Genomic DNA, 98,549 nt, shown 5'->3' with positions numbered 1-98,549 from the left:
CAGCAGCGTGCTTGCGGAAATATCGGCGATATCGGGAGCAGCTGACGCAGGACTGGGAGCAGGTGCCTGATGACGGACGAATTGCTTCATGACCTCGGCGATTACTTTGTCAGCTGGCGGATCGGCCACTCATTCGGAATCACCTTCCAGCATTTTGTTGAGCAGTACTTGGCAGGCGGCTGGTCACATGTGCCTCAAATAATCGCACTGGAGGGAGGTGAACAGGGCAAGGGGTGATGCGGCTGAGGACCGTGAAATTGAGTAAGCCTATTATTTTTTTGCCAAAAACGGGGTTTTAAGCCCTGAAACGAGCAGAAAGCGAGGGTTTGAATGGACAGAAAGACACTGGAATACATGACTGACCGCACGAAGAAAGCGACTGCTATCGTGAAAAAGATTGATGAATTGAGTAAAGCTGCGGAGCGGATCGTTGAAGCCACAGCAGTAGATTTTGAAAAAGGTTCTGGCTCATTGGCTTGGATCTCACAGCAACCGAGTAACAGCGGAAGAGATTCAGCAAAGCTGGTCGCCAATATTAAAACATTTGTTGTAGAGGCAATTAACCAAGAAATCCAGCAGCTTGAGGAAGAATTGGCTGCCCTATAGGAGGACGACATGCAGCACATCAAAATAAAATCAGCCACAGCACACAATTTCAAGATTCACCGGGATCTACTGATCACCTTTGGCGAGGAACGGACAGAGATCACCGGTGACAATGGGCAGGGCAAGTCAAGCATTATTGAAATCCCTACGTGGACATTGTACGGCACAGATGCCCTTGGCAGCAAGCTTGATCCGACACCAACCAATTATAAATACGATTTTGTGAAGGGTGAGGTGCTCCTGGAGGTTGACAGTACACCGATTCTCCTGGGCCGCGGCATCGAGAAGGGCAAGGCCACTTATTACATCAATGAGGTGCCGAGCAAGGCCGGAGACTTCGACGATATTGTAAAAGGTCTGTTTGACCGGGACCTGTTCCTATCGCTGTTCAACCCATGGTATTTCTTCACCTTGCACTGGCAGAAGCAGCGCGACCTCATGATGAGGTATACAACGCCGCCGGCGCCAAAGGAAGTATACGCCGAGATGAGCCGCCTGACGGCAAGGCAGAAGCAGAAGGATATTGCTCCCAACCTGCAGGCTCAGAAGCTTACTGAGCTGACCAAAAAGCATAATCGGCAGCAGCTCAAAGACATCCATACCAAGAATAAGAACGATAAGGACGCGGCCCACAAGCGGGCTGAGGGCAAGGTTGAGGCGTTGGAGCAGCAATTGGCTAAGCTGCCGGAGCCGCCGGCGGACATTGAAGCGGTCAAGGCAAGGGACGCGGAGCTACTTGAGCAGATCACAGCCATTCAACAAAAAATCGAGGTAGCTGACGAACCGAAGCGCCGCCGCCTGGTTTTAGAGGGCAGCCTGCGGGCAGCACAGCAGAATGTCGAAGCTGCAAAAGGCCGTTATATGAGGATTCACGGAGAAGAAATTGCCGAGGATTGCCCGACCTGCAAACGAGCGCTTGATCCAGCAGCCATTGAAGCTGTCAAACAAAATAAAGAAGACCGCAAGCGGCCACTGCGGGAAGAGCACGAGAAGGCCGTAGCAGAGCGCAAAACAATCGAGGCGCAGCTGGATGCAGTGGAGCTGCCGGACATCACGGAGCTGATCGAGCAGCGGAATGCCTTAGAAATAGAGCGGGATGCAACAGCGGATGCCATTGGCTACTTTAACCGCCGAGGTCCATTACAGGCCGATCTTGCAGCAGCCCGTGCCGAGGAGACAGAGACGCTCTCCAGCAAGAACGAGAGCATCTTTATCCTGGACGCTCTTAAGGCATACGAGGCCAAAGAGGCTGAGCTGCAGGCAGCCAAGGTACAAGGCATGTTCTCCACGCTAACTATCAATCTCTTCAAGGAGATTAAGAGCACCGGGGAGCAGCAGCCGAACTTTGAGATTGAGCGTGATGGCAAGCCATACAGTAAGCTGTCCCGGTCCGAGCGGGCACATGCCGGCATCGAGCTGGCCGGAGTGCTCAGTGAGCTTTCCCAGATTATAGCTCCCCTGGCCGTCGATGACTCGGAGAGCGTGTTTAAAATCAAGCAGCCTGCCGGGCAGCTGATCCTGCTGAAGGCTGTTGAAGACCAGAAATTAATCATTAACTAGGAGGAATCATCCATGAAAAACAAATTGGGATCCATCAATAAACGATACTCCCTCATTGCTGCGCTACAAGCCGGCGCTGCTTATGACTATGCAATCCTCAAATCCCGCCGCCAGTTCAAGCATGAAGCTTCCGACAAAAAGGCGTATGAGCCTGGTACTCTCGGTCTTTCGATGGTCTCAAAGGAAATCCAGAAGGAATACGGCGGGATCATGAACCGGGCTGGCCGTAAGCTGCTCGCGAAGACACGCCGGGAAGCACGTCCGCGGTTCTACAACATTTAAGGGAGGCAAATAATTCATGGCAAATACTCAACTCGCTTCATATGAAAGTTATCTCTTCGGCGGTCTGACCTCGGATGACATTAAGACCGTTCATGAAACCATCGCTAAAGACTGTACCGAGGCCCAATTCAAATTGTTCATGGGGGTTGCTAAGGCTGCTGATGCCAATCCCCTAATCGGTGAGATCCATCCGACCGTGTACCAAGGAAAGCTTACCTGGCAGTTCGCTGTTGATTACCACGTCCGCAAAGCAAAGGAAATGGACGGTTACCGCGGTTACGATGTTCAGATCGTTCACGCAAATGATGATTTCCAGTATCACCAGGAACGGGCAGAGGACGGGCGGTATTACATCGCGATTGATAAGCACATCGGCGGATTCCCAACCGGCGCTCCAATCGGGGGTTATGCTATCGCATATAAAGAAGGATTTATGCCTTTCACTGTCTTGATGGATGTGGAAGAAGTTGATCACTTCAAGAAATCGGCAATCGGCATGCAAAAAACCATGTGGACCAACAACTTCAAGGACATGTTCAAGAAGCATATGGTCAAGCGCGCCATGAAAGCGGCATTTGGATTGCGGTTTGATGACAACGATGGAGCTGAGCCGACACCTGGCTATGATCCCTACGAGCGGGCTGATGTGACTCCGACAACATCCGCCACAGATCCGGAAGTAATTAACCCCGGAGGTACGGGAACTGATTCGTCTGGAGACAGCGGCCCTACCGAAGCAGACCGACTTAAACAGGCCCGCACTGATATGAAATTGAAGTTCCAGCAGCTCGGCATTACCTCTAATGAGGAAATGGCTGCTTACATCGAGAAGAAGGCGAAGCCGAAAGGCGACAAACCGACCCTTAAGGAACTGACGGGGCTCCTGAAGATCATGGATCTGGACATTGCTGAGAAGCGTGCCATGCAGGCAGCAGACGATGAGCTCCCTATCTAACGCCGAACTGGTTGAAATTTATCTCCGCTGCCTGGACTGCGAAGTCTGTGGCAGCGAGATAAACCCCGGCCGTGAGGAGTATATCCGCCGCCTGCGGGTATGCCCTCGCTGTTATGAGGGGCTGACAGGGGGTGCCGGTGATCGTCAAGCGAAACAGCGTCGAGCAGTTGGAGTTATTCGGCGGAGCAGACCTTAGTGCTCCAGCAGCACCGGAAGCTCCAGTAAAGGAAGTGCTGAACGGCGCCTATTATGAGCGGGCGACAGATAAGTTTGTCACTTACGTTATGGGCCGGCGGCACAAGGAGTGGAGCGCCCGGCGCTGTACCTTCAGCAAGGAGTGGCAGGAGAAGACCAAGAAGGAGCGGGCTATATGAAAAATTCATATGAGATTCGCGGAGAGGTCACAGTTATTTTCATAAAGCGCAATGATGGATCTGTATTTAAGACATTTATTGATACTGTCGATCTTGAAAAGGCCTGTTCTTTCCCTAATTCATGGAGAGTTAAGCACGACAAGGCTACAGGTCAGTTCTATGTCCAAGGAAATATTCAAAAGGGCAGTGTAATTGGAAGCATATCTCTACACCGTTGGCTTATGGATGACCCTTGTGGTTATGAAGTTGATCACAAGGACAGCAATCCTTTAAATAATCGCCGATCTTGCAATTTAAGGAAGGTTACCAAAGCGCAGAATGCCCAGAACAGAAGGGGTCCTCAAAGAAATAACGGATCGAGCGGAGTTCGTGGCGTTACTTGGCATAAGGTAGCGAGAAAGTGGATGGTCCAGGTCAAGGCAGGCCCTAAGAAGCTGTATGGAGGTGTCTTTGAAGAATTAGAGACTGCTGAAAGAGCGGCAATTGCTTTAAGGAAGATGCATATGCCATTTAGCCATGAAAGGGTGGTTGATTCGTGAGGGTAGAAATCTTATGTTCCGGATCTCGTGGTAACTCAATTTACTTTGGATTTAGCGATTTTGGAATCTTGATTGATGCTGGAAAGCCGAAAAAAATGCTTGAAAAACTAATGCTCGAAAAAGGTATTAACCCTACAACAATCAAGGCGATATGCATTACCCATTCTCATGGAGATCATATAGGAGGTTTATCGCTCGCCAACAAGTACAGCATCCCTGTTTACGCCACGGTCGGCGAGTGGAAAGGCATATCCGGCGTGAATGACCGGCTGCAGCGGTCGCTTGAGACCAGATATGGAATCTATGAGCCGACTTATCTAGGCGGAGTGACCGTTCACCCCTTTCAGACTCACCATGATGCCTACGAGCCTGTAGGCTATGCCGTAGAGCCGGATGATGGCCCCCGCGCTTGCGTGGTATTTGATACCGGCAAGGTGGATGATGACATGCTGGCGATGATGGAGGGCAGCATCTACATCATTGAAGCGAACCATGACCGGGATATGGTGGCCGAGTCCAGTTATCCGGATAGCGTCAAGGCTCGAGTGCTGTCCGATCTGGGTCACTTGAGTAATGAGCAGACGGCCGCAGCGCTTGCCGAGCTGATCAGCGGCCGCGGCGAACAGATATACCTGACGCACTTATCCAGCAGCAATAACCTACCGGCACTGGCTGAGGCTACCGTTAAGGCGGCGCTTGCCCGGCGCGGGTTCAGAGCAGGAAAACATTATCACTTGGAGGTGATCGTTTGATACTAAACGATATTACGGTGTTTGACTTTGAAACAACGGGCTTGAATCCGGAAAAAGAACGGATTATTGAAATGGCCGCGATTCGGGTAGTTGGCGGTCAACTGGTTACAGGTTTCCACACTCTGGTTAACCCAGGACGCAAACTTGACCCGAAAATCACTGAGATCACCGGAATCACTGACGAAATGCTGGTCGATGCGATGGACGAAAATCTCGCCATCCGGATCCTGCGCAATATCATGGGCAGCAGCCTGCTGGTCGCTCACAATGCCGCGTTTGACCTGCAGTTTCTCCACTGGGCTATGCAACGGCTGGCCGGGAAAACTTTCGAGAATCCCTTTATCGACACCATGACGATATCCCGGGAACGGACCACATACCCGCATAAGCTGACAGACATGTGCGGCAAGTACGGAATTGTCCTGGAGGGTGCGCACAGAGCTCTGAACGATGTGGAAGGCTGCTGGAACCTGCTGAAAGCTCTGCATGAAGAGGAGTCAGTCCTGCCGTTCGTAAACCGGCTGGGATACCTGAGCAAATACGGTCCGCCCGCCTGGACGCCGGCCTATGCCGAGCTGTTCCCCACTCAAAATAGATATGAAAGACGAGGTGCAGTTTAATGCCTATCGAAATAAAGGTTTTGAAGCAGTTTGAGAGCGTACCAGCCGGCTTGTATCCGGCGCGTCACCTCAACGATAAGGAACAAAATTTTGTAGTAGCGGCGTTTAATCTCTGCAAAGATGCTCAGATCATCGACGGGCCATATGCGGGCGAGATCCTGCCCTACAGTGCTTATATCGTAACTGGCGAGCTGCCTGCGCAGGCTGATCTGCTGCAGGTCAAGGAAAAACTTATCAATGATCTGACTGTAGCCGGGCAGAAGGTAACGGAATATGCACGAAAGACCGGAAGGCTCCAACAGAGAGTTGAGTTTTTGGAAGAAGAAAGATGGCGGCTCGCCAGTCGGATTGTTTCTCTGGAGAAAGAAAATCGCGAGCTGAAGGAAGCGATAGAAGCCAAGAACTGGGCCACTGATGAATTGAACAAAGAACTGGAAGCACTGCAGCAGGAGATCGGAAATTTAAAGCATGACAAAGCTGCTGCTCTCCGGACAGAGGTTCAAGCAATTATCGAAAAAAAGATAGAAATTAATTATCCGTTTGGTGCAAGTAACTTTGTGAACCAGCTGACGGACGATATGTGTGATTTTATCCAACAACGAGAAGCATTACCCTTTTGAAGCAGGTGAGGTAAATGGCAGGACAGAAGCTTGACGAACCTTACACGCGAATTGCGAATGAAATCTTGGAAGAGGTGGCGCGGCGGAAATTTAACGGGACTCAGCACAGCATCTTACTCATCGTCTGGCGTTACACATACGGGTTTAATCGCAAGTCGCATGAGCTGTCCGTCACGTTTCTGGCCGAAGCCATCCAGAGCGATCCAAAGGGGGTTAAGCGGGAACTCAACCGCCTGCTGGAGCGAAAGGTGCTGAAGATCACCAAGGTCGCCCATGGCAATCGTTCACGCATGATTAGCTTCAATAAATACTTTTCGCAGTGGCTTGAGGGGGAGAAGCCTCCCCCTAAAAAAGCTAAATCCTCTGGGGGTCAATCCTCCCCCAGTCTGGGGGCTAATCCTCCCCTTCTAGTGGGGGACAGTTCACCCCCCAAGAAAGAAAGAAAGAAAAATATAAAGAAAGAAGAGATAGATATGAAAATCCCCCCAGGAAAACAGGCATATGCAGATACAGTCTTCCTTACTCCTGAGCAATACGAAAAGCTCTGCGCTGACTTCGGAAAAAAGCGGGTGGATGACACCATCGAAGCTCTGGACGAATGGCAGACGAATAAAAAGCCGAGCCAGCACAAGAAGGATCACAACAAGACGCTGCGCGTTTGGATTAAGAAGGACTTGGAACGCAATCCAATTTCCAAAGCTCAAAAGAAGCAGCAGGAAATGAACATCCTGAACCAGTTCTACGAGGAGGGAGCGGCACGTGAAGCAAACGGAAATGGCGAACTTCTTGGGGATGATCAAAACCGCTTATCCCTTCTTTGAAATCACAGAGCCTGGGATAAAACTTTGGCACTTTATGCTGCAAGACTTGGAATATAAAGAGGCTCAAGGGCGGCTTGCTCGCCATATCCGGTCCAGTAAGTTTGCACCAACTATAGCGGAGCTGCTTGCAGATGATCAGACCTCAGAGCCTTCCTTTTATGAGGTACTACGCCTTGAGGAAGAGGAAGACCAGTTGCTGCTTGACGCATACAGCCAGACGTCGGTAACCATGCCGGACCACATTCTCCAAAAGCGTCAGAAGCTGGACGAGAAACGGAGGCTGAATGTAGATGAGCATTGAGGCGGAGCAGGCGGTCCTCGGGGCGCTTTTAGCTAAGCCGGATCTCATGGACACGTGCTATCTGCAGGGTGAGGATTTCTCTCCTGAAGAAAACCACGGATTGATAATGGACTCCCTGCGGTGGGCCTACGATTACTTTGCTAATAAGCCTAATCCATTCGACCTTGTGCTGTTGGCAGAGCATTGGGGCAGCAAGCTCGCCAAGATCGGCGGAATCAGTTACCTGGTGCAGCTGCAGAAGTCCTTCCCGATGGCCTCCAATTTTGAGCAGTACCAGACTATTGTACGCAAAGCTCATATTGATCGGCAGGCACGAAAGGCTCTCCATACGGCATTGACCCGTGATGACATTAATTTGGCCGATACCCTGGAGGATCTGCAGAAGCTGGCTGACATGCGAGTCGGGCCAGATCGTTCAGGACCAGTTCTGATGGCTGATACACTGGTTGACCATCATAAAGTACTTCGAGACCGCGCGAGTAGAATGGGGCTCACAGGGGCGAAGACAGCCAGCACGGAGCTGGATCAGATGAGCGGCGGTCATCAGAAGGGGGACCTGATCATTATTGCAGCTCGGCCATCCATCGGTAAGACTGCATTCATCGTCAGTGACACCATCCAATCGGCGGGGACGGGGACAACCACAGTAATATTCTCGGCAGAAATGCCTGGCGCTGACGTCACAGAGCGACACATATGCGCTATAGGCGGGATAGACAGCGCCAAGATGAGAACCGGGCGGCTGTCAGAGACGGATTGGGTCAATTACGACAAGGCGCTTGATATGCTGGATAACCTTCCGCTCTACATTGATGACACGCCGGGTATGAGCATTGAGTACATCCGCCGGCAGGTCAAGATACTCAAGAAGAAATTCCCGAGATTGATAGTTTACATTGACTATCTGCAGCTGATCGAGAGCGAAAGAAACTTTCCGCAAAATGTAGACCGCGTGAATTACGTATCGAAGCAACTGAAGCAAATGGCCCGTGTATTTGATATCCCAGTTGTAGCAATCTCTTCGGTCGGCCGGAAATGCGAGGATCGGCAGGATAAGCGGCCGATGATGTCAGATTTAAGGGAATCAGGAAATATCGAATTCGACGCAGATATCATTATTTTCTTATACCGGGATGATTACTACTATCCGGATACCGTCCTGAAAGGTGTTATTGAGCTGATAGTAGCCAAGGGCCGAAAGATCGGCACCCGAACAATCCAGATGCTGTTCAACCGTAAGAATGGCCGGTTCACGGATTTGGATAAAGACGCGCTCTATGAATTGATGAAAAAGGCCAAGGAGAAAGAGCAAGAGCAAAAACGTAGAAGGTGACAGCCATGAAATTGATACAGGATGACGCCCAGTATGATCGGGCACGTGAAGCTCTTCTGAAAATGGCTGCTGAGTTGGATGACCCACTGAGCAGCATGACTGCGGAAGAACGGGAACGGAAAAATTTAATATACGATCGGACAGCGGAATCAATTCGGGAGTATCGGCGCAGTGAAATGGTGGCAGTCTTCCCGGGACTCAAGCGGGTTTATGAAGAGCTTGGATGGCCGTACCGTGATTTCTCACAGGCTCAGCAGCAGAATGTGCCGGAAGTACAGGTGAACAACGAACCTAAGCCGGCGAAAGAAACTGCTCCGGTAGAACCTGTTAAACCAGCGGCCTCTCGCCTCTCCGGATGGCTGGATGATTGAAAGGAGTAAGGTTTCATGAATAACCATTATGAGATCAGAGGAGAAAATACTGCGATCTTCATTAAAGGGAGAGGGCGGGAGATGGAAACCATTATTAGCACAAGCAAACTCCAGTCTGCCATGTCGTTCCCGAACAAATGGTTTGCAGTATGGTGTCCTTTGCGCAAGTCATTCTATGCAACTGGTCACCCTCCGAGAAATGGAGGAACCTCTAAAACAATCTCTTTGCACAGATGGATATTAGGTCTCACTAATCCAAAAGTAGAAGTAGATCATTTTGACAACAACCCTCTCAACAACACGGATGAGAATCTTCGGCCATGTACACGAGCGCAGAACCTTCAAAACAGAACGATCCAAAGAAATAATAGATCTGGCTATAGAGGAGTGAGTTTCCATAAAAGACGAAATAAATGGCAGGCTAATCTACGGATTAACGGTAAATATGCTTACTTAGGTATCTACGACACTAAAGAAAAGGCTGCAGCTGCTGTTGCAGAGGCGAGGAGAATACACATGCCCTTTTCAAAAGAGGCATCGGAGGTGGCACCTTGACTCGGTTCATCGGAATTGACCCAGCAACGCATACAGGGTTTGTAGCCATCGGCAGCAATGGTAGGTTGGCTGGCTGGACAGAATTCGTCGGCAAAGGGGATACAGCTCCGGCCAGGATCAATATGGTGCTTGATGAAGTGTATCGGCATTTGAAGCCTGATGATGACATTTGCATTGAGGGTTTCGCGATGGAGGCAAAGCACGATACCAACAAGGTTTCCAGCGGTTTTAACTGGGCGGCCCGCCTGGCGGTTGATCGAAGGGGCAGCAGCTTTATTGTAGCCACCCCAAACCAGCTGAAAAAATTCGTGAACGTCTCCGAGTGGGAGGGCGTGGCCGGGAGCAAGGTCAGGCTGGAAGGCAAGGCTGTTAAGCGGCTGGTGATGGCCGCGGTGGAATCCCACTGGGGGGATATCCCAAGGACAGAGAACATCGCCGATGCCTATGTATTGGCCCGGATAGCAGAGGCCATCTACAAGGTCAAGCAGGGGCAAGAGCTGGAGGATTACCCCCAATATCAGCAGGAAGTAATCATGGCGATCATTGATCCGGCCTTAATCAAAAAGCTAAAAAAAGAATCTAAAGCGAATAAGCGCCCCAGGAAGCCTGCGGCGGCGACCAGTCACACCCAAATTCCGGGTCAGGGGCTCTTATTTTAAGGAGGCGGCAGCATGAACTGGAAAAAAGCTACGCTCGGCCAGCTCTATGAAATTGCATACAACGACGATGGCGCCTCACCTAGCCACAAACGAGCTGCCATTGAAGAGATCCGCAGGAAAACCCGGCAGAAGCCGAAGGGCAAGATCAATTACAAGGAAAAGAAGGTGTACCCGCGATGAAAACAGTCATTCGCTTCAGGGACGAACAAGGCCGGATCATCGGCACAGTCCCAGGGAGGGAACAAGCTTGAAGCACATCGTCTGCTACAGCGGCGGGGAGACATCGGGCATTGTGGCAGTCGAGGTGGCTGCCAGGTACGGACCGGAGAATGTAATCCTGATCAACCATGATATAAACCCATGGGTAGAGCACTGGGATATCAAACGATTCAAAGCCGAGGTTGCTGACTACCTGGGCATACCCATCACCTACGCCAACATGCAGGGATGGGACCAGAAAGACCAGTTTGACGTTTGCATGGAGGCCAAGGCGTTCAAAGTCGGGATTCATCCCCTCTGCACCAACCGGATCAAGACGGCACCGTTTCACAAATGGCTGGCCGAGACTTATCCAGTGGAGCCGGGCGGCAGCCGGGACGATGTGACGATCTATTACGGGTTTGAAGCTGGGGAGACCGCCCGTGTGGAGCGGCGGCGGAGCATCCTGGGGGCGAAGGGGTATCAGACCTGTTTCCCCCTGGTGGAGTGGCCGGGCCTGATCAACAGCACCCGGGATGTCGGCATAGAGCCCCCGGAGACATATGAGGTCTGGAAACACGCGAACTGTGCCGGATGTCTGCGGGCGGGGCAGCAGCACTGGTATGTGGTGTACTGCCGGAGGCCGGATGTCTGGGCCAAGGCAAAGCATGCAGAAGAAGTGATCGGGTACAGCATCCTGCGGGTCAATAACAAGCCAATGTTTCTGCTGGAGTTGGAGCCGAAATTCGCCGCAATGCAGCGGCTGGGTATCCGAGCAGATGAGAAGACCCCGGCGGCGACATTTTGGGCAGCAGCAAGGAAGCTTCTCGGGGCGCAGCCGGTGGAGGAGAAGGTGGGTTGTAGTTTCTAATTTATTGAGAATCATTCGATGACTGAATTGCTTTAATTTTGGAAGTGTTAATGTAAAGCCATAACTGCTGAGAATTTAATAATAACATCGCGTAAATCAGAGATTTGAGTATCTGAATCTCGCATATTTTCTTTCATCTTACGGTGCTTGGTATCCGAATAAGTGTATCTCTCCCAGTAATCAAAAAGATAGATATTCAAATTACGCCAAGCGCTATTTATAATCTCCCTATCTTCATTTGAGAAGCATTCGGCCATATGATGTGTTGGAATTGGCATCCTGATTTCTCGGTTGAAATATGTGCTTGTACTATATTTTTGATTCAAAATAGCACCTAATTCGCCGGTTATTTCAAATGCGTATTCCCTTAGTTCATGTATGTATTGCTCACGTAAGGCTCTATTGAATTGTGTCTTTTGATCTTCAATTCTAGCTGAAATTCGAAGCGATTCTAATGCTGTATCTGCGCTGTTTTTAGAAGAATCAGCACTTTTAATAGCAGCCTTTGTACTCTCTAATGTGGCTTTATACAAGAGACCACTAAACAAAGCGGAAACAATAACACTTGCACCTGCAATACAAGCACTAACTATCTCTAGCGACATTTGCAACACTCCTAAAATATGTATTTTGTATTCTGCTATACGACAATCTCCAGAGTAAGTTTCAAATATTTATTTAGTTTGGGATTTAACTATCATTTCCCCTATAAAGGAGCTGATAAGCAAAATGAACAGGGAGATTTTATTCCGTGGCAAACGGATTGATAACGGCGAGTGGGTATATGGTTCCCTTATGACGGGCGAGAATCCAAGCATAACTTGGTGGGAACCAATAGGGCAACTTGAAGGTGTTCCATGTTACGAGCTGGATTGTGCAGATGTGGACGCAAATTCAGTCGGCCAATATACCGGACTGAAAGACTGCAAAGCTCGCAAGATTTACGAAAGGGACATCGTCCGTCACGCAGTTGGCTGGGTTGGCAAGGTCCATTACATCGAAGGTGCATTTGAGATCGAGGCCAAACATCAAAGCTGGCCTGCCAATTATGCAAGATGCGGGAAAATTGAAGTGATCGGCAATATAGATGACAGCCCGGAAATGCTCGGGGGAGAGGCGGCAGAGGCATGAAGGCTATAACTATAAAGCAGCCCTGGGCAACGCTGATAGCGCTCGGAGAGAAACATTTAGAAACCCGGAGCTGGCAGACGAAGCATCGCGGTGAGCTAGCGATCCATGCTGGAAAACAGGTAGACGCGGAAGCCTGCGAGATCCCGAAGATTAAGGAGGTGCTGGCCCGGCACGGTTACACTGTCAACAACCTTCCTACCGGGGCTGTAGTGGCAACAACTACTCTTATTGATTGCCATAAGGTGACTCTGATGAAGAAAGGGAAGGCCGTCGTGTCAGGTATCGGATATGTCGAAGGAAATGAATTAGCCTTTGGCTGGTACGACGAAGGCCGTTATGCCTGGCAGTTGGGAGGCATTAAGCAGCTGCCGCAGCCGATCCCGGCAAAAGGGCTGCTGAGCTTGTGGAATTGGGAAGGAGCTAAGGCAAATGTGGATTAAGATATTTTTCGCACTCATAGCTTTCGTAGCACTCATTTTTGCAGCAGAGAACGACTCCAAGATCAACCGGCAGCGCCTGATGCACATGGCATCCATTTCTCTTGCAGCGCTGATCGCGCTGGCCGCGGTGGTGATCTGGGGATGACGGACTATAAGCACGTCGAAAGCAGCCACTGGACGCCGGAGCAGATCGCAGATCACTGCAAGGTTATCGGAGCTGACAAGCCGCAAGCGCGCAGCACGTACAAAGACTACACCATCACAGCTCCGCAGCTGGGCCACAATAACAAGCCCATGCGAAAGGGCGGGGAAAGCTGGTAACAGGATAAGCAGCATGTTTTTATTCCAAATTATATTCCGAGGGGAGCAATTATAAATGGCAGACAAATTTCATTCTCAGGGTGCTGAGGAAACATACGAGCTACTGGCAGACATGATTGATAAGCATCATCCGGACCTACGGCAAACTGAAGTCCTGGTACTCATGAAGCACGGGGGATGGAAGTCGAAGGGCAAGCCAGTGTTCGGGAAATTTAAGGTTTTGGGGGATGACCTCCGCACCACATGGATGAAAGATGCGATTCTTTACCTTAACGCGGATATGTGGGGCATTCTCAGTGAGCCGCAGCGCCGGTATGTCCTGGACCATGCTTTATACGGGCTGGATGTGAAGGTGGATAAGGACGGAGAAACAAAGCTGGCTGAAGACGATCGGCCACTGCTTAAAACCGTATCTCCAGATATTGAAGCCTTCGTAGAGGTTATCAAGCGCCACGGAACCACCACTCAGGAGGTAAAGCGCCTGGCAGCTGCCATTAAGGAGGTCAACCCTGACCAGGTAACGATTGAAGATGTTATCGGAGCCGGCGGCAAGCAGCAGGGCGGAGAGGACCCGAAACCACCGGGCAATGGCCTTACAGTAAAGCGAAACCCTGACGGTTCGGTTGATGTGGATGACCCGAACCAGACCAAACTGGATGACTTCACAGGAGATCCGGATGATAAGAAAGGCCCGCCAATGCCTAACGATGCGGATAGCCTGCCGCTCTAAATAAGCACACTCCCCGGCTTCGGTCGGGGAACTCTTATCACAGACTGAGGTGATACAGTGACACAAATGTCGTTTGAGCTCCCGGAGTTTGACCGGAAAGCAACTCGGGCTGCCGTAGAGGCAGCGCTTGAGAAGTACCGAATATACAAGTCCACGCTATTTGAAAGTAGAGAAGCGAAGACCACAACTGAATGGTCTGCTACTCCCAGAAGTGATACTGGGGTAACGAGCGACCAGACAGGGAACATAGCTGCTTATAATGTCGATGAACCAGCAGCACGGAGAGCATACTGTAAGCGAATCGAAGATGCGGTTAACGCACTTCCTAAACGTGAACGTATATTGATTACGGAGCGTTATCTTAATACAGACTGCGATTTCGATTACCTTGTGTATAACAATGCATTTGATCAGCCGATAGGCGAAACGACATATTACACGCTTAAATGGAAGGCGTTCTATAAGATGGCGCTGAACCTTAATATACAGGTTTTGAAAAAAGAAAAGGGACCAAAAAGAACTGCAGGGAAAGCGAAGTCATAGGACAATCATTTTCGACAGTATGATTAATTGAGGTGATAAGATGAATTCACTGAGTACAGAAGACCTCCCTCCTGTTTTGAAGGTTGAGGATATACAGAAGTTCCTTTCGATAGGCAGGAACCAAGCTTATGATTTGTGTAACTCAGGACAATTTCATGTGGTCAAAATTGGACGATCAATTAAGATACCACGTGATCCGTTTGTGAAATGGTTTCTCGGAGAGAGTACAGAGAAGCAGGGGTAATTAACCCTCTGCTTCTCTTGTTTATTATTAAGCAAAAAATCTTAGTATTGTGTTATTCTGTAAATAATAAATAACAGAGAATGGTGGGCTAAATTTACTATGGCGGATATATGTTTGCTAGATATAGTATTTGATAATTACTGGGAAGGAGTTACTGAAATTTCTTATGAAAGTGGATACTCTTTGTTGGGATATGAAACAGTAATCTGGAGACCTAGTGCCCTCTTTTCAAAGTATTATGATGATGATAGTGTTCAATATCATAAAGGATATCCTATTCTTGATATTCATACGTCTACAAGGCTACAGCGAGATATTGAAAGAAGAAAAAGAGAAATGTTAGCATTGCTTGACAAAGGAAAAAGTATTTTTATTATTGCACCTATACCAAATAGTTGTTATATTCGTTCTTCTGTAAATGAACTATACGAATTTAGAATAATTGATGCTTTACCAGTAGGGGTCGAATTTGAGCATGCGGAAGGATTCAATCTCGAATTTAAGGGGGATGAGTTATTTAAATCTTTTGTTGAAATTAATAAGGACTATATGAAATATTATGCTAACATTCGTTTGCCTGAAGGCAGACCTTTTCTATACATAAAGGACACTGATGCTGTTGTTGGTACATATACAAATTATTCAAATGGTAAGATTGTATTTATCCCAAATATCATAGATTCGTACGGAAGAATGCGTGATCATGACAAGAGTTATGCTGAAAGTATATTTATCGATTCGATTTATCGTATCAATAGTGATCTCAATAAAGATATAGAAGTTGAAGAGCTTCCAGAATGGAGTCGGAATTATTTTTTGCCTAATGAACGTGAAGAATACGCCAGACTCTCCGAAATTCAAAAGCAAATAGACTTATTAAATACCCAAATCGATGAGCAAGTCAAAACAATCAAAGCACTTGAAAAATATAAAGTATTGTTTACTGGCACAGGAAAACCTCTTGAACAAATAGTGAAAGAATTATTAATTGAACTCGGCTTTGAAGTAACTGAAGGCTTGCCTGGTAGAGATGATTTAATTCTAAAATATAACGACAAAGTTGCAGTGGTAGAGGTAAAAGGAGTAGGTAAGAGTGCTGCTGAGAAACATGCAGCTCAGTTAGAAAAGTGGGTAAGTGGATACATAGAAAAGTTTGGGATCAGACCTAAAGGAATACTTATAGTAAATTCTTTCTGTAAGCTACCTTTACTTGAAAGGACAGAGGATACTTTTCCTAATCAAATGCTAGTTTATTCTGAACGGAGAGAACATGCTTTGATAAACACACTTCAATTACTAGGAGCTTACATCGATGTACAGAAAAATCCGGATATCAGAGAACAGGTAATCGAAGAGATATTTAATACAATAGGAAAGCTTGTATCATACACAGACTGGTTGGGATTTATAGAAATAAATGACGAAAAAAATGGGCTTTAAATTGGTGTTAATTCTGGTGCTAAACGTGGAAATATATGCAGGGAGATAAAGAAACGCAAAGGGAACCAAAGACGGATGAACCCAGTTCTGACGCTTATTTAAGCAGATTACAGGGGAGAATGAGGGAGGAGAAAGCAAGGGCGGGGAAACAGGAATAATACCATTGAAGGGGAACGATCATTACAGCAAATTTCTGCTAACGCATCGTGAGCGCGAAGTATTCGAGCTCCTCGTGCAAGACAAAACTACACGGGATATTGCCGGATTGTTATTTATTAGTGAAAAAACGGTCCGCAACCACATCTCCAACGTCATGCAAAAATTAAACGTCAAAGGCCGTTCGCAAGCGGTTGTCGAGCTGATCAAGCTTGGGGAGCTGAAAATATAGCTGGCCTTTCTGCGCTGCAGTGACACGTTTAAGCCTCCTTTTATCCTGCGGATGAGGGGAGGTTTTTTGTTATCCGAAGTAACAAAGCGATGCATCCAAGAGCAGGACGACATCGCTTCTATTCGTATGAATACATACCGCTCACGGGTCGGATGGAGCATGTGAAGCTCTTTATAACCGCCTTCTGCTTCTTGTGGAATATCGTAGTCCTGAATGACCGCCAACGATTGCCCCAATTTCCTCCATAACTTTATGGACGACTGCGTAATCTTCGTCCGCAGCTTCAAAATCGAACATCCAATCCACACCGCCGTCCTTGTCGGCCATAAATCCATCTAGTGTTGTTGTTGCGTGAATGATAACCTTTGCCATAATATTTCCTCCTTTATGCCTATATCATAGTAACCGGGTATTCCTGCAGTCAAACTAACCGGGATACGGTCATAACAAAAAAACCGTCCGCTACGGATCGCCGGTTAGGAAGGTTTTTGATTTATTTTATTGCATGAGCATTTTGAATAATTCAATTTCCGGTTCAAAGTCATAGCTGGGCCCCGACCATATCTACGGTTTTTAAGATCCAGGCTACATATGGGTAGACGGGCAGAATTTACGGGAGGTTATAATTTTTATGCGGCGATTGCTACTCTTTGTCTCGATACAGCCAGTGCAGAAGCAAGCAGCACAATGGCATTCAAATATTGGTGAGTCGTGACTTTTTGAATGCCCCAAAACATGCAATTGGTCTGCGGTTAAATAGGTCTTCATTCGAGAGTTGCAGCGTTCTACACTAGTTCGTTTGTTGTAGAGTTTCTTCCAGCCCCGACTTTCCCGGCAGGCGGTTCTTTTTCATTCGTGGATTCAAGGGAATAATCGCTTGAGCTTTAACGCTTCGAGCAGCTTCGTAGTTTTTCACTTGTCATAATCCGCATCCAACATGAAAAATCGGGTACTTAATTGGTCGACGGTTTACTTTATGAGTGTGGGTCCCTCGTCCCCATCGTTCACATGTGCGGGTGTAACTTTTAGGGCAATCGGAAGTTCACTCTTCGTATCGACGGCCAGATGCAGCTTATAGCCAAACCACTTGACTTTATTGCCAAACGTATCGAGTTTAACTTCCCAGTTGGCATTGCCGGTGAGCTCGCTTTTTCGCTCGGGTTCTTTTTTCTCGTAGGCGTGAATGGCTGCGCTGTCGACATGGTTTCCGTCTATGATTCCAGCTTCTTGACACTGAGCGACGAGATCCTCAAACAAATGCGGGGCAAGGTTTTTGCGAGTCAACTCGGCAAACACACGGCTTAACGTAGAAATCGAAGAGGCGGGGATGTCCAGCCGAAGTCCACACTGGTAACGGAAGCGAAGGTCAAACTCCAGTCTGCGCGCTAGGCCAGTGAAGGTATCGATGTTTTCTAAGGGAGCCGCGAGTAATGTGCGAAGAATAGAGGATGAGCTGGGGTATCAGATTAAAGCTGAAGATATAGCTGCCGTGCCTTCACGGGTAATGCGTCAAGCCTTCTTTTACTGGCCAAGTAAGAGAAGGCTTTTTGTTGTGTGGGATAATCAAATGACCAAGCGATGGCATTCTTTAAAAGGGCGGGATCGTTTGGCCTAGTTTCATGTATTATTTAAAAAAAGTTCAAATCACCACGCTCACGGGCATTTTTCTCAGCTCGGCGTAAGATGACTATTGTTAACAAAAGCATTACTATTATTGAAGTTAACCAGAATAGTAAGCTTGGTAAGGATGACGCTATATCGCCATTAATAAGCAGGCTCCGCATAATAGAGAGTGAGTGTGTTAACGGCAAGATGGCGGAGAGGCATTTAGCCCATAAGGGAAAGACGGTTACTGGAATTCTGACGCCGGATAATAAATGCATAGGTTCATTGAACAGCGAAAAGACAATCGAGGCATCCCGGGAAAACAGGAAAATGACATTCATTAAGCCTCCCCAGGCAGTCGCACCCAGTATCACAATCAAAAAACAAACGGGCAAGTATATTAAATGGGCCAGAGGAATCCCTTTAACAATAACAACGGTCAGAATGGAGAAGCAGAAGAACATCCAGATGTTCTGAATCAGAGATCCAAGCACTCTGCCGTAAATACAGACCAATTTGTTTGCCGGGCTTAAGAAGAGCATCTCCAGCGTTCCGTCTTGACGCTCCTGGCTCATTTGTAACGCGCTTCGGACCAACGTCCAGAAGCATTCGTAACCGAGATAGCCAATAATCAGGAATACCACCAATGATGTTTGCGAACTCAGAAAGGTTGCTATCTTGCTTTGGGCGGAGAATGGTTTGTATATATAATAAGCATTGAAAAAAGAGATGACAGGCCAAATCAATAAGGAAAAATAAGTGAAGCGTGATCTGACGGTATTTTTGCGCTGTTTGATAATCTCGCACTTAAGGAGCCTGAAATAACTATTCAAGATGGCTGGCCTCCATTGCAAGGTGAATAAGGGCATCCTCCAGGGATGGTTCGGACACCGCCATTTGAAGAATTTGAAGATTGTCCCCGATCAGAAGACTAACCAGAGGAATGCTTAAATCGGCCTGTGCCTGTAAAGTGATGATCACCTCAGAATCATTCCTGTCCAAATTCAAATCCGCATTGTGGGGAGCAGCGAATTCCTGCAGCCTCACAAGCGTATCATCCGGTAAGTGAAGCACGGAAATGACAACCTTTATCCCTTTCTGGATCATCCGGGCAATTTGGGAGGGGAGGCCGGAGGCAATGATTTTCCCATTTTCAAGTATGTATACATAATCACACAATTCCTCAACCTCGGCGATATAATGCGAAGTTAAGAGTATGCCTTTGTTTTCATTCTTCACCAGTGACAGAATATATTTGCGCATGTCCCTCGCTATCGAGACATCAAGACCTAATGTGGGCTCATCCAAAAAGATATATTTGGGATTATTGATCAATCCCCGGGCAATTTGCAGGCGCTGCTTCATACCTTTGGAATATTGTTCAACCGGTATATCTTTGACATCGCTTAGACCGACCAAATCAAGAGCCTTTACGGCGTATGCGTTAATTTCCTCCTTCTTCAGATTGTATAATGCCCCGAAATATTCCAGGTTTTCTTTGGCGGTTAAACGCCAATAAATATTGCGTTCGCCGCCTGAGATCATGTTGATAATCTTCTTGATTTCATTAGGATGTTCGACTCCGTTAATCCCGTCTATGCTTATTGAACCTGCAGTGGGTTTGATCAGGCCTGCCAGCATTTTTATTGTAGTTGTTTTTCCGGCACCGTTGACCCCCAGCAGTCCGATGATTTGCCCGGGTTGTATAGAAATATCAATGCCGTTTACGGCATTTACCTTTGTTTGCTTGCGGCGGCGGAAAATCCCGGTATTCTCATTTCGTATAAAGCATTTATGTATATTGACGGCTTCAAGCATGTAACACCTCTTAAATATAGTTTTTTTCCAGCAGCCTTCTTTCGATTTTGGGCAATAAATACAATCCTGCGGTACCGTATACAAGTCCAAGTATGATCGTTTCAATCAAGCTGTTAATATTTGCCGATATGGAACCGCCTAAAGCCAAGTGCCTGAACAGCTTTAACGAAGAAGTAAGAGGCGAGAAATGGGCGATGAATTGCAGACTGCGGGGCAAGTATTCGACAGGAAACGAGACGCCGCTTATAAAATTCATAATAAAAAATAAAGTATTTTGTGTAATATATGTATCCCGAAGGAACAACATTAAGGAAGCCAAGGCGATCCCCATCAAAAAAAAGCTGAGGGTCGAGACGCAAAAAACAATGATGAAATCAAAGATGGAGACATATGTAAAATCTGCTCCCAGTACCATTCCGACAATAATTACTGTAGCAAATTCAACACAGGAGCGAAAAAACTGCTCAAAAAAAGTGCCCAGCAGGTATCCTGACCGGTTTGCCGGCGCCAGCAGAATCGTTTCCAAAGTCCCTTCCCTTAATTCATTCATTAAAGATCTGCCGACATTCATTAGAGTCGAAACTGCAACCGTATAGACTGCGGCACCCAATACCATGTAAGTGAGATAATCCACACTACCGGTATATAGCAGGAATTGCTCATCTACATTGCCTTTAAATAAATATTTGTAGAGAAAAAAAGAAAAAAGCACGGTATAAAACCCTATAAGGATTCTTTCGAGCATAAAAGACCATGGATATGCGCGCCGTACCGACTGGTAATTTTTGATGAAAGTAGCTCTCATGATATTGATCATGCCATCTCGCCTCGAATAGAATGGTGTATCCAGACTCTGTACCAGTAGTTAACAACTAACGACAGGTTAAATACGATATGACTGATCGAACCGATGAATAGCGAAGCAGATTGCCAATAAATCAAACCGCTGATTATACTCATTAGAAATTGCAATAAATAATCCTTAATCTCGAAGCTGTTCTTGGCACGATAATGGAGTATATGTTCCTCGGTGAAGAAAAAGCCGGTCAGAACGACGGCTAATAAGGGGTTGATGACCGGAAGTAAAAGACTGAGAATAAAGCCTTTGAAAAAAAGCTCCTGAAGAATTGCCGAGCCCAGGCTGCTATAGCTTTCCAGGCAGGCGTTCTTGCAGTCCATGGGGGAGAAATAGGTTATAAATTCTCTGTTATATATCGTTGTAAGTTCACGTTTGCGCAAGAGCAGCAAGAGCGTTCCAAGTAATAGGGACACAATGATCCATACCAGTGCATGATTTGTCTTCAGGGCGGAATCCGGATGATATACAAAATAAAATAAAAGATAAGGAAGGAAGTATACCGTCCTTCTTAACCAAACCGCTCCGGGAAACAGCCGGTCTTTGATGAGGTGAGCTGTTCTTACCGTTAAGAGTGTGCATTCCATTCCAATACAAATCAACAGAGTATCTTCGCTGAACTTGAACAAGAGGAGTAATAATAACACCAGCTGCACGGCAACAAAATGGATCCGCTGTATATTACTCACGTTCGACCTCGACTAATTCGTATTTCTCCAAATCTTTAACAAAAGATGCGATATCTTTATGTATTTCTTCCGAGGGCATCTTATACTGATCGGCAATCCGGTGGACAATTGCTTCCAAGCTTGTTGCTCCGTCGATGGAGTCCCACACCAGCTCACCGACTTCGTCAAGCTCAAAGATATGCTGATTTATAGCCAGATACTTAATTTTATTTATGATCCTTAACTGTACAAACATGTTTTGCTTCAATATCATTGGCCATGCTCCAATCTTATTTGTATTGGAATGGAAGGTACAGGGCAAAGGATACACTACACCTTCCACGGTACTACCTGCAGCTTAGCGGTTTTCCATGCCGTTTACTTTAACTGGTTTCAGTTTAGGAGCTTTGTACATACGATCACCTCCTTTCATAAACAGAACGAAAAGTCTTTAGCGTAGGATACCTTCCATCTGCTTGGCTCTGAGCATATTTTGCGATTCTAAATTCAGTTTCTGGCAGTAGCCCAAAACTTCTTTTATGTATTTCTGTACCGTATCCAGACTGTATTCATGGGTTTGTAACCGCAAATATTCCTCGCTGAGGTGTATCTCTTCCCCCAGCTCCCTGCACCGCTCCTCGTATCGGATCAGCTTTCGGAACAGCCATTTGTTCCCCGGATTGGTCTCCCCTTTACCGGCAAGGTATCCCGTCATCACAATATCAATCAAATTCCGCGCCATGAAGAAAGCGGAACCAAAATCCTTGGACAAATAGGCGCCCTGAACGTCCTCAACAATGCCGGTATAGATCTCTGACTGGGTTACTATCTTGTAGTACTTCAAATTTTCAAAGTTTACAGACTGGTAAAGCTCTATGAATTGCTGCTTATTGTGCAGCGGTTTGCCATATTTCAAGCGATGCAACACATCGAATTCTTCTTTGGATAACCTGTCGATGTAATCTGATGTATTAAAGTCCAGATTACTTATTTTTCCGACAAGATCTGTGAATTTGCTGCGGGACCAATACTCAATGTCGAAACGCGATTCACGAATGGTAATATTCCGGATGATACATTCCGCCGTGAGGAGAAAAGAGCCGTCAATTGCAGCCATCGCGCTTCTCAACGTCTCCAGCTCTTCGTCCTTGCACAGAACATAGACATCAATGTCCGACCGGAGGTTTCCGAACCCCTCCAGTAATGATCCCGCAAGATATATGATGGCTGATTCCATGTCTGTCAAATGGAGCAATGATAGCAGCTCGGTTGGATTTTCCAGGAGATGATTTACCCGGTTCATAGAGTTCCCCTTCCGAAAAAAATCAAAAATAGGATAAAACATCCATATAAAATCTTTGTTACGATCTTACACGCCTGCTCATACGAGTGTCAATATAAAAAGTAACCTGTAAATATATGTTTTAAAAAAGTAAAAAAATATTGTGAGTTATTTCATATTCAAATCAAATGTTCAAATACTAGTATCACATATAAATTAATGTTTATATTGTAAAACATATCTAATAACTAAGGAGAAAACGGATTGTTAAATGAAAAGCATGAACTGTTATTAGCGATTATTTCAGAGATGAAATCCGTGGTCGTAGCATTCTCCGGAGGGGTTGACAGCACATTCTTGCTATATGCAGCAATACAAGCCTTGGGACAGGAGCATGTATTGGCTGTTACAGCAGATTCGGAGTCTTACCCGCCAGAGGAAATGGAAGAAGCGAGGCAATTGGCTCGCCGGTTGAATGTGAGGCAAGAAATCATCAACATTTCCGAACTGGAGATCGCCGGGTACAGGGAGAACGATAGGAGCAGATGTTATTTCTGCAAGCATAATCTGTTCTCGCATTTGCAGCCTTTCACTAGGAGCGGTGAGTACAAGGCGATTGCTTACGGTCTTATTGCCGATGATGTGCACGATTACCGGCCTGGAATTCTGGCTGCGAAAGAACTTGGGATCAGAAGCCCCCTGCAGGAAGCGGGCTTCACTAAACAAGAAATAAGGGAGCTTTCACGCCGAAACGGACTTCCTACATGGGACAAGCCTTCTTTTGCATGCCTATCCTCAAGAATTGCCTATGGTGAAGTTATTACAGCGGAGAAACTTACGCGAATCTGGAAAGCTGAGCGCTACATCAAGTCGCTGGGGATCCGCCAGGTCCGGGTAAGGAACCATGGTAATACCGCAAGAATAGAGGTCGAGCCGGAGGATGTGCCTGTCTTGGCCGGAAAGGCAAAGGAAGTATTCGCGGAATTGAGTTCACTTGGCTATATTTACGTAACGCTGGATTTGCGGGGATATCAAAGCGGCAGCATGAACCAGGAGCTGGAGCCGGGAATGGATTGGGAATATGATGCAGTTTGAAGATTACAACTTTGTAAAAGTCGATATCGGCAGGGAAGAACGGACGGGGCATCCGGAAGTGATCTTTGGCGCAGGGAAAACGGTTGACCAGGTTGTACAGATATTCTCCCGCTTGGTTGAAGTGCACAATCGTGCTTTAGTCACCAGAGCCAGTGAAGAAATGGGAGAACAAATTATGAATTGTTATCCTGCTGCCCAGTACGATCCGGTTGCCCGGCTGATCCGGTATGGCAAGCCGCATGTTCCCCTTGAAGGAAAGGTGGTGGTCCTGACTGGGGGAAGCTTGGATATACCGGTAGCTGAAGAAGCAGCCAAAACTGCCGAATGGATGGGCTGCAGGGTTGAACGTATATACGATGTCGGAGTGGCTGGCATCGACAGGCTGCTGGCTTTCCGGCAAACGATTTATGAGGCCCATGTTGTGATTGCGGTCGCCGGAATGGAAGGGGCCTTGCCAAGCGTTGTTGGCGGCATTGTCCGCAGACCGGTAATTGCCGTTCCTACTTCTATAGGATACGGTGCGAATTTTGCCGGAGTCACAACGCTTATGGCTATGATGACTTCCTGCACGGCAGGCATCGTTGTCGTTAATATTGACAATGGATTTGGAGCCGGATTCCACGCTGCTATGATATTGCAGTTGCTAACGGAGAAGGAGGGAACATGAGAACACTTTATTTTGATTGCCATTCGGGTATCTCAGGAGATATGGCCTTGTCCGCTCTCGTCGATCTGGGAGCCGATCCCAACTATATTCAGGCGCAGCTTGCAGCATTGCCGCTTGCCCCCTTTACAATGTCTTTTTTGCAGGTGAACCGCCAGGGAATCACGGCCAAGTGGCTTCAATTAGGATTTGAAGATCACGGACACGGTCACAGCCGATTTAAAGTTCTTTCTGCCCACCATTCACACCGTACAGCCCGCCAAATATTCGAGATCATTGATGAATCGGATTTACCCGTTCGAGTAAAAGAAAGGAGTACGGCCATCTTCGGAGCGATAGCGGAGGCTGAAGGCAAGATCCATGGGGTGGATCCCCAAGATGTCCATTTCCATGAAGTAGGCGCCATGGATTCAATTATCGACGTCATCGGTGTCTGCCTGGCCTTAGAAGATTTAGGCGCAGACAAGTTAATCTTCTCCCCGATCCCCACAGGAAGCGGACAAATCACTATAGCCCATGGACTTTATCCTGTTCCGGCTCCGGCTACTGCTGAACTTTTGCGCGGCATCCCGCTTTCCCCGTTAACAGCTGAAGGTGAGCTGACCACACCAACAGGCGCCGGAATTGCCAAAGTACTGGCAAGCGGCTTTGGGCCGCTTCCTGCCGGGACCCTTGAGCGGATCGGCTATGGTGCAGGGACGAAGGATTTTGCTCATCCCAATGTACTACGGGCATTCCTGATTCATCAGGCTTCTTCAATCGGAACCTTGCAGGAGGTGCATGTCATTGAAGCGCACATTGATGATATGACCGGAGAAATGTTGGGATACGCCATGGAAAGGCTGTTTTCCGCCGGAGCGCTTGATGTTTATTACACCTCTGTCATGATGAAAAAGAACAGACCGGGAATTCTGATAACCGTCATCTGTTTGCCTGCTGAATCCGAGAGCTGCGAGCATGTCCTTCTGACCGAGACTTCAACATTTGGCCTCAGACGAAGTGTGAAGGAACGAAGAATATTGCCCAGAAGGTTCATTGAGGTAGATACGGCTTACGGGGTGGTTCGGGTCAAACAGTCATTTGACGGTGAGCGGATCATCCATCAAACACCAGAGTATGAGGATGCTGCACAAGTATCCAGAGCATCCGGTGTACCTCTGGAGCAGGTCTACCGGGATATCATCAAACAATTAGAATGAATAAATTACGCAATTTCAGCCTCGCCAATCTTGAAGTTAGTATAGAGAACACGTAGAGGGGTGACATGGTTTTGTTTATGGAGCCAAACGTGAAAGTAGCGTGTTGCCGGGGAAATGACCGCATTCATAATTTGCGCAGCGCATTAGCGCATTTAGAGCAACCGTTCGCCGAAGTTAATAATTATATACTGGTCAAGCCCAATTTTTTGTCCATACGGAACAAAGAGGCTTCAACCAATATTATGACCCTGGAGACGATCCTGCAATTCATACGGGAGCGCTATAGCGGAGAGATCGTATTGGCGGAGGGAGCGCATTGCGCAAATGAATGGTTCCAGAGTGCTGAGATCAAAAGGCTGCAGCTTACATACCGCCTGAAATGTTTTTGTATTGATACGGATGAGACCCGCTGGCAAGAGCGTAATTTAGAAGCGACAGACGAAACCGTAAGAATTAGTCAAACGGTGGCCGACTCTGATTTCAGGATATCCTTAGCCATTCCCAAGACACATATGAACAGCGGACTGTCGCTCTCATTGAAAAATATGATGGGGACTGTACACCCTGAAGACAGGGGGCTTTTTCACGGGTTCACACGGGATACCCTGGGGCAGTCCAAACGAAAAATACACGAGCAGGATTCCCGCATCGGAGAATGGTTTGCCAAACTTGTATCATTAAGGAATGTTGCAGCTTCACGGCTGAGCAAGGTTAAGCCCGATGACGAAGTTTTACAAGCTATGCGCCTCCTGAATCGGAATTTTTCTAAACTTGGTTCCATTGTGCCTCCGCATTTAAGCATTATCGATGGTTTTGAAGCAATGGAAGGGGATGGACCATGGCATGGGGGAATCATTCCATTTCATACCTGTATTGCTTCTGCCCATTACCTGGCTGCCGATCTGACTGCTGCATCCCTCATGGGCTTTAAAAGCGACTTTCTCTTCTATCAACAGTATTTAGACATGCCGCTGAGGCAGTTTAACTTAAGGAATATCCAATTGCTCGGGAACATGACCTGGGATAATGCTTATCGCTTTAAGATACCCAGCAATCTGAAAACATATGAACATTCATTTTATCTAAGTTAAGGAGAGGGCTATGACAATCGAGTTCAGTAATGAATCCTTTCCAGGCCTGCTGATTACTTTTTGTGGTGTTGATGGAAGCGGAAAAACAACGATGCTTGATCTTCTGGAGCAGAAGCTGCAAGCAACCCAGTCCTTGCCGGTGTACCGGACCTTCCAGCCGACCAAAAGTGTCAGACAATCGGAGCTGTTCCGGAAATTTGTTGACTCTGACCAGCATGATGGTCTGGAATACCGAAGTCTGAGTTTACTTACTGTCAGTGATCGTGTCCAACACTCGATGCAGGATATTTTCCCGAGGTTAAAAAGAGGGGAAATCGTATTATGTGACCGGTATTTCTTTTCAGCAATCGTTAACCTGAGAGTCAGAGGGTATCCGCATGACCGCTGGATATATGAAATCGCCTCATTTTTGCCCAAACCGGATATCGCCTTTTTTATGGATATTGATTTTGAAGCTACGATTCAAAGGGTTAAAAGCAGACAGGCCGAGAAAGACCGCTGGGTGGATATGGAGTTCCAAAGGAAATTGCACCAAGAATTCAGAGAAATATGCACGGAAAGCAACGGGGTCAGAATTCATACGGATACAGTTCCAGCAGTTACCTTTGAACAGGTCTGGCGTCTGGTAGCTCCTGCTTTAGCAAGAAAAAGAGGTGAGGGGACCATTGACGCCTAAAGTAACGGTCGCAGGTGCCATTAATCTGGAAAGTGTCGATGGCTCTCCGGCGGAGCTTGTCGGCGGGGGTGTCTACGCAGCATGTGCTTCGGCCGGTATTGCCAAAACCAAGCTGATCGGGAGTTTCGGCGGTGATGTTAGCGGGTCCGCTCTCTTTGAGCTAATGTCGCAAATGGACATAGATGCAAGCGAAATCTTCACTTTCAAATCTCACCGGACTTTTAAATGGAGCATTCATTATTCAAGCGACAGGCAGGAAGTCCTTTCCGAAACCCGCGAATATGGGGATTACGAAAGCATGATTCCTGACCCTGCCCCCTTTTCGACCTCTGTGCTTTTACTTGCTTCTGGGCATCCCTTCCATCATCAGGCTGTATTGGACAGATTAATGAAAGAGGAAGAAACCTTTATTATGCTGGATACCAAGGCTGTCCATCTACTGAAACGGAGTGCCGATGTCCAGAGAATCCTGCCCCATTGCCATGTAGTATTTCTAAATGAAGAAGAACTCGTAACATTGATGGACGTTTTTCATTTCCAGAGCGCGGATCAAATATTCGGAAGCTTCGTGAAACTGCAGATGATCATTATCAAGCAAGGGGACCGGGGGGGGACAGCAATTTTACGGCAGGGAAAGAGACTGAACTACAAGGCTGCAATTCCCTATGCCGGCGTTAAAGACTATACAGGAGCCGGAGATTTTTTTGCCGGGACATTGGCCGCTATGATTGCAAACAGAGCCCGCAGCAGCTTATCAGACATTATAAGTGTTGATACGCTGAAGCAGTCGGCTGAAGCAGCCGCCAGGTCCATAGGTTATGTGGGAGCTGCCAAGTGTGTCCAGCTGCTGAATTCCAAGAAAGGGGTATGTTATGAAAAAATTGAAAATTGAAGTAATTGAAAAGCGGGGACCTGCAGGATGCGAAAACAATTATCAAGTCGGACAAACGTGGATTATGGAGGATAACTGTGTCCCTGAGGGTTTCTGTATTGGCGTATTGTCTGCATTGCTTCCCTGGTTTACTTGTGCTTTATATGACGCTTCCATACCATGGTCGAACGACGGCAGCATCGAGGTCTGCTGTACAGATCCGGATCATCCGGTAGTATTTAGAATCAACGAGTACGCAGGAGCATAAAGAAATGCGGATTAAGGCAGTCCTGTTTGATTTCTTTGGCACCCTGGTGGAGTATAAAACAAAAGTTCCTATTGATCATGATGTTTTAAATACCGCGCTGCAAAGGAAGACCAATGAACAGGAATATACTGAAATCTGTAAGAAATGGGAGGCTGCTTTTGAAGCCAGGGTGGGTGAAGCGAAGCACACGCTTCTGGAGTTTTCAATGGCAGAGTTTGCAGAAAGCTTCTTTTCTTCAACAGTTGATCCAACCGGACGGGATTATTTTGTGCAACAGTATATGAATAGTTGGAGGCGGCATGTATTTTTTGATCCCCATGTTCTGAAAGTGCTGCCTGATCTTAAGCATTCTTTCTCTTTGGGGATAATATCGAATACGCATTACTCCGGAATGGTAGAAGATATCCTTGCGGAAGCGGGATTAAGCGTGCTGTTCTCCCTGGTGGTCACTTCGGTTAACACCGGAATAAGGAAGCCGTCTCCGGTTATATTTCAGCATAGTGCGAATATGCTCGGGTTGCAGCCGGAAGAATGCCTATTTGTCGGAGATCATGTAGAAGAGGATTTTTATGGCTCCTTGTCAAGCGGAATGCTGCCGCTGCTGATACAGAAGGAGCCGTTTAACAAGAATACAGTCCCTGCAGAACAGCGATTGACAACGTTCCTTGATCTTGAAGATAAAATATTGGAGGTTCAGAGAGATGTCAAAGCAATTTAACGATATTATTGAGGCAATGAATCATAACGATCTTCCGCCCTACCCATATGCGTATCCGCCGAGATCCACCCACCGCTCCCCGCTAAATCCATTGTCCGAATTTGAAATATGGAAAGAGGAAGACAAATTTACAAATGATATCATTAATTTGTATCTTCACTTTCCTTTTTGCGCGTATAGATGCGGATTCTGCAACTTGTACACCGTAGCGAATAAAAATATAGAATTGCAGGATCGGTATATTAAAGCTCTCTGTAAACAATTAGAATCTTATGACGGTATTATTCAAAAAAGGGAATTGAAAACGATTTTTTTAGGCGGCGGAACTCCGATGCTTATCTCAAAAGAAAATTTCCTGAAAATAATCGACACCCTGAATACTGTTGTGCCTGATTGGAGAAATACAGTTGAAGAATTTTGTATTGAGGCTTCTCCGGATTCTATCGTAGCCGCCAGTAAAACAGGAATGCTTGACACACTGATTAGTAATGGAATTGACCGGATCAATCTGGGGATTCAATCCTTTCAGAAGAATGATATTGCGGAAATGGGACGCGGATATGGAAATGATGTCAATATTCAGGCCATAGAGATTCTGAAGGAGTACGGCGTGGCCAATATCAGTACTGACTTGATTGCCGGATTTAATGGCCAAACCAAGGAAATGTGGCTGCATTCTGTCGAGCAATTAACGAAGCTTGCACCGCAAACCATCAGTATCTACTGCGTGCGGATTCGTCCCGACTCGCAATTTGGCAGAAGCGGGAAATATAATAATTCCTATGATTTTTATTATGACTGGTACGAAGAGGCGCGTGAAATAATGCTGAATGCCGGTTATATCCAGGAAACCAATGTAAGGTTCAAAATTCCGAAAAAGGGAGGGTATATTCAACAGTATTATCAATTCATCTGCAAACCGATTTTGGGGGTCGGTGCCGGAGCCAGAAGTTATACGAGCGTTGCCGACTATATTGTAGGAGGCAGTGCAAAGCCGAATGTTCACGAAATTGAAGAATATATGGACAAGGTGGAAGCCGGTGCACCTTTACTCCGTTCATTATATGCACTGGACGATGAAGAAAGAGCCAGAAGAAAGCTGGTACTGAATCTATACGAGTTCAATGAACGGCAATTCCAAGATGAATTCGGCAGCAGATTCAATTGGATCTACAAAGAGAAATTTGCCTTTTTGATGAATGAAGGGCTTCTTGACCGGGCCGGGGATGTTTATTTTCTGACGAAACAGGGCATCAAGTATAGAGATATTATTTCCTGGAGCTTCTTTAGTGAACGCGTGCGTGAGTTGGATAAGGAGTTCTACAGTGAATTGGTTGCTGTGAAGTAAGATCCTGTGCACAAGCAGATTGGGGGTAAAACAATGACCAATTCCGTGGTTTCGCAACTGGACTGCATACTAATCGTTCCCAGATTTGAAGACCCTTCAATGAAAAAGGAGATCGGGAATAAGGAAATGCTCGGCGTGCAGTATTTGGCCGCTGTCCTGGATACCAGCGACTTCTCTTCCAAACATATTAACGGTTATGCCGAGAAAATGGACAATGATATGCTGGTCCAACTAGCCGTCAAAGACTCTCCGTTGGTTGTCGGTGTCTCATGCCCCAGCCAAAGAAGTTATCCGGTTGCCAAGGATTTCATCCAAAAATTACGTTCTGGGGGATATGCCGGACATATATGCCTGGGCGGGCCGTATTCAAGTGTGGATTACGAGACTGTAATGGAGGAATGTCCCGAACTGGACAGCATCATCATTGGTGAAGGAGAACATGTTCTTGTCCAATTGCTGCAATGCATAAAAACCGGTGATGAAAGTTACAAAGAGCTTCCTGGAGTAGTATCCAGATCAGACGATGGGGACATCACCTGTTTACCTCCTCAGCGAATATCCAATTTAGACGCGCTGCCTTTTCCGAAAAGAGATTTGCGGTTGGTTGAGAACAAGAACATCAGAAAAAAAATGTTCAGGCTGATGGCCAGCAGAGGCTGCTATGGCAGGTGCAGCTTTTGCAGCATTATAAAATTTTACGAACCCCGGTTTCGAATCTACCGCTCACCCCAAAATGTGGTTGATGAGATTGAGTACTTAGTTAACACCTATAATATTTCAACGTTCCGCTTTAATGACGAAATTTTTTACGATTTAAGTAAAAACGGATTACGCTGGATTCATGAATTTGCCCAGGAAATTAAGGACAGAAACATTGCCATCTCCTTCGATATTCAAATGAGGGCGAACGATATCAGCAAGAATGAAGTTATGCTGTTGAAGGAAATAGGGCTGACGCGGATTTCTATTGGTGCAGAATCAGGGATACAGCGCATTCTGGATGAGATGAAGAAAGACGTAAAGGCGGAAACCGTAAAGAATGCAATTGAAGTGATTCAGGAGTGCGGAATAGAAACGATTTTGGGCTGGATCGCAATCATTCCTACTATGAGTTTCGATGAACTGAAAGAGAACTATCGTTTTTTGTTTAATACGAGCTGTTATAGTGAAGCGAATGTATACAACAAACTGAATTTGTACAAGGGATGTTCGTATGAGGAAATACTTGCGCGGCAGGGTCTTATTGTACCGGGAAGTGAAAGCTCTGAGAGACATAACTATACGTACGCAGATCCCAGGGTAGATGTGTTTGCGCAAATGGTTGATTTGGCTAGAGAAGTCTTGCGAGGTTTTTACAAACAAGTAGCCTTCATTGAAGAACGTTCCATTGAGACCGAGGATTACAGATTTTTTAAGCATATCCGGTCCGAAAGTTTGGCGCTCTGGAGAAATATGATTGAACAATTACTTTTGAAGCTGGAGGACACCACAAGCCGCACTACAGATCTGGCTGAGTTCATTCATTTGGAAACCAACAAATTTAATGAGGTACTGACACAACACAATTACATTTTGAGGTGAAAACAGTGATTGAAAAAGTGGCTATTCTGGACTGTGGCGGACAATACACTAAGGTAATCGACAGGAAGGTCCGGGAACTGGGCGTTAAATCCGATATTTATCCAATCAGCGTCGGTATTTCCGAGTTGGCTCCCTACCAGGGCATCATATTATCAGGGGGTCCCGGAAGCGTGTGGAAGAATGAAATTTCATACCATTCCGAACTGTTCGAAATCAACAAGCCGATATTGGGAATATGTTATGGCATGCAATTAATGAATCAGCATTTTGGGGGAGAAGTGAAGCCCGGGATTACAACCGAGTATGGAGAAACGATGATTACCTTTAATGCTGACTGTCCGTTGTTCGGGGGAATATCAAACAATCCGCTTCATGTGTTAATGAGCCATGGGGATTCAGTTACCCGGGTCGCCCCTTCATTTCAAATCGGTGCTGCATCAGAGGATATAGTGGCAACTATCTACAATGCAGAAAAAAGGCTGTATGGGGTACAGTTCCATCCGGAGGTTGACTTAACGGAAAGTGGAACAAATATGCTGAGAAATTTTTTGTATTCCATATGTCAGCTTGAAGGAAATTACAGGCTGGACGACCGGATTCAGGAATCGATTGATCATATCAGACAAACCGTGAAGAATGAAAAGGTTGTGGTGCTGGTCAGCGGCGGTGTTGATTCAGCTGTGAGTGCCGTGCTGCTGATTAAGGCGCTGAGCCCGCAAAAAGTCTATGCGATCCATATCGATCACGGGCTAATGAGAAAAGGTGAAAGTGCAGTCGTGTGTGAAAGCCTGAGACGCATGGGAATTGTTAATCTGGTTAAAGTTGATGCCCGGGAAAAGTTCTTTAACACGGTATTTGACGGTGTAGGCCCGTTGACACAGCTGTATGATCCGGAAGAAGTAAGAAATCTTGTCGGCAATGTTTTTCTTCAAGTGTTGAAAGAGACATCGCAGGAATTTGATTTGGACTTCGACCACATGTACTGGGCTCAAGGCACACTGCGTCCGGACTTAATCGAAAGCGGCAATCCGGGGGTCAGCAGTTACGCTCAAAAAATAAAAACGCATCACAATGATATCGAGCTGATCCGCAAGGCCCGGAATGAGGGCCGGGTGATTGAGACCAACAGTGATTGGCATAAAGATGAGGTCCGGCAAGTGGCCCGTTCACTCGGACTTGACGAAGCAATAGCTTCCAGACAACCTTTTCCCGGCCCCGGCTTAGCTGTTCGTGTGCTATGCGCACCTGAAACAACAAGTCTTAAGGCAGACAGAGAAACTCCGTACGCTGATTATAAATTATTGCAAGTCCCGATAAAAACAGTTGGCGTGCAGGGAGACAGCAGAAGTTACCGCGATCTCGGTCTGTTATTTGGCAAGGGATTTGATGCAAGCTGGAGCGAGCTGTATGAAATGGGGAAGATAATCGTAAACCGCAATCCCGAAATCAATCGAATGGGATATCTGCTCAATAAACAAAACATCGACTATCCTTTTACGATTTCCAAAATGAATATCATTCATGAAAATGTGGACTTGCTGCGGGAATTGGACGCCATTATTACCAAGCGCTTAAATATTCCTGCGCTGAGTCAAAGCTTTGCCGTACTGTTGCCCTTTGGGTCGAAAGCCAAGATGTCCGTAGCCATCCGTACCTTCATTACGAGCGATTTTATGACGGGGCGGCCGGGATTAATCGGTGTTGATTTTGATCATGAACTTTTGCAACAAATCGTAAAGGAAATCGAAACTCAATTTTCAGACACGATTGATTACATTATTTATGACATCACCAGCAAACCGCCTGCGACAGTAGAATGGCAATAACTCAATAATTTGAATGATGTCTTGAGGTGCATCAGCCTTAATACAAGCGGCTTCAGCAAAATATCCAGACTAAAGTCGGTGTGCTTCAAACCACCTCTCCAACGGCATGCAAAAATTAAACGTCAAAGGCCGTTCGCAAGCGGTTGTCGAGCTGATCAAGCTTGGGGAGCTGAAAATATAGCTGGCCTTTCTGCGCTGCAGTGACACGTTTAAGCCTCCTTTTATCCTGCGGATGAGGGGAGGTTTTTTGTTGCCCGGAGAACTGCGGGGAATTTTGAAATCCTTTTTGACTTATGTAGATTTTTGCAAATTCGATATATATGGTAACAAAAAACCGCCTCATACGGCGGGAATTCGTAACTTAACCGGTCCGTCACGCCCTTCCGGTCACGCCGGTTTAGTCCGGTAAGCTGTTACAGTTTCAGTGTAGCGTATGAAATGCGTTCCATAGCAAGCTTTTTACAATACAAAATTTCGGGAAGCGGTGTGGTAAAATAAAACCACTAGATGTCTAATTTCAGGAGGAAGCTGCGCTGATGGCCAATATCAAGGAAATTGCCAGGATCGCCGGTGTTTCCGTCACGACTGTGTCGCGGGTGCTGAATAATCATCCTTATGTGAGTGAACCGAAGAGAGCCGCCGTGCTCCAGACGATAGAGCAGCTAAACTATACACGCAATATGAATGCCGTACATCTGAGTACCGGTCGGACGGGGACGGTTGCGGTGATTTTGCCGTATATCAATCTGTTTTATTTCTCGGTGGTAATGGACGGGCTGGCCCATGAGGCGCTGCTCGCGCAGTACCGGCTAATCCTCTGCCAGAGCAACTATGCTCCTGATGAGGAGCTGAAGGTGCTTGAGATGCTGCGCAACAAAGAGATTGACGGCGTTGTGGTTGTCTCTACAGCACTGCTGCCGGAGGTCATTGAAGAGTATATGGAATACGGGCCGATTGTGACCTGCCAGGATAACGGGGAACGGCAGTTTTCATCTGTTTATATTGAGCATTATGCGGCTTTTCGGCATGGTCTGGAGTATCTGAAAGATAAGGGCTACCGCAAAATCGGCTATTGCGAGGGCCGGCAGAACGGCAGCAGCGCATCCATCCGGCAGACGGCGTTTCACGCTTTTTTGGCTGAGCATCAGCTGCCCTTCCGCCAGGAATGGATGCTGTTCGACTGCATGACAGAGGAGAGCGGGGCGGCAGTTGCCCGCTCGCTGCTTCAGATGGAGGAACGGCCCGAGGTATTCATTGTTACCGGCGACCATGTTGCAGCTGGGCTCATTATCGAAGCGCGCAGGCACGGGCTGCGTATTCCGGAGGATATCGCTGTGCTGGGCTTTGACAATCAGCCGATCGGCCGGCTGCTCGACATCTCCACGATCGACAACCATCTCTACGACATGGGCGCCGCCGCCTTCCGCATCATCCACGGGCAGATCCGCACGGGCAACAGACAGCCTGTATACCGCAAGCTGGATTATGAGATTATTGAGCGGGGGACGGTGTAGGAAGCCGGTGCCGGCCAATATACTCGATATAACATTTCTGTGATGCCGGATCATGGTCCGGCTCCGGTTATTCCGGTAAGGCTTCATACGCTTCACGTTCTTTTCGCCAAAGGCTCAGTCCGCAGCCTATTCTAAGGGTAAAATGCTACAGGCAAAGTGTGAAAGCAGGCATTACGGGATTTCCGGGCAAGCTGATTCCCTCCTCCAACATATCTAGTTGTAAAAAAGACTACTAATTCTGCTATTTTATCCTGAAACGGGAATTTAGGTGGAAAAAGGCTACTTAATTTCAGCGGAAACGTTAGTTTCAGCTGCCATGTGAGGTATTAGTGTACAAAAATCCACTTAGATTGCGCAAGAGCCAGAGTTTGCGGAATTTAGTATGCAAAAATCCACTTAGATTCTGCCTGAGTCAGGACTCAACCGATCCTCGTATGCCATAGGTTTTGAGTAACATTGTGCAGTTTTTATACTACAGCTCCGGCCCTCAAAACCAAAAATCAATAATTCTCCCAGGATTTTTCCACTAATAATTGGGTTATTTGCTGCCGGAAAAAGATGCTATATTCTTTGGGTAAGCGTTTACAATAAACGTTTACTTTGGAGTGTTTACATAAAAAGTGGAGGTGACAGGTGTACCAGGCTCCGGGGGGATTGCAAGACAATGATCATTCATTCATAAGGGAGGATTACGTGTTCATGCCTAAGAATAAATCATCGCTGCCACAAGCATTGCCCAGGCTATTATTACTTGCACTATCCGCATTTCTGCTGCTTGCACTGATAACGCCTAACGTATCCGCGGCAGCTTCCGCCTCCAAGAAACCTAAACCAACCGCCATGCAGACCTACGTGGATGCCATGCAGCCGGGCTGGAATCTCGGCAATACGCTTGATGCTACAGGCCCCGACGAAACCTCCTGGGGCAATCCGAAGGTTACCAGAGAGCTAATCAAGAAAATTGCCGACCAGGGCTATAAAAGCATCCGCATACCCGTAACCTGGGATGTACACATCGGAGCAGCTCCGAACTACACGATCGAGCCCGCTTATCTCGCCAGAGTGCGGCAGGTGGTAGACTGGGCGCTCAGCGAGAAGCTGTATGTCATGATCAATGTCCACCATGATTCATGGATGTGGGTCAGCGGGATGGAGCAGAAGCATGACGAAGTGCTGGCCCGCTATAACGCGGTCTGGAAACAGGTGGCTGCAGTATTCAAGAATTATCCGAACAAGCTGATGTTCGAGAGCATTAACGAACCGAGGTTCACCGACGGCAACACTACGGATGAAGCAAAAGCCACCGCTATGCTGAACGAGCTGAACAAGTCTTTCCACAGCATCGTCAGAAGCTCAGGCGGTAAAAATACAGTCCGGCCGCTGGTCCTTCCGTCACTCGAATCCTCACCTACACAGGAGCGGATGGATGTGCTGTACCAGACGATTACCGGGCTGAAGGACCCAAATCTGATTGCTACTGTGCATTACTACGGCTTCTGGCCGTTCAGTGTTAATATAGCAGGCTACACCAAATTCGATGCCGATACGCAAAATGACATTATCCAGACCTTTGACAAGGTACACGCTACCTTTACCGCCAAAGGAATTGCGGTTATCCTCGGCGAATACGGGCTGCTTGGCTTTGATCAGAGTACGGCTGCGATTGAGCAGGGGGAGAAGCTGAAGTTTTTTGAATTCCTCGGCTATTATCTGAAAGAGAAGCGGATTACCTCGATGCTATGGGACAACGGGCAGCATTTTGGCCGCACGACTTATAAATGGTCTGATCCGCAGCTGTTCACGATGATCAAGACCAGCTGGAGCACACGCTCGGCCACTGCTGAAAGCGATCTCATCCATCTTGAAAAGGGTGCTGCGGTCAAGGACACGGACATCCTGCTCAACTTGAACGGCAATAAGCTGACCTCGCTCAGCGTAGCGGGCAGCAAGCTGAAGCAAGGAAGCGATTATACCCTCAGCGGCAATAAGCTGACAATTAAGGCTGCCAAGCTGGAGAGCCTTACCAAATCAGGCAAGCTGGGTGTGAACGCCATCATTACCGCCAAATTCAACAAAGGTGCTGCCTGGACCTTCAAGCTGACGGTCTATGCCCAGCCTAAGCTCAGCAGCGTCTCCGGTACAACAGCTTCCTTCAAAATCCCGACTGTATTTAACGGAGACAGCCTGGCGACAATGGAAGCCGTGTATGCTGCGGGCGGCAACGCCGGACCGCAGAACTGGACACCTTACAAGGAGTTCGCTTACACGTTCAGCCCTTCCTATAGTACAGGCGAGATCACCCTTACGGAGAATTTCTTCAAGGAAGTCAATGACGGGGAAGTGATCCTGAAATTCCATTTCTGGAGCGGTGAAATTGTCAGCTACAAGCTTACGAAGAGCGGAACCGCGGTTAGCGGTGAAGCGCTCTAGCTTAACTGCCGAACAGCCTTCCTTACCCTGACCGGGTAGGCGGAGGCTTTTTTCGTTGCGGCCGAAGCTCTTCATAAATATCCAAGAAAGATCTGGATATACTACCGGAATCTAAACACGGAAAGGAGTGCCGTTATGATGGAAAGAAATCAGCCGGATGAGCTTTCACTTGAACATATCCTTAAGGAACTCGATCAGTGCGCCGATTTGAACCACCGGAGCTTTCCGGAGCTTGCGGCGGACATCGTTTATTTTCCGCATAGCGTGGACAATACCTTGTTCATCCAGGAGGTTCTGGAGCCCTTTTCCCGGATTCAGCTCCCTGAAATGGACAGAATGCTGCGGCAGTCGCAATTTGTGAGGATGAGCGATCCGAAAACGGCAGTAATTGGTATTCTGGAAGGCAATGTGGCCATTTTTCACCGGGGAAAGGTTTATTTGCTGAATGTCTCCGGACCGGAAGTACGGAATGTGCAATCATCGGAGACAGAGACCGTTATCTCAGGCCCGCATGATGCTTTTGTCGAATCGGCTTTTACGAACCTTTCCCTGATCCGCCGCAGACTCAAAAGCCCGCATCTCAAAATCCGCAAATACGCGGTCGGGGAAATATCCAAAACCGCTGTGTATGTGCTCTATATCCAAGACATTGCCAATATGAAAATGGTTGAGGAGCTGGAGAGGAGAATTCAGAGAATTGAGACAGACGCGCTCAATGATGGGGGCAAGCTGACCCAGTTTATTGAAGACATGCCGAACTCAGTGTTTCCGCAATTTCTCACTACCGAAAGACCCGATGTTGCGGTGTCCAAACTGACTGCCGGGCGGATTATCATGATGATTGATAATAGTCCGACAGCACTTAGCGCACCGGCCTCATTTTTTGAGTTTTTCTCATCCCCTGATGATTATTACCAGCGCTGGGCGCTGGGCACGGCTTTACGGCTGCTGAGATTTATAGCCTTGCTGATTACGATAACCTTTACAGCGATGTATGTTTCTGTGACTACCTTCCATTATGAGATGATCCCGGAGGCGCTGCTAAGAACGCTGGCTGAATCACGGAACAGAGTGCCTTTTCCTCCTGTCTATGAGGCTCTGCTGATGGAAATTATGATTGAGCTGCTGCGTGAGGCAGGAGCCCGGCTTCCCTCCAAAATCGGCCAGACCATCGGCATCGTTGGCGGTATTGTCATTGGACAGGCAGCGGTACAGGCAGGTCTGACCAGTAATGTACTAATAATTGCGGTTGCGTCCTCGGCAATTGCTTCTTTTGTTATTCCCAGCTATATGATGAGCGCATCTATCAGGCTGATCCGTTTTGGAGTAATTATCCTTGCCGGAATTTGGGGCAATATGGGCCTGGTGATTGGAATGGCGCTGATTGTCATTCACCTGTCGGGGCTAACAAGCATGGGAACCTCTTATATCACACCCGTTGCGCCTATGAAGCCCGGAGACTGGAAGGATGTCTTTATACGGGCGCCTTTTTCTATGCTGAGAAGCCGTCCCACCCAGACCCTAACGAATAACAAGATACGTCAAAAAAACAGAGAGTAGGATTGTGCTTATGCAGCAGAAGATCAGCCCCTTCCATATTGCCGTTCTTACCTACATGGTGCAGGCTGGAATCATGCTTTTTACACTGTCGAGGAACCTCGCGGATTATTTCGGAACGAACGGCTGGCTAGTACTGATCCCTTGCTTCCTGCTTTCCTCCTTTAATATCTGGCTGATCTCGCTCGTTTTTCGTCTGGGTGAGGGTCGTTCTGTGTTTGCAATTCTGGAGCAGTCTGTTCCTAAAGTGCTGCTGTACCCTCTATATTTACTGCTGGCGGGTTCATGGCTGATATTCGGCTGCATGATCGGCAAAAAATACGTGCTGGTCTTTCAGATGCTGTCTTTTCCGTCAACCAATCCGATGCTGTTCAAACTGGCTATAGATGTGCTGGCCTTCTTGCTGCTGATCAAGGGGATTCAGGGGATTTCCAAGGCGGCTACACTTTTCTTCTGGATGGCGGCCTGGATGATCCTGCTGCTGGTCTGGTTTATACCCTCCTTCCGCTGGGAGCGGCTCACTCCGTTCCTGCTTAAAGGCGGCCATGATCAGGTGAAGGGGGCGATAGAGGTCTATTCCGCCTTTTTAGGCTATGAGCTGACTCTTTTTCTGTTCCCGCATGTCAAGAAGAACAAAAAGTCCATGCTCGCCATCCAGGCCGGGAATCTTTTTTTAACGCTGAATTATCTTAGCTTATCGCTGATCTGCTATGGCATTTTCAGTCTGAATCAGTTAAAAAAGCTGCTGTATCCCGTGCTTGATCTGCTGGCTTATATACAGTTCCCTTTTATTGAACGACTGGAAAATCTGCTATACGGCTTTTTTCTCTTCCTGATCCTGATCACACTGGTGATGTATTGGTGGGCGGCGGAGATAACGGTGCAGCAGATGCTGCCCAATCTGAATTTGAAAATTCTGCTGCTCCTGCTGCTCTCCATAGCCTACGGCATCTCTTTTATCCCCAAAACACTGGATCAGGTAAACGTCTGGATTACAAATTTAGGTTGCGCTGTTACCGGAATTGCCTTTGGTCTGCCCACGCTGCTGATTATGATTTTACTGTTTCAGAGAAAAGGGGGCGCCACTCATGGGTAAGCTGCGGGTTGTTGCTGTAATCCTGCTGTTGCTGTTGACCGGCTGTAAAAGAGACGAGCGGGTGCTTGAAAAACTGGGCATGGTACAGACATCGAGTTATGATCTGCTAAGCGGCAATAAGCTAAAGATAGTCTCCAGTGTCCCGGTGATAGATCCGGACTCCCAGGTTCGCCGTGAATTGCTGACCGCTGAGAGTGAGAGCATCAAAGAGGCCAGGCTGCAGTTATCCTGGCAAACCGACCTGACTGTAGTCAGCGGGCAGCTCCGGGACACCCTGTTCGGGACAACGCTGGCCCAAGCGGGCATTGGCGACTATATCGACACCCTGCTGCGTGATCCGTCGACAGCGCTGGGAGTCAGAGTAATTGTGGTGGAGGGGGACGCCGGAGAGCTGCTGAGCAAAACATTCAAGCCTCATTCAGATACCGGCCGTTACATCAACCGCATGCTGGAAAAGGAGTCCTTAAGCAACAGTGTTCCGCCTACGACACTCTATGAATTCTCCAGAGACTACAATGACGACGGGATTGACGCAGTAGCTCCGATTGTGAAGGATGCCGGGGATAAAGTAAACATTGCAGGAATTGCGTTATTTCAAAAGGACAAATATGTTTTGAAAATTCCGGTAGAAGACGGGATCATCTTTAGCCTGTTCTATGATGATCTGCAGCAGGGGGAGACGACTATACGTTTAGGAGAACAAACGAATGGGAAGCCGGCCATTGTCATGTTGAGCTCCATATCAAGTAAACGTAAGATTAAGGTGCATCAGCTGGGTGAGCAGCGCTTCAAGGTAGATATTTCTGCTACTGTCCAGGGATCAGTACTTGAATATACCGGAGAAGAAAAGCTAAATGACAGCGGGACACGTTATGAACTGGAGCAGCAAATTGAGAAACACATTACAGCTAAAGCCCAGGCGATGATACGGCAAATGCAGGACAAGCAGGTGGACAGCCTGGGCATCGGACGGTATGTGCGGAACAGCCTGAGTTACAGGGAGTGGACAGGCATGGACTGGAGAGAGGTCTACCCGCAGATTGAGGTGGAGTGCCATGTCAAAGTGACCATTAAAGATTACGGAAAGTATAGCTGAGTGTGTTGCCGGGAAAGCTTGTTTTAGGTTTATAAGGCGATAGTGCAGGGCCGTTGCGGTGTCCGGGCTATCGTCTTATTTGGCGAGAGCGTGATTTAGTATTTAAATTTATAAATATACAAAATGAGACAATGGGTGTAAAATTGCAGTACTTACGCTTACGGGGAAGCATAGAGGCTTCTCTATGCCCTTATGTGAAAATATGCGCAAGCAAATATATTAGAGAGAATTGGAGGCAGGAAGATTGATGAAGAGAAAGAAATGGAAACACCTTATGATGCTGTTTACGCTAACCGCTGCAGTAGGGATGGTTGCGGCGGGCTGCGGCAATAACAATACAGCAAGCGGAAGCAATGCCGGGAATTCGGGTGGAACTGCAGAAACGGCAGCACCGGAGGAAGCGGCGGTTGTAACATTGGGGCTGCTGCCTTCGATTGACGCTATTCCATTCATCATCGCGCATGAGCAGGGCTTCGACAAGGAGCATAACGTTAACCTGGATATCCAGACCTTCAAAAGCGCCAAGGACCGCGATGTGGCGTTCCAGGCTGGCAAGGTAGACGGCATCAGCGCCGATCTGGTGGCGATTTCGATCTATAACGAAGCGGGGCTCGATGTAAAAATCACCAGCACAACCACCGGTGAATTTGACCTGCTGACCGGTAATGACGAGATTAAGGAAGTGAAGGATCTGAAGGGCAAAACCGTTATTTTGTCCAGAAATACCTCCACTCAATATACGGTAGCGATGATGTTGAAGCAGGCGGGACTGACTGAAGCGGATATTACGGTCAGCGAAGTGCCGCAAATTCCGACCCGGCTTGAGCTGCTCAAGAACCATAAGGCTGATGCAGCTGTACTGCCTGAGCCGTTTGTAACGATGGGTGAATCCTCCGGCCTGCGTGTGCTGAGCTCCACTCACTCTGCAGGCGTGAACCCGTTTGTGCTCGCTTTTCCGCAAAGCGTAATTGATGCCAAACCGCAAGCCATCCGTGACATGTATGCCGCTTATGATGATGCTGTAGCGTATATGAAGTCTCACGATCAATCGGAATATATCGATCTTATTATCAAGGAAGTAGGCTACCCGGAAACACTCAAGGATGAAATCGCAGTTCCGGCATACGAGCCGGCAACCCAAGTGGATGTGAAGGAAGTAGAGGCGGCTTTTGCCTGGGCGCGGGAGACAGGCCTGCTGACCAAAGATATTGCCCCTGAAGATGTGATTTCCGATGTCCAGTTTGGAAAATAGCGGACTCTGCATCCGTGACCTGCAGGTCCAGTATAAGGGCGGCCAGGTGGCGCTGGGAGAGGTTAACCTGATGCTGCCCGAGCATGGCATCTATACGATTATCGGGCCTTCCGGCAGCGGTAAATCGACGCTCCTTCGGGCGGTTGCCGGCCTGCTGCCGGGCTACAGCGGAGAGCTGCTGTACAACGGCAAGTCCGTGCATGATAAGGATACGCTGGTCGGGCTTGTCCCGCAGAACTACGGCCTGCTGCCGTGGAAGACGGTCCGGGACAACATCCGGATTGCCATGAAGATCACCGGAACTGCCGCAGCAGACAAGGCAGACCGGGAGAGTCGGATCACCCGCTGGCTTGAGGCGATGGGGATCGCCGGGCTGGAAGGCCGCTATCCGCTGTCACTTAGCGGCGGGCAGCAGCAGCGGGTGGCGATCGCACGGGCCTTTGCGATTTTGCCGCAAATTATGCTGCTGGATGAGCCGTTCTCGGCGCTGGATGCCGTGACGCGCGAGGCGCTGCAGCAGATTTTTCTGGATAACTGGCTGGCTCATCCGGCGACGGCGCTGTTTGTTACCCATGATGTGGACGAGGCGATTTTGCTGGGACAGAAGATTGTTATCCTCCCTGCCGGAACGGGGAAGCAGACGGAGCTTGAGGTGCTCGATAACGCTGCTGTGTTCGGGATGAAGCATGAGGAGAAGCGGGACAGCAACGAGTTTTTTGAGCAGACAAAAGTGATTAGAAAGGTAATGCAGGAGAAATGGTGATGAACAAGCGGATTAACCACGTGCTGCGGCTGTTGTTTGTTTTTGCAGGCATGAATCTGGTCTGGTATATCGTCTATCTGCTGATGAACCATCCGATTCTGCCGTCTCCCGGCTCCGTGTATAAGGCGATGTTCCAGCTGGATGGCCATGAGGTGCTGCTTAATGTCGGGTACAGCCTGCTGCGGATTTTTGAGGGTGTGCTGCTGGCGCTTCTGATCGGCCTGATGATCGGACTGTTAATGGGGCGTTCGCCGCTGTGGAACAAGCTGCTCGATCCGGTCGTCTATCTGGCCTATCCGATTCCGAAGATTGCCCTGCTGCCGGTGGTCATGCTGTTCTTCGGTCTGGGTGAAACCTCCAAGGTGCTGATGATCATGCTGATTCTGCTGTTCCAGATCATCATCTCCGTGCGCGACGGGATTAAGGCAATCCCCGAGACTACATATGATGTGCTGACCAGCATCGGCGCAAGCTCCGTGCAGAAATTCTGGAATGTGACACTGCCCGGTGCGCTGTCGGTCATCCTCAGCACGATCCGGGTGTCGCTCGGCACCGCCATTTCCGTGCTGTTCTTCACCGAAATCTACGGCACGGAGCACGGCATGGGCTTCTTCATAATGGATGCCTGGCTGCGCCTTGATTATCCGGAGATGTACGCGGGCATCATGCTGTTCAGCTTAGTCGGCTTTGTGCTGTTCCTGCTGGTGGATCTGCTGGATTACAGGTTCATGAGATGGCGGCGGTAATAGTAAATGTATTGTGTGAGGTGAGGCGGCCCGGTGACGGGCCGTCTTTTGTGTTGGGGGAGTTCGAAAACAACCAGGTTCCGCTTTAAGTGGCGGATGGGGAGTATGAAGGGCAAAAATGCCTTTGATTCGGTGGAAAGCAGGCGGATTAGCTAAATGAAAGGGAGAAATCCCATTAATGCCGTACGCGGGGAGGCGAAATGGCAGAAATAGAGGGAAACTACAGGAGAATTTCGTTGACTTCCTCTCCTTCAGCTACTACTTGTCCTCGGCGGTAAGCACGGACAACTCGATTACGGCCACAACCGCAGGAAATCTGTCCACAGGCCTGGCGAATCCGTATCTTCAGACCTCGGACTGGGCTGGCAGATGTATCCGAGCGGCCTGCGGGGGGCTCAAAGAAATGCATGGCCGCTACCAAATCCCGCTGTTTATGGTGGAGAACGGGCTTGGTGCTGCCGATGAGCTAGCTGAAGACGGAAGTATTCAGGACGACTACCGGATTGATTATCTGGCACAGCATAACGCCCGATGGCTGAGGCGATCGAGGAAGGTGTGGAGCTGATGAGCTACACGAGTTGGGGCTGCATCGAGCTGATCTCAGCCTCAACCTCAGAGATGCGCAAGCGGTACGGCTATATCTATGTCGACCAGGATGATGAAGGGGGCGGTACGCTGGCCCGGCTGCGTAAGAAAAGCTTTTACTGGTACAAGCAGGTGATCGCCACGAACGGGCCGGAGCTGGAGAATCTATAATTTTTCCAGCGAGTGTCTCCGGACGTAGAGTCCGGGCCGCTCTTTTTTGCATAGAGATATGTATTTACAAGGCTGAGTATCAACCATATTAATTACGGAATGTACGGCACTTTAACCGGTGATGTTGATCATTTTAGCAAATGCACAGGAACCGGGTCGGCTTATGGTTGCTCCTGAAATTTCCTGTCATAAATAAAATATGGAAAAGTTATGTATTTGTATTTATAATTTAGGAGAGTAGCAGCTGGCTAAAATAGTAAAAGTAAGCGTTTGCGGATATTATTGCGCCTATGCTAACAACACTAAGCCTATGCTTCCGAAGCGAGTTTTGTACGAAGAATGCCCAGGAAGTCTATGCTAACAAAACTTTTAGGAGGAGATATTTTGAGTAACGACAGGAAACCCTTTATCGGGCAGGCCGCAAAAGCGGCTTTAATTACTTCGGTGGCGGTCGCGTTAATGCTGCCCGGGGGATTGGCTTCAGCAGCAGCTTCCACTTCCGATACTACGGTACAAGAAGCTCCGGCAAAAGCTGCCCAGACAAATGCCGAGACACCTGATCCGGCAGAGGCCAAGGTTACCCAGGAGCAGGCTGTGGCAAAGCTGAAAGCATTGTTCCCTGTACTGAAAGATGCTACTGTCTCGAACACACAGCTTGGCTCAGGCAACTCCTATCCGATGAATCCGGACCAGCTGGTTTGGAATATCCAGTGGGAATTCCGGACCGGCAGCACATCTTACGGTTTTTCGAGTGAAGTTGATGCCATGACAGGAGACCTGATCTCTACATATCTGTATTCCCCGTTTGTAGGGCAGACGGACAACTTCTATCCGCCAAAGGTATCACGGGCAGAGGCGCTTGCGAAGGCCAAGAGCTTCGTTTCCCAGGCAGCGCCAACGCTGAAGAGCAGCGATCTGCAGCTCGATGAGAATATTACAATGAATGATTCGGCACTTTTTGGTCCTGTACAGTACTCCTTTTATTTCAATATCCTGGTTAACGGAGTTCCTTCATCCAGTGACTCCGTACGGGTTACGGTTGACGGCAGCGGAAATGTCATACAGTTCAGTAAATCGGCCTCCGGCCTGAAATATCCGTCCGCCAAGCCTGCGGTGTCCCAGGAAGAGGCGGAGAAGAAGTTTAAAGAGAGCTTCGATGTTGCGCTATATTACACCCCTGTTTACAAAAAAAATGAGGTGGACAGCTGGGTACTCAGCTGGAGGCCGCAGAATGAAGTCCTGTATCCGATTGATGCCCAGACCGGTAAACGGGTTGACTATGAAGGCAGCGATGTAGCTGCTGCTCCGGTCGTTTATGAGGCCGTACCGGCCGGTAAGGATGTTTTCCAGCCGGTAACCAGCGGCAAGGAGCTTACCGTCGATGAAGCGGTCAAGCAGGTGAAGAAGGTGGCAACCATCCCGGCGAACCGCAAGCTGGTCTGGCAGACGCTCGGTACCAATTACCAGAGCAGCAAGCAGAAGGTATGGTCGCTGGCCTGGAGTGATACTTCCGAAGCCGGTTATGCCGGAATGCCGCAACGCACTTATGCTGAGGTAAACGCAACGACTGGTGAGGTTCTCCAGTTCCAGATTGATCAATATACCTATATGGCGGAAAGCAGCCGGCAGGATACCGCATCCGCTCCAGCCGGAAGCAAGAAGCTGAGCCAGGCGGAAGCCAAGCAGCAGGCCCTGTCGCTGATTAACCGTTTGTATGACCAGGCCAGCAGCAGCCTGAAGCTGGCCGAGCACGGGGGGACCTGGAGCGTTCTGCCGAATGATAAAGGCTTCCGTTTTGAATTCCTCCGCTACTTCGACGGTATTCCGGTAAGTGAGAACACGATTATGGTTACGCTGGACCTTTATGGCAAGCTGCAGTCGTATTCGAACTATGGTGCTGCCAACTTCAGCAAAATCACCAAACAGCCTGCACCGGCAATTACCAAAGCTGAGGCACTGCAGAAATACTTGAGCCTGTACGCCTTGAAGCTGCAGTACAGCACAACGGGAGGCTATTTCAGCACTTCCAGTGGCGGATATACCGATCCTAAGGTGAGACTGGTTTATTCCCCTGCACTGGTTGATACAAGCAAGCCGTATGAAGCGCTGAACGCGCAGACAGGCAACTGGTTCACAATTTACGACTATAATCTGAGCGGACAACGTCCGGCTGCTGCCAGCGCGGTTGATATTAAAGGCCATGCAGCAGAACAACAGCTGACCGAGCTGCTGAAATACGGCGTAATTACGCCGGATGCGGAAGGCAAGGTGGGTCCGGATCAGGTGATCACGGTAGGCGACTGGCTTGACTACATTGCCAAAGCCTCAACACCGTACTACACGCAATATTCTGCAAGTGCAGAAAATAAGGCAGTTGCCGGAGTCAGTCCTGACAGCGCATATTTTGGTGCTGTGAACTATGCCGTCAGCCGCAGCTGGCTGGACAGGGATGCGGTAGTGAAGCCGGAGGAGAGCCTTACCCGTGAGCAGCTTGCTGTGCTGCTGGCTTCATTCCTGAAATACAGCAAGCTTGCCGCCTTCCTGAATAATGACACTACAGTCAGCAGCTTCAGCGACAGTGCAGCCATTACGAATAAAGGCGCTGTAGCCCTTGTTGTACGGCTGGGGCTGCTCCAGGGCGAAAATGGCAAATTCAATCCGCAGCAGCAAGTAACCAAAGCTCAGGCAGCCGCCGTTATTATGAAGCTGGTGGAGCTGCAGGGCAAGACCGATACGGCCATCGGCCAGCAGTATATGTAAGCCATAGCCGGGGGGCCTGCCCCGGCGGCTGAATACAAACCGGCACTTTTCTTCAGGAGAAGCTGCCGGTTTGTTTATTTCAGCAACCAAAAACCGTTCTGAGCGCAGGATAAGCAGCGCATAGAACGGTCTTTTTTAGGGGAAGCGGATTTTTGAAGTTCCAGGTTAGACTCTGCTAAAGCGCCGGGCTCTTGATAATAGTTATGCTGTAATCCTTCGCAGCGACATGGTCTTCAGCCTTAACAGTAAGTGTCAGCACGGTGCTGTCCCCCTGCAGGGAGACGGTTCTTGGCTGTGTATCATCAATCAGGATACCGCTGCAGTAGAGCAGGCCATTCTTATGTGACAGTCCGGCGCGAAGCACTACAGACTGTGTTCCGGATGGCACGCTCAGGATGTAACGGCTCCGGTCTGCTGTGAACGGATGGTCCAGAGTTCCGGCATCAAAGCTCAGGCTGTCCAGCTCTGCCCGTTGATCAAAGCCGGTCATCATCCGCAGCAGGTCGAAGATTCCGTTCATGCCGCCGGGGATGACGAATTTGATTTCCAGCCCTGTGCGATCCTGAACAGCCTCCGCAGAAATCAGGTAGCTCTTTGTATAGAAGGAACGGGGGTTATCCGTCATCAGCGTATCGCTGGCCAGCAGCTGGCCATCTGCATAAATATCAATGGCCTTGCCGTTATTGCCCGAGAAATAAGTGACGGACAGATAGTTGTCCCGCTGCGGCAGAACCCTGATCTGATAGCTGAACCAGCCGTTATTCTCCGCCTGTCTGATGTTATATCCGTCCCACGTGGCGACAGTGGTGTTCTCGCCTTTGATCTGATGCTCCAGCTCATACTGGTCATTGCCGACCGGAAGGCTGTCGATTGTTGCTTCCTGTACGCGCAGGCGCTGCTTGCCCTGAAGGATATGCTCCTGAAGCTCGGCGGAGTCAGCCTCTACCAGCTTCCAGTAGATGCCGTAGCGTTCATCATGCTGCTTATAATGAGGGGTGAACACCAGCCGGCCGTCTTCGTCCGTACCCCGGAGTACGAAGGCCAGCTCCCCTTCCTGTTGAACAAAATGCTGATCAAAATCCTCCAGCCAGCGCTCCGCACTCTGGCCTGCAGGTGTAATGAAATCCTTGACCAGCATGTTGCGGGTCGGTACGCTGACAGCCACACCGGTAGCGGATTCGGCCAGATCTTCTGTGCCGAGTGCGGCACTCAGGACCACCGGGCCGTAGCGGAAAGCCACGACATTCGGGGCATCCGGCAGTGTACGGTAGGACGCCTTCATCGGCAGCCGGAGACGGAGGATATCCCCGTCTGACCAGGCCCGCTCCAGCACGGCGTAGCGGCCGGACAGATCAATGGCCTGCTTCTGCCCGTTAAGCGTCAGCTCCGCCTCGCCTGCCAGCCAGTGGGGCAGGCGAAGATGCAGGGCAACAGGCTGGCCGGCCTCTTTTAGCGTACGAATCCTGAATTCGGCAGTGTCCTCATAGGGGAAATTAGCCGTTTGGGTCAGCTCAATTCCGTATTCCCCGGCAAGTACAGTCGAGCTTACGTACTGGTTCACATGGATGCCGCCGCTGCCATGGAAATACAAGCTGTCGTTCAGCTTGGTGAAGCTCTCCATCCCCGTTCCGGTGCAGCACCAGAAATGATCAAACGGCGAGCTGTACACCTTGAAGTAGCCCGTGGCCATCGGCTGAAAATACATCGTCATCCCGGTATGCGGATTCTGCGATGAAAGGATCGCGTTGATAAAGGTATTTTCATAGAAATCCATATATTTCGCATCACCGGTAATCTTGTATAATTCCCGGCTCAGCTTCAGCATATTGTAGGTGTTGCACGTCTCGGCCGTGAAGTTCGAGCGCTCTGCGTCCAGCATATCCGGATCGCCAAAATGCTCCCATTCGCTGTTGCCGCCCGTTACATAGCTGTGATGGAGAACCACCATATCCCAGAATTGCTGCGCAGCCTCCAGATAGAACCTCTCGCTTTCGCCCAGCACCCGGTACCGGTTCAGCGCCCCGAGGAATTTCGGGATTGTGGTATTGGCGTGCTTACCCTTCAGGATATCCCGGCCTTCATGCACCGGAGTGAACAGGCTCAGCTCGTCGAACATATGGGCAGCCTGCAGATGGTGCTCGTCACCGGAAATTTTGTACAGCTCGTAGAGACAGTCGTTCATCCCCCCGTACTCCACGGACAATACACGCTCCTGAATTTCTGCTGACCAGCCTGTGCTGCGCCGATACACCCAGCTTCCAAGCCGGGTAACCAGAGTGTAAGCCGTATTGCTGCCGGTAGCACGGTATGCCGCAGTCAGCCCTGCAATGATCTTGTGCATGGTGTACCAGGGTACCCAGGCGGGCTGCCTGTTCTCGACATTATCAAACAATTGTTCGGGAAAAGCTGAAAGGTATCCGCTGTCAAACTGGCAGGAAGCAAGCTCTTCCATCAGATACTCCAGCCGCTGGAGCAGGTGTGCGCTGCGGGTGGTTTCATAGGCCTGAGACAGCGCGCTCAGATAATGGCCCAGGGTATGGCCGCGGATTTCGGTGCTTTCCCAGCCGGGATATTTTTCACTCTTGGCAGGCAGTCCGCGGTTTTCGCGGAAGCCGGCGACCAGGCGGTCAAGGTCATAGCTTTTGAGATACAGTACTTCTTTGGAGAAGGCATTGACGAAATAGGGATCGGTTACTGCAATCTGGTCCATTTGGAAGCCGAGCAGCTTGGACCGGCCTTGTGTATGCGAAGCGGTATTGTGAGTGGTCATGTTTATCATCTCCTGCCTCTTGAATTACGGGCCGCCGTTCCGCCAGCGCCTCCGTTCTTGCTCTAACAACAGCTTATATTTTCAAAGGATCCGAGGTAAATAGTGCAACGTTCGAATTTGTGTGAAAAGGTTAGGTGAGCCTGTGGCACGCGGACAACAAATGGTATACATTTTTACGTTATATTTCACTCGTACATAAAAAATAAGGAAGACGGTACGCCGGATTTCGGAGTTCCTGTCAAGGACGGCCCATTGAAGCGCTAAAGCAAATAACCCGGAAACTGCACCTTAGGAGGTGTAGCTTCCGGGTTATTGTTTTAATGAGGGGATGCTTTATTTACCGAGCTGCTTGTCGACTTCCTTAATCGGATTCTCGTCGGTTTTTACTTCTTCAACCTTGCTGCTCAAGAACCAGCCGGTAGCGGCAATGATGATCAGAACAATATAGAAGGTTGTTTTCCACCAGGTGCTGTGGGCGAAGTCTTCGGACAGAACACCCAGGGAAGGGTGAGCCAGTGTGATGACTGCAAGCTTAACCCCTACCCAGCCTACGATGAAGAAAGCGGCGATTTCCAGACCCGGACGGGTATGCAGCAGCTTAACGAAGAAGGATGCCGCAAACCGCATAATAATTAGGCCGATAAATCCGCCGGCAAAGATAACGAGGAACTGACCGCCGTCGAGACCGCCGATTTGGCGGATGCCGCTTGGCGGAAGGGCAACCGCCAGGGCTACTGCAGCCAGAATGGAGTCAACAGCAAATGCGATGTCCGCCACTTCAACCTTCAGTACAGTTAACCAGAAGCCGGCTTTCTTTTTGTCGACAGCTTTCGGGCTTCCGCTTTCCACGGCCTCATCGGTGACCGGCTTTTTGATGAGAAGCTTTCGGAAGATATGATTCGCTGCTATGAATAGCAGGTAAATGGCCCCGATAGCTTGTACTTGCCAGATGTCCACCAGATACGAGATGACAAAAAGTGAAGCGAACCGGAACACAAATGCCCCTGCCAAACCGTAGAACAATGCCTTTTTACGTTCCTCATCAGGAAGGTGTTTAACCATAATTGCCAATACCAGTGCGTTATCTGCGGCCAGCAGCCCTTCCAGTGCAACCAGAACGAGCAACACCCAGCCGTACTCTAATACTAATCCCCAATCCATTGCTGTTTCCCCCTCATTCGGATGTAAATATCTCTTGAAAAGAATACCCACATTACCTGATTTTGATCAAAAAATATATATAAAAAAGACCTTTACCAAACAGATCAGCCTTTGGAATAAAGGTCTAACCTGATTGGTAAAGGTCTCGCCAGCAATAGTTCATTGCCGATAAAGCCGGAGAATATCCGCATATTCTCGTATTGACGACTTTATCTGAAATATAAGCAGTTCAGCGTTAAGGCTGAACCCGTCTTATATTATCCACAGAAACGGGCACGATTTCTCGGTGAAACCGGCAGGATGTTTCTGTTTACGCAGCTACTCCCCTTTACGGGATATATGAAATTTAGGACGTTCGTTTTAGTCATGTGATTAACCTAAAGGTATCATATATGAGCTCCGGAAGATTGTCAATGGTCCTGAGAACAAATATCAACTGCAAAAATAGAGAGAATGGAAACGGAAACATGATAAGTATGAGTCAGTAAATCTAACATGTCTTTTGTCGATACTGCAAACATAAGGAAAATAAGGGCTTTTTGAGCTTGTATGTAATTGACGGTAGGGGGTTGAAAAAATATGATGAGAGTAATTCAAGCGGCCAAGCGAAGGATTGTGTCAGGTAAAATAACACATAGCTTACCACCGCTTCTGCCACTGCCGTACAGTCTGTCATGGAGGTAACACGAGGAAGTTGAGCTTCGTAAAACTAAGCGTATACTTCCGAAGTAAGTTTTACCGAAGCTGAATCACAGGAGTAACGCTAGTAAAACTAAGCGTATGCTTCCGAAGTAAGTTTTACCGAAGCTGAATCACAGGAGTAACGCTAGTAAAACGAAGCGAATGCTTCCGAAGTGAGTTTTACCGAAGCTGATTCACAGAAGTAACGCTAGTAAAACTAAGCGTATGCTTCCGAAGTAAGTTTTACCGAAGCTGAATCACAGGAGTAACGCTAGTAAAACTTTTAGGAGGTGGGAAATGATGCAGCCGTCGTGTATATCAAATGAAGCAGAGGAGGAGATCAGCCGCCACCCTTGCTACAGCGAGGAAGCTCACCGGTTCTATGCCAGAATGCACATCCCGGTTGCGCCCGCCTGCAACATCCAGTGCAACTACTGCAACCGCAAGTTCGACTGTGTCAATGAGAGCAGGCCGGGCGTGGTCAGTGAAGTGCTGACGCCGGAACAGGCGGAACGCAAGGTGAAGGGGGTTGCCGCCCAGCTGATGCAGCTCTCTGTAGTCGGCATAGCCGGACCGGGCGATCCGCTGGCAAATCCGGAGCAGACGTTCGACACCTTTGCAAGGGTGAAACAGCATGTCCCTGATGTCAGTCTCTGCCTTAGCACTAACGGCCTTACGCTTTACCGGCATGTGGATGAAATCCTTGAGCTCGGCATCCGCCATGTCACCATCACGATCAACGCCATTGACCCGGATGTCGGCCGGCACATTTATCCCTGGGTATTTGATGAAGGGATCCGGTACGAAGGAAGGGCAGCGGCGGAGCTGCTGATCAGCCGCCAGCTGGCTGGGCTTGAAATGCTGGCGAAGCTGGGGATTCTCGTTAAAGTCAATTCGATTATGATTCCGGGGGTCAACGATCACCATCTGCCGGACGTGTCCAAAAGAGTAAAAGAGCTCGGGGCCACGCTGCACAATGTAACGCCGCTGATTATCGCTCCGGGAAGCCAGTACGAAGCGGACGGCCGCAAGGCACCCCGTCCGAAGGAACTGCACAATCTGCAGGAGCTGCTGGGGCGTGAAGGAATGAAGGTCATGCGTCACTGCCGGCAATGCCGGGCTGATGCTATCGGGCTGCTCGGCCAGGACCGCAACCAGGACTTTCCGCTGGAGGCGATGGAGGCTGATCCGGTCATTGATCAGGAGGCCCGGACACAGTTCCAGAGTGACCTCGACGCCAAAATCCGCGAGCGGGTCACCGCGAAGCAGGCCAGAGCCAGAGGGCGATGGGAGGATTCACAGAAAACAAGAGTTGCCGTAGCCACCAGAGGCGGCGACAAGGTCAACCAGCATTTCGGCCATGCAACGGAATTCCTCGTGTATGATACCGACGGGGCTGAAGTCAAGCTGGTCGGTGTCCGCAAGATTCAGGCGTATTGCCACGGTAAGGCGGATTGTAACGGCGACAAAGCCGCTACGCTGCAGGAAATTATCTCTATTTTAAGTGACTGCCGCATTCTTCTCTGCTCCGGAATCGGAGACGGCCCGCGGGCCAGCCTGAACAAAGCCGGTGTACTGCCGCTGGTCCGTAAGGGCGGCATACAGGACATGATTCTCGAAAGCGTCAAGTACAGCTCCTATTTTGAAAATATGAATATTTCGAAGGGATGATGAAAAATGAGACAAATAGCTTTCTACGGTAAAGGCGGTATCGGTAAATCGACAACTTCACAAAACACCCTGGCTCAGTTAGCTACAAAGTTCGGACAGCGCATTATGATTGTCGGCTGTGACCCTAAGGCAGACTCCACCCGCCTGATTCTGAACACCAAAGCGCAGCAGACCGTGCTTCATCTGGCCGCTGAGCTCGGCTCCGTGGAGGATCTGGAACTGGATGATGTACTGCAGACCGGCTTCGGCGACATCATCAACGTGGAATGCGGCGGTCCTGAACCGGGTGTAGGCTGTGCAGGACGCGGGATCATCACTGCTATCAACTTCCTGGAGCAGGAAGGCGCTTATACCGATCTGGACTTTGTATCCTATGACGTACTCGGGGACGTTGTGTGCGGGGGCTTCGCAATGCCGATCCGTGAGAACAAGGCGCAGGAAATCTACATCGTCTGTTCCGGCGAAATGATGGCGATGTACGCAGCCAATAACATCGCCCGCGGGATTCTGAAATATGCTACCAGCGGCGGTGTCAGACTGGGCGGCCTGATCTGCAACAGCCGGAACACCGACCGTGAGGATGAGCTGATTACAGAGCTGGCCCGCCGCCTGAATACGCAGATGATTCACTTTGTGCCGCGTGACAATGTCGTTCAGCACGCCGAGCTGCGCCGGATGACTGTTGCCCAGTACAATCCGGAGCACAAGCAGGCCAAGGAATATGAGATTCTGGCCGAGAAAATCCTCAACAACAAAATGCTGACCATCCCTACCCCGATCTCTATGGAAGAGCTGGAGGAGCTGCTGATGGAATTCGGGATCATCGAAGATGAAGAAGCGGCCATTCAGAAGCTGCAGGCTTCCGGACAATAAGTAACAGCGGGCGCCAAGGCGCCCCGCCATGAAAAGGAGGGTCAATAATGGGACTGGATATTGAAGCGAATAAAAAACTCGTGGAAGAAGTGCTGGAGGCTTACCCGAAAAAAGCGAAAAAAGACCGGGAAAAGCATTATCAGATCAATACAGCCGAAGCTCAAACCTGCGGCACCTGTGCCCTGAAATCGAATATCAAGTCCCGTCCCGGTGTCATGACGCCGCGCGGCTGCTCCTATGCGGGCTCGAAGGGCGTGGTGTGGGGCCCGATCAAGGATATGGTCCATATCAGCCATGGCCCCATCGGCTGCGGGCAGTACAGCTGGGGAACCCGGCGCAATTATGCGAACGGGACGCTGGGGATCGATAATTTTACCGCGATGCAGATTACAAGTGATTTTCAGGAGACGGATATCGTCTTCGGCGGTGACAAGAAGCTGGAAGTGATCATGCGGGAGATTACCGAGATGTTCCCGCTGGCCAAAGGGATTTCGGTACAGTCCGAGTGCCCGGTCGGCCTGATCGGTGATGATATTGAAGCGGTGTCCAAGAAGATGTCCAAGGAGCTGGAGATGCCGGTCGTACCTGTCCGGTGTGAGGGCTTCCGCGGCGTCAGCCAATCGCTCGGCCATCATATCGCCAATGATGCGATCCGTGATTTCGTGCTCGGCAAGGCGGACCTGGCCGAAACAGGACCTTATGATGTCAACATCATCGGTGATTACAATATCGGCGGTGATGCCTGGGCTTCGCGTATTCTGCTGGAAGAAATGGGGCTGCGCGTCATCGCCCAATGGTCCGGCGACGGTACGCTGAATGAGCTGGAGATTGCCCACAAAGCGAAGCTGAACCTGATCCACTGCCACCGCTCCATGAACTATATGGTCGAGCATATGGAGAAGGCTTACGGTATTCCCTGGATGGAATACAACTTCTTCGGACCGACCAAAACCTATGAAAGCCTCCGCGCCATCGCCGCATTGTTCGACGAAACGATCCAGGAGAACTGCGAGAAGATGATTGCAAAGCACAAGCCGGCCATGGATGCCATTATCAGTAAATACAAGCCGCGTCTGGAAAATAAAAAAGTGATGCTGATGATCGGCGGTCTGCGTTCCCGCCACACCATCGGCGCATACGAGGATCTCGGAATGGATATTGTGGCCTCCGGTTACGAATTCGCCCATAAGGACGATTACGAGAAGACCTTCCCGATGATGAAGGAAGGCACGATTATTATGGATGATCCTACGGCCTATGAGCTGGAAGAGCTGGCCCAGAAAATGAATGTTGATCTGGTGGGCTCAGGTGTCAAAGAGAAATATGTGTATCACAAAATGGGTGTTCCGTTCCGCCAGATGCATTCATGGGATTACAGCGGCCCTTATCACGGCTTTGACGGCTTTAAGATCTTTGCCAAGGATATGGATATGACGGTCAACAGCCCGGTGTGGAGCCTGATGCAGAAAAAGACAAAAGCCCAAAAGGAGGAAGCGAGCATATGAGCAAGGACAGACTGGACATTCCGGATTACAACTCCCTGTTCTCGGAGCACCGGTTCGTGGAGCAGCGGCTGAACAAGCGGCAGTTTGAAGCACCCTGCAGCGAGCAGGAAACGGCAGAAGCGCTCGCTTACTCCCAATCTGCTGAATATATGGAGAAGAACTTTAACCGTAAAGCGGTGGTCATTAACCCGCACAAGGCCTGCCAGCCGCTCGGTTCTATTATGGCCGCACTCGGTTTTGAGAAGACGCTGCCTTTTGTCCATGGCTCACAAGGTTGCAACTCCTATTTCCGCAGCCATTTAAGCCGCCATTTCAAGGAGCCTACACCGGCCGTATCCTCCTCGATGACTGAGGATGCAGCAGTATTCGGCGGTATGAGCAACCTGATTGACGGCCTGGAAAACAGTATTGCCCTCTATAAGCCGGAGATGGTGGCAATCTGTACGACCTGCATGGCCGAGGTTATCGGTGATGACCTGTCCTCCTTCATCGGCAATGCCCGCAATAAAGGGGTGATATCCGAGGATTTCCCGGTTGCCTTCTGCAACACGCCTAGCTTTGTCGGGTCACATATTACCGGCTATGATGCCATGATGAAGGGGATTCTTAGCTACCTCTATGAACGCTCCGGCTTTGAAGCAGCCCCTGGCAGCGGTGAAGAAACAGGGGAGAAGCTGAACGTCATGCTCGGCTTCGAGCCTTACACGGGGAATTTCGCGGAAATCCGGAAAATTCTTGAGGCATTTGATACGAAATATACATTGCTTGGTGACCACAGCGGCAACTATGATTCGCCGGCTACCGGGGAGTACGAGTACTACTACGGCGGAACCAGACTGGCGGATGTGCCGCTGGCGGCGAATGCGCTCGGCACCCTGTCCCTCCAGAAATATACGCTGAAGAAGACCCAGGACTACATTGCCGATACCTGGAAGCAACAGATTACTGCGCTGTCTACGCCGCTTGGTATCACCGGAACCGACAAGCTGCTGGAGGCGATCAGCGAGCTGACAGGGCTTCCGCTTCCGGCCTCGCTGCTGGAAGAACGCGGCCGCGTGGTGGATGCTCTCACGGACAGCCATCCCTATATTCACGGCAAGCGGGTAGCGCTGGTAGGCGATCCGGATCTGCTGATCGGCTTAATCGGTTTCTGCCTGGAGGTTGGCATGGAGCCGGTGCACATCGTCTGCTCGAACGGAGATGTGGACTTCAATGAAGTGAAGTTCAAGGAGGAGGCGGAGGCACTGCTCGCCTCAAGTCCTTACGGCTCCGAAGCCTCGCTGTATATCGGAAATGACCTGTGGCATATGCGGTCGCTGCTGCTGAATGATCCGGTTGATCTGGCCATCGGCAGCTCGCATCTGAAATTTGCGGCCAAGGATGCGAATGTTCCGCTGATCCGCGTAGGGTTCCCGATCTTTGACCGTCATCACATGCACCGTTATCCGATCCTTGGCTATCAGGGTGCGCTTAATCTGCTCAGTCTGATTGTCAACACCGTGCTCGATGAACTGGACCGCAATAATTCCGGATTCAACTATGACCTGGTGCGGTAAGCGGCATACCTGCATTTTTACACTTTGACAGTATGGATGAGTGATGGAAATTACTGAAACTTTCTGTAAAGATATTTTATGCTTAACATACATCAATTTGAATAAATGGTAATGATTCATCCAGCCCGGCGTTCCCTATATCCCGTTTTTCGCCTATGGTTAACACACGCGAAATCCGGGAACAGGGCAGGCCGGGATTCTTGCTAGTGATATGTATAAGCCGTTACTGCTGCAGGTCAGTATTGCCAGAGTTAGCATCCACCTTTAGCGAAGGAGATGAAAGCCGATGGACCCAGTACGAAAAGTCGATTTTGATTCCGGGGATTGCGGGAGCCAGGCCCCCAAATCCAAGCCGTGTCCGCGGCCGAAGCCCGGTGAAGCAGCCGGAGGCTGCTCCTTCGACGGAGCCCAGATCACACTGCTGCCTATAATGGACGCCGCGCATCTTATTCATGGCCCGATTGCCTGTGCCGGGAACAGCTGGGAGAGCAGAGGTACGCTGTCGAGCGGCCCATCGCTGTCGCAATACGGCTTCGCCACCGATCTGAATGACTCCGACATTATTTTTGGCGGGGAAAAGAAGCTGAAGGAGAGCATCGACTATATTGCCGGGCGTTTTGCGCCTCCGGCAATCTTTGTATATTCAACCTGTGTGACGGCACTGATCGGCGAAGATATGGATGCCGTGTGCAAGGAGGCTGCGGACCGGCTGGGCATACCGGTTGTTCCCGTTAACAGCCCGGGGTTTGTGGGCAGTAAAAACCTGGGCAACCGGCTGGCAGGCGATGCCCTGCTGCAGTATGTTATCGGCACAGGAGAGCCGCAGCCGGAAACTCCGCTTGGTGTCAACCTGATCGGCGAATACAATATCGCGGGTGAAATGTGGGACATTGAGAGGCTGATGAACAGTGCGGGCATTGCTGTTACCTCGCGTATCACAGGCGATGCCAGATACGAGGAGATAACCTGGGCGCACCGCGCCAAGGTTAACATGGTCGTCTGCAGCCGCGCGCTGCTGGGGCTGGCAAGGGAGATGGAGGCCCGGTACGGTATCCCTTATTTTGAAGGCTCCTTCTACGGGGCTAAGGAGACTACCTATTCTCTGCGCCAGATGGCATATCTGATGAATGACCGGGAAATGGAGCGGCGGGTGGACCGTCTGACCGAACGGGAGGAGAACCGTCTGGCCCAGGATCTGCGTCCTTACCGCAAAATTCTGAAGGGGAAAAAAGCGGTGCTGTATACCGGCGGTGTCAAAAGCTGGTCCGTTATATCGGCGCTCAAGGAGCTGGGGGTACAGGTGGTCGGTGTAGGCACGAACAAAAGCACGGAGGATGATGTGCGGCGGATTGCCGACCGGGTCGGAGATGATACCGAATATATACCGGAAGGCGGGGCCAGCAGGATTCTCAAGACGGTGCGGGAACGCAAGGCCGACATTATGATCGCCGGCGGGCGCAACATGTATGTGGCGATGAAGGAACAGATTCCGTTCATCGATATTAACCAGGAAAGACATAAGGCCTATGCCGGCTATGAAGGCCTGCTGCGGCTGGCCAAGGAGCTGACCTATTCACTGGCCAATCCGATCTGGAAGCTCGCGGCCAGCCCCGCCCCCTGGGACAGGGAGGTGCCTTATGACCGTTAACAGACGGAAGAAGCCGGCTTCGGTCAATCCGGTCAAGATCGGCCAGTCGCTGGGGGCCGTGCTTGCCCTGCAGGGCTGCTATCGCGCAATGCCGCTGATACACGGCTCGCAAGGCTGCTCGGCTTTTCCGAAGGCGCTGCTGACCCGGCATTTCCGCGAGCCGATTGCCGTGCAGACCTCGGCGCTGCAGGAGATGGATGTAATCTTCGACGCCAACCGGAATCTGGAGGAGGCGCTGAATATTGTACTGAGTAAGCATCGTCCCGACATTATCGGCATCATCGGAACGGAGCTGACCGATGTGGCGGGTGTTGATTATGCTACGATGCTCAAGAGCTACAAGCGGGAACGGAACCTTCGCGGGGGGCTCGCCTTCTCTGTGGTTCTGCCCGATTTTCGGGGCTCGCTTGAGTCCGGCTTCAGCGCCACGGTGGAGGCGATGATGGACGAAATGATCCAGCAGGTGGGACACCGGGGTTCAAGAACCGTGAACACCCGCCAGATTACGCTGCTTCCGGGATCGTTCCTGACGCCTGCAGATGTGATGGAGCTGAAGGAAATGATCTCTGCCTTCGGGTTCGAGGTGATTGCCGTTCCTGATATTTCGACTTCCCTATCCGGCCATCTGCTGACCGGCTTCTCCCCGCTGACCCGGGGTGGTGTGCCGCTGGACTCCATGCTGCAGAGCCTGCAGTCCGGCTTAACGATTGCAGTCGGCGCCAGCATGGAGCGGCCGGCCAGAAGACTGCATAACGCGCTTGGCACACCCTATAAGGTATTCAGCGGTGCAATGGGCCTGAAGGCCTCGGATGATCTGCTGCATTTCCTGCACCAGATCAGCGGCGAGCCGGTTCCGCTGCGCTACTGCTGGCAGCGGGAGAATCTGCTCGACAGCATGCTTGACGCGCATTTCCAGTTCGCCGGCATGTCCGCTGTTGCGGCGCTTGAGCCGGATCATCTGTATTCCGTGTCCGGCTGGCTGGAGGAGCTGGGTGTAGAGCAGAAGGCGCTAGTTGCTTCTTTTGAAACACCGCTTGTAGACGGCATGGAGCGTGAGGTATGGGTCGGCGACCTGGATGATGCCGAGGTGCTCGGCAAAGGAGCCGACCTGTGGATCAGCAATTCGCACGGAATCAGCGGTGCAGCCCGCATAGAGGCGGCATTTATGCCCGCCGGCTTCCCGGTCTGGAACGAGCTTGGGGCCTATATGTCCGTATCGGTCGGCTACAGGGGAGCAATGGAATGGAGCAACAAGGCAGGGAATTTGTTAATGCAGAGGGAGGCTGGCCACCGTGAAAGTAGCATTCGCCACAGATGATGGAATCCGCGTTAATGCCCACTTCGGGCAGAGTCCGATGTTCGCAATATACAATGTCACCAAGCAGGGAAGTGAGCTTGTTGAGCTGCGCAGACTGCCGGTAGTCCTGAACCAGGATGAAGCCGGCAAAATCGAGAGCCGCCTGGAGGCGGTAGGTGACTGCACGCTGATCTTCATTATGCAGATCGGCGCTTCGGCGGCTGCCCGGGTGACACGGCGCAAGATTATGCCGGTGAAGGTTCCTTTTGGCAGCCCGATCGAGGAGCAGGTCAAGCGGCTGGCCGAGATGCTGCAGGGTAAGCCGCCGATGTGGCTGGCCAAGGTGCTGCGGGCGGAAGAGGAAGGCATAACGGAAGGAGAGGAATCTGATGGAACCCATGGCTAATAAAAGCCCGGCAGTGTTGGAAGGAGCGCTTCAGGAGAATGCGCTCCTGAAGCGCCGCAGCCGGCCGGTCCGTAAGGCCGTGGACCAGGAGACGGCGGAGGCTCTGGTCCGGAGGCTGTGCAGTCTGCTTGACGCGGAAGATTTCTTCGGCCGTTATGCGGCTCTGCAGCCGCGGGAGAAGATTGCACAGCAGTTCCTTGCCTCTGCTGCTGACCAGAGCCAGTCGGAATTCAACTGCGCTGTCTCGCCCAAGGTACGCCAGCAGGTGCCGCTGCTGTTTCAGGCTATGGCCGGAGTGATCGAAGAAAGAAGCGGGACGATGATCCAGAGCACGGCCGAGATTAACGGTGAGGGCTTCGGCCGGGGACTGCTCTACAGCGGCCGGGTCATTCTGGTGCTGAAGAGCCTGCGCGCAGGCTTTCCGTTTCCGTTCACATCAGAGGAGAAGATGCTCCGGTACGGCGCTGAGTGTATTGAGGAAGGGCTGGCTTTTCTGGACAGATACAAGGAAGTGACCGCGCTGCACGGCTTGCTGAGCCTGGAGGGTTAAGGCAGATATAATCATCAGTCACAGGAGGCGACAGGCATGGAGCAGCTTGCCGGAGGAGCAGAGCTAGAACGGTATGCCCGGCAGCTGAAGCTGCTGGGGGAGGACGGACAGCGGGCATTGAAGGAAGCAACGGTCATGGTGGCCGGAATCGGCGGGTTAGGAGGAACGGCTGCGCTGTATCTGGCGGCGGCGGGTGTCGGCAAGCTTATTCTGGCGCACGAAGGTATTATTCTGCCGCCGGATCTCAACCGGCAGATTCTGATGGACAGCGGATCTTTAGGGATGGAGCGGATCGGTACGGCAGCAGCGCAGCTGAAACGTCTTAATCCGCATGTGGAGATCGAGGGCTACAATGCCAGAATTGAATATGAACGGGCGAAGCCGTGGGTGGAGAAGGCGGACATCGTTATTGATGCGCGTTATGATTTTCCTGAGCGGTATGCCTTGAACAGGCTGTGCGTCGATACCGCTACCCCGATGGTAGAGGCGGCAATGTACGGCTTTGAGATTTCACTTACCACGATCTTTCCGGGTCAGACTCCCTGCCTGGAATGCCTGTACCCGGATGTGCAGCCGCAATGGGAACCGTTCGGATTTCCAGTTCTGGGTGCGACCTCTGGAATTGCCGGTTGTCTGGCAGCACTGGAAGCCGTAAAATGGATTACAGGGGTAGGGACAACTTATGCGGGCGTAATGCATCGCTTCAGCTCACTCGACTTCGCCTGTTATAGCGTCACTATTACCCGTAATCCGAATTGCGCTTGCTGCGGAGAAGGAGGTAAACCGTGAAAAGTCTCAAGCTATGTGACACGACACTCAGGGATGGTGAACAGGCGGCTGGAGTATCATTCACGCGGGCGGAAAAGCTGGAAATCGCAAAGTTGCTGTCGGAATGCGGAGTAGAACAGGCAGAGGTAGGTATCCCTGCCATGGGCAGACGGGAACAGGAGGACATCGCGGCTATTGCGGAGCTGGGCTTGCCGATGAAGCTGATGACCTGGAACCGGTCAACCCTTGGCGACATCGACAAGGCGCGGAGCACCGGAGTGAACTGGGCTCATGTATCCATTCCGGTCTCGGACATCCAGCTGCAGGGCAAGCTGGGGCTGACACCGCTTGAAGGGATGAACAAGCTGCTGCGTGCAGCGGAGTACGGGCTCAGGCAGGGCATGACGGTATCGGTCGGCATGGAGGACTCGTCCCGGGCGGATATGAAGTTTCTGGCCCAATTGGTCAACACGCTATACAAGGAAGGCATACGCCGGTTCCGTTATGCGGACACGGTGTCTGCCCATCATCCGGGACAAATGGCAGAACGGATTCAGACGCTGCTTGGCGCGGTTCCGGTTGATGTGGAGCTGGAGGTGCACTGCCACAATGACTTCGGGCTGGCCGTAGCCAACACGCTGAGCGGCATAGCCGCCGGGGCGGTCTGGGCCAGCACCACAGTAGCCGGTATAGGTGAGCGGACCGGCAATGCGGCCATGGAGGAAGTCGCCATGGCCTGGCGGCATTTGTACGGCGGCGAATGCGGCGTGCGGCTGGACCTGCTCAAAGGGCTGGCGGATATGGTCATTGCGGCCTCCGGGCGCAATGTCGGTGATGCCAAGCCGATTGTAGGACAGCTTGCGTTCACGCATGAGTCCGGCATTCATGTGGACGGGCTGATGAAGGAGAAGGCGACGTATCAGACGTTTGATCCGGCCGAGGTCGGCCGGTCCCACCGCTTCGTGCTGGGCAAGCATTCCGGCAGCGGCGGGGTGGCCCATGTGCTGGAGCAGCGCGGTCTTGAGGTCAGCCCGGAGACGGCAGGCCGGCTGCTGGAGCGGGTCCGGGAATACGCCGAGGCCCGCAAGAGCAATGTGCCGGAGGTCATGCTGCTCCAGTGGCTGATGGAGGAGCAGCAGCGGGCACAGAATGCGGTGTGAGCAGGTCTGTGATCCGGCTGTTCCACTAACCTGTATCTGGTAAGGAAGATGAACGGAATAGCCGTAAGTTACGTCCAATCGGCAGCGGCAGTCTCTATTATGGGGCTGCCGCTGTTTTATTTTGCATCAAGGATAATGGGGGTGGGACATAATTCAGGCTGCCGGAGGCCAGGCGCATTTTACTTGCGGAACCGACCGCCGGCAAAGGAAAGCTTGCACCCGTTACGGTAAACCTCTACAATTTGGGCAGGATAAATACAAAGAGCCACACAAGGAGACTGGAGAGCCATGACTAAGAAGACCATATTTTTTGATATTGACGGAACGATTTATGATGAGGATAAGAACGTACCGGCTTCCACCAGGGAGGCCATTGCCGAGCTGCAGCGGCGGGGCCATAATGTCGCAATTGCGACAGGCAGAGGCGCTTATATGTTCAAGGAGCTGCGCGAAGAGCTGGGGATCGATTCCTTTGTCTCGCTTAACGGCCAATATGTGGTCCATGAGGGCAAGGTAATCTACACCAACCGGCTGGAAACCGAAGTGCTGAAGGAGCTAACCCTGTTCGCTGAAAAAAATGACCATCCGGTTGCTTACATTGACGCCACAGATATGAAGGTTAATACAGCCGAGCATGAGAACATTCTGACCAGCATAGGCTCGCTGAAGCTGGCTTTTCCGACGCATGATGCCGAGTATTTTTTGCAGAACGAGATTTATCAGGCAATTATCTTCTGCCCGCAGGAGAACCAGGCGGCGTACGAGGAAGCCTATCCGGATCTTAAATTCGTCCGCTGGCACCCGCTGGGAATGGATGTCCTGCCGGGCAACGGCTCCAAGGCCAATGGCATTGCCCGGATGATCGAAATCCTCGGCGTGGACAAAGAAGATGTGTACGCGTTCGGCGACGGGCTCAATGATGTGGAAATGCTCGGCTACGTGGGGCACGGCATTGCCATGGGCAACGCGGAGGAAGAAGTGAAGGCGGCCGCGTCCTATGTTACGAAGCATGTCAGCGAGGACGGTATTTACGAAGGGCTGAAGATGGTGGGGCTGCTGTAGGGGGCAGAGGGCAGGAGCAGAAGGCGGGAGGCAGAAGGCAGGAGGCAGAAGGCAGAAGGCAGAAGGCAGAAGGCAGAAGGCAGAAGGCAGAAGGCAGAAGGCAGAAGGCAGAAGGCAGAAGGCGGGAGGTTAACATGCTGGCGGGGTGTAGTAGAGTCTTACCGGCCTGGGAGAGGTCCGGTTCTTCAGCTCTGATCCTGGGCAGGCACCGGCTAAAGTTGACTTATGGGTGCTGATGCGGGTTAATGCGAGCTGATGTGGGTTAATGCGAGCTGATGTGGGCTGGTGCGGACTGGTGCGTGCTAATGCGAGCTGATGTGGGCTGGTGCGGACTGGTGCGTGCTGATGCGTGCTGATGCGTGCTAATGCGAGCTGATGTGGGTTAATGCGAGCTGATGCGGACTAATGCAGGCTGTTAACAAATTGGCGTGGTGTGAGCTTAACTGCAGTTTGTACAACTAAAATCGGCCATTCACCGCCAAGTCATCCCTTTAGCTGCATTTTGTGCAATTAATCGGCCGGAAAATCTCAGTTTTGGTCTTATTTTGCAAATATAGTTGTATGGAATACAGCTATGTGGCGCAGATGCAGAGTTTGGCGGCTTTTAAGTGTACCAAATACAGCTATATGGAGAACAGAGGGCTTTCTATTGCATAATGTGCAATAGAAAAGCCTTTTTTTGCGTGGGAAAAGCAATCTATTGTATTTCGTACAGCAGATTTGGAGAAAAGTCCGCAGTTTGGGCTGCCGGGTAATTTTCTATTGCACAAAATGCAGCAGATGCTGCTTTTACAGAAAAATCGGCATGATCCATTGTATAAAGTGCAATCATGATCACGACCAGGCAGCTTACCATGCAGCCGTCAATTACTTATACGGAAAACAAATAGGAGAAGAATGGGAATGGATATAAGCATTAATACAAGCATGAAGCTGCTGATGCCAAGGAGGATTCTGCGGATGATGTTCCTTGGCTTTTGTATGCTGGTTGCCGGCTGTAGCAAGGGCGGGGATAGGGGGAGAATGAGGCTAAAGTGCTTAGCACGGAAGAAATCTCTGCTGTTTTTGCCGGGCAGGTGTTGGAGCTGACTGGTGTGGATGTATCGGAGAAGAATGTATTTCAACAGGAGCTGAACGGGCATACACCGCTTAATTTTCTGCTGGAGCAGTCACTGCTGCTTTTTATATTCATCAAGATGATACTGTGAGGAGCTGGATCAGAAAATTAAGGCGGCAATTTCTGCACAGCTTTAAGCTGTTGGATAGAAGGGGATGATTAAAGTAATTAAAGGTAAAAAATGCTAATAATTATAATAAAAGTATTTACTTTGGCGCGTTGACGTGATACCATTAAACCAATAACTTACAACGGAACTATATAAACCCAAGTTTTTAATGTGATTCTTTTCACTTGAAATATACAGAAAAGAAGGAGGAGTATTAGGTGGCTAAAGTTGTTTTTTTGAAGCCCTATCTGGAGACCGATGCTACTTGGGAAATGATACGAACGAGTAGTTATTTAGGAATATGGTACATTGCATCAAAATTAAAACAAAAAGGTCATTCTGTGTGGTATTTGGATGAAGTAATCCGGAATAATGGAATTAAGCGCACCAGTCTATTTCAAACCGAGTTAGAGGGGGAACAATTTCAAGAGTCTCCGCTGGATATATCCATTCTGGAGTATAGGAAGGAAAAGAATAAATATTTCGAAGCACATACCCCTGAAGAGTTTGTTAATAAATACAGTGCCTTTCAAAATGGGAAAATTCATAGGACTATAGCTAGAACGGGTAATAGTATAGAGGAGACTTTAAGTGAGGTCGGACGGATTTCACCTGATTATGTGGGCATATCCTTAATATCCACTGCGAATCTCAAGGCAGCAATTAAGACAGGTGAAGCTATCCATAATCAATTCCCTAATATAAAGATAATCTATGGCGGGCACCATGTCTCAGCTTTGCCTCATCAGTTTCTCAAGGATAACCCGTGGGTGGATTATATAGTCATAGGAGATGGGATAGAGATTTTTGAGGATATCGTGGAAGGCAGAGTTAAAGATAAGATCATTTACCAGGGTTTTAAGCCAATGAGTAACTTTCCTCTGTTGGATATGGATATTATCAAAGAGACAAAATATCCCGCTGACCAGGAGTATTCTTATCCTTCTTTTGGGCGGAAATCAATAGATTTTATGTTCTCAAAAGGCTGTTTCCGAAAGTGTGAATTTTGCGCTGCCGGGGGGCAAAAAGATAATAAAGTCAGTTTTTTGGATTGGGATTTAATTGATGAACAGCTTAGACTATTCAAGGAAGCAGGCATCAAGGAACTGATAGTTCAGGATGATGCATTTATATTTGGAGGAATAAAAGCATTATCTCGAAAATTGGCTGTTATGAAAAAATATGATTTTTACTGGCAAGACAGCGGAGGTATTGACTTTGAACTTTTGACGGATGATGTTACCAATTTGTTCATCGAATACAATACGACCGGTACTGGACGATTGACGGGAATGTACATCCCTTTTAATCCTAGATTTTGGAATAGGGGTTCGAGTGCGACAGAAACAATGGTCAACAGATATGACAATCATTTCAATAACTTAAAGAGATTACGCGAAGAAGGAAATATCTACGTATTTACGAGTGAAATTGTTGGCGCTCCTCACCAAACAAGACAGACTATAACTCAGGACATTGAGAGTCATAAGCAAATGATCCGGGAAGGTTATCTAGATACAGCCTTAACATTATCTGCAACATTACTTCCAGGCACCCAGTGGTACGACAATTTCGGATCCAGTATTGTTAATAAGAACGACATCCCCGGCTACTCCCTATTTACAACCCACCATAGAACTGAAAACCTTCCTGACCCGCGTATTATTGAAGAACTTTTTGTTTTGAGAACCAAAGAATTGAACAGTATACAGAGCACTTACAACTGGCAAACACCTTTTCCCAATTCAGTATGGACGTATAGCAGCTGATGGCACAGGATTCTTAATAGCTTGGGAGAGGAGCAGTTATGAAAAAAATTATATTAACAGGAATCAGATCGACCGGGATCCCTCACATTGGAAATTATTACGGCTCAATTAAACCCCTTATGAATTTGCAGACGGAGTATCACGTGTTTCAATTAATTGCTGATCTGCATGCGATTCCCCACGTTAGAGACCCATTGATTATGAATGATAACGTCAGAACAATTACAGCCTGTTATCTGGCTTGCGGACTGGATGTGGAACGATCCGTTATATGGAGGCAATCACAAATCCAAGAAATGGCTTGGATTGCTTTGATACTTATGTCATTACTAACAGCGGATGAACTGAATGAGGTAATGGAAATAAGCAATAATGGAAATATGGATCTGGTAAGTTGTCTCTACCCCACTTTAATGGCTGCTGACACCTTGATGATGGGAGCTGATTTGGTATTTGCCGGAAGAGATCATGTCAACGGATTGATGTTAATAAATAAATTATCACAAAAATACAATGCAGTTTACGGAGATATTCTTATTGAACCAGAATCTATTTTCTCGGATTTGAATGAAATGGTACGAGGGCTGGATGGTCGGAAAATGTCAAAATCTTTTAATAATACAATATCCATCATTGAATCTGAAGAAGATCTGTACCGCAAAATAATGGGACTTCAAGGAGTAAGCGAGACGGACTCCTTTGCTACTATCGTTGATTTGTTATCTCATAGCCTTTCTAGTAATGAATTAGAGGCTGTAAAGGAGAAAATTCGTTTAAAGGAGATGAGACTGCCAGAAGCTAAAAACATTTTGTTTGAAAACCTGGAAAAAGAAATTTCGCCTATACGAGATGAATTTTACATTTTATTGAAGCAGCCGGACTATCTGAATCAAGTGCTACTTGATGGTCTGCGGAAGGCGGAAGAACAGGCGGCATTAAGGAAATCAAAAATTTTAGCCAGTGCAGGCTTTCGGTAAGATAAAAGGCTCTGTTTAAATCCAAGAGAGGGAGAATACTCGTGTGGATATGAATGCGTTAACCAAACTACTTACAGAGAAAAAAGCAGACTTTGAAATTTTAAATCACGACAAACCTATCTATACTTTAAGTGATGCCAGCTTATACTTTGATGTTGCTTATGCTGTGCCTAATCTTATCCTCAATACGGACAAAGGGTTCTATTCTTTGCTCATTTCAGGGTCAAGAGGCCGGGCTGATCTGGACAGCTTGAAGGAGATACTCCACTGCAGCTCGGTGACATTGGCAAATAAAAAACAAGTCATGGATCAAACAGGTTATAAACCTGGGGAGCTTCCATTAATTGGCCTGAGTATTCCTTATGTATTTGATCGATTATTGCTACAGCATCCCTTTGTATATGGGGGACTCGGAAATCCCCTCAGCACATTGAAAATCAATCCGTATGATCTCAAAAAATTAATTCAACCGATTGCAGAAATTTAAATCTAGAATCACCAGGGAGTGATTGTTACGAGAAAAACAAGATTGATTTGTTGGAAGCTCATGCTTGTTGTCGGCTTACTCGGTATAGGAGGCTGTTCGGGTAATTCTTCCGATACGTTGGGAGAAAATCATAAAGATCTGAAGAAAGTAGGGATACTACAGATTGTTGAACATCCGTCGTTAAATAATATCAGGGAATCATTTATCAAACAGCTATCGGAAAATGGTTATACAGAAGGTAGTAATCTGGCTATTGATTATCAGAATGCCCAAGGCGATCAAAGTAATTTAAAGACAATTGCCCAGAAGTTTGCAAATGAAAAATATGATCTGATTGTTGCCATTGCAACACCATCTGCCCAGGCCATTGCTGGGGAGACTAAAGAGATTCCGATATTGTTTGCGGCCGTTACGGATCCCGTATCCGCAGGTCTGGTGAATAATCTGGAACATCCGGGCGGGAATATCACCGGTACATCGGATATCATATCAGCTGAGCAAAATTTAAAGCTGGCATTTAAAATCACACCAGATATTAAGAGATTGGGTCTAATCTACAATTCGGGTGAAACCGCCGCTTTGCTGGTCACAAATGAGTTGAAAGACTATTTAAAGACAAGCAGTGAAAAAATTACGCTGATAGAAGCTACGGTAACATCTACTGCGGATGTACCGCAAGCTGTACAGTCTTTAGCGGGAAAAGTGGATGCTATTTTCGCTCCAATTGACAATACCATCGCTTCTTCGATGCCAGTAGTATCCAATATGTGTATTGATGCAAAGATACCTTTATATGTGGGTGCAGATTCTATGGTGAAAGATGGAGGACTGGCTGCCTATGGGGTTAATTATGAGATTTTGGGACAGGAAACTGCCGATATGGCTGCTGAAATTTTAAATGGAAAACAGCCAGGAGATCTGCCTATTAAAGTCATGAAAAGTTTAAATGTATATCTGAACAGTCAGACCGCAACAACACTTGGAATTCAAATTCCTGAAGAAGTTTTAAAAGAAGCATCTGAAGTTTTTGGAAATTGACATGACGGTCAATTTAGTACTTGGGACATTGGAGCTAGGGTTGATTTATGGAGTATTGTCGCTGGGATTATTTATATCATTTCGGATTTTAAATGTGCCTGATTTGACAGTTGATGGAAGTTTCGTGACTGGAGCGGCAGTGTCAGCGGTACTTACTACTTATGGACACGCTTTTTATGCCCTGCCCATGGCCTTTATTTTCGGATGTATCGCAGGGAGCTTCACAGCATTTCTTCATGTGAAGTTGAAAATTGAGTTGCTACTATCCGGGATTCTCGTTATGTCAGCTCTTTATTCCCTAAATATCAAGATATTGTCCGGCAAACCGAATATTCCATTGTTGAATGTAACAAGTATTTTCAATTATTTTAACGGCACACATGCCGCACATACTTCTAAACTGGTTATTTTAGTTCTGATTGCTGCTGTCCTATTAAGATTATTGGGAGTGTTCTTAACAACGAAATTTGGACTCGCAATAAGAGCGACTGGAAACAATGAACAAATGGCCAGAGCCGTTGGTGTGAATACGAATCTTACAAAATGGACAGGTCTCGCCTTGTCAAATGGTTTTGTAGCTTTATCAGGAGCCATTCTGGCTCAGTACCAGTCTTTTGTCGACATTGGAATGGGAGTAGGTGTGATCGTCACAGGCTTAGCCTCTGTAATTATTGGAGAAGTTATCCTTGTTTATCGTTCGCTTTGGGCGAGAATGGCTGCAGTTATTGTGGGATCTATTACCTATAGATTCATCATTGCGTTGGCGCTTCAACTTGGGATGCCACCTACTGATTTGAAATTAATGTCAAGCTTAATTGTAGCGTTGGCCTTATCTCTTCCCGTTTTAAATAAAACAAGAGGCAAAGTGAAAAGAAACAACAATTATTAGGATGGCCTCGAAGAATAGTCGGGAGGAGCACGATGCTTAAAATAGAAAATTTACGAAAAGTGTTCTTCAGCAAAAGTTCGAATGAAAAGGTAGCTCTGGATAATATCAGTTTTTGTTTAAGAAAAGGAGAATTTGTAACTGTTATTGGCGGGAACGGCTCAGGGAAGTCTACTTTATTTAATTGTATTTCCGGATTTGAAACACCCGATGAAGGCAGAATTGTGTTGGATTCAGCAGATATCACATATCATAAGGAATTTAAACGGGCTAAATATTTGGGGAGAGTGTTTCAGGATCCATTGAAGGGCACGGCTTATGAGCTGACCATTGAAGAGAATCTGGCTTTAGCTTACTCCAGAGGTCAGGTAAGAGGACTCACAAAAGCCATCACTAATCGAGATGTCCTATACTTCCGTGAACGATTGTCTTTACTCAATTTGGATTTGGAGAATCGTTTGAGACAAAAGGTAGGACTGCTTTCTGGTGGACAAAGGCAAGCCATCACTCTTTTGATGGCAACCCTCGTTAAACCCAAGCTGCTTCTACTGGATGAACATACAGCTGCGCTCGATCCTTCAACAGCCAGGAAAGTGATGGAGATGACTGCGGAGATAGTGAATAAGGAGCAGATTAGCACGATTATGATCACGCATAATCTCAAGGATGCATTAGAATTCGGGACACGTACTATTATGCTTTCTTCTGGCAACATTATCCTGGATGTAAATGGACAGGAAAGACAAAATACCACCGCTGAACAGTTGTTGTTGAGTTTTGGATACAATCCCAACTAATAAATCTAGATTTGGAGGTTTTATTATGTCTAAAGTTGTTTTATCCAATGGAATTCAAATTAGTTATAACTATGAGTGGACAGAAGATAACCGGGAGACCTTAGTCTTCATGAATGGAACTTTTAATTCAATGAAGGACTGGAATGAAATCGCTAGTGTACTGAAGCAAAACAAACCATACAACATCTTGACTTTTGATATGCGAAATCAGGGCGAATCTACCCGATCCAAGGAAGATTTTTTATACAGTGATTTAGTGAAGGATGTATCTCTTTTCTTTGAGTATTTGAAGCTGGATAATTTCACGGTAATTACTTATTCGAGCTCTTCGACTATGGCGATTGATTATATTTCAGAGAATCCCGGGAAAGTAAAGCGATTGATTCTTGGAGCACCTGTTGTTAATCCTTATGGGAAGTTCAAAAGACAACTAATCTCACAAGCGTCACTAAAAATGTTTGAGTTTGGTGATCTAAAAGATGTCATTACATTATCATTTCCGTTGATGTACAGTAATGCTTTTGTTGAACAGAACCAACACTTATTTGGATTTATAGAGGAGCAATTCCATCAAACTGTAGAAAAAAGTTTGCTTCTCCCCTACATGAAAGCCTGGGACGGGAATGATATGAACATGTCAAAGCTGAAAAGCGTATTGGAATCAGTGAATACGCACTATATACATGGAGAAGAGGATATATTCAATCCGAAAATGTTCTCAATAAAGCTTCAGGAGGAGATTGATGATTTACAGCTCCACATTTTACCGGGGAAAGGCCATGACTTTTTGGCTGAGGACAAGACAACTTATATTCAATTGCTAGAAAGTATCCTGAAATAGGATAAGAGGTATAGATATGTCAGAGCTAGTTCTTCCTTATTGCACTAATGTATTGATTACAGGGGCGACAGGATTTGTGGGGAGACATATTTTGTATGAGCTTGTAAATATATTCACGAAAAATATGTGCCCGGGTAAAATATATGTACTTCTGAGGAGTAAGGCTTCTCATTCTTTCAAGGAAAGAATTGAACATATTCTAAAACATGATTATGCTCCGGAGTATTTTAAGAGCTTTAGTTATGCAGCTATTTTGGAGCGAATTGAGCTTATTGAGGGGAGTTTGAATGATAGTAATTTAGGGATGAAAATGATGAAGGCGATTCCGGAAAATGAGAAGCTATACGTCATCCACAGTGCTGGGTCAGTTAATCTCTTTGATAACAAGAAAGCAGAGGAAGAAGTGAATTATAATAATTGGAACGGTACAAAAAACTTACTAAGTTCACTGAAGGTATTTAATTATAAATTTATTTATATTAGTACAGCATTTTCATGCGGAATTGTTAGCGGGATGGTCGGCGATGATTTCTCTAAATATAAAGAGAAAATATTTCGCAATCCTTATGAGAAGTATAAAAATTTAATAGAAACAATGGTTCAAGAATACTGCGGGCATAATGAGAAGGAATATCAAATTCTTAGGCCAAGTGTTGTATGTGGCCGACTTTTGGACTCCTCATTATATTATACTTCAAAGTTCGATGTGATTTATGGTTGGGCTAAGTTCTTCTGGAGCTTAAAGCAACAGGGAAGTAACGAGCACATCAGGGTACACATGTCGGCAAACTCCAAAATTAATATTGTGCCAGTTGACTTTGTAGCCAAATCAGTTGTTTCTTTATTTGCTGCAAGTCCAAAGCAGGTTAATATTACTTATCCCCAATCCTTAATGAATCGAAGCTTATATGGACAAATGCTTAATGTAATCGAGTATCTTAATTATAGTTTTGTTGATGAGAAGCCAGCAAATCTTAATAAGAGTGAAAAAATATACTATCGTCTGATCGATAAGGTGTACAACCCTTACCTGAATCATTGTGATAATGATTACGATAATGAAACGCTTTTAAAGGCTATAGATCGTGAATTTATGACAACAATTGATTTGAATTCTCTCACCAGGTTTGCGATAAGTAACAATTTTGATGAATTGCAGGTAAATTAAATCTGAGAGGTCGGCGTAGCCATAATTTTCATCCGTCTTGTGATTGTCTTCCCCCGGTATGGTTAAGATATATTGAAATATCACTAACTGAGGCAAACACCGGAGAAGCGGAGGAGAGTCCAAGTGAATCCAAAATGGTGGAAAGAAAGCGTGGCCTACCAGATTTATCCGATCAGCTTCAAGGACAGCAACGGTGACGGGATCGGTGATCTGCGCGGCATTATATCGAAGCTCGATTATCTGCAGGACCTGGGTGTGGATGTCATCTGGGTGTGCCCGATTTACAAGTCGCCGAACCATGACAACGGCTACGATATCAGTGATTACTGCGATATTATGAAGGAATTCGGGACGATGGCTGATTTTGACCTGATGCTGCGGGAGATGCATGCCCGGGGAATGAAGCTGATGATGGATCTGGTGCTGAACCACACGTCCCACCAGCATCCCTGGTTCATCGAATCGCGGAGCTCGAAGGATAATCCGAAACGCGATTACTACATCTGGCGCAAAGGCAAAAACGGCGGTCCCCCGAACAATTGGGAATCCTATTTCAGCGGCTCGGTGTGGGAGCTTGATCCGCAGACGGATGAGTACTACCTGCATCTCTACTCCAAATATCAGCCCGATCTGAACTGGGAAAATCAGGTGGTGATCGACAAGCTGCATGAGATGGTGGAGTGGTGGCTCAAGAAAGGCGTTGACGGCTTCCGGTTCGATGCGATTGCCCATATTATTAAAGCGGAAGGCTATCCGGATGCGGCTAACCCGGGCGGAACGGCGACGGTACGGGCTTATGAGATGTTCTCCAATCTCGCGGATGTGCATACGATGCTGCAGAATCTGCATGACAAGGTCTTGTACTTCTACGATATTATGACTGTCGGGGAGACGTCGGGCCTCGGGCCGGAGCAGGCGCTGGATTATGTCGGGGACGGGCGGCGTGAGCTGAATATGACCTTTCAGTTTGAGCATATGAATCTGGACTGTGCGGCTCCGGGCGGGGGCAAATGGGATACCGTACCCTGGAAGCTCACCGACCTCAAAAAAATCATCAGCAACTGGCAGACGGTTCTGCATAACCGGGGCTGGAACGCCAACTATCTGTGCAATCATGATCAGCCGCGCTCGGTATCCCGTTTCGGGAATGACCTGTTCTACCGGGTGCCGTCAGCCAAAATGCTGGCCACATTCATTCATATGCTGGAGGGCACGCCCTACATTTATCAGGGAGAAGAAATCGGAATGACAAATGTGGCGTTCGAGTTGATTGACGATTACCGGGATGTGGAGACGCTCAATTATTATGAGGAAAAGCGTAACCAGGGCATGCCGGAAGCCCAGATTATGTCCAACATCCACAAAAAAAGCCGGGACAATGCCCGCACCCCGATGCAGTGGGATGATTCCGAGGATGGCGGTTTTACGACAGGCGTTCCGTGGATCAGGGTCAACTCCAATTTCCGGGAGATCAATGCGGCGGCTGCGGTCAAAGACCCGGATTCGATCTATCATTACTACAAGAAGCTGATCCAGCTCCGTAAAAAGCATCCGGTCATCGTCTACGGCGAATATGCCCTGTTGCTTACGGAGCATGAGGAAATTTATGCTTTTACCCGGACGCTTGAGGACCAGCGCCTGCTGATCATCCTGAATTTCTATGAGCATGAGCCGGTGTTCGAGCTGCCTGCGGAGTTCGCGGCCGGCAAACAGGAGCTGCTGATCTCCAACTACCCTCCTTCCAAGGAAGATGATCTGACGCAGCTGAAGCTGCGGCCATATGAAGCAAGGGTCTATCTGGAGCGGCAGCTCCAGGCATAATCAGGAGAGTTGCCAGAGCGCGTGAAATATGGCGGAATGGCGACTCTTTTTTGAGTTTGCTGGGAAAAGGGGGTACAATCGTTACAATATTATACATAGAGAGTGTGCAGGAGGCGTGGGGAGGAGAAGCAGGATGAGTGAATGGTATGAAAAAAGCTTTGGCGAGGACTATTTAATTGTGTACCGGCACAGGGATTTCTGCGGGGCCCGGCATGAGGTGGAGAAGATGATCGGCTGGCTCGGGCTCCCGGAGCGGGCAAAGGTGCTGGATCTGTGCTGCGGTATGGGCCGTCATTCCCTGGCGCTCGCGGAAGCGGGTTTTGCGGTAACTGGCGTTGACCTGTCTGAAGTCCTGCTGCGTGAAGCCCGTGCCCAGGATGGCGCGGAAGCGGTGAGCTGGCTGCGTTCCGATATGCGGGAGCTGCCGCTTGACGGCGGATTTGATGCGGTGGTGAATCTGTTTACTTCCTTTGGGTATTTTGAGGATGACGAAGAGCAGGTGAAGGTGCTGCGCGAGATATACCGGATGCTGAAGCCGGGCGGCAAATTTATAATCGACTTCCTGAATCCGGCCTATGTCATTGCACATCTGGTGCCACATTCCACCCGGAAGGACGGGGATAATCTGATTGATGAATCCCGGCGGATTGAAGACGGTTATGTCAAAAAAGAGATCATCCTCACCTCCAAGGGGAATGATACACCGCGCAAATACCATGAGCGGGTGAAGCTCTACCCGCTGGAGACGTTCAAGCAGCTGATTGCCGCCGCCGGCCTGCAGCTTGAAGCCGTTCACGGCAGCTATGATGAAGAGGAATACGATGAGGAGCATTCCAAACGGATGATCTTCGTTGGTGTGCGTCCTTAGATGGTTTCAGGCAGAAGACTTCCTAGAGGCGGTGACGGCATCATGCGTAAGGCGGAAATAAAAGCCTGGGAGGACGGTATCCTGCAGGTGAGCGTGCCGATGGACCCGCCGCTGCGCTGGGTCAACAGCTATATTGCGGCTGAGCCGGGGGGCGGCATCACAGTCATTGACCCCGGCCCGCACACGGCGGAGGCAGAGCTTGCCTGGCAGGGCGTGCTGGATGAGCTGGATCTCTCCTGGGATCATGTCCGGCAGATCGTAGTGACCCATCACCATCCCGACCATTACGGGCTGTCGGGCTGGATGCAGGCCCGCAGCGGCAGTAAGGTCTGGATGTCGGAGCGGGCCCACGCCGAGGCCCGTATGTCCTGGGGCGCGGAGGCGACGCTGAACGGGTCGCTGCCGCTGCTGTTCCTCCGGCACGGCATGCCGGAGGAGCTGGTCCAGGGGGTCAGGGAGCATCTGGAGAGCTTCCTGACCCAGGTCACTCCGCAGGCGGAGGTCAGCTATATCGACGCTGCGGTGCCACTCCTGCTGGGCGGCCGGGAGTGGACGCCCGTGCTGACCGGCGGGCATGCGCCGGGCCATGTGTCTTTGTATGAGGCCGGCAGCGGGCTCATGTTCTGCGGCGATGCTGTCCTGCCGCAGATCTCGCCCAATGTCGGCCTGCAGCCCGGCAGCGATCCGCAGCCGCTGCAGACGTTTTTGGAGGGGCTGCGTGTGCTGCGCAGCCTGCCTGTGCGCCGTGCGTTCCCGGGGCACCGGGAACCGTTCACGGCGTGGGCGGAGCGGGCGGACAGCCTGCTCCGGCACCATGAGGAGCGGCTGGACACCGCCGCTCAGCTGCTGGCCGGCGGACCGCAGAGCGGGTTCGCCGTGTGCGAAGCGCTGTTCCGCGGCCGCGTGAACAGCGCACATCAGCTGCGCTTCGCCATGAGCGAAGCGCTCGCGCACCTGGCGGAGCTGGTGCGCCGCGGCCGGGCGGCTACGCTCACGGCAGAGCCGGCCGGGCCGCTGCTGTTCGCGGCGGCAGGCGGGCAGTGATTATGCCGGCTGGCTAAGGGTACGGGCGGCCCAGCCGGGCTTGCCCTATGCCCGGCGCCTCGCCTGGCAGCGCGAGCAGTGCGGGCGCAGCCCCGGGCACAGCGGCGCGTGCAGTGCAGGTGCAGCGCCAGGTGAAGCGGCGCAGCTGAAACAGCCAGATCACGAACAACCTGGCGGGAAATTCCCGCTGGTTCGTGATCTGGCTGTCTTGTTTGGCGACAAACGGCAACTTAGCTGCACTTTGTGCACTTATTATGGCTAGAATTTGTTCAATTTCAGCTATAGCTGTATTCTGTGCAACTAAAAGTGAAGGATAAGGCCAAATAGGCTAAAAAGTGGATTTTTAAGTGTACCGAATACAACTATATCTGGATAATGGCCTTTTTTGGTTCTTTTGGTTGTACAAACTGCAGTTAAAGTATGTATAAGTTCCGGAAAGTGAGCTTGACTCGAACTTCAATATAGGTAATCAGCCTTTACTCTGAGTCCATCTGTAATAAACTCAAGAGATCATCGAAGATTCCAGGTGTCGTGAATACGACCTCTTCACCATAGAGTTCATTAGGGATGTCATCGGGCACCACTTGCACTTGGCAACTCAATGCTCAAGCCTCACGTGCAATCAAGCCTGCTGCGGCTACGTCCCACGGAGCAAAACTTTCCGTATGCGCATCTAAAGCAAGACAAATACGATTAGCGTAAAGGTTCGCCGAAGGTTATATGGAAATGAAGATGTTTTGAGTCTTGGTACTTCCCCAAATTAGTCGACACCCTGCAAGCTCCATACTCAGACTGCACATCCGATGCAACCTTTTTAATAACATCCATCAACTCAATTAAGAGCTCATTGTCGCTTTGTTCCAGTGTAAGAAGAGATGAGATATGCTTCTTTGGAATTGTAACAATGTGAACGGGATAAAAAGGGCGAGTGTGATGATATGCAAGAACGTTATCAGTTTCAAAGACTTTCTGAACATCAGTACGACCACTTAGTACCTCATCGCAATAAAAATCCTCAGTCAATAATATCCCTCCAGTATATAGTTTCCAAAATAGGAATTCGTTATATATTGTCAGTATCCTGCCCATGTGTAAACTCATGGGCAATCACGTTTTCGTCAAAACCCCCGGGTTCGATAACCATGTTGGTATTCTACGTATAAGCAGTTCCGCTTGTTCAATCTCCTTGATTTCTGGTTCAACGTACACGTTATGAGCAATTTGTTCATATTGGAAAAGCTGATGAATACAGCGTTTGTCTGCTTCGCATAAATCAAATTTTGGATGTAAAATGTCTCCAATTCCCTTCAGAAACAATCTCCACTGCCCCGTCGGTCACTTTGATGGCGGTCTGATCATCGATCGCATAGGACGGTCCCCGCATTCCGGCAGCCCATTGCTCAGCGGCAGCCATGGTATTGTCGGGCAGCAGTTCGTGGTCCAGGTGGGGGAATATTGCAAAATCAACCAGCCCCAGCGCTTCATCACCGCCCGCAGGCGGAGTCCAGCTGGTGAAGTATTCCCCGATGTTAGGTGCCATCACCATACTCCCTGCGCTCATGCCCACATAAACAGCCTGCAGCGCCGGCAAAAGCTCCGCCAGTCCGGACTGCCGCATCCAGTGGTTCAGGTAGAGGGCATCGCCGCCCGCCACCAGCAGGACGTCCGTCTCCTGAACCAGCGGCACCCAGCGGTTCCTACTGATGCTTGGCAGTGCAGTCAGCTCCAGCACGCCCACAGACTTCCAGCCCAGTTCAACCATAGGGTTCCCGGATTTCCCGCTGATGAACTCCCAGGCATTGATGCCGGGACCGACCCAGGGGTGTCCGTACATTGCGGTGGGAATGCACAAAGCGTTGCAGCCGGCTATCGGCTTGTCGAGCATGTCTACCAGGGCATTGTGGATGCTTTTGTTATTAACGCCCGCAGAGGTTAGCAATAATCTCATAACTTCACACTCCTTGGTGGCTGTATAGATACTAGAGTACGATCGTCTGTTGAGTGGGGCAGCTTAAGCTGCTGTAACTCCGGCCATTGCACCTGTAATATTTTTTTGGTGGGGGCTGGGTGATTCATAATTTTTTCAGTACCCATTGTGTTCGATAAAAGCCTGGAACTTTCCTGCTAATAAGCATAGTGAAGGCAGCCAATGTTATGACCGGCTGCCTCATTTGTTGTGAAGCTATAGTTCTCGTCAGATAAGCGCTAAGGATATCGTTATTTATTTGATCCTATCGTGCGGTTGCCCTGCCTTTGGGACCCTATAGCCAGCAGCGCCCGGATATAGAAGCAGCAGAGACTACTCCAATTGGTCCTCGGCTGCAGATTTTCTGGCGGCTTCTTCCACATCCTCCGGCGCGTGCGGGAGTCCAAGCTCCTGCTCGCGTTCTGCCTGTTTGCGATGGGCGATACGGCTGCTGGCCGCTGCAGCGATTGCGCCGACAATATCATCCAGGTAAGTATGTACCTGGCCCGTGCTTTTATCATTCAGCCGCTCAAGAACTCCGGGCTTCAGCTTATCTACGTAACCGTAATTGGTGAACCCGATGCTGCCATATACGTTCACAATGGAGAAGGCCAGAATTTCATCTACGCCGTACAGGCCTTCATCATTTTCGATCATATCCTGAAGGGGGGTGAACAGCTTGCCTTCCTCTGCCAGCACATCCAGCTGGATTCCTGTGAGCACGGCGTTCTGCACCTCGCGTTTACTGAGCACCATTTCGACGTTGTGGACACATTCCTCCATAGTTAGCGTAGGATAGTACTTCTGCTGCAAAAACATAACAAGCTCAGCAATTTCATTCACTGTTACGCCGCGTTCCTGCATCCAGTGTCTGGTTGCTTCTGCAACTGCTTTACTGTTAAGGCTGTAAGGACCTTTAATTTTATTCATGATAGTCACCTCATTGTAGGAGTAGGCTGGACTCAGCCTTATAACTTTATTACCTCAGCAGCGGACAACGGACGCATCTTAGTGTTATTGCCAACAAGGTAAGTACACAGGATTCCTTAAACTTGTCTACTGAGGGAGCTTGCCCGCCCGCCGGGGCCGAAATCAAAGGCAAAAATGCCTTTGATTTACTCAATTGCTCTTCACTCAAGTCAGCATCTACTCTTAACCAAGCCACGAGTCCGACCGCATCCGCAACCAGTCCCGCTGCTGCCCCCGTGCGTTGTCCAAATTTAAGGATAAGCCGTTGTTATTTTTTGCGGAGAGGGCTCGTATACATAGCAGTACAAACTGATCCTAGTAGTTGAAAGGGGCAATGATTAATGAAACATATGACAAAAGTCCGCGGTCTGTCTGCGGCTTGCCTGCTCACGGTTCCGATTCTGCTGTCCGGCTGCGGCCTATTCGGCTCGGAGTCGGCAGCGGTTGATCCGCCGCCGGAGGAGATCGAAGCGCAGATGCTGGAGATCAGCGGCAACACCACGCTAGATACAGGAGTGTTCGGACCGGTGGCAGAGGATACAGGAGCTGCAGCGGGCACAAGGCAGCAAGAAGCTATCGCTCCCGGAGAGCGGACCACAGTCTACCTTCAGGACAGCAACGGTCTCCTGGCCCCGGTAGCGCTGAAGCTTCCGGAGGGAGACAGTAACGCAATGCTGAAGGACTCGCTCACCGCACTGGTCAGCCAGGGAGCCTATGCTTCCACTGTACCGGAAGGCTTCAGCGGCATACTGCCCGCCGGAACCGAAGTGCAGAATGTCTCTATAGACAAGAACAAAATTGCTGTGGTTGAGTTCAACTCTGTATTTAACGAATACAAGCCGGCTGATGAACGGACGATTCTTGAAGCCATTACCTGGACTCTGACCGGACAGGAAGGCATTGAGGGCGTACAGCTGTGGGTGGACGGCAAAAAGCTGACCGAAATGCCGCTCCAAGGCACACCTTTGGACCACCCGCTGTCCCGTTCCTTTGGGATCAATCTGCCGCGTAACGGACCGGTGCTGATGAACTCTACTGCAGTCACTGTTTATTTTTCCGCAGCAACGCCTGACGGCACTCAACAGTATTATGTTCCGGTTACGCGCTTTGTACCCGCCGGAGAGGACCGGGTAAAGGCAGCACTGAACGAGCTGATTGCCGGTCCGGAATCGGCAGACGGCCTGGAGATGGTGATGACCGGAGGAACCGCAATCGACTCGGTGGAGGCCGGCCAGAACGGCGTAGTGACCGTATCGCTGACCGATGATATGTTTGAAGATGCACAGAATGTTCCGGCGGAAATGCTGGAATCCGTAGTGCTTACTGTAGCGCAAAATGCGGATGATGCTCCGGTGCAGATCCGCCTGAACGGCCAGGAGACGGTCACCGGAACGAATAATGTCAACTATGGGCAGCCCGTGTCCGCACCGGAGTATGTGAACGCGCTGGCGCTGTAAAAGATTTTGACCGGGGCAAAAGATGCTTTTGTGCTTTCTCTTTGGTAGAATAAAGTTTGCTAAGCAAAAGACGGATAATGCCCTCCCGGGTGTTATCCGTTTCGCGCGCAAAGTCCAGAAATTGACTCCGCTTGGCGGACGCGTTAACTTTAGCTACTCAAGATGCAGGAGGCAGACTATGACAAGATCAAACGGGCGTAACAGCGACCAGCTCCGGCCGCTTACGATTACAACCCAAACTAATAAATATGCAGAGGGCTCTGTACTGATTGAAATGGGCGACACAAAGGTTATTGTGACGGCTACAGTAGACGAGAAGGTTCCGCCGTTTCTGAAGGGACAGGGCAAGGGCTGGGTAACCGCCGAATATTCGATGCTGCCCCGGGCAACCCAGACACGCAACCAGCGTGAAGCCGCACGCGGCAAGCTGACCGGACGGACGATGGAGATCCAGCGGCTGATCGGGCGTGCGCTTCGCTCTGTAGTAAATTTGCAGGCGCTCGGCGAGCGCAGCATTACGCTGGACTGCGACGTCATCCAGGCAGACGGCGGTACGCGGACAGCTTCGATTACGGGAGCTTTTGTGGCAATGGCCTTTGCCATTAACAAAATCGCCCTCCAGCACAAACTGGCCGTATTCCCGATTACAGACTATCTGGCGGCTATCAGTGTCGGTGTTGTCGGGGACAAGGCACTGCTGGACCTGAACTATGAAGAAGATTCCAAGGCGAAGGTCGATATGAATGTAGTGATGACCGGAGGCGGCGCTTTTGTGGAGCTGCAGGGTACCGGTGAAGAGCGTCCGTTCACCCGCCAGGAGCTGGATGAGCTGCTGGGTCTCGGGGAGAAAGGCATCTATGAACTGATCGCTGTGCAAAAGGAAGTGCTTGGCCCGATTGCGCTCAAAATTCCTTCCGGCCAGCCCGGCCAAGAGGTGTAGCATGAGTAACAGCGGCGGCATCCTGATTGTTGCGACGAAGAACAAAGGCAAGGTGCGCGAGTTCCAGCATGCTTTTGCACCGCTCGGCCTGACTGTCAAGAGCATGTTCGACTACCCGGAGCTGCCGGATGTAGTGGAGGACGGCATCACCTTTGCCGAGAATGCGCTCAAAAAATCAAAGGCAGTCGGCGAGGCCCTCGGCCTGCCCGTTCTGGCCGATGATTCCGGCCTGTGCGTCGATGTGCTGGACGGCAAGCCTGGAGTATACTCCGCCCGTTATGCCGGCGAGGGGGCACAGGATCAGGAGAACAATCTCAAGCTGCTGAGTGAGCTGGAGCGGATGAAGCAGGGCGAGGACACCGGCCAGCCACTGCTCAGCACGGCCCGTTTTGTCTGTGCGTTATCACTTTATGATCCGGCGGACGGATCAGAGCTGACTGCAGAGGGGACAGTGGAGGGCTGGATTACCTCAGAGCCTGCGGGCGCCGGGGGATTCGGGTATGATCCGCTTTTTTATCTTCCGGAGTATGAGAAGACGATGGCGGAGCTGACGCTTGAAGAGAAGCAGAAGATCAGCCACCGCGGAACGGCGCTCCGCCTGCTGACGGATAAGCTGGCCGCGAAGCAGGGCAATAACGGGTAGGTTTCGCATACGATGGATACGCAAGGAAGACTCTGTTCGCCAAATAGGCGGGCAGGGTCTTTTTTGCTTTTTTATAAAGTGCTTTTCCTCCAAAAATAAACTCCAATTGCAATACTAAGCAGTGGCTGTTTTTGAGCATAAGATGATTTTATCCCCTCATTACAGAAATTTCCCCCTGGCGGATCGGGCTGTGATGCCTGAAAATTAGAATTACCTTCATCTCTTAATGATGTCAGAAATATCCAAGTATCTGCTGCTTAACCTCCCCACCATTCCCCTACCTGACACCTTTTATCCCAACAACATTTTCATGAGCCCTCAGATTCATAGCTTTACAGGCAAAGGAACAGCCCGAAGGGCAGCTTTGTGCGTGCGTTTTTCCATTACCAATCTATTAACAGACAGCCGTAACATTGCTAGAAACGCAGAGTGAGGGTGAATCCAGAACCGGGAAGCGGGGTGAGTGCTGGGCTTAACCGGGCTTGCAGACGGATAACCGCTGAGGTCCGAATACGGCCGCTGATTCTTTGCTGGTGAAAGGCATTGCTGTGAGACTATACCGGGGAGGTAACACTTGCATGCTGAACAAGAAATCGCGGAAGACGGTTGCGCTGGGGCTGGCGGCTGCTTTGTTTATTACACTGTTTGCCGCGCTCGGCGGCAGCGTCAAAACGGCAAATGCCGAAGGCAATAATTATAAGATAGTCGGTTATTATGCGTCCTGGGCTGCTTACGGTCGGGCTTTTAATGTAGCAGATATCGATGCCACCAAAATGAATGTAATCAACTACGCGTTTGCCGACATCTGCTGGAACGGGGTGCACGGCAATCCGGACCCGACCGGGCCAAATCCGGTCACCTGGACCTGTCAAAACGAGCAGGGTCAGGCCATCAGTGTGCCGAACGGTACCATTGTGCTAGGTGATCCGTGGATTGATGCCCAGAAAAGCTTCGGGGATGACAAATGGGATGACCCGATCAAAGGCAATCTGAAGCAGCTGTGGAAGCTCAAGGAGAAAAATCCCAACCTGAAGACCATGATCTCTGTCGGCGGCTGGACCTGGTCGAACCGCTTCTCGGATGTGGCGGCAACAGCAGCTACCCGTGAGGTGTTCGCCAATTCGGCTGTTGATTTCATCCGTAAATACAAGATGGACGGCGTCGATCTGGACTGGGAATATCCGGTGAGCGGAGGTTTGGCCGGCAACAGCTACCGTCCTGAGGATAAACAGAATTATGTGCTGCTGCTGCAAAAAATACGCGAAAAGCTGAACGCGGCCGGTACCGCCGACGGTAAAACCTACCTGCTGACCATCGCCTCCGGCGCCAGCCCGGCTTACGTCCAGAACAATAACCTGAGCGGGATCGCAGCGGTCGTAGACTGGATCAACATTATGACCTACGATTTCAACGGAAGCTGGAATACGACGACCGGACATAATGCCCCGCTGTATTATGATCCTGCCACCGCATCCACCGGACTGACTGAGCCGGCAAATTATAATATCGACAAGGCGGTTACCAACTATCTGGGGGCAGGAGTTCCCGCAAGTAAGCTGGTGCTGGGAATGCCGTTCTACGGCCGCGGCTGGGGCGGAGCACCGGCTGCGGGCAACGGGCAGTACCAGGTATCCGCCGGTATTTCCTCAACAGGCACCTGGGAAAAGGGCAATTATGACTTCTATGATCTTGAAGCCAATTATATCAATAAAAACGGCTACACCCGTTATTGGAACAATACCGCCAAGGTGCCTTACCTGTATAATCCGTCGACCCAGACCTATATCAGCTACGATGATGCAGAATCCATTGGCTACAAAATAAGCTACCTGAAGTCTAAGGGACTGGCCGGAGCCATGTTCTGGGAGACAAGCGGCGACCGCAACCGGACACTGCAGACCAAGCTCAGTGCCGAGCTTGGGGGCGGAGTGATTCCGACGCCGACGCCAACTGCGACAGTGCCGCCGACACCTGCGCCAACCGCCACACCTACAGCAACGCCGAAACCAAGCACAACGCCAGCTCCGACCGCTACAGCAACTCCGGCGCCAACTGCCACACCGAAACCAAGTGCTACTCCGGCGCCAACCGCCACGGTAGCGCCGACGCCTACAGCAACACCGGGTCAATGTACCGCGCCTGCCTGGACTTCAACCGGTATATACACGCAGGGCCAGCAGGTTTCCTATGGCGGCTACGTCTACGAAGCCAAGTGGTGGACCCAGGGTGACCGTCCGGATCTGAGCGGCGCTTATGGCGCGTGGAAGGTCATCGGTGTCTGCGGCAATACGCCAGCAACGCCAACGCCTGCACCGACAGCCTCGGCTACTCCTGTGCCAACGGTCTTGCCAACGCCGACTGTTACTCCTTCTGCTACGGCTACTCCCGGTGCCAATGCTTGGGCAGCAGGCATCGCTTATAAGGCAGGGGATACGGTGTCCTATAATGGACAGTTGTATATCTGCCAGCAGGCTCACACCTCGCTTGCCGGCTGGGAACCGGCCACTACGCCTGCCCTCTGGAAGCTGAAGTAACAGCAGCTTAAGCGGCAGTATCAATAGCCTGCGGAGAAGAACAGCTTCTCTGCAGGCTTTTTGGCATGGGCGTCAAGTGCTGTCAGGATGGGGAAAAGATTTATTCATAACCTCCCACCCATTGAAATATACTAAAAATGCCTGTTTTTGTCCCGGTCAGGGAAAATGATGCAACGCACTGCCGTTTTATTCGTTTATAAGTAGTATATAGCGGAAGGTGGTGAGGTCACCTATGGTTGCATGGGTGCTATGGTTAGTCGCGGCCGGTGTTCTGCTTGTGATTGAAATGTTTACGCTTACTTTTTATTTATTCTGGCTTACTATCGGGGCTGTGGCAGCGCTGCTCGTATCGCTTGTCTGGCCTGAGGCGGTTCTGCTGCAGGTGCTGGCCGGTGCGGTGGTAACGGTTCTGCTGACTGTGTTCTCGAAGCCGCTGGTTGCCCGGTTCAGGCACTCACGCGGTTTCAAGGATATGGGTACCGAAATTATCGGGCGTCAGGGGATTGTGGCGGAGCCGGTGGAGCCGGGGCGTTACGGGCAGGTTAAGGTCGGCGGTGATACCTGGAGTGCAGTATCCGGCCAGGTGCTGGCCAAAGATGAGTTAGTCAGAGTCATCCGCAGAAGCTCCACAATTATCGAAGTAGAACGATGGGAGGGTTTTAGCTGATGGATTCATGGATCATTATCGGGATTATTGTTGCAGTCGTTGTTGTATTTGTCGCACTGACGATCAAAATCGTTCCCCAGCAGCGTGTCGGCGTTGTCGAACGGCTCGGGAAATTCAACCGTCTGCTTACGCCGGGGCTGAACATTCTGATCCCGGTCATTGATCAGGTGCGGACGTATCATGATCTGCGGATTCAGCAGGCCAATGTGCCCCCGCAGACCGTAATTACGAAGGATAACGTGCAGGTGCAGATTGATACGATTATCTTCTACCAGGTGGTCGGCCCGGAACAGGCAACTTACGGCATTTCCGATTATGTCTACGGGGTACGCAATATCTCCACGGCAACGATGCGGCAGATTATCGGGAAGCTGGAGCTGGATGAAACCCTGTCCGGCCGTGAAAAAATCTCTGCCGATATCCGTCTGGCCCTGGATGAAGCGACCGAGAAATGGGGCGTGCGGATCGAGCGCGTCGAGGTTATTGATATCAAGCCGCCGCTCGATATCCAGGAAGCGATGGATAAGCAGATGAAGGCGGAACGCAGCAAGCGTGCGATTGTGCTTGAGGCGGAAGCTGCCAAGCAGGATATGATCCTGCGCGCGGAAGGCGACAAGCAGAGTAAGATCCTCAAGGCTGAAGGGGATAAGGAAGCGCGGATCCGTCAGGCGGAAGGCCTGCGGCAGGCGCAGGAGCTCGAAGCGCTTGGTCAGGCCAAGGCTATTCAGGCTGTAGCCGAAGCCGAGAAGGCACGGATTCAGCTGATCAGCACTGCAGGGCTGGATGAACGGGTGCTGGCCTATCAGTCCTTTGATGCGCTGACCGAAATCTCCAAGGGGCCGGCCAACAAGGTGTTCCTGCCGAGCAGCACCGTTGAGGCGCTGGGCTCACTCGGTGCGATCGCCGAGGTGTTCAAGGCGGGCAAAGACGGCAAGTAAGCAGCGGCGGCAGGTTTTACAATTGCGGCACATTCCGTTAAAGTAAAAGCAAACCTAAATCTAAGTGGTTGCTTATTTATGCGGCGATACTTTAAGGAGAAGATACTGTGACGCAAAAAGAAATATCCCCGCTGGTAGCAGCGCTGGGCCTGGAGCCCCACGTTGAAGGCGGATGGTACAAGAGACTCTGGAACTCATCCTTTGAAATCCCCCAGGAAACACTCGGCAGCAACTATTCGGGAGCGAGAGCCTCGGCTTCCTCGATTTACTTCCTGCTTCATCCTGGTGAAACCTCGGAGTGGCACACGGTGCTGTCCGATGAAATCTGGCTGTGGCACTCCGGCAGTCCGATTGTCCTGAGCCTGGGCGGCAGCGGCGAGCAGCCGGAGAATGTAACGGAGGTCGTACTCGGCGCCGATGTATTGGCCGGGCAGCAGCCTCAGGTCGTTATTCCGGCAGGCGTCTGGCAGGCGGCACGGAACCTCGGCGATGAGCCGGTGCTGGTCTCCTGCATCGTATCCCCGGAATTCAGCTTTGATGATTTCAAGCTGATCGAGAAATAATTAAGAAGCGTCTGCTGCGGTTGCGGCGGACGCTTTTTTTTGGTTGTGCTGTTACTGCCGGCCACACTGTAAGCGGCAGGTTTCTGAACACTCCGGGACTGCACTTTTGGTAGCGCTACCGCAATCTGTTATAATCTTGTTGAATCCGGCTGATTACTCAGCCATTTTTGAGGTTATAGAAGCTTGATCACACCAATAGAGCTTGGAGGGGTAACAATGAGCGAATTAAATGGACCATTTTCCGGCGGACCTACGCTGAATGACGGAGCAACCATGCCGTGGCTGGGCCTTGGCGTATGGCAGACCAAGGACGGCGAAGAAGTCATCCGTGCGGTGAAAACGGCGGTTGAAACGGGATACCGCAGCATTGACACGGCTGCCGGATACAATAATGAAGAAGGCGTCGGACAAGCGATCCGCGAATGCGGGGTGCCGCGGGACGAGCTGTTCATCACGACCAAGGTGCGTAACCCTGACCAGGGGTATGAATCGACGCTAAAGGCTTTTGAGGTAAGCCGCAAGAAGCTTGGGCTGGATGTCATCGACCTGTACCTGATCCACTGGCCGGTAGCCGGCAAGTACCGGGATACCTGGAAGGCGCTGATCCACCTGCAGAAGGAGGGGCTTGTCAAATCCATCGGCGTCAGCAACTTCCAGGTGCATCATCTGCAGGATATCATTGACGATACCGGCGTGGTTCCTGCCGTTAACCAGATTGAATTCCATCCGCTGCTGACCCAGCGTGAGGTGCTGAAATTCGCCAAAGCGCATGATATTCAGGTGGAGGCCTGGAGCCCGCTGATGCAGGGCAACCTGGACATTCCGCTCCTGAAGGAAATTGCGGAAAGACACGGCAAGACAGTCGCACAGATTGTCCTGCGCTGGGATCTGCAGCAGGGTGTCATTACAATTCCCAAGTCGGTGCATGCCGAGCGGATTGTAGAGAATGCCGGCTTCTTCGACTTCACTTTAAGTGACGACGATGTCAAGGCAATTGAGGACCTGAACCAGAATCACCGCTTCGGACCGGATCCGGATAACTTCAATTTCTAAGAGGGTTGAGGTAAATTTAGGAAGAGGATAAATGATGATATAGAGCGCAGGATAAAGAAGAATAGAGGGGCAGCCAAAGCGAAGAGCAGGCCGCATGTACAGGAACGTACGCGGCTTGCTCTATTTGTGCTTCACCTTAAGTTGCCGGGGGATGCTGCTAATAAAGGGGCGCGCTGTGCTTGTGGCAAACAAGAAGAGGCCCTGAGTCTGCTGGATGCCTTGACGCGCAGCCCGAAACGGCAAAATGAAGGGCAAAAATGCCCTTGAATTCGCCCGCGGTGCCCGCATGGCCGAGGCCTAAACGCCGCCCGGTGGACGATGGCGTCTGCCCAGTATCCGCATCAGCAAAATGCCGTGGAGGATAACGAGCATGCTGCATACCATAGCCATAACCTCTGCCGCCTGGTCGCTGGCAGTCAGCAGATCGAAGATGCCGTGCCAGACGATAACGGGAATAATACTCCAGCGGCTCCCGGCACAGATCCAGGCCAGCACTACAGAGCCGTATGCCAGGCTGATCGCCCAGCCGATTACCCCGGGGCCCATGCCGAGATAGCTTTCATTGAACCAGAAGGCCGGCAGATGCCAAGCCATCCAGATCAGGGCCACCAGCAAGGCAGAAGTATTCAGAGAATACCGCTTATGCAGAGCCGGGAGCAGATATCCGCGCCAGCCGCTCTCTTCACCGATCCCGAAGGTCACCATCCATACCAGTGAGGTAGTCCAGAGATTGAACTGCGTCGGAAGGTCCGAGGTCAGGCCGAAGCTGTGCAGATCAGGCGCTTTTCCCGTGACCAGGGTGTGAACCAGTACAGCTGCAACTCCATAAGCCAAAGGCAATCCGGCGGACAGCACCAGCCACTTTTTGGGAAAAGAAAAGGCAAAGGCTGTTTTAAACCACTCGGTAAAGCTGTCTCCTCCAGGCAGGATAAGGCAGCAGAGCGTTCCGAGCAGCGGGCCGAAGGAACCCAGGTAGAATTGCCCGGGAAGCACAGGAAGGCCGGCTGCAAACTGCTTGTTGAGCAGCAGCGGCAGCCAGCACAGCCAGGTGAAGCCAAGGGATACGATAAGGAAGGGAACCAGTTTGGCTGAAGACCATACGGACGGTTTTGCAGAGGCCGGCATCAGGGTTAATCCCCCCTTGACTAAGATATGTTTATCTATAGTTGTAGAGGTTTTAGGCCCGCCCTGCTATGGGAATGATCACGGCTTAGCCGATGGATACATTATACTTCTGCAGCCAGAGATTCACCTGGGCGAGATAGGCAAACAGCTGCGGGCCGGACATCAGCTGGCCGAACCAGGGCAGGTTACTGGAGGATTCCGGTGATGCGGCGATCTCGCGGATTTTGGCCGGATCGATCAGTGGCAGGATTGGAGCAGAGTGATCGTCCAGAATATTCAGCATCTGTGTACGTACGGCGTTCAGATAGGCAGGATTATGGGTTTTGGGGTAGGGGCTTTTTTTACGGTAGAGCACATCATCCGGCAGCACACCCTCCAGCGCTTTGCGGAGAATGCCTTTTTCCCGGTTGCCGACAGTTTTGATCTCCCAGGGAATGTTGAACACGTACTGCACCAGCCGGTGATCGCAATAGGGAACGCGTACCTCGAGCCCGACACCCATGCTCATCCGGTCCTTGCGGTCCAGCAGCGTAGGCATAAACCGGGTGATATTGAGGTAGGACATTACTCGCATCTGCGCCTGTTTGCCGGTTTCACCGTCAAGCCTCGGAACTTCAGCCACGGCGTCACTGTATCGGTCGCCTAAATATTCCAGCGGACGTATCCATTCGCGGACTTCGGGCGACAATAGACCTGCACGCATTTTGGGGGCTACCGACCACGGGAAGGTTCCTGAGGAAAGAGCCTCTTCACGGTGAAACCAGGGGTATCCGCCAAAAATTTCGTCCGCCGCTTCGCCGGAAATGGCAACCGTCGCATTCTTTTTAATCTCCCGGCAAAATAAATACAGTGACGAATCCACATCGGTCATCCCCGGCAGGTCACGCGAGTAGAGGGCGTTATCCAGCGCTGCCACCAGCTCAGGTGTATCAAAAGTGACATAATGGTGATTGGTCTTCAGCTCATCCACCATCCGCTTAATCCACGGGCCGTCTGCGCCGGGCTGGAAGGAATGGCTTTTGAAATGCTTGTCGTTATCAACATAATCGACCGAGTAGGTGTCTACCTGTCCCTGGCCGCTGCGGTTGTAATAATTCACGGCGAGTGCGGTCAGGGCACTGGAGTCGAGCCCTCCGGACAGCAGGGAGCAGACTGGAACGTCTGAGACGAGCTGGCGTTCAAGCGTATCCTGCAGCAATTCACGCACTCTGGCGGCAGTTTCATCGATCGTATCAGTGTGGGTATAGCTCTCCAATTCCCAGTAAGCATACTTGCGGATGCCGCTGCGGCTATAAATCATGGCATGACCCGGGCGAAGCTCGAATATATCTTTGTATACACCCTGTCCCGGAGTGCGGGCCGGACCGACGATGAAAATCTCCGCGAGTCCTTCCGGTCCGACCTTCGGCTGAACCTTGGGATGCTGCAGCAGCGCTTTGGGCTCGGAGCCAAAGACAAACACATCGTCCACATGGCTGTAGAACAGCGGTTTTACGCCAAGCCGGTCACGGGCCAGAAACAGATGCTCGCGCACGCTGTCCCAGACGGCAAAAGCAAAAATCCCGTTCAGCTTCCCGGTGCAGTCCGGCCCCCACTCCATGTAGGCGTGCAGCAGAACCTCAGTATCACACTGGGTCAGAAAATGGTGTCCGCGCTGTTTGAGTTCTGTTTTGAGCTCACCTGCATTATAAAGCTCGCCGTTATAAACAAGCGCATAGACATTCTCGTCCTGGCGGGCGATCATCGGCTGTGCGCCGTTCTCAGGATCAATAACGCTAAGTCTGCGGTGTCCGAGGGCACAAGGGCCTGAAATCCACGTTCCGGCGGCATCCGGTCCGCGGTTGGATAAGGTTTCAGTCATTTTTACGAGCAGCTGCGAGTGCTGGGTAAGGTCACCGCGCCACTCGATAAAACCGGTTATTCCGCACATGGTGTTCATCCTCTCTTTGTGCGATGCTACTGCTCCGGAAGCGGGGCTCCCTTGAAAAGCAGGTGTAATCACTTGTTTCTTTTTTGCCAAGTAATACAGATATATGCCGATTGAAGGGATAAAATGTATGTCCTTATCCGAACACTAGGGTAGTGGAAAATTTGCCAGGAGGGATGATGACAAGTGTATTACATTAAAGACGCTAAGATCCGCAGAATGACTGAATATGACGGTGCTCCATGTGCCGAGGTTGGCGTATTGCCGGGAGCTGTAGGAGATTCCGCGCTTTTAGTGTATATTGTGGAAGACCAGCATGAGGAAGGCTACGAAATTGTACGCATCCTGACGAATGATGCAGACACCCAAACCGACTGGTTTGATAATAATATGCACAATGCCTTCGAGGACGTGACAGTCAGCGCGTTCACCGGAAGTCCTGTCATGAGCCCCGAGGATGAACGCTCCAAATTCCAGCGTGAGCTGCTGATCTTCGGCCATCTGAAAAAGCAGCTGGGTGAGCATTTCCGGCAAGTGTCGCTGAAGCGGCGCTGATGATCTGATGCTGTAATGCGGCCACTGCTCCGGCGGCGGATGGAGGGAGTGTGTGCGGTGAACAGCGCCGTGGCACCCGCTGCCGGGGGCAGAATATTTTTTTGGCGTGCAGCCTTGAAAAAATATTTCAATGCGTTATAATAGATAACGTTGCGTTAATACATAGTATATAAAATCTACACTTCATATGTCCCGGTAGCTCAGCTGGATAGAGCATGCGCCTTCTAAGCGCACGGTCGGGGGTTCGAATCCCTTCCGGGACGTAACACAAGAAACAGCCTTCCTTCGGGAGGCTGTTTCTGCGTTCCGGGGAGATGAGAACCCCAAGCTGTGGGACGTTGGAGCATCGGCATCGTTAGCGCCCGTTTCGCAACGGCGGGAGCGGGGGAAGTTATAACAACAGTAATTCCGGCGGCTACATCCGTTCCGGCTGCGGCAATCCGAGTACCTCCAGCACTTCGCCGAGTGTGTCCCGGAATCTTAACGTGAGCCAGAGACGGAAGGCCACGGATTCAATCTCGCCTTTCAGAATCGGACAGGCCGAGTAAAAATTGTTGAACAGCGACGCCAGCGTATGCGCGTAGTTGCAGATTGTATTCGGCGTCAGCTGAACGCTTGCGCTGTAGAGCGTGTCCTGCCAGTTGCTCAGATGCCTCAGCAGAGCGAGCTCAGCTTTTTGCAGTATCGCCGGGAAGACGGGAAGGGCATCCGTTTGCTCCGCTGAAGGGTTAGCTATTTCCGCAGAAGAACTGGTCATCTCCGCATTAAGGTTAGCTATTTCCGCAGAAGAACTGGTCATCTCCGCATTAAGGTTGGCTTTTTCCGCAGAAGGGTAGGTCATCTCCGCATTGAGCTCAGCCTCTGCTGCCGGAGCCCCGGCTTTACTGAGCACACTGCCTGCACGCGCATAGGTGTACATCAGGTACACGCCTGTGTTGCCGGAAATCTCGGTTGCCTGCTTGAAGTCGAAAATAATCTCCGTTCCCAGATTAAACCGCAGCAGATAATAACGGATGGCAGCGGTGGCGATGAGCCGGCTAGGAAGGCCGCTTTTGTCAGAACGGGTAGCGTCAATTGTGTTCTCCATCAGCTGTACCAGCTCGGTAACTTTGATGCCGATGCCCTGGCGGCCGGACATGGCGTAGGATGCTTTGCCCTCGGAGATGTCGATGCCAAGCTCTGCTGCAGAAGCCGGACTGAGTGAAACCACGCCATAGCTTACATGATGAAGCTTACCGGCCTGCTCCGTATATCCCAGTACTTCAAGTGCCTGCTTGACCATCGCCTGCGGATATTCCTGTCTGTAGTCGATCACATTAACCACCCGGTCAGCGCTGCCAAAAGCCAGCCTTTCCCCGCTCAGCCCCGTAGTCCAAAGTCCGGCGTTAAATTCGCTGTAGCTGAAATCCTTATCCAGCAGTCCGAATTTCCAGAGATGGTAGGCGATATCCTTGGCTGTATAGGTTAAAATCCCGTTCGAGCGTACCAGCACCTTATCCTTGTGATGCTCATCGGCATCTGCCCCTGACGGCTCCTCCGCAGCCTGTTTGAGAATCCAGCAGCCCGCCAGCTTGCCCTCTGTTTCCTGCACGAACACCTCTGTCTGCTTCAGCAGCGCAAAAGCCGATGCCCAGAAGCCTTCCTTCAGAATGCTGCTCTCCCAGACCAGCAGGTCATAGCCGATGCCAAAACCCTTCATCTCCGCGACATGCTCCCGCACAATCCGTTCGGCGACAAGGCTGCCCAGCCAGGCGGTATTGCCGTGGCCTTCTTCCAGCGCATGAAGGATATCCGTCCGCTTGTGCACACTCTCCGGATGCAGCGCATATTCTTTGTTCACACCGGCATAAATGTCCCAGCAGTAATCGCCAAAACGGACATGATCACCCGCCAGGGGCACATTCAGCAGCCCGACCACCGTATCTGCCAGCTGATTGCCGAGATCATCCACATAGTTATGCACCTCAACGCTGTACCCGGTTTTCCGCAAAATACGCACCAGTGCATCCCCGATACAGGAGTTTCTCAGATGGCCAATATGCATGGACTTATTTGGATTGACACTGGTATGCTCGATGATCACTTTTTCCCCTGCGGCCCCCGGCAGTTCAAAGCTGCGTCCGGCCCACTCCTGCCAGTCGATATATAGATTAATGAAGCCTGGCGCGGCAATATCGATTTTGCGAAAAAGTCCGTTTAAACCGCCTGATTGACTTATTTCTGTTGTTATCAGCTCTGCGATAGCCATAGGTGCCTTATGCAGTACTTTGGCCAGCTGCATGGCAATATTACTGGAATAGTCCCCGAAATCGGGATTGGCAGGCTGCTCGAGGACAACAGAGGGAAGCTCCGTAACTGCTGCACCCAGAGCTGTGAACACCTGCCGGACGCTTTGCTCCAGGCTGTTTTTGATAAGTTGGCTTAACATGAATTTGACCTCCTATATTGGCAGAGTGGCTTCAGCATCGATGAAGGGTAACCTTTTTGCATAAGAAAAAGCCCTCATCTCCTAAAAGAGACGAAGGCTTGATTAGCGCTCGCGGTACCACTCTCGTTGCTGAACCATGGGTTCAGCCACTCACAAGTTAACGGTCTTCAGCCGGGGCTTCCTACTGTTCGTTCAGAAGTCCATCTCCCGGGTGCGCTTCATGCATTGGCTCTGTACCGGTTTCCACCATTCCCGGCTCGCTGAGACTAGGGTCCAACACACTACTGTCCCGTTCATCGATTTCGTATGATTTTTTTCAAGTATAGCGAATTTCCGGAAGAAAGCAAGAGGCGGGAGGGAGAACGGCTGGTTTTTTAGGAAAAAGTTTAATCCGAGGCAGGTGCTGCGGTGAGGGTTTTAATGTCTGTGGAGCCGTAGATCAGCAGTGCAATCACAATGACGAGCAAAAGCCCGCCGGCGAATTCCTCCCCGTCAAAATCTGCTTTTCCCATTAGCGAAGTTCCCCCCTTACCTGGCAGTATTCCTTATGTGTTATCCGCTTTTTGTTTCAGGGCGGTCATGATTTCGTTCAAAGTCAGGCTGCTGTTATCGTCCAGAAAGCTGACCAGCTTATCCACGTTATTCTGGCTTAGATTACTTAATGTTTTATATTTGCCGACCAGGCCGACCACCAGGGATGCATCAGTAAACATCTGAATCGAATCCACCCTAAGCTTGCCGGTCAGCAAAAGCGCTGCAACCGCGAACTCGAGACCCTTCGGGCTTTGGGCTTTTGGGTTTGCCGGCTGTTTCTTGACACTAGTCTTTTTTCCTTTGCCAGGAGGGGCCATAGGTCTCCCTTCTTCCATCTCGATCGTTCAGTAAAGCAGCAGCACGAAAGGCATTCTCTCCATGGAACAGCGTATGCGGATTTGAAGATTTTGGTGAATGCAGCCTGTACAGGAATATTAATATATTGTGCGGTTCATTAGAAGGGCCGCTAGAATCAAAGGTTAATTTCATTGATGGGAGAAATGGAAGGTAGGAATACAACAGGATGGCGATATTATCAGCTGGACCGATCGAAAATAATCCTGTGTCCGGGAGTATTTTGCAGATATGGATGGCTATGAGTTTGTCTTTACAACCGGAGAGATTATGGAGGCTGATCTGGGCATTTCCGTGTGGGGCAAGCAGGCTGGCAGTCAACTGGTGGAAGCCCACTGTGAAGTCTCTCATGAAGTCATGGATTAATTACAAATTTCATAGAAAAGAAGAGCTGCGCAGATGAGTTTATTATCTACCGGACCGATTGAAAATAATATGGTTGCCGGCACAAGACCACTACTCAAGTAACGCTCCGTGTAGATAACCGCAGCAGCAGTACGGCATCTACCGTATCTGTTCAGGGTTTTTACCTGTTTGGTGGTGTTAGAAACCTGTATGTCAGCGAGGCTCTGAATGTGGGTCCCAACCTGGTGATAACGACTACCTACTATGCGGATTTGGATGGTTTTGAATTCTTGTTCATTACGCCTACGAGTCCGCCGGATGACCCCATCCAAAGCTCTTTATGGGGGAAAGACAGTACAGGTCAACTCGTAACCGCCCACCGTCTTATTTCAGCTGAGCTGCTGGACGAGGTGATCGGGGTCACTGGTGCGACCGGGGTGACGGGAGCGGCGGGGTTAGCTGGAGCGACCGGGGTGACGGGAGTGACTGGATTGGCGGGAGCGACCGGGGTTACGGGAGCGACTGGGTTGGCGGGAGCGACCGGGGTGACGGGAGTGACGGGAACGATCATTCCGTATGCATCGGGTCTTCCGGCTGCACTGACCACTGTACTGGGAGGTCTACTTAATACATCCAGCTTGGTCGGTTTTGGCAACAGTGCTACTGGAGTTACCATCACTGGCGGTGTCATTGACCTCACAGGTGCTGCAGTTACGCTGCTCAACTTTGCCTTCTCCGTGCCGCGTACGGGTACAATTACTTCATTGGCCGCATACTTTAGCACCACGGCTTCAGTGGCTCAGGTAGGCTCTACAGTAACTATAACAGCTCAATTATTCCGTTCGACAACGCCTAACAATACGTTTACCGCTGTACCGGATGCACTGGTTACCTTAGCGCCGCCACTGACTGGTGTCGTCGCTATAGGCACCATTAGCAGCGGGCTTACCTCCGGGCTCAGTATCCCGGTTACCGCAGCGAACGGCTGCTGATGGTCTTCTCGGCCGGTGTTACAGCAGGCCTTGACGTAGCTACTACCGTGGCAGGATACGCAAGTGTCGGTCAGACCATCGTCTAGTTACAGGTTTCTTTAGCTAACAATATAATAATAAAGAGGGACTTCTCCAGCTTCCGGCTGGAAAGTCCCTCTTTTTATGCGAAGTCAGGCTTAACTCAGCCATCCAAGCCAGTACACTTGCAAAGAATCTAACATCAGATCAATCAGAGAAAACCAGAAGTAGTTCATTACCCTTCTACCTAAAAAGGCCGCACGAATTCTACCCCAGCTACAACCAATTTTTAAAATGGATTTGGAATCGCTTATTCACTTA

The 98,549-nt window shown here is 49.9% G+C and carries 101 protein-coding genes, 1 tRNA gene, 2 pseudogenes and 1 other annotated feature; of the genes and pseudogenes, 85 read left to right on the top strand and 19 right to left on the bottom strand.

What is annotated here, in order from left to right:
* Positions 1-69: 69 nt before the first annotated feature.
* From M2108_RS24725 to M2108_RS24640, 18 genes are all read left to right on the top strand, one after another.
* The gene (locus M2108_RS24725) at positions 70-237 is read left to right on the top strand and encodes a hypothetical protein (RefSeq protein ID WP_277472063.1); all 168 of its coding nucleotides are present in this window, start codon (positions 70-72) and stop codon (positions 235-237) included.
* Between the two features lie 93 nt (positions 238-330).
* Complete coding sequence (locus M2108_RS24720) at positions 331-606, top strand: hypothetical protein (protein ID WP_277472062.1); 276 nt, start codon at positions 331-333, stop codon at positions 604-606.
* 9 nt (positions 607-615) lie between these two features.
* Entirely contained in the window at positions 616-2,166 is a 1,551-nt protein-coding gene (locus M2108_RS24715) for an AAA family ATPase (protein WP_277472061.1), read from the top strand.
* Between the two features lie 12 nt (positions 2,167-2,178).
* Positions 2,179-2,448, top strand: coding sequence for a hypothetical protein (locus tag M2108_RS24710; protein ID WP_277472060.1), 270 nt, complete (start codon positions 2,179-2,181; stop codon positions 2,446-2,448).
* A 16-nt stretch (positions 2,449-2,464) separates the two neighbouring features.
* Positions 2,465-3,403, top strand: coding sequence for a recombinase RecT (locus M2108_RS24705; protein WP_277472059.1), 939 nt, complete (start codon positions 2,465-2,467; stop codon positions 3,401-3,403).
* A 137-nt stretch (positions 3,404-3,540) separates the two neighbouring features.
* Entirely contained in the window at positions 3,541-3,777 is a 237-nt protein-coding gene (locus M2108_RS24700) for a hypothetical protein (RefSeq protein WP_277472057.1), read from the top strand.
* On the top strand, positions 3,774-4,316 hold the full coding sequence (locus tag M2108_RS24695; RefSeq protein WP_277472056.1) for an HNH endonuclease: 543 nt from the start codon (positions 3,774-3,776) through the stop codon (positions 4,314-4,316). The genes M2108_RS24700 and M2108_RS24695 overlap by 4 nt, the downstream gene beginning before the upstream one ends.
* Positions 4,313-5,068: an MBL fold metallo-hydrolase gene (locus M2108_RS24690; protein WP_277472055.1), complete on the top strand. Its 756-nt coding sequence runs from the start codon at positions 4,313-4,315 to the stop codon at positions 5,066-5,068. Before M2108_RS24695 ends, M2108_RS24690 begins: the two co-directional genes overlap by 4 nt.
* Positions 5,065-5,688 (top strand): 3'-5' exonuclease, encoded by a 624-nt coding sequence (locus M2108_RS24685; RefSeq protein ID WP_277472054.1) that lies wholly within the window; start codon positions 5,065-5,067, stop codon positions 5,686-5,688. The genes M2108_RS24690 and M2108_RS24685 overlap by 4 nt, the downstream gene beginning before the upstream one ends.
* Entirely contained in the window at positions 5,688-6,308 is a 621-nt protein-coding gene (locus M2108_RS24680) for a coiled-coil domain-containing protein (RefSeq protein ID WP_277472053.1), read from the top strand. Before M2108_RS24685 ends, M2108_RS24680 begins: the two co-directional genes overlap by 1 nt.
* A 14-nt stretch (positions 6,309-6,322) precedes the next feature.
* A complete protein-coding gene (locus M2108_RS24675; RefSeq protein WP_277472051.1) occupies positions 6,323-7,129 on the top strand; it encodes a replication protein in 807 nt (268 codons plus the stop codon).
* On the top strand, positions 7,068-7,430 hold the full coding sequence (locus tag M2108_RS24670) for a replicative helicase loader/inhibitor (RefSeq protein ID WP_277472049.1): 363 nt from the start codon (positions 7,068-7,070) through the stop codon (positions 7,428-7,430). Before M2108_RS24675 ends, M2108_RS24670 begins: the two co-directional genes overlap by 62 nt.
* On the top strand, positions 7,420-8,763 hold the full coding sequence (locus M2108_RS24665) for a replicative DNA helicase (protein WP_277472048.1): 1,344 nt from the start codon (positions 7,420-7,422) through the stop codon (positions 8,761-8,763). The genes M2108_RS24670 and M2108_RS24665 overlap by 11 nt, the downstream gene beginning before the upstream one ends.
* 5 nt (positions 8,764-8,768) lie before the next feature.
* Positions 8,769-9,134, top strand: a complete 366-nt coding sequence (locus tag M2108_RS24660; protein WP_277472047.1) for a hypothetical protein — start codon at positions 8,769-8,771, stop codon at positions 9,132-9,134.
* Positions 9,135-9,149: 15 nt separating this feature from the next.
* On the top strand, positions 9,150-9,689 hold the full coding sequence (locus M2108_RS24655; RefSeq protein WP_277472046.1) for an AP2 domain-containing protein: 540 nt from the start codon (positions 9,150-9,152) through the stop codon (positions 9,687-9,689).
* Positions 9,686-10,348, top strand: a complete 663-nt coding sequence (locus M2108_RS24650; RefSeq protein WP_277472045.1) for a hypothetical protein — start codon at positions 9,686-9,688, stop codon at positions 10,346-10,348. Before M2108_RS24655 ends, M2108_RS24650 begins: the two co-directional genes overlap by 4 nt.
* 12 nt (positions 10,349-10,360) lie before the next feature.
* A complete protein-coding gene (locus M2108_RS24645) occupies positions 10,361-10,528 on the top strand; it encodes a hypothetical protein (RefSeq protein WP_277472044.1) in 168 nt (55 codons plus the stop codon).
* Between the two features lie 67 nt (positions 10,529-10,595).
* Entirely contained in the window at positions 10,596-11,417 is an 822-nt protein-coding gene (locus tag M2108_RS24640) for a hypothetical protein (protein WP_277472043.1), read from the top strand.
* Positions 11,418-11,464: 47 nt separating this feature from the next.
* On the opposite strand, the gene M2108_RS24635 is transcribed toward M2108_RS24640, so the two are convergent.
* Positions 11,465-12,022 (bottom strand): hypothetical protein, encoded by a 558-nt coding sequence (locus M2108_RS24635; RefSeq protein WP_277472042.1) that lies wholly within the window; start codon positions 12,020-12,022, stop codon positions 11,465-11,467.
* A gap of 124 nt (positions 12,023-12,146) precedes the next feature.
* On the opposite strand from M2108_RS24635, the gene M2108_RS24630 reads away from it, so the two are divergent.
* The 9 genes from M2108_RS24630 (at position 12,147) to M2108_RS24590 (ending at position 16,654) form a co-directional block, all read left to right on the top strand.
* Entirely contained in the window at positions 12,147-12,548 is a 402-nt protein-coding gene (locus M2108_RS24630; protein WP_277472041.1) for a YopX family protein, read from the top strand.
* Positions 12,545-12,988, top strand: a complete 444-nt coding sequence (locus M2108_RS24625) for an ASCH domain-containing protein (RefSeq protein WP_277472040.1) — start codon at positions 12,545-12,547, stop codon at positions 12,986-12,988. The genes M2108_RS24630 and M2108_RS24625 overlap by 4 nt, the downstream gene beginning before the upstream one ends.
* Positions 12,978-13,133 carry a hypothetical protein gene (locus M2108_RS24620; RefSeq protein WP_277472039.1) on the top strand — a complete coding sequence of 52 codons (156 nt, stop codon included), beginning with the start codon at positions 12,978-12,980 and terminating at the stop codon, positions 13,131-13,133. The genes M2108_RS24625 and M2108_RS24620 overlap by 11 nt, the downstream gene beginning before the upstream one ends.
* A complete protein-coding gene (locus tag M2108_RS24615; RefSeq protein WP_277472038.1) occupies positions 13,130-13,309 on the top strand; it encodes a hypothetical protein in 180 nt (59 codons plus the stop codon). Before M2108_RS24620 ends, M2108_RS24615 begins: the two co-directional genes overlap by 4 nt.
* Before the next feature lie 55 nt (positions 13,310-13,364).
* Positions 13,365-14,039 carry a putative metallopeptidase gene (locus M2108_RS24610; protein ID WP_277472037.1) on the top strand — a complete coding sequence of 225 codons (675 nt, stop codon included), beginning with the start codon at positions 13,365-13,367 and terminating at the stop codon, positions 14,037-14,039.
* Positions 14,040-14,105: 66 nt separating this feature from the next.
* The gene (locus M2108_RS24605) at positions 14,106-14,582 is read left to right on the top strand and encodes an ArpU family phage packaging/lysis transcriptional regulator (RefSeq protein ID WP_277472036.1); all 477 of its coding nucleotides are present in this window, start codon (positions 14,106-14,108) and stop codon (positions 14,580-14,582) included.
* Positions 14,583-14,622: 40 nt separating this feature from the next.
* A complete protein-coding gene (locus M2108_RS24600; protein WP_277472035.1) occupies positions 14,623-14,826 on the top strand; it encodes a helix-turn-helix domain-containing protein in 204 nt (67 codons plus the stop codon).
* 114 nt (positions 14,827-14,940) lie between these two features.
* Positions 14,941-16,266: a hypothetical protein gene (locus M2108_RS24595; protein WP_277506364.1), complete on the top strand. Its 1,326-nt coding sequence runs from the start codon at positions 14,941-14,943 to the stop codon at positions 16,264-16,266.
* 163 nt (positions 16,267-16,429) lie between these two features.
* Positions 16,430-16,654 carry a helix-turn-helix domain-containing protein gene (locus M2108_RS24590; RefSeq protein WP_277472033.1) on the top strand — a complete coding sequence of 75 codons (225 nt, stop codon included), beginning with the start codon at positions 16,430-16,432 and terminating at the stop codon, positions 16,652-16,654.
* Between the two features lie 171 nt (positions 16,655-16,825).
* Here the strand turns inward: M2108_RS24590 and M2108_RS24585 are convergent, their stop codons facing one another.
* From M2108_RS24585 to M2108_RS24550, 8 genes and pseudogenes are all read right to left on the bottom strand, one after another.
* Positions 16,826-17,026, bottom strand: a complete 201-nt coding sequence (locus M2108_RS24585) for a dihydrofolate reductase family protein (protein ID WP_277472032.1) — start codon at positions 17,024-17,026, stop codon at positions 16,826-16,828.
* Between the two features lie 257 nt (positions 17,027-17,283).
* Positions 17,284-18,097: pseudogene (locus M2108_RS31690) on the bottom strand (transposase); the annotation flags it as partial.
* 185 nt (positions 18,098-18,282) lie between these two features.
* Positions 18,283-19,092: an ABC transporter permease gene (locus M2108_RS24575; RefSeq protein WP_277472031.1), complete on the bottom strand. Its 810-nt coding sequence runs from the start codon at positions 19,090-19,092 to the stop codon at positions 18,283-18,285.
* Complete coding sequence (locus M2108_RS24570; protein WP_277472030.1) at positions 19,085-20,077, bottom strand: ABC transporter ATP-binding protein; 993 nt, start codon at positions 20,075-20,077, stop codon at positions 19,085-19,087. Before M2108_RS24570 ends, M2108_RS24575 begins: the two co-directional genes overlap by 8 nt.
* A 10-nt stretch (positions 20,078-20,087) precedes the next feature.
* Positions 20,088-20,894 (bottom strand): ABC transporter permease, encoded by an 807-nt coding sequence (locus M2108_RS24565; protein ID WP_277472029.1) that lies wholly within the window; start codon positions 20,892-20,894, stop codon positions 20,088-20,090.
* Positions 20,891-21,622: a CPBP family intramembrane glutamic endopeptidase gene (locus tag M2108_RS24560; protein WP_277472028.1), complete on the bottom strand. Its 732-nt coding sequence runs from the start codon at positions 21,620-21,622 to the stop codon at positions 20,891-20,893. Before M2108_RS24560 ends, M2108_RS24565 begins: the two co-directional genes overlap by 4 nt.
* Positions 21,615-21,875, bottom strand: a complete 261-nt coding sequence (locus M2108_RS24555; protein ID WP_277472027.1) for a PqqD family protein — start codon at positions 21,873-21,875, stop codon at positions 21,615-21,617. The genes M2108_RS24560 and M2108_RS24555 overlap by 8 nt, the downstream gene beginning before the upstream one ends.
* 177 nt (positions 21,876-22,052) lie before the next feature.
* The gene (locus tag M2108_RS24550; protein ID WP_277472026.1) at positions 22,053-22,946 is read right to left on the bottom strand and encodes an eIF2A family protein; all 894 of its coding nucleotides are present in this window, start codon (positions 22,944-22,946) and stop codon (positions 22,053-22,055) included.
* Positions 22,947-23,147: 201 nt separating this feature from the next.
* On the opposite strand from M2108_RS24550, the gene larE reads away from it, so the two are divergent.
* From larE to M2108_RS24440, 23 genes and pseudogenes are all read left to right on the top strand, one after another.
* Positions 23,148-23,978 (top strand): ATP-dependent sacrificial sulfur transferase LarE, encoded by an 831-nt coding sequence (gene larE, locus M2108_RS24545; protein ID WP_277472025.1) that lies wholly within the window; start codon positions 23,148-23,150, stop codon positions 23,976-23,978.
* Complete coding sequence (gene larB, locus M2108_RS24540; protein ID WP_277472024.1) at positions 23,965-24,645, top strand: nickel pincer cofactor biosynthesis protein LarB; 681 nt, start codon at positions 23,965-23,967, stop codon at positions 24,643-24,645. The genes larE and larB overlap by 14 nt, the downstream gene beginning before the upstream one ends.
* Positions 24,642-25,841, top strand: coding sequence for a nickel pincer cofactor biosynthesis protein LarC (gene larC / locus M2108_RS24535; protein ID WP_277472023.1), 1,200 nt, complete (start codon positions 24,642-24,644; stop codon positions 25,839-25,841). Before larB ends, larC begins: the two co-directional genes overlap by 4 nt.
* A gap of 65 nt (positions 25,842-25,906) precedes the next feature.
* A complete protein-coding gene (locus tag M2108_RS24530) occupies positions 25,907-26,932 on the top strand; it encodes a DUF362 domain-containing protein (protein WP_280777214.1) in 1,026 nt (341 codons plus the stop codon).
* A gap of 10 nt (positions 26,933-26,942) precedes the next feature.
* Positions 26,943-27,608 (top strand): dTMP kinase, encoded by a 666-nt coding sequence (tmk, locus tag M2108_RS24525; RefSeq protein WP_277472020.1) that lies wholly within the window; start codon positions 26,943-26,945, stop codon positions 27,606-27,608.
* Positions 27,598-28,500, top strand: coding sequence for a carbohydrate kinase family protein (locus M2108_RS24520; protein ID WP_277472019.1), 903 nt, complete (start codon positions 27,598-27,600; stop codon positions 28,498-28,500). The genes tmk and M2108_RS24520 overlap by 11 nt, the downstream gene beginning before the upstream one ends.
* Positions 28,481-28,747, top strand: coding sequence for a TIGR04076 family protein (locus M2108_RS24515; protein WP_277472018.1), 267 nt, complete (start codon positions 28,481-28,483; stop codon positions 28,745-28,747). The genes M2108_RS24520 and M2108_RS24515 overlap by 20 nt, the downstream gene beginning before the upstream one ends.
* 4 nt (positions 28,748-28,751) lie before the next feature.
* The gene (locus tag M2108_RS24510) at positions 28,752-29,465 is read left to right on the top strand and encodes an HAD family hydrolase (protein WP_277472017.1); all 714 of its coding nucleotides are present in this window, start codon (positions 28,752-28,754) and stop codon (positions 29,463-29,465) included.
* Positions 29,449-30,813 (top strand): coproporphyrinogen-III oxidase family protein, encoded by a 1,365-nt coding sequence (locus M2108_RS24505; RefSeq protein ID WP_277472016.1) that lies wholly within the window; start codon positions 29,449-29,451, stop codon positions 30,811-30,813. The genes M2108_RS24510 and M2108_RS24505 overlap by 17 nt, the downstream gene beginning before the upstream one ends.
* Before the next feature lie 33 nt (positions 30,814-30,846).
* Positions 30,847-32,394 (top strand): B12-binding domain-containing radical SAM protein, encoded by a 1,548-nt coding sequence (locus M2108_RS24500; RefSeq protein ID WP_277472015.1) that lies wholly within the window; start codon positions 30,847-30,849, stop codon positions 32,392-32,394.
* Positions 32,395-32,399: 5 nt separating this feature from the next.
* On the top strand, positions 32,400-34,220 hold the full coding sequence (guaA, locus tag M2108_RS24495; RefSeq protein WP_277547394.1) for a glutamine-hydrolyzing GMP synthase: 1,821 nt from the start codon (positions 32,400-32,402) through the stop codon (positions 34,218-34,220).
* Positions 34,221-34,308: 88 nt separating this feature from the next.
* Positions 34,309-34,401 (top strand): annotated as a pseudogene (locus M2108_RS24490) (helix-turn-helix domain-containing protein); the annotation flags it as partial.
* Positions 34,402-34,756: 355 nt separating this feature from the next.
* Entirely contained in the window at positions 34,757-35,734 is a 978-nt protein-coding gene (locus M2108_RS24485) for a LacI family DNA-binding transcriptional regulator (RefSeq protein ID WP_277472013.1), read from the top strand.
* A gap of 699 nt (positions 35,735-36,433) precedes the next feature.
* Positions 36,434-38,164 (top strand): cellulase family glycosylhydrolase, encoded by a 1,731-nt coding sequence (locus M2108_RS24480; protein ID WP_277472012.1) that lies wholly within the window; start codon positions 36,434-36,436, stop codon positions 38,162-38,164.
* Positions 38,165-38,299: 135 nt separating this feature from the next.
* On the top strand, positions 38,300-39,724 hold the full coding sequence (locus M2108_RS24475; RefSeq protein ID WP_277472011.1) for a spore germination protein: 1,425 nt from the start codon (positions 38,300-38,302) through the stop codon (positions 39,722-39,724).
* A 10-nt stretch (positions 39,725-39,734) separates the two neighbouring features.
* A complete protein-coding gene (locus M2108_RS24470; protein ID WP_277472065.1) occupies positions 39,735-40,817 on the top strand; it encodes a GerAB/ArcD/ProY family transporter in 1,083 nt (360 codons plus the stop codon).
* On the top strand, positions 40,810-41,913 hold the full coding sequence (locus M2108_RS24465; RefSeq protein WP_277472010.1) for a Ger(x)C family spore germination protein: 1,104 nt from the start codon (positions 40,810-40,812) through the stop codon (positions 41,911-41,913). Before M2108_RS24470 ends, M2108_RS24465 begins: the two co-directional genes overlap by 8 nt.
* Positions 41,914-42,160: 247 nt before the next feature.
* Positions 42,161-43,165: an ABC transporter substrate-binding protein gene (locus M2108_RS24460; protein ID WP_277472009.1), complete on the top strand. Its 1,005-nt coding sequence runs from the start codon at positions 42,161-42,163 to the stop codon at positions 43,163-43,165.
* A complete protein-coding gene (locus M2108_RS24455; protein ID WP_277472008.1) occupies positions 43,146-43,928 on the top strand; it encodes an ABC transporter ATP-binding protein in 783 nt (260 codons plus the stop codon). The genes M2108_RS24460 and M2108_RS24455 overlap by 20 nt, the downstream gene beginning before the upstream one ends.
* Positions 43,928-44,674 (top strand): ABC transporter permease, encoded by a 747-nt coding sequence (locus M2108_RS24450; RefSeq protein WP_277472007.1) that lies wholly within the window; start codon positions 43,928-43,930, stop codon positions 44,672-44,674. The genes M2108_RS24455 and M2108_RS24450 overlap by 1 nt, the downstream gene beginning before the upstream one ends.
* 178 nt (positions 44,675-44,852) lie before the next feature.
* On the top strand, positions 44,853-45,239 hold the full coding sequence (locus tag M2108_RS31685; RefSeq protein WP_481856946.1) for a family 1 glycosylhydrolase: 387 nt from the start codon (positions 44,853-44,855) through the stop codon (positions 45,237-45,239).
* The gene (locus tag M2108_RS31680; RefSeq protein WP_481857219.1) at positions 45,239-45,430 is read left to right on the top strand and encodes a family 1 glycosylhydrolase; all 192 of its coding nucleotides are present in this window, start codon (positions 45,239-45,241) and stop codon (positions 45,428-45,430) included. Before M2108_RS31685 ends, M2108_RS31680 begins: the two co-directional genes overlap by 1 nt.
* Positions 45,431-45,814: 384 nt before the next feature.
* Positions 45,815-48,190, top strand: a complete 2,376-nt coding sequence (locus tag M2108_RS24440) for an S-layer homology domain-containing protein (protein ID WP_277472006.1) — start codon at positions 45,815-45,817, stop codon at positions 48,188-48,190.
* Between the two features lie 175 nt (positions 48,191-48,365).
* Here M2108_RS24440 and M2108_RS24435 read toward each other — a convergent pair whose 3' ends face one another.
* Together M2108_RS24435 and M2108_RS24430 are read right to left on the bottom strand one after the other, a co-directional pair.
* Positions 48,366-50,960 (bottom strand): beta-L-arabinofuranosidase domain-containing protein, encoded by a 2,595-nt coding sequence (locus tag M2108_RS24435; protein WP_277472005.1) that lies wholly within the window; start codon positions 50,958-50,960, stop codon positions 48,366-48,368.
* Positions 50,961-51,293: 333 nt separating this feature from the next.
* Positions 51,294-52,121, bottom strand: coding sequence for a TerC family protein (locus M2108_RS24430; protein ID WP_277472004.1), 828 nt, complete (start codon positions 52,119-52,121; stop codon positions 51,294-51,296).
* Positions 52,122-53,099: 978 nt separating this feature from the next.
* Here M2108_RS24430 and nifB point away from each other — a divergent pair.
* The 23 genes from nifB to M2108_RS24315 all read left to right on the top strand — a co-directional run bounded on the left by nifB (position 53,100) and on the right by M2108_RS24315 (position 78,220).
* Complete coding sequence (gene nifB / locus M2108_RS24425) at positions 53,100-54,473, top strand: nitrogenase cofactor biosynthesis protein NifB (RefSeq protein WP_277472003.1); 1,374 nt, start codon at positions 53,100-53,102, stop codon at positions 54,471-54,473.
* Between the two features lie 6 nt (positions 54,474-54,479).
* The gene (gene nifH / locus M2108_RS24420) at positions 54,480-55,346 is read left to right on the top strand and encodes a nitrogenase iron protein (protein ID WP_068728337.1); all 867 of its coding nucleotides are present in this window, start codon (positions 54,480-54,482) and stop codon (positions 55,344-55,346) included.
* 47 nt (positions 55,347-55,393) lie between these two features.
* Entirely contained in the window at positions 55,394-56,851 is a 1,458-nt protein-coding gene (gene nifD / locus M2108_RS24415; RefSeq protein WP_277472002.1) for a nitrogenase molybdenum-iron protein alpha chain, read from the top strand.
* A complete protein-coding gene (gene nifK / locus M2108_RS24410) occupies positions 56,848-58,407 on the top strand; it encodes a nitrogenase molybdenum-iron protein subunit beta (protein ID WP_277472001.1) in 1,560 nt (519 codons plus the stop codon). Before nifD ends, nifK begins: the two co-directional genes overlap by 4 nt.
* A gap of 286 nt (positions 58,408-58,693) precedes the next feature.
* The gene (nifE, locus tag M2108_RS24405) at positions 58,694-60,055 is read left to right on the top strand and encodes a nitrogenase iron-molybdenum cofactor biosynthesis protein NifE (protein WP_277472000.1); all 1,362 of its coding nucleotides are present in this window, start codon (positions 58,694-58,696) and stop codon (positions 60,053-60,055) included.
* Positions 60,045-61,373, top strand: a complete 1,329-nt coding sequence (gene nifN / locus M2108_RS24400; RefSeq protein ID WP_277471999.1) for a nitrogenase iron-molybdenum cofactor biosynthesis protein NifN — start codon at positions 60,045-60,047, stop codon at positions 61,371-61,373. Before nifE ends, nifN begins: the two co-directional genes overlap by 11 nt.
* Entirely contained in the window at positions 61,348-61,758 is a 411-nt protein-coding gene (nifX, locus tag M2108_RS24395; protein WP_277471998.1) for a nitrogen fixation protein NifX, read from the top strand. Before nifN ends, nifX begins: the two co-directional genes overlap by 26 nt.
* Positions 61,742-62,308, top strand: a complete 567-nt coding sequence (locus M2108_RS24390) for a DUF269 domain-containing protein (RefSeq protein ID WP_277506374.1) — start codon at positions 61,742-61,744, stop codon at positions 62,306-62,308. Before nifX ends, M2108_RS24390 begins: the two co-directional genes overlap by 17 nt.
* Before the next feature lie 36 nt (positions 62,309-62,344).
* Positions 62,345-63,097, top strand: coding sequence for a HesA/MoeB/ThiF family protein (locus M2108_RS24385; RefSeq protein ID WP_277471996.1), 753 nt, complete (start codon positions 62,345-62,347; stop codon positions 63,095-63,097).
* Positions 63,094-64,236, top strand: a complete 1,143-nt coding sequence (locus tag M2108_RS24380) for a homocitrate synthase/isopropylmalate synthase family protein (RefSeq protein WP_277471995.1) — start codon at positions 63,094-63,096, stop codon at positions 64,234-64,236. The genes M2108_RS24385 and M2108_RS24380 overlap by 4 nt, the downstream gene beginning before the upstream one ends.
* A 288-nt stretch (positions 64,237-64,524) precedes the next feature.
* On the top strand, positions 64,525-65,298 hold the full coding sequence (locus M2108_RS24375) for a Cof-type HAD-IIB family hydrolase (RefSeq protein ID WP_090714888.1): 774 nt from the start codon (positions 64,525-64,527) through the stop codon (positions 65,296-65,298).
* 1,034 nt (positions 65,299-66,332) lie between these two features.
* A complete protein-coding gene (locus M2108_RS24370; RefSeq protein ID WP_277471993.1) occupies positions 66,333-66,506 on the top strand; it encodes a hypothetical protein in 174 nt (57 codons plus the stop codon).
* Between the two features lie 236 nt (positions 66,507-66,742).
* Positions 66,743-68,293, top strand: a complete 1,551-nt coding sequence (locus tag M2108_RS24365; protein WP_277471992.1) for a B12-binding domain-containing radical SAM protein — start codon at positions 66,743-66,745, stop codon at positions 68,291-68,293.
* 38 nt (positions 68,294-68,331) lie between these two features.
* On the top strand, positions 68,332-69,270 hold the full coding sequence (locus M2108_RS24360; RefSeq protein WP_277471991.1) for a tryptophan--tRNA ligase: 939 nt from the start codon (positions 68,332-68,334) through the stop codon (positions 69,268-69,270).
* A gap of 49 nt (positions 69,271-69,319) precedes the next feature.
* A complete protein-coding gene (locus tag M2108_RS24355) occupies positions 69,320-69,757 on the top strand; it encodes an aminoacyl-tRNA deacylase (RefSeq protein ID WP_277472064.1) in 438 nt (145 codons plus the stop codon).
* Positions 69,758-69,775: 18 nt separating this feature from the next.
* On the top strand, positions 69,776-70,795 hold the full coding sequence (locus tag M2108_RS24350) for an ABC transporter substrate-binding protein (RefSeq protein WP_277506376.1): 1,020 nt from the start codon (positions 69,776-69,778) through the stop codon (positions 70,793-70,795).
* Positions 70,785-71,684, top strand: a complete 900-nt coding sequence (locus M2108_RS24345) for an ABC transporter permease (RefSeq protein ID WP_277506378.1) — start codon at positions 70,785-70,787, stop codon at positions 71,682-71,684. Before M2108_RS24350 ends, M2108_RS24345 begins: the two co-directional genes overlap by 11 nt.
* 32 nt (positions 71,685-71,716) lie before the next feature.
* Entirely contained in the window at positions 71,717-72,478 is a 762-nt protein-coding gene (locus M2108_RS24340) for an ABC transporter ATP-binding protein (RefSeq protein WP_277471987.1), read from the top strand.
* A gap of 25 nt (positions 72,479-72,503) precedes the next feature.
* Complete coding sequence (locus tag M2108_RS24335; protein ID WP_277471986.1) at positions 72,504-73,319, top strand: alpha/beta fold hydrolase; 816 nt, start codon at positions 72,504-72,506, stop codon at positions 73,317-73,319.
* 16 nt (positions 73,320-73,335) lie between these two features.
* Entirely contained in the window at positions 73,336-74,487 is a 1,152-nt protein-coding gene (locus tag M2108_RS24330; RefSeq protein ID WP_277471985.1) for an SDR family oxidoreductase, read from the top strand.
* Between the two features lie 123 nt (positions 74,488-74,610).
* Positions 74,611-76,308, top strand: coding sequence for a glycoside hydrolase family 13 protein (locus M2108_RS24325; RefSeq protein WP_277471984.1), 1,698 nt, complete (start codon positions 74,611-74,613; stop codon positions 76,306-76,308).
* 133 nt (positions 76,309-76,441) lie between these two features.
* Positions 76,442-77,176, top strand: coding sequence for a class I SAM-dependent methyltransferase (locus tag M2108_RS24320; RefSeq protein ID WP_277471983.1), 735 nt, complete (start codon positions 76,442-76,444; stop codon positions 77,174-77,176).
* Positions 77,177-77,218: 42 nt separating this feature from the next.
* Positions 77,219-78,220, top strand: coding sequence for an MBL fold metallo-hydrolase (locus tag M2108_RS24315; protein WP_277471982.1), 1,002 nt, complete (start codon positions 77,219-77,221; stop codon positions 78,218-78,220).
* A 693-nt stretch (positions 78,221-78,913) separates the two neighbouring features.
* Here M2108_RS24315 and M2108_RS24310 read toward each other — a convergent pair.
* The 3 genes from M2108_RS24310 to M2108_RS24300 form a co-directional block, all read right to left on the bottom strand.
* Positions 78,914-79,243, bottom strand: coding sequence for an HIT domain-containing protein (locus M2108_RS24310; RefSeq protein ID WP_277471981.1), 330 nt, complete (start codon positions 79,241-79,243; stop codon positions 78,914-78,916).
* A 250-nt stretch (positions 79,244-79,493) separates the two neighbouring features.
* On the bottom strand, positions 79,494-80,168 hold the full coding sequence (locus tag M2108_RS24305; protein WP_277471980.1) for a Type 1 glutamine amidotransferase-like domain-containing protein: 675 nt from the start codon (positions 80,166-80,168) through the stop codon (positions 79,494-79,496).
* 351 nt (positions 80,169-80,519) lie between these two features.
* Positions 80,520-81,116: a phosphatidylglycerophosphatase A family protein gene (locus tag M2108_RS24300; RefSeq protein ID WP_277471978.1), complete on the bottom strand. Its 597-nt coding sequence runs from the start codon at positions 81,114-81,116 to the stop codon at positions 80,520-80,522.
* Between the two features lie 380 nt (positions 81,117-81,496).
* Between M2108_RS24300 and M2108_RS24295 the strand changes: the two genes are divergently transcribed.
* The 8 genes from M2108_RS24295 to M2108_RS24260 all read left to right on the top strand — a co-directional run bounded on the left by M2108_RS24295 (position 81,497) and on the right by M2108_RS24260 (position 89,950).
* Positions 81,497-82,612: a GerMN domain-containing protein gene (locus M2108_RS24295; RefSeq protein WP_277471977.1), complete on the top strand. Its 1,116-nt coding sequence runs from the start codon at positions 81,497-81,499 to the stop codon at positions 82,610-82,612.
* 178 nt (positions 82,613-82,790) lie between these two features.
* Positions 82,791-83,552 carry a ribonuclease PH gene (gene rph / locus M2108_RS24290; RefSeq protein WP_068723360.1) on the top strand — a complete coding sequence of 254 codons (762 nt, stop codon included), beginning with the start codon at positions 82,791-82,793 and terminating at the stop codon, positions 83,550-83,552.
* A 1-nt stretch (position 83,553) separates the two neighbouring features.
* The gene (locus M2108_RS24285) at positions 83,554-84,195 is read left to right on the top strand and encodes an XTP/dITP diphosphatase (RefSeq protein WP_277471976.1); all 642 of its coding nucleotides are present in this window, start codon (positions 83,554-83,556) and stop codon (positions 84,193-84,195) included.
* Between the two features lie 578 nt (positions 84,196-84,773).
* Positions 84,774-86,729 carry a glycosyl hydrolase family 18 protein gene (locus M2108_RS24280; RefSeq protein WP_277471975.1) on the top strand — a complete coding sequence of 652 codons (1,956 nt, stop codon included), beginning with the start codon at positions 84,774-84,776 and terminating at the stop codon, positions 86,727-86,729.
* A 232-nt stretch (positions 86,730-86,961) separates the two neighbouring features.
* Positions 86,962-87,396 (top strand): NfeD family protein, encoded by a 435-nt coding sequence (locus M2108_RS24275; protein ID WP_277471973.1) that lies wholly within the window; start codon positions 86,962-86,964, stop codon positions 87,394-87,396.
* Positions 87,396-88,334, top strand: coding sequence for an SPFH domain-containing protein (locus tag M2108_RS24270; RefSeq protein WP_090714863.1), 939 nt, complete (start codon positions 87,396-87,398; stop codon positions 88,332-88,334). Before M2108_RS24275 ends, M2108_RS24270 begins: the two co-directional genes overlap by 1 nt.
* Before the next feature lie 107 nt (positions 88,335-88,441).
* A complete protein-coding gene (locus tag M2108_RS24265) occupies positions 88,442-88,897 on the top strand; it encodes a cupin domain-containing protein (RefSeq protein ID WP_221803112.1) in 456 nt (151 codons plus the stop codon).
* A gap of 216 nt (positions 88,898-89,113) precedes the next feature.
* On the top strand, positions 89,114-89,950 hold the full coding sequence (locus tag M2108_RS24260) for an aldo/keto reductase (RefSeq protein WP_277471972.1): 837 nt from the start codon (positions 89,114-89,116) through the stop codon (positions 89,948-89,950).
* Between the two features lie 297 nt (positions 89,951-90,247).
* Here the strand turns inward: M2108_RS24260 and M2108_RS24255 are convergent, their stop codons facing one another.
* Positions 90,248-91,075 carry a CPBP family intramembrane glutamic endopeptidase gene (locus tag M2108_RS24255; protein WP_277471971.1) on the bottom strand — a complete coding sequence of 276 codons (828 nt, stop codon included), beginning with the start codon at positions 91,073-91,075 and terminating at the stop codon, positions 90,248-90,250.
* 85 nt (positions 91,076-91,160) lie between these two features.
* The gene (asnB, locus tag M2108_RS24250) at positions 91,161-93,005 is read right to left on the bottom strand and encodes an asparagine synthase (glutamine-hydrolyzing) (protein WP_277471970.1); all 1,845 of its coding nucleotides are present in this window, start codon (positions 93,003-93,005) and stop codon (positions 91,161-91,163) included.
* Between the two features lie 183 nt (positions 93,006-93,188).
* On the opposite strand from asnB, the gene M2108_RS24245 reads away from it, so the two are divergent.
* Entirely contained in the window at positions 93,189-93,557 is a 369-nt protein-coding gene (locus M2108_RS24245) for a hypothetical protein (protein ID WP_277471969.1), read from the top strand.
* A gap of 189 nt (positions 93,558-93,746) precedes the next feature.
* A tRNA-Arg gene (locus M2108_RS24240) sits at positions 93,747-93,820 on the top strand.
* Between the two features lie 152 nt (positions 93,821-93,972).
* On the opposite strand, the gene M2108_RS24235 is transcribed toward M2108_RS24240, so the two are convergent.
* The 3 genes from M2108_RS24235 to M2108_RS24225 form a co-directional block, all read right to left on the bottom strand.
* Entirely contained in the window at positions 93,973-95,985 is a 2,013-nt protein-coding gene (locus M2108_RS24235; protein WP_277471968.1) for an arginine--tRNA ligase, read from the bottom strand.
* A gap of 83 nt (positions 95,986-96,068) precedes the next feature.
* Positions 96,069-96,291 (bottom strand) — a binding site (T-box leader).
* Positions 96,292-96,371: 80 nt separating this feature from the next.
* A complete protein-coding gene (locus tag M2108_RS24230; RefSeq protein WP_277471967.1) occupies positions 96,372-96,497 on the bottom strand; it encodes a hypothetical protein in 126 nt (41 codons plus the stop codon).
* 33 nt (positions 96,498-96,530) lie between these two features.
* Complete coding sequence (locus M2108_RS24225; protein ID WP_277547399.1) at positions 96,531-96,836, bottom strand: hypothetical protein; 306 nt, start codon at positions 96,834-96,836, stop codon at positions 96,531-96,533.
* Between the two features lie 268 nt (positions 96,837-97,104).
* On the opposite strand from M2108_RS24225, the gene M2108_RS24220 reads away from it, so the two are divergent.
* Entirely contained in the window at positions 97,105-97,239 is a 135-nt protein-coding gene (locus tag M2108_RS24220) for a hypothetical protein (RefSeq protein ID WP_277471965.1), read from the top strand.
* 209 nt (positions 97,240-97,448) lie between these two features.
* Positions 97,449-98,210, top strand: a complete 762-nt coding sequence (locus M2108_RS24215; protein WP_346780599.1) for an exosporium glycoprotein BclB-related protein — start codon at positions 97,449-97,451, stop codon at positions 98,208-98,210.
* Positions 98,211-98,549: the final 339 nt, after the last annotated feature.

This window comes from Paenibacillus sp. PastM-3 (assembly GCF_029893965.1).
In the GTDB taxonomy this organism is placed as follows: Bacteria; Bacillota; Bacilli; order Paenibacillales; family Paenibacillaceae; genus Paenibacillus_AQ.
The sequence above is the reverse complement of the archived record's forward strand: the minus strand, read 5'-3'. Positions and strand labels throughout refer to the sequence as shown.

Excerpts from the sequence above, each read along its gene's own strand:
- M2108_RS24725 (WP_277472063.1), top strand. The coding sequence starts at position 70 with ATGACGGACGAATTGCTTCATGACCTCGGCGATTACTTTGTCAGCTGG.
- M2108_RS24720 (WP_277472062.1), top strand. The coding sequence starts at position 331 with ATGGACAGAAAGACACTGGAATACATGACTGACCGCACGAAGAAAGCG.
- M2108_RS24715 (WP_277472061.1), top strand. The coding sequence starts at position 616 with ATGCAGCACATCAAAATAAAATCAGCCACAGCACACAATTTCAAGATT.
- M2108_RS24710 (WP_277472060.1), top strand. The coding sequence starts at position 2,179 with ATGAAAAACAAATTGGGATCCATCAATAAACGATACTCCCTCATTGCT.
- M2108_RS24705 (WP_277472059.1), top strand. The coding sequence starts at position 2,465 with ATGGCAAATACTCAACTCGCTTCATATGAAAGTTATCTCTTCGGCGGT.
- M2108_RS24695 (WP_277472056.1), top strand. The coding sequence starts at position 3,774 with ATGAAAAATTCATATGAGATTCGCGGAGAGGTCACAGTTATTTTCATA.
- M2108_RS24680 (WP_277472053.1), top strand. The coding sequence starts at position 5,688 with ATGCCTATCGAAATAAAGGTTTTGAAGCAGTTTGAGAGCGTACCAGCC.
- M2108_RS24675 (WP_277472051.1), top strand. The coding sequence starts at position 6,323 with ATGGCAGGACAGAAGCTTGACGAACCTTACACGCGAATTGCGAATGAA.
- M2108_RS24665 (WP_277472048.1), top strand. The coding sequence starts at position 7,420 with ATGAGCATTGAGGCGGAGCAGGCGGTCCTCGGGGCGCTTTTAGCTAAG.
- M2108_RS24660 (WP_277472047.1), top strand. The coding sequence starts at position 8,769 with ATGAAATTGATACAGGATGACGCCCAGTATGATCGGGCACGTGAAGCT.
- M2108_RS24655 (WP_277472046.1), top strand. The coding sequence starts at position 9,150 with ATGAATAACCATTATGAGATCAGAGGAGAAAATACTGCGATCTTCATT.
- M2108_RS24645 (WP_277472044.1), top strand. The coding sequence starts at position 10,361 with ATGAACTGGAAAAAAGCTACGCTCGGCCAGCTCTATGAAATTGCATAC.
- M2108_RS24635 (WP_277472042.1), bottom strand. The coding sequence starts at position 12,022 with ATGTCGCTAGAGATAGTTAGTGCTTGTATTGCAGGTGCAAGTGTTATT.
- M2108_RS24630 (WP_277472041.1), top strand. The coding sequence starts at position 12,147 with ATGAACAGGGAGATTTTATTCCGTGGCAAACGGATTGATAACGGCGAG.
- M2108_RS24625 (WP_277472040.1), top strand. The coding sequence starts at position 12,545 with ATGAAGGCTATAACTATAAAGCAGCCCTGGGCAACGCTGATAGCGCTC.
- M2108_RS24620 (WP_277472039.1), top strand. The coding sequence starts at position 12,978 with ATGTGGATTAAGATATTTTTCGCACTCATAGCTTTCGTAGCACTCATT.
- M2108_RS24615 (WP_277472038.1), top strand. The coding sequence starts at position 13,130 with ATGACGGACTATAAGCACGTCGAAAGCAGCCACTGGACGCCGGAGCAG.
- M2108_RS24610 (WP_277472037.1), top strand. The coding sequence starts at position 13,365 with ATGGCAGACAAATTTCATTCTCAGGGTGCTGAGGAAACATACGAGCTA.
- M2108_RS24605 (WP_277472036.1), top strand. The coding sequence starts at position 14,106 with ATGTCGTTTGAGCTCCCGGAGTTTGACCGGAAAGCAACTCGGGCTGCC.
- M2108_RS24600 (WP_277472035.1), top strand. The coding sequence starts at position 14,623 with ATGAATTCACTGAGTACAGAAGACCTCCCTCCTGTTTTGAAGGTTGAG.
- M2108_RS24585 (WP_277472032.1), bottom strand. The coding sequence starts at position 17,026 with ATGGCAAAGGTTATCATTCACGCAACAACAACACTAGATGGATTTATG.
- M2108_RS24570 (WP_277472030.1), bottom strand. The coding sequence starts at position 20,077 with ATGCTTGAAGCCGTCAATATACATAAATGCTTTATACGAAATGAGAAT.
- M2108_RS24565 (WP_277472029.1), bottom strand. The coding sequence starts at position 20,894 with ATGATCAATATCATGAGAGCTACTTTCATCAAAAATTACCAGTCGGTA.
- M2108_RS24555 (WP_277472027.1), bottom strand. The coding sequence starts at position 21,875 with ATGATATTGAAGCAAAACATGTTTGTACAGTTAAGGATCATAAATAAA.
- M2108_RS24550 (WP_277472026.1), bottom strand. The coding sequence starts at position 22,946 with ATGTTTTATCCTATTTTTGATTTTTTTCGGAAGGGGAACTCTATGAAC.
- larB (WP_277472024.1), top strand. The coding sequence starts at position 23,965 with ATGATGCAGTTTGAAGATTACAACTTTGTAAAAGTCGATATCGGCAGG.
- larC (WP_277472023.1), top strand. The coding sequence starts at position 24,642 with ATGAGAACACTTTATTTTGATTGCCATTCGGGTATCTCAGGAGATATG.
- M2108_RS24530 (WP_280777214.1), top strand. The coding sequence starts at position 25,907 with ATGGTTTTGTTTATGGAGCCAAACGTGAAAGTAGCGTGTTGCCGGGGA.
- tmk (WP_277472020.1), top strand. The coding sequence starts at position 26,943 with ATGACAATCGAGTTCAGTAATGAATCCTTTCCAGGCCTGCTGATTACT.
- M2108_RS24515 (WP_277472018.1), top strand. The coding sequence starts at position 28,481 with ATGAAAAAATTGAAAATTGAAGTAATTGAAAAGCGGGGACCTGCAGGA.
- M2108_RS24510 (WP_277472017.1), top strand. The coding sequence starts at position 28,752 with ATGCGGATTAAGGCAGTCCTGTTTGATTTCTTTGGCACCCTGGTGGAG.
- M2108_RS24505 (WP_277472016.1), top strand. The coding sequence starts at position 29,449 with ATGTCAAAGCAATTTAACGATATTATTGAGGCAATGAATCATAACGAT.
- M2108_RS24500 (WP_277472015.1), top strand. The coding sequence starts at position 30,847 with ATGACCAATTCCGTGGTTTCGCAACTGGACTGCATACTAATCGTTCCC.
- M2108_RS24485 (WP_277472013.1), top strand. The coding sequence starts at position 34,757 with ATGGCCAATATCAAGGAAATTGCCAGGATCGCCGGTGTTTCCGTCACG.
- M2108_RS24480 (WP_277472012.1), top strand. The coding sequence starts at position 36,434 with ATGCCTAAGAATAAATCATCGCTGCCACAAGCATTGCCCAGGCTATTA.
- M2108_RS24475 (WP_277472011.1), top strand. The coding sequence starts at position 38,300 with ATGATGGAAAGAAATCAGCCGGATGAGCTTTCACTTGAACATATCCTT.
- M2108_RS24470 (WP_277472065.1), top strand. The coding sequence starts at position 39,735 with ATGCAGCAGAAGATCAGCCCCTTCCATATTGCCGTTCTTACCTACATG.
- M2108_RS24465 (WP_277472010.1), top strand. The coding sequence starts at position 40,810 with ATGGGTAAGCTGCGGGTTGTTGCTGTAATCCTGCTGTTGCTGTTGACC.
- M2108_RS24460 (WP_277472009.1), top strand. The coding sequence starts at position 42,161 with ATGAAGAGAAAGAAATGGAAACACCTTATGATGCTGTTTACGCTAACC.
- M2108_RS24455 (WP_277472008.1), top strand. The coding sequence starts at position 43,146 with ATGTCCAGTTTGGAAAATAGCGGACTCTGCATCCGTGACCTGCAGGTC.
- M2108_RS24450 (WP_277472007.1), top strand. The coding sequence starts at position 43,928 with ATGAACAAGCGGATTAACCACGTGCTGCGGCTGTTGTTTGTTTTTGCA.
- M2108_RS31685 (WP_481856946.1), top strand. The coding sequence starts at position 44,853 with ATGCCGTACGCGGGGAGGCGAAATGGCAGAAATAGAGGGAAACTACAG.
- M2108_RS31680 (WP_481857219.1), top strand. The coding sequence starts at position 45,239 with ATGAGCTACACGAGTTGGGGCTGCATCGAGCTGATCTCAGCCTCAACC.
- M2108_RS24435 (WP_277472005.1), bottom strand. The coding sequence starts at position 50,960 with ATGACCACTCACAATACCGCTTCGCATACACAAGGCCGGTCCAAGCTG.
- M2108_RS24430 (WP_277472004.1), bottom strand. The coding sequence starts at position 52,121 with ATGGATTGGGGATTAGTATTAGAGTACGGCTGGGTGTTGCTCGTTCTG.
- nifB (WP_277472003.1), top strand. The coding sequence starts at position 53,100 with ATGATGCAGCCGTCGTGTATATCAAATGAAGCAGAGGAGGAGATCAGC.
- nifH (WP_068728337.1), top strand. The coding sequence starts at position 54,480 with ATGAGACAAATAGCTTTCTACGGTAAAGGCGGTATCGGTAAATCGACA.
- nifD (WP_277472002.1), top strand. The coding sequence starts at position 55,394 with ATGGGACTGGATATTGAAGCGAATAAAAAACTCGTGGAAGAAGTGCTG.
- nifK (WP_277472001.1), top strand. The coding sequence starts at position 56,848 with ATGAGCAAGGACAGACTGGACATTCCGGATTACAACTCCCTGTTCTCG.
- nifE (WP_277472000.1), top strand. The coding sequence starts at position 58,694 with ATGGACCCAGTACGAAAAGTCGATTTTGATTCCGGGGATTGCGGGAGC.
- nifN (WP_277471999.1), top strand. The coding sequence starts at position 60,045 with ATGACCGTTAACAGACGGAAGAAGCCGGCTTCGGTCAATCCGGTCAAG.
- M2108_RS24390 (WP_277506374.1), top strand. The coding sequence starts at position 61,742 with ATGGAACCCATGGCTAATAAAAGCCCGGCAGTGTTGGAAGGAGCGCTT.
- M2108_RS24385 (WP_277471996.1), top strand. The coding sequence starts at position 62,345 with ATGGAGCAGCTTGCCGGAGGAGCAGAGCTAGAACGGTATGCCCGGCAG.
- M2108_RS24375 (WP_090714888.1), top strand. The coding sequence starts at position 64,525 with ATGACTAAGAAGACCATATTTTTTGATATTGACGGAACGATTTATGAT.
- M2108_RS24360 (WP_277471991.1), top strand. The coding sequence starts at position 68,332 with ATGAAAAAAATTATATTAACAGGAATCAGATCGACCGGGATCCCTCAC.
- M2108_RS24355 (WP_277472064.1), top strand. The coding sequence starts at position 69,320 with ATGAATGCGTTAACCAAACTACTTACAGAGAAAAAAGCAGACTTTGAA.
- M2108_RS24340 (WP_277471987.1), top strand. The coding sequence starts at position 71,717 with ATGCTTAAAATAGAAAATTTACGAAAAGTGTTCTTCAGCAAAAGTTCG.
- M2108_RS24335 (WP_277471986.1), top strand. The coding sequence starts at position 72,504 with ATGTCTAAAGTTGTTTTATCCAATGGAATTCAAATTAGTTATAACTAT.
- M2108_RS24330 (WP_277471985.1), top strand. The coding sequence starts at position 73,336 with ATGTCAGAGCTAGTTCTTCCTTATTGCACTAATGTATTGATTACAGGG.
- M2108_RS24320 (WP_277471983.1), top strand. The coding sequence starts at position 76,442 with ATGAGTGAATGGTATGAAAAAAGCTTTGGCGAGGACTATTTAATTGTG.
- M2108_RS24315 (WP_277471982.1), top strand. The coding sequence starts at position 77,219 with ATGCGTAAGGCGGAAATAAAAGCCTGGGAGGACGGTATCCTGCAGGTG.
- M2108_RS24305 (WP_277471980.1), bottom strand. The coding sequence starts at position 80,168 with ATGAGATTATTGCTAACCTCTGCGGGCGTTAATAACAAAAGCATCCAC.
- M2108_RS24300 (WP_277471978.1), bottom strand. The coding sequence starts at position 81,116 with ATGAATAAAATTAAAGGTCCTTACAGCCTTAACAGTAAAGCAGTTGCA.
- M2108_RS24295 (WP_277471977.1), top strand. The coding sequence starts at position 81,497 with ATGAAACATATGACAAAAGTCCGCGGTCTGTCTGCGGCTTGCCTGCTC.
- rph (WP_068723360.1), top strand. The coding sequence starts at position 82,791 with ATGACAAGATCAAACGGGCGTAACAGCGACCAGCTCCGGCCGCTTACG.
- M2108_RS24285 (WP_277471976.1), top strand. The coding sequence starts at position 83,554 with ATGAGTAACAGCGGCGGCATCCTGATTGTTGCGACGAAGAACAAAGGC.
- M2108_RS24280 (WP_277471975.1), top strand. The coding sequence starts at position 84,774 with ATGCTGAACAAGAAATCGCGGAAGACGGTTGCGCTGGGGCTGGCGGCT.
- M2108_RS24275 (WP_277471973.1), top strand. The coding sequence starts at position 86,962 with ATGGTTGCATGGGTGCTATGGTTAGTCGCGGCCGGTGTTCTGCTTGTG.
- M2108_RS24270 (WP_090714863.1), top strand. The coding sequence starts at position 87,396 with ATGGATTCATGGATCATTATCGGGATTATTGTTGCAGTCGTTGTTGTA.
- M2108_RS24260 (WP_277471972.1), top strand. The coding sequence starts at position 89,114 with ATGAGCGAATTAAATGGACCATTTTCCGGCGGACCTACGCTGAATGAC.
- M2108_RS24255 (WP_277471971.1), bottom strand. The coding sequence starts at position 91,075 with ATGCCGGCCTCTGCAAAACCGTCCGTATGGTCTTCAGCCAAACTGGTT.
- asnB (WP_277471970.1), bottom strand. The coding sequence starts at position 93,005 with ATGTGCGGAATAACCGGTTTTATCGAGTGGCGCGGTGACCTTACCCAG.
- M2108_RS24235 (WP_277471968.1), bottom strand. The coding sequence starts at position 95,985 with ATGTTAAGCCAACTTATCAAAAACAGCCTGGAGCAAAGCGTCCGGCAG.
- M2108_RS24230 (WP_277471967.1), bottom strand. The coding sequence starts at position 96,497 with ATGGGAAAAGCAGATTTTGACGGGGAGGAATTCGCCGGCGGGCTTTTG.
- M2108_RS24225 (WP_277547399.1), bottom strand. The coding sequence starts at position 96,836 with ATGGCCCCTCCTGGCAAAGGAAAAAAGACTAGTGTCAAGAAACAGCCG.
- M2108_RS24220 (WP_277471965.1), top strand. The coding sequence starts at position 97,105 with ATGGATGGCTATGAGTTTGTCTTTACAACCGGAGAGATTATGGAGGCT.